Below are 103,037 nucleotides of genomic sequence, written 5' to 3' on the forward strand. Positions count from 1 at the left end.
TGAGCTGCGTGTTCGTGTCGTCGAGATTGAGGATCGACAGGCTCGTCGACTGCCCGAGGCGCACCGCGGTCGAGCCGATGTGCAGCTCGGAGCGCGCGCCCGAGTCGTTCCACAACTGGTCGCCCGTCGTAAGCGGGCGGTTGACCGCCGCGTACGACCAGTCGCTCGCGCCCGCGGGCTCGGTCGTCACGGCGCCCGACAAGTAGTTGAGGCGCGCGACGCGGCTCGGCGGATCGCCGCCCGTTTGCCGGGCGATGCCGGCGGGCTGCGCGTCGACGGTCTGAGCGATGGCCGGCGGCAGCGCGGCGAGCGCGGCGACGGCGATGAGCGTGTGACGGGCGATGCGCGAAAGCGCAAGCGGATTACGAGCGGCAAGCATGGTCATCATTGTCTCTGTTATGTCCGGCGTGGCACGCGCCGTATGAGTTCACTCTATCCGCTCGGCATGTTTCAGGGACGGTCGTTTTGTAATGTGATTTGACGTGCGTGTAACAAGACTTGTCGATGCACGGGAATTCGTCAGAACGATGAAAGCGCGCGTCATTCGCCGGTAAGCAGCGCGTCGAATTCGCGCTGGCCGGCGGGCGTCACGCGCAGTACGCGCGGCTTGCCCGCGTGCTCGATCCAGCCGTGCCGGCAGAAGCTGTCGAGGAGCGCCGCGCCGAGCGCGCCGCCCAGGTGCGGACGGCGCTCGCTCCAGTCCGGGCACGTGCATGCGAAGCGGCGGCGCTTCGCGCGCTGGCCGCCGACGTCGATGCCCCATTGCGCGAATTGCGCGGCGCCCGCGGCGGTCGCGTCGAGCGCGCCGTCCGCCGTCGCAAGCCAGCCGCGCGACATCAGCCGCTCGAACACCTGCACTGCGAGCTCGCCCGCCATGTGGTCGTAGCAGGTGCGCGCGTAGCGCATGTCGGGCGGCACCGTGCGTGCCGGCTGCGGGGTCGGGCGCTGTGGCGCGGCCGCCTGCGCGACGTTTGCGAGCGCCTCGATCGCCGCGGCGATGTCGGGCGACGCGATCCGGTAGTAGCGATGGCGGCCGCGCACGTCGAGCGCGAGCAGGCCGCCGTCCGCGAGTCGCGCGAGATGCGCGCTCGCCGCCGACGGCGACAGCCCGGCGATCATCGTCAGCTCGCCCGCGGGGCGCGCGCTGCCGTCCATCAGCGCCCAGAGCATCGCGGCGCGTCCGGGGTCGGCGAGCAGCGCAGCGAGGCGGCTCAGGCCGGGAAAGTGGTGGTGGCGATCGGAAACGGACATCGTTGGACCTCGGAGGGGATACGGCTTCGAGTGTAGGCGCGGATCGCATTCGATGTTTCAGTTCGGGGTGAAATATCGAATGCGCTTCGCCGTGTGCGTGGCTGCGTCGCGCGCTTTAGCCCTGACTTTCGTTTCGTCTTTCGCGCCCGCGACGGCGGCACGCGTAAAATGCGACGTCCGATGATTCGCCGGCGCGCCGTCGCGGCACACCGGCCGCTCGATGATGCTTCTTTCGATGAAAACGCTTGTTGCAACCCTCATTGCCGCCATCCTCTGTGCGGGCTGCGTGTCCGGCGGCGCTGGCACATCCGGCGCCGGCACCGGCCGCATCGAGATGTACGGCACGATCGATCAGGGCGTGACGATCCGCAACTGACGGCGCGATGCCGAAAGCGGTGCGCGGGCACGCGCCGCTCCCGCGCCGCGCGTCGCCCCCCCGCCCGCCCGCCCGCACGCCCGCACGCACGCACGCACGCACGCACGCACGCACGCACGCACGCACGGCGGGCGCGGCGCTATGTCGCAGTGCAACGTATAATCGTCTCCTTTCCCGCCACACCGCAGAACCGGAGCCAGCCGAGATGCCCGCCACGCCCCCCGCGCCGCTTGATCGCACCGAAACCGTTTTCCGCTTCCTCGCCGAGCCGACGTCCGTGAACTTCGGCGGCAAGGTGCACGGCGGCGCGCTGATGAAATGGATCGACGAGACCGCGTACGCGTGCGCGGCGATCTGGTCGAGCCGCTATTGCGTGACGGTGAGCGTCGGCAACATCCGCTTCCAGCGGCCGATCCTCGTCGGCAATCTCGTCGAGCTGAAGGCGCGCGTCGTCGCGACGGGCCGCACGAGCATGCACATCCACGTGTCGGTGCACGCGGGCGACCCGAAGGGCGGCGTGCTGCGCCAGACGACCGATTGTCTCGTCGTGTTCGTCGCGGTCGACGAGAACGGCAACCCGGTGCCGGTGCCGCCGTTCGTGCCCGTCACCGACGAGCAGAAGCGGCTCGCGCAATATGCGATGGAAGTGCGGACCGCGCTCGACAAGATCGTCGAGCTCAAGCCCGAGGAAGTCGCGAAAGGGGAAGTGTGAACGCGTATCGGCGTTCGTCGCGCGTCCGAACGGGCGCGTGAACGCGGGACGCTACGCGCATCGATGCAAAGACGCCGCGATCGCTCGCGGCGTTTTTCATGGTGCGCCCAGCATGGGCGCACTCTCCTGCGGGAGAAAGTCCCGCCCATAAGCTGGTCACGGCGAATGAAGCGAAGCGCAACTGCATGAGGGCGACCGAATGTGGGAGGGAAGCGTGGACGGGCCGCCAGTTTCTGGGCGACGCGCTATGGCGTGGCGCAGGCGGCCGGATCAAATGCGCGGTGTCGTGGAAGGCGCAGGAGACCTTCAAGCAACGCATCCGGGAGATGACACGCCGCTCGGGCGGGCGAAGCCTGCCGGCGGTGGCGGAGCGACTGAAAGCGTATATGCCGGGCTGGAAAGCGTACTTCCAGCTCGCGCAGACGCCGAAGGTGTTCCCTGAACTCGACGAGTGGATCAGGCACCGGCTGCGAGCAGTGCAGCTCAAGCATTGGAGACGAGGTGCGACGATGTACCGGGGGATGTTGGCGCTGGGCGCTTCGAAAGAGGATGCTCGCCGGGTGGCCGCGAACGGTCGGCGATGGTGGCGCAACAGCCGCCTGCTGATGAACCGTGGCGAGGCTACTTTGGGTTCTGCGAGACGCCGGGCGCTCTTCAGAAACTGGATGCGTGGATTCGGCGATGTTTCCGCTGCTTCCTCTGGAAGCAGCGAAAACAGACGCCTACCCGATTCCAGGAACTGACTGCACGCGGCGTCAATCAGCAACCTTGCCGCCCAGACCGTGGGTTCACCCCACGGTGTCTGGCGGCTGAGCTGTAGCTCAGCGCTGAGCATCGCCCTGTCGAACCGGTATCTCGCCTCTCTGGGTCTTCCATCGTCGCAAACCAAACCGATTAACCGATCCGAACCGCCGTGTCCGGACCCGTACGTCCATGTATGTCGAAGGGGGCGGGCCGCGAGGCCTGCCCCTATCCAAATTTTGCGCGAACGCATCGTCGCGCGCCGCGTCACGGCTCGACCGACAGCCGCTCATCGAGCGCGTAGCGCTGCATCGCGCGCTCGAAGCCTTCGAGGAACGCGTGCTCGGCCGCGTTCATCTTCCGCTCGCGATGCCACAGCAAGAAGATGTCGATGTCGACGAGGCCTTCTTCCGGCGGGAGCCGCCAGAGCCGCTGGCGCACGAGATCGTCGCGGACGATGTGCTCGGGCAGGCAGCCGATCCCGTAGCCCGCGAAGATGAGACGCCGCACTTCGTCGAGGCTCGGCGACGCCGCGACGATGCGTCCCGTGAAGCCCTTCTGGTCGCGGAACACGGTGAGCGGCGACAGGCTGTCGCCGATCTGGTCGCTCGTAAACGACACGAAGTTCTCCGCGAGCAGATCGTTCGTCGTCAGTTGCGTTTGGCCGTAGAGGCGATGGTGGCGGCCGCAGAAGATCGCGTAGCGCTGCCGCAGGAACGGCGTGCGTGCGAGTTTGTCGACCGGGTTGCGGCAGAGGCTCAGGCCCGCCGTCGCGGTTTTCTGCAGCAGCGACGAGATGATGTCGGACGAGCGCATCACTTCGATCTGCAGATCGACGCGCGGATATTGCCGGTGGAAGTCGGCAAGGAAGGAGTCGTAGACGCCCGATTCGATGCGGCTCACCGACAGCAGCCGGATCGAGCCCGTCAGGTCGGCCGCGGCGTCGTCGAGCTCGGTGTCGAGCTGCGAGATCGTGCCGTAGATCTCGCTCGCGATCCGGTATACCTCGGCGCCCGCGTGGGTCGGCTCGAAGTGCGGGCCGCGGCGCTGGATCAGCGTGTGGCCGAGTGTGTCCTCGAGCCGCTTGAGCGCCTGGCTCATGGCCGGCTGCGTGACGTGCAGCCGCGCGGCGGCGCGGCTCACGCTGCGCTCCTGCATGATGACGAGGAACGTGCGCAGCAGGTTCCAGTCGAGGCGGTCGTTCAGGAAACGGACGGCGGCGGGGCGCATGGCGGCGAGTCTCCGGCGACTGACATTAGTAAAAATAATGCCGTAGATAATAAGCCGAAATTTGACTAATAGTTAATGGATGGCGATAAACGTGCTGCGCGCAGCCGCTTGCGCGTGGCGCGGGCGCAAAGCGACGGGCCCGCAGCATGTCGAGCGCGCACCCGCCGAATCGCCGGGCGCCGCGCGTGAGCAGAGAGGAGATTCCGCGATGACTGCCCCCCAACCGTCTGTGCGCCAGCCGGTGCGCGCCGCCGGCGCCGCGTTCGTCGGCACGATGATCGAGTGGTACGACTTCTACATCTATGCGACTGCCGCCGCGCTCGTGTTCGGCGAGCTGTACTTTCCGTCCGGCGACCCGTTCGTCAGCACGATGGCGTCGTTCGGCACGTTCGCGGTCGGCTTTTTCGCGCGGCCGCTCGGCGGCATCGTGTTCGGCCATCTCGGCGACCGGATCGGCCGCAAGAAGGCGCTGACGACGACGCTCGCGATGATGGGCGTCGCGACCGTCTGCATCGGCCTCTTGCCGAGCTACGAGCGCGTCGGCACGCTCGCGCCCGTGCTGCTCGTGCTGCTGCGGATCGTGCAGGGCGTCGCGGTCGGCGGCGAGTGGGGCGGCGCGGTGCTGATGGCGGGCGAGCACGCGCCCGAAGGACGGCGCACGTTCTTCGCGTCGTTCGCGCAGCTCGGCAGCCCGGCGGGGCTCATCCTGTCGCTCGTCGCGTTTCGCGCGGTCACGTCGCTCGACAAGGCCGATTTCCTCGCGTGGGGCTGGCGTCTGCCGTTTCTCGCGAGCGCGGTGCTTTTGATCGTCGGGATCGTGATCCGGCTCGGCGTCAACGAATCGCCCGAGTTCGAGGCGGTCAAGCGGACGCGCGCGACCGCGAAGCTGCCGATCGCCGACGTGTTCCGCTCGGCGTCGGGCCTCGTGCTGCTGTGCATCGGCGCGAACACGATCGGCATCGCCGGCGTGTACTTCACGAACACGTTCATGATCGCGTACACGACGCAGCAGCTCGGCATTTCGCGCTCGACGATCCTCGATTGCCTGTTCGCGGTCGCGATCATCCAGTTCGTCGCGCAGCCCGTCGCCGCGTGGCTCGCCGAGAAGCTCGGCGGCGCACGCTTCCTGAAGCTCGCGGCCGTCGCGGCGATGGCGTCGCCGTATCCGATGTTCACGCTCGTGACGAGCGGGCGGCCCGGCGCGATCGTCGTCGGCATCGCGCTCGCGGTCGTGTGCATGGCGGGCTTCTATTCGGTGATCGCGGGCTTCGTGTCCGGCGTGTTCCCGGCGCGCATCCGCTATTCGGCGATCTCGCTGTCGTACCAGGTGTGCGGCGCGCTCGCGGGCGGGCTCACGCCGCTCGTCGGCACGTGGCTCGCGCATCGCCATGCGGGCGCGTGGCTGCCGCTCGCGCTGTTCTATACGTGTCTTGCGGGGCTGTCGCTCGTGAGCATCGTCGCGCTGGATGCGCGCCGCTCGGCCCGCGGTGCTTCGGGTAACGAAGTATTGGAGGCGCGCTGACATGACGTCCGCATTCGATCGGCGATCGCCCGCCGTGAACGGCGAGCGACTGTGGCGTTCGCTCGCCGAGATGGCCCGGATCGGCGGGACCGCGAACGGCGGCGTGCGGCGGCTCGCCGCGACCGACGACGACAGGCGCGGCCGCGATCTGTTCGCGCGCTGGTGTCGCGACGCAGGGCTCGCGGTCAGCGTCGACGAGATCGGCAATCTGTTCGCACGCCGCGCGGGCGCGAACGCCGGGGCGCCGCCCGTCCTGATCGGCAGCCATCTCGACACGCAGCCGGAAGGCGGGCGCTTCGACGGCGCCTACGGCGTGCTCGCCGCGCTCGAGGTCGTGCGCAGCTTGAACGATGCGGCGATCGTCACGCGCAAGCCGATCGAGATCGTGTCGTGGACCAATGAGGAGGGCGCGCGCTTTGCACCTGCGATGCTCGGTTCGGCGGTGGCCGCGGGCGTGATGCCGCTAGCCGATGCACTCGCCGTGCGCGACGCCGCGCAGGCGACGCTTGCCGACGCGCTCGATCGGATCGGTTATCGCGGCGCGCGGCCGGCGGCGCGGCCGGCGATCGATGCGTACTTCGAAGCGCATATCGAGCAGGGGCCGGTGCTCGAGGCGAACGGCGCCGAGATCGGCGTCGTGACGGGCGGGCAGGCGATCCGCTGGCTCGACGTGACGATCGCGGGCCAGCCCGCGCATGCGGGAACGACGCCGATCGCGCATCGTCGCGACGCACTGTTCGGCTTCGCGCAGATCGCGGACGGAATCGAACGGATGCTCGCGGACTTCGCGCCACACGGGCTCGCGACGATCGGCTGCGTCGGGATTCCGAATGCGTCGCGCAACACGATCGCGGGCGCGGTCGTGTTCACGCTCGACTTGCGCCATCCGGACGACGCGACGCTCGACGAGATGGCGCGCGCGGCGGCCGATGTCTGCGCGCGCATCGCTGCGCAGCGCGGCTTGCGCATCGACGCGTCGACGCACTGGACAAGCCCCGCGACGCCGTTCGATGCGGCTTGCGTCGCGAGCGTCGAGGCCGCGGCCGAGCGCTTCGGCTATCGGCACGAACGGATCGCGAGCGGCGCCGGGCACGACGCGATCCATCTCGCGAAGCACTGCCCGAGCGCGATGGTGTTCATTCCGTGCGTCGGCGGGTTGTCGCACAACGAAGCCGAGGATGTGCTGCCCGACGACGCGACGCGCGGCGCGAACGTGCTGCTCGGCGCGGTGCTCGATCGCGCGGGCGTGGCGGATCGATGAGCGCTGGATCGTCGAGCGACGAAGCGCGAGACGTCGAACGGGCGCACATCGAAACGATCGTCGGCTGTCGATGGACATCGATTCGATCGATGCCGATTCGACGATTGCCGAATCGAAGCGCATTCGGACATTGAACGCCGAACGCCGAACGCCGAACGCCGAACGCCGAACGCCGAACGCCGAACGCCGAACGAGCACTACCGCCCCTGCAATCCGATAACCGATAACGGGCGCCGCACTGCCCGCCCGACCAAACCGAGGAACGCAAGATGCTCACTTACTTCCACCCCGATCAATCGCTGCATCATCCGCGCACGTACTATTCGCGCGGCCGGATGCGCACGCCGCAGGAGGTGCCCGATCGCGCGGCGCGGCTCGCCGCGGCGGCTCTTGCGATGGGCTTCGCGGTGCGCGAGCCGGTCGACTTCGGCATCGCGCCGATCGCGGCCGTGCACGACGTGGGCTACCTGCGCTTTCTCGAAACCGCGCATCGCGAATGGAAGAAGATGCCCGAGGATTGGGGCGACGAAGTGATGTCGAACATCTTCGTGCGCGAGCCGAACGCGCTGCGCGGCGTGCTCGCGCAGGCGGGCCGCTATCTCGCGGACGGTAGCTGCCCGGTCGGCGCCGACACGTGGCGCGCCGCGTACTGGTCCGCGCAGAGCGCGCTCGCGGCGGCGGCGGCGGTGCGGGACGGCGCGCGCGAAGCGTACGCGCTGTGCCGGCCGCCCGGCCATCATGCGCGCGTCGACGCGGCGGGCGGTTTCTGCTACCTGAACAACGCGGCGATCGCCGCGCAGGCGTTGCGCGCACGCCATGCGCGTGTCGCGATCCTCGACACCGACATGCACCACGGCCAGGGCATCCAGGAGATCTTCTACGCGCGGCGCGACGTGCTCTACGTGTCGATCCACGGCGATCCGACGAACTACTATCCGGCCGTCGCGGGCTTCGACGACGAGCGCGGCGCGGGCGACGGCTACGGCTACAACGTGAATCTGCCGATGCCGCACGGATCGAGCGAAGCGGTGTTCTTCGAGCGCGTCGACGACGCGCTGCGCGAGTTGCGGCGCTTCGCGCCGGATGCGCTCGTGCTGTCGCTCGGCTTCGACATCTATCGCGACGATCCGCAGTCGCAGGTCGCGGTGACGACGGAGGGTTTCGGCAAGTTAGGAAACCTGATCGGCGGGATGCGGCTGCCGACCGTCATCGTGCAGGAGGGCGGCTATCACATCGAGAGTCTCGAAGCGAATGCGCAGGCGTTCTTCGGCGGATTCGGCGCGGCGCGCGGCTGACGCGGCGGTGTGGATACGCGCGGCAAGCGGTACGCGCGGGGCAGCGCGAAAAGTAACGAAGCAATGGAATGAGCTGCGAGGGAACGGCGAGCGGAGAGCGGAGAGCGGAGAGCGGAGAGCGGGGCGAGATGCAACAACGAAATGCAACAACGAAATGCAACAACGAAACGATACAACCTAGCGCAGACGGCGCTCACCCATGCGCGGCTAGGATCAACCAGCCGCCGCATGCCGCCGCGACCGCGCCGTATATCGCATAGACGGGCACCTTGAATCGCGCGAGGCACAGCCACGCGATCACGCCTGTTGCCCAGTACACCGGCTCGACGGGCGTCTTCGCGACGAGGCGCACGGCTGCGATCGCGAGGAACGCGGTGGTCGCCGCGCGCAGCACGCGCATGCCGCCCGCGAAGCGCGGATGGAGCTTCAGACGCTCGACGTGCCGCCGCGCGAATATGACGAGGCAGCCGGACGGCACGAACAGCGCAACGGTCGACAGCAGCGCGCCGCGCCAGCCGTCCTCGAGATAGCCGAGAAACGGCACGACGTTCAGGAGCGGCCCGGGCGATACGGGCGACAGCGTGAACGCGAGCATGAAGTCCTGCTCGGTGATGCCCGTCGCGCGCGTGACGAATAGCGACTTCAGCACGGGCAGCGCGGAGAAGCCACCGCCGAAAAGCGTCATGCCGGCGCCCGCGAGGCGCGGCCAGAGCAGTGGCGATTCGTATTCGATCGGCAGAGGCAGCGCGAACAGCGTGATCGGGATCGCCAACGATACGAGCAGCCGCCATTCCCGCGCGGGCAGCGTGAGCCGCAGCGCTTCGTTGCGCCGTCGCCCGCTCGAAAGCCAGCCGGCCGCGAACGCGGCGAAGAGGATCGCGACGAACGCAGCCGGGCTGTGCGCGAGCGCGAGCAGCACCGTCGCGAGCGCGGCGACCGCGCGTTCCAGCGGCGCGTGCACGAGCGCGCGAACTTGCCTGAACCATGTGAGCCCGATCAGCGCGGCGAGCACCATCCCGAAATGATGCAGCAGCACGGGCGACGCGAGCGAGCGTACGAGCGGCGTCTGATAAAAGATCGCGAAGAGCGTCATCGCGCCGAAGAACGGCAGCACGCTCGCCGTGCCGGCGATCCATGCGCCGGTGCGGCCGCGCAGCGCGTGGCCGACCTGAACCGCGACGTTGCAGCCGACGGGGCCGGGCATCATCCACGCGAGCGCGATGAGATCGGCGAACGACAGCGGATCGATGCGCTGCTCGTGGTCGACGTAATGCCGCTCGAGTTGCGCCATCATCGCAAGACCGCCCCACGACACGGCGGATATGCCTGCCACGGTCTTGAACAACGCCCACAGCGATTCTCGTTCGCCGCAAAACGCGGCATCCACGCTTGTGATTGTCATGATGGTGTCCAGGTGCGGTCTTGGACGCACCGCGGCCACATGTGCGTCGCACGTTTCATTGTGCACCCGCCGACGCATTTCTTGTATGAGCAAAAACGAGTACGCACCTCGTGACTGCCGCCGGAGGCCGCGGCGCGGACGGGGGTGCGCTGTTTAGTCGCTGTCGAACGATTGTTTAGTCGTACTGGCGGTGTCGCGGCGGGCCGCGTGCGCGCCGTCGCCGCCGCAGACGCCGAAGCGCGCGAGAAGGGCCGGAATGCCGTCGGCGGGCACGGGCCGCGAGAACAGGAAGCCTTGCGCCTCGATCCGGCCGAGCGCGGTGAGCCACGCGATCTGCTCTTCTGTCTCCGTTCCTTCGACGACGACCGTGAGCCCGAGCGAACGCGCGAGGTGCACGATCGACGACACCATCACGCAGACGCTGCGGTCGGCCGGGATCGCCTGGATGAACGAGCGGTCGACCTTCAGCGTGTCGACCGAGAAGCGGTGCAGGTACGACAGCGATGAATAGCCGGTGCCGAAATCGTCGAGCGCGACGCGGATGCCGAGCTTCTTCAGCGAGACGATCTTTTCCGACACGAGCTCAGGGTATTCCATCATCGCGGTCTCGGTGATCTCGAGTTCGAGGCGGCGCGCCTCGATCCCGGTCTCGACGAGCGCGCGCGAGATCGTGTCGATCAGGTCGCCGCGCCAGAACTGCACGGGCGAAATGTTGACGGCGAGCGTGAGCTTGTCGTGGCCTTCGCTGCGCCAGCGCGCGAGCTGCTCGCACGCGGTGCGGATCACGAAGTCGCCGATCGGAACGATGAGTCCCGTCGATTCGGCAATCGAAATGAATTCGTTCGCGGAGATCACGCCGTGCTCCGGATGATCCCAGCGCACGAGCGCCTCGAAGCCGGTGATGCAGCGGTACGTGAGGTCGATCTTCGGCTGGTAGGCGAGGAAGAGTTGCCCGTCCGACAGCGCGACGCGCAATTGCTGCTCCCAGCGCATCAGATGATCCGCGCGATGCGACAGGTGCGGCGCGTAGAACTGATAGCAGTTCTTGCCGGCGTCCTTCGCGCTGTACATCGCGAGGTCAGCCTTCTTCAGGAGGTCGATCTCGCTTTCGTTCTCGACCGAATGCAGTGCGATGCCGATGCTCGCGTGGAGCACGAACGAGCTGCCGCGCACGTCGAACGGCTCGGCGAACATCCGGACGATCGCCTCCGCGAGGCGCTCGGCGTGCCGCTCGACATCGTCGCCCTTCACCACGACGACGAACTCGTCGCCGCCGATCCGCGCCAGCGCGCCTTCGTTTATCACCGCGTCGGACAGGCGCGCGGCCGTCATCTGCAGCACGATGTCGCCCGCGTTGTGGCCGAGCGTGTCGTTGACGGTCTTGAAGTTGTCGAGATCGATGAAGAGGATCGCGAGCCGCGACAGGTTCGACGGCAGCGCGACGTCGTTGCGCAGGCTGCGCAGCGTCGCGTAGCGGTTCGCGAGGCCCGTCAGCAGGTCGTATTCGGCGAGCTGCGTCATCTCGCGCTCGCGGCCGAGCAGCTTGCCGATCAGGCCCGTCGCGACGCCGAAGAACGCGAGCATCGCGAGCGTGATGAAGCTCGTCATCAGCAGGTAGACGTTGCGCGTGTGGTGGTAGTCGGCGAGCTCGTCCGCCTGCGACAGGCCGATCATCACGCCGAGCGGATAGCCGTCGAGATGGCGGTACGACACGATGCGCACGATGCCGTCGATCGGATCGACGTAGGTGCCCGATGCGCGCTCCGATACCGGATACACGCCCGATGCCGAGAACGCGCCGGGCGTTTTCTGCGCGGAGCCGGTGCTGCGCGCGAGCACGGCGCCCGTGTCCGAGATCACGGCGATCACGCCGTCCTTGCCGAGCGTCGCGTTGTTGTAGAAGTCGTTCGTGAAGTAGGTCGGATCCTCGGACACGACGACGACCCCGGCGAACGAGCCGTCCGGATGGTTCAGGCGTCGCGTCATCTGCAGCGTCCAGTGGCGGGACACGCGGCCGAGCACCGGCTTGCTGATGTAGAGCTCGTCGCCGTTGTGCTGCAAGTGCACTTTGAAGTGCTCGCGGTCGGACAGGTCGATCGGCTTCGGATGCGGGTCGGCCGTGTTCGCGAAGAGGCGGCCGCGCGAGTCGAGGAGCGACACCTGGATCAGCGTGTCGCTCGGCACGACGCCTTTTTCGACGGTGCTCGCGAGGTTGAAATGCGCGGGCGACTTCTCGAACTCGTACTTGACGAAGCGGGTGATCTGGTCGACCTGGTGGATCGCCTTGACCGTGTGCTGCTCGAGCGCCGTCGACAGGATCGCGGCCGACGCGACGGCCTCGCGGTACGCGCTGTCCTTCTCGACGGACAGGCGCGCGATGATCGCCACCCAAAGCAGCGCGAGCGCGAGCGTGCCGAGGAGCGGAATCGCGAACAGCGCGCGGCGGCGGCGCGACCTGCGTGTCGCGCGTACCGACCGCGCGGCGCGGGCGGCATGTGACCGAGACGAACTCATCGGACGAAAAGTGTCCTTGCGCGCATGGGCGATCCAACAGGATAACCGAGTAAACGGGCCGATAAAGAAGACAATAGACGAGGCCCGATATTACTGAATGGTCAGTCTTTAATTTAGCGTGATCAGGATATCGCTAACCGGGCAAGGAGGGGACCGGTCCCGCGCGCGGCCCGCGCGGCCGGGCGAAAACGCGGCTCAGCGCAGCCGGATGCTGCCGTCGACGAGCGTGACGGCGCCGCCGCCGATCCAGATCTTGCCGGCGGCGTCGTCGTAATCGACCGCGACGCGGCCGTCGCGGCCGAGCGCCGTGCCCTGGCGCACGGTGTAGCTGCGCCCCGGGCGGCGCCCGGCTTGCGCGAGGAGGCCCGCGATTGCCGCGTTCGCGCTGCCGGTCACGGGGTCTTCGCCCACGCCGAACGCGTCGCCCGTCATCAGGCAGCGTACTTCGAACGTCGCCGGGCCGCCCGCCGGGTGCGGCGCGTAGGCGGCGAGGCCGTCCGCGCCGAGCGCGACGACGATCGGCGCGAGCGCCGCATGGTCCGGCGCGAGCGCGAGGCAGTCGGCGGCCGACGCGAGCCGCACGACGAGCCACGGCGCGCCGTTGTCGACCGCTTGCGGCGGCATGTCGAAATCGATCGCGCCGGTGCGTAGCGCGGCCGCGAGCGCCGGCCAGTCGCGCTCGGGCAGCGGCGTCACGCGCGCGGGCGGCGCGGCGAATGCCCAGCCGCCGCCGTGCTTGGCGAGCTCGACGAGCCCCGCGCCGCATTGCTGGACGAGCCGCCCGGGCGTCTTCGGCTGCGCGCCCGCGTCGAGAAACGCGTGCGCGGCGCCGAGCGTCGGGTGGCCCGCGAACGGCAGTTCGCCGCCCGGCGTGAAGATTCGCACGCGGTAGTCCGCGGCGGGATCGGTCGGCGCGACGAGAAACGCGGTCTCGGACAGGTTGGTCCAGCGCGCGATCATGCGCATGTCGGCGTCGCAGAGCGCATCCGCATCGAATACGACGGCGAGCGGATTGCCCTTGAACGGCACCGACGTGAACACGTCGACCTGCTTGAAGCGTACCGTTTCCACGGCGCCCGGAGCGGCCGGCATCGCGTTACGCGACTTCGGCGATCAGTTCGATCTCGACGCACGCGCCGAGCGGGATCTGCGCGACGCCGAACGCCGAGCGCGCGTGCTTGCCCGCATCGCCGAACACGGCGGCGATCAGTTCCGACGCGCCGTTCGTCACGATGTGCTGCTCGGTGAACTCGAGCGTCGAGTTGACGAGGCTCATCACCTTGACGATGCGCTCGATCTTGTTCAGGTCGCCCGTGTGCGCATGCAGCGTCGCGAGCAGGTCGATCGCAACCGCGCGCGCCGCCGCCTTGCCTTCTTCGGTCGTGACGTCGTGGCCGAGCTTGCCGGCCCACACCTTGCCGTCCTTCTTCGCGATGTGGCCCGACAGATAGACGGTGTTGCCGCTTTGCGCGCTCATCACGTAGGCGGCGGCGGGCGCACCCGCGACCGGCAGGTCGATGCCGAGATCCTTCAGTTTGTCGTAGACGTTTGCCATCTGATTCTGTCCTCGTGAGTCAATCGTGAATGGGTGAACGAGCGTAAAGCGTCACAGACGCTCGCGCAACAGCTTGCCGAGCCGCGCGACGCCTTCTTCGATCTTTTCCGGCGGCACCGTGACGAACGACAGCCGCAGCGTGTTCTTCCGCGGGTCGTTCGCGAAGAACGGCGCGCCCGGCACGAACGCGACGTTGTTCGCGACGGCCGCGTCGAGGAGCTGCATGCTGTCGATCTGCTCGGGCAGCTTCACCCAGATGAACATCCCGCCTTCCGGGCGGTTCCAGCTCACGCCTTCCGGCATGTGCCGCGCAAGCGACGCGAGCATCGCTTCGCACTGCGCGCTGTAGAGCCGGCGGATCGTCGGGATGTGCTCGTCGAGAAAGCCGTCCTGGATCACTTCGTATGCGATGTGCTGCGTGAGCGACGGCGTGTGCAGGTCCGTCGCCTGCTTCGCCTGCACGAGCTTGAAGTGCAGTTCCTCGGGCGCAATGATATAGCCGATCCGCAGGCCGGGCGCGAGCACTTTCGAGAACGTGCCGAGATGGACGACGTGATCGGGCGCCATCGACAGCATCGTCGGCAGCGGCTCGCCCGCGTAGTTGAGCGCGCCGTACGGATCGTCCTCGAGCACCGGGAACGGGCTCGTCTGCGCGAACGCGGCGAGCGCGCGGCGGCGCTCGACGGGCAGGCGGCGGCCCGTCGGATTCTGGAAATTCGGTTGCGCGTACAACAGGCGCGCGTCCTTCGTCAGCTCGGGCGTGAGCGCGTCGGGCATGAGGCCGGCGTCGTCGGTCGGCACCTGCACGTAGGTCGGCTCGAAGAGCGAGAACGACTGCAGCGCGCCGAGGTAGGTCGGCGTTTCGACGAGCACGCGGCTTGCCGGATCGATCAGCACCTTGCCGAGGAGATCGAGCGCCTGCTGCGAGCCCGTCGTGACGAGCACCTGGGTCGTGCGCACGCGATAGCGCTCGGCGATCCACTCGCGCAGCGGCAGAAAGCCTTCCGTCGCGCTGTATTGCAGCGCGGCGGCGGGCGAGTCGCGCAGCACGCGGTCGGCGGCCTCGCGCATCCGCCCGGCTGGGAACGTCGCGGGCGACGGCAGGCCGCCTGCGAACGAGATGACCCCGGGGCGCTCGGTCACTTTCAGGATCTCGCGGATCGCCGAGCTCGTGAGCTTGCGTGCGCGTTCGGACAGGGCCCAGTGGGGCGGCTTGAGATCGCTCGGATTCATGGTCTCCTCGGTCGGTATCGTCGGTCGTTCGGATGAAAGGGGCGATTATCGCTCGTCAAATCAGGCGGCGCGAGCCGGTTGCGGCGCGGTGCTCACGGCGGCGCGCCGGCCGAGCACGACGGTCGCGATCACGGCGGCGGCGAAGAGCCACGTCGACGGCGAGACAGTCTCGCCGAAGAAGAGCGCCGAAAACGCGATCGTGAAGAAGATCTGCAGCAGCTGCACCTGGCCGACGCGCGCTGTGCCGCCCATCGCGAGGCCCGCGTACCAAGCGAAGAAGCCGATGAACTGCGAGAACAGCGTCACGTAGCCGAACGCGAGCCACACGCGCAGCGACACCGGGCCCGGGTGCGCCGCGTGGTGCGCCCAGGCGAGCCAGCCGACGGGCAGCACGAGGAGCGGCGCGGATACGACGAGCGCCCAGCAGATCACCTGCCAGCCGCCGATCTCGCGCGCGAGGCGCGCGCCTTCCGCGTAGCCGAGCGCGCCGATGCCGACCGCGACGAGCATCAGCAGGTCGCCCGGCTGCAGCGCGCCGCCGCCGTCGCGCAACGCGAACGCGACGACGAGCGCGCTGCCCGTCACGGCGCTTGCCCAGAACGCCTTCGACGGCCGCTCGCGCGACAGCCACGCCGCATACAGCGCGACGAGGAGCGACTGCAGCCCGTTGACGACCGCGCCGTGCGCGGCGGGCACGGTCTTCATCGCCCACGCGGAGAACACCGGAAACGCGACGATCACGCCCGCCGACACGACAGCGAGGCTCTTCAATTGAGCGCGGGTCGGCACGCGCTCGCGGCGCAGCCACAGCAGCAGCCCGGCCGGCGCCGCGGCGGCGAGCGCGCGTCCGAGCCCGTTCAGCAGCGGATGGAATTCGGTGACGACGATGCGCGTCATCGGCAGCGTCAGGCTGAAGATCATCACGCCGATCAAGCCGAGCAGCATGCCGCGGGTTTCGCGCGAATCCATGAGGTGTCTCCGTCGATATGGGTTGTCGGACATCGGAATGAGGGAGCGGGCCGCCGCGCGGCTAGCGCAGCGTGCGCACGCCCGCGGGCGTGTCGAATTCGGCGGCGAGCGCGGGCGTCTCGCCCGCGTCGAGGTCGATCAGGTGCGCCGCGTTCAGCCAGACGAGTTGCTCGCGCACGGCGTCCGCCTGCGGGTGCGCGCCCTTGAGCGCCCTCAGCGCGACGCCGCCGTGCGGCAGCGTGTCGGCCGGGTGGCGCGCGTCGTTCCACTGGATCAGCGACGGCAGCACGCCGTCGCCCGCGTGCCGCCACGCGGGCAGCGAGCCGTCGTCGGGCACCGTCAGCCGCCAGCCGAAGTCGCCGCGCGTCATCGGCACGACGCGGGCAATCCGCGCCGGGTACTGGCGCTGCCACAGGTCGAGCTGGCGCGGACGATCGACGCGCGCGACCCAGTGCGCGAGGTACGGGCCTTGTTCGAGGCGCGCCCGCGTCGCTGGATCGTCGAGGCCGAAGAGGCGCGGCCGCGCCTCGCCGTCGGCGGGCGGGGGGGCGTCGGGATCGGGCGCGATCACTTCGAGATACGCGCCGCCCCACAGGCCGAACAGGCGATTGTGCGTGCGCATCGACGGATGCGCGCCGCCGCCCGCGGGCGCCAGACCGAGCGTGTCCGCGACGTACGCGACGCCTTCTTCGAGCGTGCGCGCGGCGACGACGAGATGATCGAGTTTCAGTGAATGCGCTGCCATCGAACGAAAAGCGAGGAATCGGGACTGGTTTCCCGGCGGACGTGCGCCATTGCGCCGCATCGCCGTCGAAAAACTGTAATCGCGGCGACCGGCACAGTAACGGTACAATCGCTGCGATACTCTTCGGTACAGTTGGAGGCCTGCGATGTCCACCGTTCCGCTTGCGCAGATTCCCGCGCCGCACGATACCGCGACGCTCACGCTCGTCGACCAGCTCGTGCAGTGGGCGCGCCGCCGGATCGACGAGCGCGTGTTCCGGCCCGGCATGCGGATGCCGTCGATCCGCAAGCTCGCGGTCGACAAGAGCGTGTCGCGCTTCACGGTCGTCGAGGCGTACGAGCGGCTTGTCGCGCAAGGCTATCTCGATTCGCGGCGCGGGTCGGGCTTCTACGTGCGCGAGCGCGCGCCGGGGCCGCAGCCTGTCGCCGGGCCTGACGGCGGACAGGCGCAGCCGGTGCACAACACGATCGACGTCGTCTGGCTGCTGCGCAACATGCTGCACACGGTCAGCCCGGAAAAGGGGCCGGGACTCGGCTATCTGCCGAGCCGCTGGCTCGACGGCGAGCTGATCACGAGCGCGTTGCGCGCGCTCGGCCGGCAGGCGGGCGCGCAGATGCTCGGCTTCGGCAGCGCGCAGGGCTTCCTGCCGCTGCGCCAGCAGCTACAGACGCGCCTGGCCGAAATCGAGATCGGCGCGACGCCTGACCAGCTCGTGCTCGTGTCCGGCATCACGCAGGCGATCGACCTGATCTCGCGCCTCTGCGTGCGGCCGGGCGACGCGGTGATCGTCGGCGATCCGGCCTGGTTCCAGATGTTCGGCCGCTTCGCGTCGCAGGGCGCGCAGCTCGTCGGGATGCCGTACACGCCCGACGGCCCCGATCTCGACGCGCTCGAGAACCTCGTGCAGATGTGGCGTCCGAAGATGCTCGTGATCAACTCGGTGCTGCACAATCCGACGGGCACGTCGCTGTCGGCCGCGCGGGCGTTCCGGATCCTGAAGCTCGCCGAGGCGTACGATTTTCTCGTCGTCGAAGACGACGTCTACGGCGACCTGTGCCCGCCGAGCTATCCGGCGACGCGCCTCGCGAGCCTCGACCAGCTGAAGCGCGTGATCTTCCTCGGCAGCTATTCGAAGACGCTCGCGGCGAACCTGCGGGTCGGCTACATCGCGTGCGCGCCGGAGCTCGCGAAGGCGCTGACGGACCAGAAGATGCTCGCCGGGATGACGACGCCCGAGCTCAACGAGCGCGTGCTGTACAAGGTGCTGACGGAAGGGCACTACCGGCGCCACGTCGAGCGGCTGCGCGCGCGGCTCGACGGCGTGCGCGACAAGACCGCGCGGATGCTCGAGCGCACCGGGATGCGGCTCTTCACGATGCCGGCGGCCGGGATGTTCCTGTGGGCCGACACGGGCGTCGATTCGGACGCGCTCGCCGCGGCCGCGCACGAGGAGGGCTTCCTGCTCACGCCGGGCAGCCTGTTTTCACCGCAGCAGTCGCCGTCGACCTGGACCCGTTTCAACGTCGCGAACTGCGGCGATCCCGCGCTGCAGGCGTTCCTTGGCCGCTATCTCGGCAGCGTGAATCGCCGCGCCTCTTGAAATTCCCGCAAGCGCCCCAACTTGTGGCGCGGTCGAGCGTTGCGGGATGCCGCGCGCCGACTCCTGTGGGGTCGTGAATCGAAAATGTCTGTCGTATTGACGCAATCAATGGGTAAATCAAGATGACTCAGCAAACCATGAGCTTTCAGGCAGAGGTCAAGCAACTCCTCCACCTGATGATTCATTCGCTTTACAGCAACAAGGAGATCTTCCTGCGCGAACTCGTGTCGAACGCGTCCGACGCCGCTGACAAGCTCCGTTTCGAGGCTCTGGAAAACAACGCGCTCTACGAGAGCGATCCGAATCTGCGCATCCGCCTGTCGTTCGACAAGGCCGCGCGCACGATCACGATCGACGACAACGGAATCGGCATGAGCCGCGACGAGGCGATTGCGAACCTCGGCACGATCGCGCGCTCGGGCACGAAGGAATTCTTCTCGAAGCTCTCCGGCGACCAGCAGAAGGACGCGGCCTTGATCGGCCAGTTCGGCGTTGGCTTTTACTCGGGTTTCATCGTCGCGGACAGGATCACGGTCGAGACGCGCCGCGCGGGCCTGCCCGCGTCCGAAGGCGTGCACTGGGAAAGCGCGGGCGAGGGCGATTTCTCGGTCGGCGCGGTCGAGCGCGCCGCGCGCGGCACGACGATCACGCTGCATCTGCGCGAAGGCGAGGACGAGCTCCTGTCGTCGTACCGCCTGAAGTCGATCGTCCAGAAGTATTCGGACCACGTCGCGTTGCCGATCTTGATGAAGAAGGAAGAGTGGGATCAGGAAAAGGGCGAGATGGTCGAGAAGGACGAGGACGAAACCGTCAACCAGGCGAGCGCGCTCTGGACCCGTTCGAAGAGCGACATCGCCGAAGACCAGTACAAGCAGTTCTACCAGCACCTCGCGCATGATCATCAAGATCCGCTCGCGTGGACGCACAACCGCGTCGAAGGCCGCAGCGAGTACACGCAGCTCCTGTACGTGCCGTCGCACGCGCCGTTCGACCTGTGGAACCGCGACTATCGCGGCGGCCTCAAGCTGTACGTGAAGCGCGTGTTCATCATGGACGACGCCGAGCAACTGCTGCCGCAGTACCTGCGCTTCGTGAAGGGCGTCGTCGACTCGTCGGATCTGCCGCTCAACGTGTCGCGCGAGATCCTGCAGGAAAGCCGCGACGTGAAGGCGATCCGCGAAGGCGTGACGAAGCGCGCGCTGTCGATGCTCGAAGAGCTGGCGAACGCGGAAGACGATGCCGGCCGCGAGAAGTACAAGACGTTCTGGCGCGCGTTCGGCCAGGTGCTGAAGGAAGGCGTCGGCGAGGATCACGCGAACCGCGAGCGCGTCGCGAAGCTCCTGCGCTTCGCGTCGACGCACGGCGACACCGACGAGCAGGACGTGGCGCTCGCCGACTACGTCGCGCGGATGAAGCCCGAGCAGTCGAAGATCTACTACGTGACGGCCGACACGTGGCAGGCCGCGAAGAACAGCCCGCATCTCGAAGTGTTCCGCAAGAAGGGCGTCGAAGTGCTGCTGCTCACCGACCGCGTCGACGAATGGATGCTGTCTTTCCTGCATGAGTTCGACGGCAAGGGGCTCGCGAGCGTCGCGCGCGGCGATCTCGATCTCGGCTCGCTGAACGACGAAGAGAAGAAGGCGCAGGAAGAGACGGGCGAGGCGATGAAGCCCGTCGTCGACAAGATGAAGGAAACGCTCGGCGACAAGGTGAAGGACGTGCGCGTCACGTTCCGGCTGACCGATTCGCCGTCGTGCCTCGTCGCCGACGACAACGACATGAGCGGCTACCTGCAGCGGATGCTGAAGGCGGCGGGCCAGAATGCGCCGGCGTTCCAGCCGATCCTCGAGATCAATCCGGACCATCCGCTCGTCAAGGCGCTGAAGGCCGACGGCGCGGACTTCGACAACTGGTGCCACCTGCTGTTCGATCAGGCGCTCCTCGCCGAAGGCGGTGCGCTCGAGGATCCGGCGAGCTTCGTCAAGCGGACCAACGCGCTGTTGCTGTCGCGCGCGGTGTGATGGCGCGGATGCGTTTCGACGCGGCCGATGCGTGCTGGCGCGAGACGCCGCGCCCCGGCGCGTCGAGCGCGCAGAAGGACTGGCTCACGCGCGGCGGCTCGCTGACCGCGCATCTCGCACGGCTCGGCGGCGTGACGGTGCGCGTGACGCGCGAGGCCGTCGCGACGCCGTGGGCCGACGAGCATGCGGCGCTCGCGTGCGTGACGCGCACGCCTGTCTGGGTGCGCGAGGTCGTGCTCGCAGTCGACGGCACGCCGTTCGTCGCCGCGCACAGCATCGCGCCGCTCGCGGCGAGCAAGGGCGTGTGGCAGGCGATGCGGCGGCTGCGCACGCGGCCGCTCGCGGAGCTGCTGTACAGCGATCCCGAAGTGACGCGCTCGGCGCTCGTGAGCCGGCGCGTGATCGCGGGGCATCCGCTCTTCGCGCTGGCGTCACACGCGCTCAACCGCGCGCATGCGGTGCAGCACGCGTTTGCCGCGCGCCGCTCGGTGTTCGAGCGACACGGCGCGCCGCTGATGGTGACCGAATGCATGCTGCCCGCGCTGTGGCGGCATCTCGATGCGCACGGCGAGCGCCGCGCGCGTGACAGCGAGGCGGCGTGATGTTGCGCGGTTTCCCACCCGTCGTGTCGCCCGGCACGCATACGCTGATACTCGGCAGCTTTCCCGGCGAGGCGTCGCTCGCGGCCGCGCAGTACTACGCGCATCCGCGCAATCAGTTCTGGCGCTTGCTGGGCGTCGTGCTCGGCGAGCCGGATCTGCACGCGCTGCCGTACGAGCAGCGTCTGACGCGCGTGCTCGCGCACGGCTTCGGCATCTGGGACGTGCTCGCCGCATGCCATCGCGAAGGCAGCCTCGATGCGGCGATCCGCAACGCGCGGCCGAACGATTTCGCGCCCCTGTGGGAAGTCGCGCCGAAGTTGAGGAAGGTGTGCTTCAACGGCAAGACGGCGGGGCGCTTCGAGCCGGCGATTCGCGCGGCGGGGTTCGACACGTTCGTGCTGCCTTCTTCCAGTCCGGCGAATGCGATGCTGTCGTTCGAGCAGAAGCTGACTTTCTGGAAGGGCATCGTCGCTTGAGATGCCTTGCTCGCGGCGCGGCGGTCGACCGCGTGTTTCCTGTTCGCCTGCTTCTTCTTCCGCGCGTCGCCGCACGCAATGACGCAAGCGAGCGGTTCGCCTATGCGCGCTGCCGCGAATGCTATCCTCTCGTTCGCCCAAACAGCCACATCCGTACGAGATTCATCCATGACCCGATTGATCAAGCGCGCGTCCGCCGAGGCGCGCGCGTCCCGGCGCGGCAAGCCGTCTTCCTATAATGGCTCCGACAAGCTCGAACCGATGCGCACAAAGCGCAGCCGCGCCGAGTTCGGCGACGAAGTCGACGGCGTCGCCGTCCTCGACGCGCCGCGCAAGCCGCGCTTCGCCCCCGTCACGTTTTCCGAAGAGCGCGGCGTGCGCTATCTGCATTTCGGCACCGAGTGGGTGCAAGGCGCGATGCGCCTGTCGAAGCCTTATCACATCGAGCTCGAGTACGCGCAGCAGATGATGGCGTGGCTGCTCTTCCTCGAAACGCCGAAACGCATCGTCCAGCTGGGCCTCGGCACTGGCGCACTGACGAAGTTCGCGCATCGCTACCTGCCGCGCGCGCACGTCGAGGCGGTCGAACTGAATCCGGCCGTGATCGTCGCTGCGCGCTCGATGTTCGAGCTGCCGTCCGACGACGCGCGTCTGGCCGTCCACGAAGCGGACGCGTGGGATTTCGTCAATGATCCGAAGAATCGCGGCACGATCGGCGCGCTCCAGATCGACCTGTATGACGCGACCGCGCGCGGCCCGGTGCTCGACAGCGTCGCGTTCTATCGCGCGGTGCGCGGATGTCTCGCCGACGCGGGCATCGCGACGATCAATCTGTTCGGCGACCATCCGAGCTTCGTGCGCAACATGAAGCACCTGAACGCCGCATTCGACCAGCGCGTGATCGCGCTGCCCGAAGTGCACGACGGCAACCGGATCGCGCTCGCGTTCTCCGGTCCGCCGCTGTCGACGTCGTTCGCACAGCTGACCGAGCGCGCGAAGCTGATCGAAGCCGAGCTGCGTTTGCCCGCGCGCTCGTGGGTGAAAGGATTGAAAGCATCGGTCGGCGAGCGCGCCGGCGTCTTCACGATCTGACGTCGAAGCGGCCGCTCGCGCCGCCGCCGGATGGACGAGCGGCGGTGCGCGCGGGCTTCGGGTTCGCCCTCGTATGACCGGGTATTTCCGACTTTTATACTGACTGACGCCAGGGGAGGCGCAGCTTAACCGTCGTGTCGTTCCTCTCGCACTGCCGTACCCGTTCAGAACATATCAATAACCGGGATGTGAAGAGGAGACGTCATGGCTCACGATGCCGACGCCAGCCGGGCCGCGAAACGCTGGCTCTGGCTGCTGGTCCTGCCGCTCGTTGCGATGGTCTGGGTGCCGTCGTACAACAAGATTGAACCGCAATGGTTCGGATTCCCGTTTTTCTACTGGTACCAGCTGCTGTGGGTGTTCTTTAGCGCCGTGATCACGGCGTTCGTCTACTTCAAGACGAAGAATTGCTGGAAGGGCGTCCCGCGGGGAGACGGCAAATGAACCTGACCGCGACCTTCGTCTTCGTACTGTTCTTCGTTGGCGTGACGATCATGGGCTTTCTCGCCGCGAACTGGCGGCGCGGCAATCTCGCCCATCTCGACGAATGGGGCCTCGGCGGCCGGCGCTTCGGCACGATCGTCACGTGGTTCCTGCTGGGCGGCGACCTCTATACCGCCTACACGTTCGTCGCCGTGCCGGCGCTCGTGTTCGGCGCGGGCGCGATGGGCTTCTTCGCGCTGCCGTATACGATCCTCATCTATCCGTTCGCGTTCGTCGTGTTCCCGAAACTCTGGAGCATCGCGAAGCGCCACGGCTACGTGACGGCCGCCGACTTCGTCAGCGCCCGCTACGGCAGCCGCTCGCTCGCGCTCGCCGTCGCGGTGACGGGCATCGTCGCGACGATGCCGTACATCGCACTGCAACTCGTCGGCATCGAGGTCGTGATCGGCGGGCTCGGCTTCGACACGAAGGGCTTCGTCGGCGACCTGCCGCTCATCATCGCGTTCGCGATCCTCGCCGCATACACGTACACGTCGGGCCTGCGCGCGCCCGCGATGATCGCGATCGTCAAGGACATCCTGATCTACATCACGATCGCCGCGGCCGTGATCGTGATTCCGGCGAAGCTCGGCGGCTTCGGGCACATCTTCGGCGCGGTGCCGCCCGCGAAGCTGTTGCTGAAGGCGCCCGACGTATCGAGCCTGAACGGCTTCAGCGCGTACACGACGCTCGCGATCGGCTCGGCGCTTGCGCTGTTCCTCTATCCGCATTCGGTGACGGCGATCCTGTCGTCGTCGTCGGGCAACACGATCCGGCGCAACATGGCGATGCTGCCCGCGTATTCGTTCGTGCTCGGCCTGCTCGCGCTGCTCGGCTACATGGCGCTCGCGTCGGGCGTGAAGGACATGCCGGAATACGCGCCGTACTTCAAGGCGTTCGGGCCGAACTTCGCGGTGCCGGCATTGTTCCTGCACTTCTTCCCGTCGTGGTTCGTCGGCGTCGCGTTCGCCGCGATCGGGATCGGCGCGCTCGTGCCGGCCGCGATCATGTCGATCGCGGCCGCGAACCTCTACACGCGCAACATCCATCGCGAATTCGTCAATCGCAACATGACGCACGACCAGGAGACGAACGTCGCGAAGCTCGTTTCGCTGATCGTGAAAGTCGGCGCGGTCGCGTTCATTCTCGGGCTGCCGCTCACGTACGCAATCCAGTTGCAGTTGCTCGGCGGGATCTGGATCATCCAGACGCTGCCCGCGATCGTGCTCGGCCTCTACACGCGCGTGCTCGACTATCGCGGGCTGCTGCTCGGCTGGGTGGCCGGGCTCGTCTGCGGCACGTGGATGGCGATTTCGCTGAAGCTCGCGAGCTCGATCTTCACGATCCATCTGTTCGGCCATGCGATTCCGGGCTACGCGGCCGTCTGGTCGCTGCTCGTGAATCTCGCCGTGTCGATCGTCGTCAGTGTGCTCGTTCGCGCGTTCGGGATGACGCATGCGGAAGACCGCACGCGACCGGAGGATTATTTCGACGTCGTCGAGAGTTGACGCGCGGTTTCACATCGACCGGAAGCGAACGCCAAAACGCCCGCGGCGCGTCTTGCGCCGCGGGCGTCGTCCATTTGTCGACCGCGAGAAGCTTCGGCTTCCGAAGCGCTCACTTCTTCATGTTTGGATCTTCGACGTTGATCATCCAGTGCACGCCGAATTTATCGCGCAGCATGCCGAAGCCGAGCGCCCAGAACGTCTTCTCGAACGGCATCGTCACTGCGCCGCCGCCTGCGAGCAGCGCGTCGAAGATCTTCTTGGCCTCGTCGAGGGTCTTCGGATCGATCGACAGCGAGTAGCCGTCGTGCACCTGCTGCGTGCCTGCCTTGCAATCGCCGTCCGAGCACATCAGCACTGAGTCGCCGATCTGGAAATTCGCGTGCATCACCTTGTCGGCCATCTCGGGCGGCATCGGCCGCTCGGGATTCGGCGGCGCTTCGTTGTAGCGCACGAGGAAATTCACCTTCGCGCCGAGCGCGTCGCCGTAGAACTTCAGTGCCTCGTCGCAGCGGCCGCCGAAAAACAGATACGGTTGTACTTGCATCGTCGTCTCCTTGATCTTGGGCTGGGATCGGGCGCAGCCGCGCCCGTGCGGACGATTGTAGTGCGTCCGGGTGACAGTAACGGGAAGATTGAAAGGGGCCGCAACGAGCGGGCCGGGAAGGCGTGGGGGAGAAGGGCGGCGATCGAACCGCCCCCCAGAAATCGGCGCCGGCAGCGGGCAATGGGTGGGTAATCGGTGGACAATTGGCGGGCAATCGGGCAATCGGGCAATCGGGCAATCGGGCAATCGGGCAATCGATGCCGCGCGGCAACGCCCGGACGCCGCTTCGCAGCGCGGTGCCCGCCGATTCAGGCATCCGAAAAAAAGATGCCGGTGCCGAACCGCGCGGCGGGCGCACGTCGACGACGCCCGCTCGCCGCGAATCGTCGCCCGCTTGCGTCAGCGCAGCGCCTCGATCATCTTCTCGAGCTTCACCGCGTCGGCCGAGAACAGGCGAATGCCTTCGGCGAGCTTTTCGGTCGCCATCGCGTCGTCGTTCAACTGGAAGCGGAACGACGACTCGTCGATTGCGACGCGCTCGAGCCGCGCGTCGTTCGCCGTGTCCGGCGACAGCTTGCGCGCGACCGTCTCGGTGCTGTCCTGCAGCTTTTGCAGCAGGTCGGGACTGATCGTCAGCAGGTCGCAGCCGGCGAGCTCGGTGACCTGGCTCGTCGTGCGGAAGCTCGCGCCCATCACTTCGGTTTCGTAGCCGAAGTGCTTGTAGTACGTGTAGATGCCGCGCACCGACTCGACGCCCGGATCGTTCGCGCCGCCGTTCTTCGCCTCGTCCCATTCGGCGCCCGCCTGCTTCTTGTACCAGTCGTAGATCCGGCCGACGAACGGCGAGATCAACTGTGCGCCCGCTTCCGCGCACGCGGCCGCCTGCACGAGCGAGAACAGCAGCGTCATGTTGCAGCGGATGCCTTCGCGTTGCAGCACTTCGGCCGCGCGAATGCCTTCCCACGTCGACGCGAGCTTGATCAGCACGCGCTCGCGGCCGATGCCCGCTGCTTCGTAAAGCTTGATGATCTCGCGGCCCTTGTCGATCGAGCGCTGCGTGTCGAACGACAGGCGCGCGTCGACTTCAGTCGATACGCGGCCCGGGATCAGCTTCAGGATCTCGGTGCCGAACGCGATCAGCAGACGGTCGATGACGAAGCCGACGGATTCGCCCGCGTGATCGCGGACCGTTTTCTCGAGGATCGGCCGATAGGCGTCCTTCTGGACGGCCTTCAGGATCAGCGACGGGTTCGTCGTCGCGTCCTGCGGCTTGTATTGCGCGAGTTGCTGGAAGTCGCCCGTGTCGGCGACGACGGTCGTGTACTGCTTGAGCTGGTCGAGTGCGGTAGTCATGACGAGTCGAGAGCAAGGCGCGGCGCGCCGGTTCGGTGAAGACGACCGCGCGGCGGGGCGCGGGGCGATGCAGGGCGGCGCGCGCTGCGCGCGGCCGCCGGACCCTCCATTTTAGGCCGGTTCCGGGAACCGGGTGCCGAACGATGGGATCGACGCGCGTCAGGCGGCGCGGCGCGCGTTCAGGATCGCCTGCGTGAGCACGCCCGCGACGAGGCCCCAGAACGCCGAGCCGATCGACAGCAGCGTGAGGCCCGACGCCGTCACCATGAACGTGACGAGCGCCGCCTCGCGCTGGCGGGCGTCCTGCATCGCGTTGGTCAGGCCGCTCATGATCGAGCCGAACAGCGCGAGCGCGGCGACCGACACGACGAGCGCCTTCGGCAGCGCGCCGAACAGCGCGGCGATCGTCGCGCCGAACACGCCCGCGACGAGGTAGAACGCGCCGCACCAGACGGCCGCCGTGTAGCGCTTCGCGCGATCGTCGTGCGCTTCGGGGCCGGTGCAGATCGCGGCCGTGATCGCCGCGAGGTTGACCCCGTGCGAGCCGAACGGCGCGAGCACGAGCGATGCGATGCCCGTCGTCGCGATGAGCGGCGACGACGGCGTCCGATAGCCGTCCGCGCGCAGCACCGCGATGCCGGGCACGTTCTGCGACGCCATCGCGACGACGAAGAGCGGAACGCCGATGCTCACGATCGCCGACAGCGAGAACGACGGCATCGTGAACACGGGCCGCGCGAGCGCGACATGGAAGCGGCTGAAGTCGAGCAAGCCGAGCGCGCCCGCGACTGCGGCGCCGATCGCGAGCGTCGCGACGATCGCATAGCGCGGCGCCGCGCGCTTCACGATCAGGTACGTGAAGAACATCGCGAGCACGAGCGCAGTCTGGAACTGCGCGGCGCGGAAGATCTCGATGCCGATCTCGAACAGGATGCCGGCGAGCAGCGCGGCGGCGATGCCGGACGGGATCTTGCGCATCAGCGTGTCGAACAGGCCGCTCGCACCGACCGCGGCGAGCAGCAGCGCGCAGACGACGAACGCGCCGATCGCGTCCGCGTACGCGACGCCCGGCAGCGACGCGACGAGGAGCGCCGCGCCGGGCGTCGACCACGCGACGACGATCGGCGCGCGATATCGCATCGACAGCCCGATCGTCGTCACGGCCATTCCGATCGAGAGCGCCCAGATCCACGACGAGATTTGCGCATCGGTCAGATGCGCGGCGCGGCCCGCCTGGAACATCAGCACGAGCGAGCTCGTATAGCCCGTCATCATCGCGACGAAGCCCGCGACGAGCGCGGATGCCGACGTGTCGGCGAAAAAACTCGGCCGCGCGACGGCGGGCGACAGATTGGAGGCGGGCGGCTGACTGCTCATCGGTGGAACGTCGGGTTGGAAGCGCTGGAAGCGTCGGAGGTGTCGAAAGGTACGGGGGACGGCGGGCGCGTCATTTGCTGAGCGCGCGCATCGCGGATTCGAGGCCCGCGAGCGTGAGCGAATACATCCGGTCGCCGAGCACGTCGCGGATGATCGAGATCGACTGCCGGTATTCCCACAGGCGCTCGGGCTCGGGGTTGAGCCACGCGTGGTGCGGGAACTGATCGGCGAGACGGCGCAGCCACACGGCGCCCGCCTCGGGATTGTTGTATTCGACCGAGCCGCCCGGCTGCAGCACCTCGTACGGGCTCATCGTCGCGTCGCCGACGAAGATCAGCTTGTAGTCGGGCGTGAACTTGTGCAGCACGTCCCAGGTCGGCGTGCGCTCCGAGTGGCGACGGCGGTTGTTCTTCCACAGATGGTCGTACACGCAGTTGTGGAAGTAGTAGAACTCGAGGTGCTTGAATTCGGCCTTCGCGGCGGAGAACAGCTCTTCGGTGCGCTTGATGTGGTCGTCCATCGAGCCGCCGACGTCGAGCAGCATCAGCACCTTCACGTTGTTGTGGCGCTCGGGCACCATCCTGATGTCGAGCCAGCCGGCGTTCGCGGCGGTGCTGCGGATCGTGTCGGGCAGATCGAGCTCCTCGGCCGCGCCTTCGCGCGCGAAGCGCCGCAGCCGCCGCAATGCGACCTTGATGTTGCGCGTGCCGATCTCGACCGAGTCGTCGTAGTCGCGATACGCGCGCGCCTCCCACACCTTGACCGCGGTGCGGTTGCCGTTCGACGGCCCGCCGATCCGGATGCCTTCCGGGTTGTAGCCGCCGTGCCCGAACGGCGACGAGCCGCCCGTGCCGATCCACTTGTTGCCGCCTTCGTGGCGCGCCTTCTGCTCGTCGAGCAGTTGCTTCAGGCGCTCCATCAGCTTGTCGATGCCGCCGAGCGACTGGATCTGCGCTTTCTCGTCGGGCGTGAGCTCGCGCTGCAGGCGCTTTTCGAGCCAGTCGAGCGGGATGTCGAACGCGTCCGCGGGCAGCGCAGACACGCCGTGGAAGTACGCGCCGAACGCCTTGTCGAACTTGTCGAAGTACTGCTCGTCTTTCACGAGCGTCATCCGCGCGAGATAGTAGAACGCGTCGAGCGACGGCTCGATCACCTGCGCCTTCAGCGCCTCCAGCAGCGTCAGGTATTCCTTGACCGACACCGGCAGCTTCGCGGCGCGCAGCGAATAGAAGAAATCGATCAGCATGGGCGGGCCCTCGCGCAATCGTGGCGAGCCGGGCGGCGGTCGAACGTCGCATGCGCGATCGCGGGCGTGACGGATGGGGGCCGGCGGCGCATCTCGCGTGTCTCCTCGCAGCTCCGGCGCGCCTAGCGGTTGTGGCGGTTCATGTAGACGAGCCGCTCGAACAGGCTCACGTCCTGCTCGTTCTTGAGCAGCGCGCCCGCGAGCGGCGGCACGATCTGCTTCTGGTCCTTCGAGCGCAGCGCGTCGGGCGGGATGTCTTCGGCGAGAAGGAGCTTCAGCCAGTCGAGCAGCTCGGACGTCGACGGCTTCTTCTTCAGCCCCGACACGCCTCTCAGCTCGAAGAAGCTCTCGAGCGCCGCGCGCAGCAGGTCCTGCTTGATGCCGGGGTAGTGGACCTCGACGATCTTCTGCATCGTCGACGGATCGGGGAACTGGATGTAATGGAAGAAGCAGCGGCGCAGGAACGCGTCGGGCAGCTCCTTCTCGTTGTTCGACGTGATGATGACGAGGGGGCGGTGCTGCGCCCGCACGGTCTCGCGCGTCTCGTACACGTGGAACTCCATTCGGTCGAGCTCGCGCAGCAGGTCGTTCGGGAACTCGATGTCGGCCTTGTCGATCTCGTCGATCAGCAGCACGCTCGGCCGCTCGGCGTCGAACGCCTGCCACAGCACGCCCTTCACGATGTAGTTTGCGATGTCCTTCACGCGCTCGTCGCCGAGCTGCGAATCGCGCAGGCGCGACACCGCGTCGTATTCGTAGAGGCCTTGCTGCGCCTTTGTCGTCGACTTGACGTGCCATTGCAGGAGCGGCATGTCGAGCGCCGCCGCGACTTCCTCGGCGAGCATGGTCTTGCCCGTGCCGGGCTCGCCCTTGATGAGGAGCGGGCGCTGCAGCGTGAGGGCCGCGTTGACGGCGAGCTTCAGATCGTCTGTCGCGACGTATTGCGAGGAACCTTCGAAACGCATGGCGGCGAGCTTCCGGCAAAAAATCCCAGTATAAGTCAGAAGCGCCGACGGCCTTGCGCGGCCGGTGTATCGTGCGGGGCGCATTCGGCGGGGCCGCATGGTGGACGCATTCCCCGACGACGCGGTACAATCTGGCCGTTTTTTTGGCCTGCGTGGCGGCCTCACAAGTATAACGGCGGCATGACGGCGCCGGCCGTTGCCTTTGCGGGCGCCAGTTTCCCCTCAAGCTAGGTTACAAGAGCTATGAACAAATTCGTCGGCAAACATGTCGCTGCCACAGTGCTTGCGGCGCTCGCGGCGCTATCCGCCAGTGCGCAGGCGGCCGGTGTGGTCGGCAACCCGAAGGACGGGGCGAGCAAGGCTGCGATGTGCATCGGCTGTCACGGCATCGAAGGCTACCGCGTCGCCTACCCGGAGGTCTACCGGGTTCCGCTCCTCGGCGGCCAGAACCAGGTTTATCTCGAGAACGCGCTTAGGGCCTACCGGAAGAAGGATCGCCATTTCCCGTCGATGAACGCGATCGCCGAATCGCTGACGGATCAGGACGTCGCCGATCTCGCGGCCTACTACGCCGCGCAAAAGCCCGATTCGAAGAACAATCCCTACAAGTAAGCTCGCGCTTGCTGATCTCAGCACCGGGATAGGAGCATCCATGAAGAAGCCTCAGACGGCACTCAAGACGGCGGCGGCGCTCGCGCTCGCAGCCGGCTTCGCGATCGGCACCGCGCATGCGGCGGACGTCGCGAAGGGCAAGGAACTCGTCGAGTCGCACAACTGCGCGGCCTGCCACGGCGCAAAGCTCGACAATCCGATCAACGCCGAATATCCGCGCCTCGCGGGCCAGCACGCCGACTACCTGGTCTGGGCGATGCGCCAGTACCAGATGGGCCTGACGAATCCGCTCCTCGGTCGCAACAACGCGATCATGCAGGCACAGGTGCAGAGCTTGTCGGTCGCCGACATGAAGGACATCGCCGCGTACCTCGAATCGCTGCAAGGCAGTCTCGTGTTCAAGAAGTAACGGACACGTCCGGCATCGCATGCGCCCGCTTGTGCGGCGCGCGCCGAAAGTACCCCGCCTCGCGCCGGGGTATTTTTTTGTCCGGCGCGGGCGTGCGTTCGGTGGCGGCGCGTAACGGCGCGGCTCGTGGGGCGCGGCCTTCGCCGCGCCGATGGGTGGACAGATGCGGGGCGCACGGACGGCGGATTCATGCGCTCCGGCGAGTCGTGCGTCGCGGCCCGTCGCTGGTCGTCGGTCGGGGCCGACCTTTGCATCTATGGCAGGCGTGCCGCGCGTGCTCGCTCGTCGCTTCGACTATCGCAGCGATGCGACGACGAGACGACGTAGCGACGCGACGACGCCGGGCCGCGCGGCTTCAGCCACGCGAAGCGCGCTGCAGGATCCGTTGCAGATAGGCGTCGGAATCGGGCGGCGTATTCGTGCGCTGCGCTTCCCAGATCGTCTCGCCGAGACATTCCATGATCGCGTGCTGCGCGTCGTGCGCGGAGTCGAAGCGGGTGGCGAGCTTCTCGTGCGCGGCCCGGATGCCGGGCGGCTGATCGATCGACAACTGCTCGCTGATCGCGAGATGCATCGACAGATGCAGGAACGGATTCGCGCGTCCCTCGTCGGGCGTGTAATCGTGCGCGGTCGAACGCTCTGCGTCCTCGAGTTCCGCATGGTATTCGGGATGCTCGACGATCCAGTCGGCCGCGATCGCTTCGAGCGGCGTGAGGATCTCGCCCGAACGCTGCTTGCGCCAGGTGTCGATGAAGAAGCGACGCACGTCGTCGCGGCTCGGATTGAACATGATGTAGTGCGGGGTAGCGTGTGGCGGGCCGTCGCGGCCGCGCGAATGCGCATTTTACGCCGCCTGCGGCGGGACTGCCGAAAGCGCGTCGGGCACGCGCGCGGCGAGCGACAGGGCCAACGCCGGAAACGGAAGAGCCGCGGCGCGGCTCGCCTGCGCGTGTTGCCGCGCGCCCGAAGCAGCACGGCGGCTGGCGGATGCCGGCGTGCTGCGATGCGTTTCCTGTTCGACCGTCGTTCCAGGCGGGATGCGCTTGCCGCGGTGTGCGTCGCGAGCGGCGCAAGCGTCGGCATAAACACCGCTTATGCGGTCACCCGGAGCTCGTTAGAATCGAGCGCTTTCACTATTCCTTTTCCGTCATGACCTCCGCCGCCGGAGCACCATCCGCCGTGTTGCGCGGCGCGCTGTACGTCGCATTGTCCGCCGCCGCGTTCGGCGCGATGGCGATCTTCGGCCGTTACGCGTACGCGGGCGGCGCCGACGTGCTCGGCCTTTTGATCGTCCGCTTCTCGATCGCGGGCGCGCTGCTCGCCGTCGTCGCGCGGCGGCGGCGCGTCAACTGGCCGCGCGGCCGCGCGCTTGGCGCGATCGTCGGCATGGGCGCGCTCGGCTACGTCGGCCAGTCGCTGTGCTATTTCAGCGCGCTGCAGCACGCGCAGGCGAGCCTCGTCGCGCTGCTGCTCTATCTGTATCCAGCGTTCGTCACGCTGCTCGCCGCATGGTGGCTCGGCGAGCGGCTCACGCGCGCGAAGGCGGTCGCGCTCGCGCTGTGCGTCGCCGGCTCGGCGCTGATGGTGGGCGGCGGCCGCGGCGAGCCGCTCGGCATCGCGCTCGCGCTCGGCGCGGCGGTCGTCTATTCGCTGTACATCGTCGTCGGCGCGAAGGCGGCGCGCGGTGTCGATCCGCTCGCGACCGTCGCGATCATCTGCTGCGCCGCGGCCGCGATGCTCGTCATGCTCGCGCTCGTGCGCACAGTCGCGTTCGACGCGCCGCCGCATTGGCCGCGCGCGACGTCCGGCTGGGCGGCGCTCGTCGCGATCGCGCTCGTGTCGACCGTCGCCGCGATGCTCGCGTTCTTCGCCGGTCTCGAACGGCTCGGCGCCGCGCGGACGTCGATGCTGTCGACGCTCGAGCCCGTCGTGACGGTCGCGCTGGCCGCGTCGCTGTTCGGCGAGACGCTGACGCCGTTGCAAGGGGCGGGCGGCGTCGCGATCCTCGCGGCGGTGCTGTGGCTCGTGCGCGCGGGCAATGCAGCCAACGAAGCGGAGCCGAAGGCGATCGCGGGCGCGTAACGCGTGTGGCTCGCTGGGCGGGCGTTCGGCGGGTGTCCATTGTCGATTGGACGGGGCGGCGGCTCGATCTGGGGGAAGAAGAGCCGGCGTCGCATATCGAAGACGCGTGTGCGATGGTGATTCTGCCGAGCGGGTCGAGCGGGTCGAGCGGGTCGAGCGGGTCGAGCGGGTCGAGCGGGTCGAGCGGGGCGAGCAAGTCGAGCAAGTCGAGCGGGGCGACGCAGCGATCAGGACGGCGCGATACGCGCGGCCGCGAGGCTGGGATTCGTCGCCCGTTGATTGGACTGCGCGAAGGTCGGAGCAGGTGGCGGAAAGTCGACGCAGCACGCTGTCGTTTTCGATGCGGCTGCAATTGTGCGGACGTCGTCGAGCCGGCGACGAACGGACGCGCAACAAGCACGCGGTCGCGCGGCGAGCGTCCTGCGTGTCCGCTCGAACGGCTCGGAACGGATGACCGGGTGAACAACCGAAGGGACGGCCGCCTCGCATACGGACGGCTCCAACGCGATGCCGCGCGGCTGGCACAGCCGCCGCGTCTCACGACGCCCACACGCGTACGAAGCGATTCGCACAGCCGCGCGCAGCTTCACACGCGGCCCACGTCCGTTACTGCACCGGCGCCGGCGTCTTCGGCTTGTATTCGCAAAGCGGCTCGATCGCGCAATGCCAGCACTCGGGCCGCCGCGCCTTGCATACATAGCGTCCGTGCAGGATCAGCCAGTGATGCGCGTCGTGCAGGAATTCCTCCGGCGTGAACTTCTCGAGCGCGGCTTCGACCGCGCGCACGTCCTTGCCGGGCGCGAGCCCCGTGCGGTTCGCAACGCGGAAGATGTGCGTATCGACGGCGATCGTCGGCTGGCCGAACGCGGTGTTGAGCACGACGTTCGCGGTCTTGCGGCCGACGCCTGGCAGGCTCTCGAGCGCTTCGCGGTCAGCGGGCACTTCGCCGTCGTAGCGCTCGAGCAGGATCCGACATGCCGCGACGACGTTCTTCGCCTTCGTCCGATAGAGGCCGATCGTCTTGATGTAGTCGGCGACGCCTTCCTCGCCGAGCGCGACGATCTTCTTCGGCGTGTTCGCGACCGGGAACATCTTGCGCATCGCCTTGTTGACCGATACGTCGGTCGCCTGCGCCGACAGCATCACTGCGATCAGCAGTTCGAACGGCGTCGTGTATTCGAGCTCGGTCGTCGGATGCGGGTTGAGGCTTTGCAGCGTTTCGAAGATCGCGCGTCGTTTGTTGGCGTTCATGCGGTTATGGCTTCGGTTTCGAGGTCGGCGATGCGTCGCCCGCGGCATCCGAAGCGTCGGCGTCGTCCGGCTTGTCGCTCGTGTCGCGCGGGTCGGCGAGACGGCGACGGCGTGCTTCGGCCGCTTCGATCTGCGCCTGCACCGCGGCGCTCACGCCTTCGGTGTTCTTCGGGCCCGCGCCCTGCGCGGCGAGCTCTTCCTTCTTCTTGCGGGCGCGCTCGAGCGCCGCCGCGATGATCGCGCGTTTCTTCGCTTCCGGATCGTCGGCGGCGGCCGTGGCAGGCGCGGGGACCGCGGGGGCGGCTGCCGCGGCGCTCGCCGCTCGCCGCGCCGCCGCGCGCGCTTCGGCCGCTTCGCGCTCGCGCGTCTGGCGCGCGAGGCGTGCGTCGTGCCGCGTGCGCGCGGCGTCCGCCTGCTGCTGCGACCACGCGTCCCAGCCGGTCGTCTCGCCCGTGACGGGTATCATCGCGATGCAGTCGACGGGACAGGGCGGCACGCACAGGTCGCAGCCGGTGCAGAGCTCGGCGACGATCGTATGCATTTGTTTCGGTGCCCCGACGATAGCATCGACGGGGCACGCCTGCATGCACAGCGTGCAGCCGATGCACAGCTGCTCGTCGATGAACGCGACGGGGCGCGGGCGCTCGACGCCGTGCTCCGGATTGAGCGGAATCACGGGCTTGCCGAGCAGCTTCGCGAGGCGCGCGACGCCTTCGACGCCGCCCGGCGGGCACTGGTCGTAGCCGGCGGTGCCGGCCGCGATCGCCTCCGCGTACGGACGGCAGCCTTCGTAGCCGCACTTCGTGCATTGCGTTTGAGGCAGCAGATCTTCGATGCGATCCGCGAGGGTCTTGGAATCAGTCACGGTGACTACGTGGGGAGGCGCGCGGGCGCGGCACGGCGGCCGGGCGTTCGAATGCGGCCAGGATCTTTCTTGAAACGACAATTATCGCCGATTTTTCGCATTGCGCTTAACAACGCATGTGCCATAATCAAAACGCTTTTCCGCGTGACTATAGCAGGGTGTCCCTTAACGACGGCGCGCCCGTTCATGCTGCTGGCGATCGACGCAGGGCCGGCGGCGCGAGCCGGACTACGCGGCTCACATAGCAAAACGCCACTATGAATCAGCCAAAAATCAAAAGAGACCCAGAGGGAACCCGGCGCCGGATCCTGCTCGCGGCAGCCGACGAATTCGCGACAGGGGGGCTGTTCGGTGCGCGAGTCGACCAGATCGCACGCCGTGCCGAGACCAACGAGCGCATGCTCTATTACTACTTCGGCAGCAAGGAGCAGTTGTTCACTGCGGTGCTCGAATACGCGTTCTCCGCGCTGACGGAGGCCGAGCGGGCGGTCGATCTCGAGGGCGTCGCGCCCGTCGAGGCGATCACGCGGCTCGCGCATTTCGTGTGGGACTATTACCGCGATCATCCCGATCTGCTACGTCTTCTCAACAACGAGAACCTGCATGAGGCGCGCTATCTGCAGAAGTCGACGCGCATCCGCGAGATGATCTCGCCGATCGTCGCGACGCTCGACGGCGTGCTCGAACGCGGCCAGAAGGCGGGGCTCTTTCGCACGGACATCGATCCGCTGCGCTTCTACGTGACGCTGTCGGGGCTCGGCTACTACATGGTGTCGAACCGCTTCACGCTCGCGGCGACGTTCGGCCGCGATTTCAGCACGCCCGGCGAGCGAACCGAGATGGTCAAGATGAACACCGAGCTGCTGCTCGCGTATCTGCTCAGGCGTTGAACCGGGCAGGGCGCCCGGCTGGTTTCGGATTTTCGCCACGCTCGTTCGGCGATAAGCGGCGGACCGGCGTCAGGCAGCCTTGCGCGAACGCGGCACGCGCGTTGCCGCGACCTTCGCTGCGGTGCGCTTCGCGGCGGCCGGTTTTGCCGCGCGCGCTTTCGCCGCCGGGCGCTTCGCGTCCGCCAGCCGGAGCGTCGCCGCCGCCGGCGCGGTGCTCGCCGTCTCGCTGCCCGACGTCGATTCGCTCGGCGTGGTCGGCGAAGTCGGCGGGCGCGTGGTCTGCGGCGTCGGCTTCTTCGGCTGCGACGCGTGCTCGCGGATGAAGTCGCGCAGCTGCGGATAGATGATCGTGCGCCAGCGGCGGCCCGAGAAGATACCGTAGTGGCCGCATTTCTCGGCGGTGAGGCTGCGGCGGTGCGCCTGCGGAATGCCCGTGCACAGCTCGTGCGCGACGTGCGTCTGGCCGCTGCCCGAGATGTCGTCGAGCTCGCCTTCGATCGTCATCAGCGCGGTCGAATGGATGTCGGCCGGCTTCACGCGTTCGCCATGGATGTCCCATGTGCCTTCGGCGAGACGGAATTCCTGGAACACGATGCGGATCGTGTCCAGGTAATATTCGGCCGCCATGTCGAGCACCGCGTTGTATTCGTCGTAGAAGCGGCGGTGCGCTTCGGCGTCTTCCTCGTCGCCGCGCAACAGGCTCTGGTAGAAGTCCCAGTGCGATTGCGCGTGGCGCTCTGGATTCATCGCGACGAAGCCCGTGTGCTGCAGGAAGCCCGGATAGACCTTGCGGCCTTCGCCCGGATAGTTCGCGGGCACCGTGTGGATCACGTTGTTCTCGAACCACGAATGCGAGCGGTTCGTCGCAAGCGAATTCACCGACGTCGGGCTCTTCCGCGCGTCGATCGGACCGCCCATCATCGTCATCGTGAGCGGCGTGTCCTCGCCGCGGCTCGCCATCAGCGAGATCGCCGCGAGCACGGGCACGGTCGGCTGGCATACCGAGATCACGTGCAGGTTGCGCGCGCCGATATGTCGGATGAATGCCTGGATGTAGTCGACGTAGTCGTCGAGGTGGAACGGGCCGACTTCGACGGGCACCATCCGCGCGTCGATCCAGTCGGTGATGTACACCTTGTGATCCTGCAGCAGCGTGCGGACCGTATCGCGCAGCAGCGTCGAGTGGTGGCCGGACAGCGGCGCGCACACGAGCACGACGGGTTCGTCCTTCAGTTGCCCGACGGCGTCCGAGTCGTCCGCGTAGCGCTTGAAGCGCAGCAGGCGGCAGAACGGCATCTCGACGATCGTCTGCTCGACGATCGGAATGTTGTGCCCGTCCTTGACGATCTGGTGAATCGCGAATTCCGGCTTCTCGTAATCCTTGCCGAGCCGGAACAGCAATTCGTAGCCTGCCGCGAGGCGCGTCGCGCCCGGCACGAGCGACAGCGGGCTCAACGGATTCGCGAACGATTTCGAGGCGGCCTGTGCCCAGGCGGTCAGCGGGCTCAGCATCGCCCGCTGGAATTCGTGAAATTGGTAAAGCATGCGAGCTCCCGATGGGAGAACGGTGCGCGAAGGCGGCGCGGAGCGTCGCGGCGTGCCGTGTCAGTCAGCAATCGGACTGATTCGCTCATGAGATCGAATCAGTCGCGACCGATCATATCGGACAATCAGGGGTGTCGCAACGCAGCATACCCGCATTTTCGAGGGATGCCTCGACATCTGACGATGTCTTACGTTTGTCGTGCAAACGTGAATCGGCATCATTGTCCGGCGACGGCATCGGCGGGCGTTGGCTGGCCGGCCGCACGCAGCATTTCCTCTTCGTGATGCATCAGGTTGAACGCCGTGTGCACGAGCCCGACGTGCGAGAACGCCTGCGGGAAATTCCCTACCTGACGCCGCGTGACTGGATCGTATTCCTCGGCGAGAAGGCCGAGGTCGTTCGTCAGCGACAGCAGGCGCCGAAAGAGCGCGTGCGCGTCGTCGATGCGCCCGAGTAGCGCGAGATTGTCGACGAGCCAGAAGCTGCACGCGAGAAACGTGCCTTCGCCGGGCGGCAGGCCGTCGTCGTATTCGGTCGTGTGGTAGCGCAGCACGAGGCCGTCGTGCATCAGGCCGCGCTCGATCGCGGCGACCGTGTCCGCCACGCGCGAATCGGACGGCGGCAGGAAGCCGACGAGCGGCAGCATCAGCACGCTCGCATCGAGCGCGTCGCTGCCGTAGCTTTGCGTGAATGCGCGCACGCGCGCATTCCAGCCGTGCGCGCAGACGTCCGCGTGGATCTCGTCGCGCACCGCGCGCCAGCGGTCGAGCGGCGCGGGCAGGCGGAACATCTCGGCCGACTTGATCGCGCGGTCGAACGCGACCCACGCCATCACCTTCGAGAACGTGAAGTGCCGGCGGCCGCCGCGCGTCTCCCAGATGCCTTCGTCCGGCTCGCGCCAGATCTTCTCGAGGTGCGCGAGCAATGTCGTCTGGACGGACCAGACCGTGTCGTCCGCCTGCAGGCCGCCGACGCGCGCGATGTGCAGCGCGGCCATCACTTCGCCGAACACGTCGAGCTGCAACTGGTTCGCCGCGTTGTTGCCGATCCGCACCGGCCGCGAGTCGTGATAGCCCGGCAGCCAGTCGAGCTCCATTTCGGGCAGGCGCCGTTCGCCCGCGATCCCGTACATGATCTGGATCTGCTCGGGCGAGCCCGCCATCACGCGGCCGAGCCACGCCCGCCATGCGCGCGCTTCGTCGTAGTAGCCGCCGCGCATCAGCGCGAGCAGCGTGATTGTCGCGTCGCGCAGCCAGCAGTAGCGGTAGTCCCAGTTGCGCGAACCGCCCAGTTGTTCGGGCAGCGACGTCGTCGGCGCGGCGACGATGCCGCCCGTCGGCTCGTACGCGAGCGCCTTCAGCGTGATCAGCGAGCGGCGCACAGCCGCGGCGTAGCGGCCGCGCAACGGACAGCGCGTCGACCATTCGAGCCAGTAGTTCTCGGTGCGCGCGAGCATCGACAGCGGCTCGCGGGCGGGCGGCAGCCGCAGGTGCGACGCCGCGTAGCTGAGCGAGAACGGCACGCGCTCGTCGGCCTTCACGGTGAATTCGGCGACCGTATGCAGGTTCTGGCCCGACAGCGGCACCGGCGTGCGCAGCACGACCGTGTCCGGACCCGCGATCGCCTTCACGCCGGCTTCGCGCGGCAGCCGCGTGACCCACGGAACCGAGAAGCCGTAGTCGAAACGCAACACGAGCTGCATCTGCATCTTCATCTCGCCGCGCCGGCCGACGACGATCCGCACGAGCTCCGACCAGCCGCTGTCGGGTGGCATGAAGTCGATCACGGTGACGGCGCCTTCGTCGCTCTCGTAGTCGGTTTCGAGGATCAGCGTGTCGCCGCGGTAGCGGCGCGACGTCGAGCTCACGCGGACGTCGGCGGCGGGCGCGACGAGCCAGCGGCCGTGCTCCGGCGTGCCGACGAGCGCGGCGAAGCATGCGCCGGAATCGAAACGGGGCCAGCACAGCCAGTCGACCGAGCCGTCCCGGGAGATCAGCGCGGCCGTGTGGCCGTCGCCGACGAGGGCATAGTCTTCGATGAGGGCGGGCATGGGCGACGATCCTCCAACTCCAACAATCTTGTCGTTCATGATCTGGGCACGCCCGCGCCGCGCTGTACGGCGGCAAGCGGGGACCCGTATACTCCGGCGGACGACGCCGCGCGGGGAGTCCGGACGGCCCGCGCTTCGCAACATCACATCACTTGAGACGGATCGATGCAAGGAGGTTCCGATGACCCAACGCGCTCACGCGCCTTCGTCTTTCACTTTCCCGCTTAGGCTGAGCCACTGGATGAAAGGTTTCGCGCTCGCGCTGCCGCTCCTGAGCGCCCATGCGTTCGCACAAGATGCGAGCGCCGGCCCTGCGGGCGGCGTCTACAACCTGCTCGTCGGCACCTACGCGGACCCGGGCAGCGATGGCATCCACGTGTATCGCTTCGACACCGATTCGGGGCGCGTGACGCCCGTGTCGTCGGCGAAGGCCGAGAACTCGTCGTACCTCGTCGCAAGCCGCGACGGCCGCCACGTGTACGCGGTCAACGAGCTGCCCGGCGACGCCGGTCCGGCGAGCGTGCGCGGCGGCGTCAGCGCATTCGACTTCGACGCGAAGACGGGCGCGCTCGCATTCGTCAACCGCGTGTCGTCGGAAGGCAACGATCCGTGCTACCTGAGCCTGTCGCCGGACGGCAAGTATCTCGTCGCGGCGAACTATTCGGTCGCGTCCGATCCGGGCGGCAGCTTCTCGGTATTTCCGGTCGAGGCGACGGGCGCGCTCGGCGCTGCCGTGCTGAACGTGCATCACGAGGGCACGGGCCCCGTGAAGGGGCGCCAGGACGGCGCGCACGTCCATTCGACCGTGTTCTCGCCGGACGGCAAGTATCTGTTCGTGCAGGACCTCGGCGCGGACAAGATCTATTCGTACCGCTACACGCCGGACGGCAGCCGCGGGCTCGTCGGCCCGACCAATGCGCGCTACGCGCTCGTGAAGCCGGGCTCGGGCCCGCGCCATCTCGTGTTTGGCGCGAACGGGCGGTTCGCTTACGTGACCAACGAGCTGAACGCGTCGGTCGACGTGTATCGCTACGACGACGGCCGGCTCGCGCACGTCGAGACCGTTTCGATGACTGCGCCGGGTTTCGCCGGCAAGGTTGGCGGGGGCGCGCTGCACCTGTCGCCGGACGGGCGCTTCCTGTACGCGAGCAACCGCGGCGACGCAAACGACATCGTGATCTATGCGGTGAACCCGGCCGACGGCAAGCTGAAGCTCGCCGGCCGTCAATCGAGCCTCGGCAGGACGCCGCGCGAGTTCGCGATCGATCCGAGCGGCAAGTGGCTCATCGTCGGCAACCAGGACAGCGACAGCGTGTTCGTGTTCCGGCGCGACGTCGCGAGCGGCCGGCTCGAGCCGAATCCGGCGAAGATCGAGGTCGGCAAGCCGGTCGACTTCGAGTTCGTGCCGGTGCAGTAGCGGCGAGCGGCGCGCAGCGCGCGCGAACGCCGCAGCGGCTGGTCGGATCAGTCAGGGACGAGGCGGGAGCCGGACGCCGGGCGCCGAGTGCGTTCCGGTGGTTCGTTCGAGTTCGAGAATGAAAAACCCCCTCGCGTGTCGCGAGGGGGCTTTTGCTGCATTGCGTCGTGCCGCGCGGTGTCGAAGCCGTGCCGCGCGGCGGCACATGCACCGCGCGCTTATTCGGGCAGCGGCGGCGCGAGCACCTCGCGGCTGCCGTTGATGCCCATCGGCGACACGAGGCCCGCCGCCTCCATCTGCTCGACGAGCCGCGCCGCGCGGTTGTAGCCGATGCGCAACTGCCGCTGCACCGACGAGATCGACGCGCGCCGCGTGCGCACGACGAACGCGACGGCCTCGTCGTAGAGCGGATCGGCTTCCGCGTCCGGCGCCTCGCCGAACAGATCCTGCGACCCGCCTTCGGAGCCCGGCCCGTCGAGAATCCCTTCCTCGTACTGCGGTTCGCCGAACTGCTTCAGATACTCGACGATCCGGTGCACTTCCTCGTCCGCGACGAACGCGCCGTGTACGCGCTGCGGGTAGCCGGTGCCGGGCGGCAGGAACAGCATGTCGCCCTGGCCGAGCAGCGATTCGGCGCCCATCTGATCGAGGATCGTGCGCGAATCGATCTTCGACGACACCTGGAATGCGACGCGCGTCGGAATGTTCGCCTTGATGAGGCCCGTGATCACGTCGACGGACGGCCGCTGCGTCGCGAGGATCAGATGGATGCCCGCCGCGCGCGCCTTCTGCGCGAGCCGCGCGATCAACTCCTCGATCTTCTTGCCGGCGACCATCATCAGGTCCGCGAGCTCGTCGATCACGACGACGATGAGCGGCAGCGGCGACAGCGGCTCCGGATCGTCGGGCGTGAGCGAGAACGGGTTGCCGATCTTCTTTTCCTTCGCGGCGGCGTCGCGGATCTTCTGGTTGAAGCTCGCGAGATTGCGCACGCCGACGGCCGACATCAGCCGATAGCGCTTTTCCATCTCGCCGACGCACCAGTTGAGCGCGTTCGCGGCGAGCTTCATGTCGGTGACGACGGGCGCGAGCAGATGCGGGATGCCTTCGTAGACCGACAGCTCGAGCATCTTTGGATCGATCATGATGAGCCGCACGTCCTCGGGCGTCGCCTTGTAGAGGAGCGACACGATCATCGCGTTGATCGCGACCGACTTGCCCGAGCCGGTCGTGCCGGCGACGAGCATGTGCGGCGCCTTCGCAAGATCGGTGACGACGGGATTGCCGGTGATGTCCTTGCCCATCGCGAGCGTGAGCTGCGACGCCGAGTGCTGGTACTGGCGCGACGCGAGGATTTCGGACAGGCGGATCACTTGCCGCTTCGCGTTCGGCAGCTCGAGGCCCATGCAGGTCTTGCCGGGGATCGTCTCGACGACGCGGATCGACGTGAGGCCGAGGCCGCGCGACAGGTCCTTCATCAGGCCGACGATCTGGCTGCCGCGCACGCCGAGCGCGGGCTCGATCTCGAAGCGCGTGATCACGGGGCCGGCCGACGCGCCGACGACCGTCACCGGCACCTTGAACTCCTGCAGACGCTGCTCGATGATCTGGCCGGTTTGCGCGAGATGCTCGTCGGAGATCGCCTCGATGGTGTCGGCCGCGGGTTCGAGCAGATCGAGCGTCGGCAGTTCGACGTTCGACGCGGCGGGCGCGTGGAATTCGAACGCGTTCGGGCCCGGCTGGAGCATCGGGCGGGGGCGCTCGGCGGGGGCGGCGCTCGACGGCGCGGCGGCGACAGCATCCGATGTGGGCGGCATGGTTGGTGCGCCTGGCGTGCCCGGCGCTTGCGGCGCCCCAGGTGCGGCGGTGTGCGGCGACGGCGACGCGCCCGGCACGGTTGCGTTCGGCACGCTCGACACGTGGCCGGTCGGCGCCGGCGCGTACGATACGGTGACGTTCGGCGGCGTCATGCTCGGCGCGACGATCGGCGAGGCGACTGCACCGGGAGCGGCGACGCCTGTCGTTGCGGCCGTCGGCGCGCTCACGCTCGGCATGACGGACGGTGCGCCGGCGGGCGACGTGATTGCGGGCGCGGCGACTGCGTTCGAAGTGACTGCGGGCGCGGCGGCGAAGTTCGGCGCGGCGATGCCCGCCGCGCCGGCGGGCGGCACGCCGCCGCTCGGCGCGACTGCGCTTGGCCCGGCTGCGGCTGGCGGGATATTCGACGCACCGATGGGCGGCATGGCCGGGCGCGATGTGGGGACGGCCGTCGCGATCGCGACGGGCACGCTGGAGAACGTCGCGGCCGCGCGAGGCGCGGCGAAGTTCGACGTCTCCCCAGGCGCGACGGTGCGTGACGCCACGGCCTTCGTGACTGTGTCCGACGCGACGGGAGCGGGCATCGTCGTATCCGGCGTGGCGACCGATGCAGCGCCGGATGGTGCGGCGGCGCTCGATCCGCTCGGCGATTGCGTCGCTGGCGCGGGTGACGTCGCAGCGGACGTCGATCCGGCGGAGCCGGCGGTGGTGGCGGTGGCGGCGAAAGGCGTGTTCGGAACGGCTGTCGTCGATGCAGGCGACGGCATGGCGGCGGACGCCGCTCGATTGATCGCGGGCGTGCTGGCGGGCGTCGTCGGGGCGCTTGCCGGGGCGGCGGTCCCCGAGACGGTCTGGGCGGTCGCTGCCGCCGCACGGGCGGCGCCCTGCATGCCGAAGGCCGCGCCGGCCATGCCGACTGCGCCGGCTGCATTGCCCGTCGAGGTCTGTGTCGTCGAAGGCGGTGGAACGAGCGAGGCGGCCGAGATGGCCGGAGCGGTCAAGGCAGTCGGAGCAGTCGAGGCAGACGGCGACGTATCCATGGCCGGCATTGTCTGAGCCTTCGATTCGTTCGATACGACCGCGGCCTTCTCCAGCATCGGCGCAGTCGCGTTTTTGGTCGCGGCCAATGCGTCGCTGTTCCGGGCGCTCGTCGCGGGGCGTGCCGCGTCGCCCGTCCGGGGCAGGGCGGTTGCAGCACTCGCCGACGATTCGGCGGGCGCCGGTTGCGAGGCGGCCGCACTGATCGCGGCCGCAGCTCGTGTCGATTGCGGTTGCGCGTGCGATTCGGTTTGCATCGTCGCGGAAGGCGCAGCCGGGACGCCGGCGTCCACCGCGTCTTCCCATGGCGCGATCGCGCGCCGCGTGTCGACGGCTTGCGAAGCGCTCGCCATCGTGCGCGAGCCGAAAGCGACAGCCGGTTGCGGCACGGCTTGTGTGCTGTTGCCGCTGGCCGGCGCGATCGGCTTGCGGTCCACGGCGCCGCCGTTCGACGTGGCGGTCAGCGCGGCGCCTGCCGCGATCGGGGCGGCGGTTTGCGACGCGGGAGCGACGCTCGGTGCGGCTACGGATCGCTGCTCGCTTGCGACGACGGCGGTCGCCGGTTCCTGGCTTGGCGATGGCGTGTCGGCAATGCCGAATGCCGGCTCGTGCGGCGCAGCGTCGTCTCGCGGCTTCATATCGGGCGCGCCGGTCGGATCTTTTGCGTCGGCTGCTTCGGACGTTGCAACCGATGCAGGTTTCGTCACGGCGGCCGACCGGACCGCCTCGGCGTCGGCCGGGGCGTCGGATGCTGCTACCGCCGATTCAGCGGCGGGCGCGTCGGCTTCGGCAGGGGCGGCGGCATCGGCGTCGACCGTTGACCAGGCTACTTCGGCCGCCGGTGCGACAGCCTCGACGACAGGAGAAACCGCAGCCGCAGTCACTTCCTCTGCCGCTGGAATGCTCGATGCAACCGCCGCCGCCTCGATGGCCGACGGCACGGACGGCGCGCGCGCCGCTTCCGGCACCGAGGCGACACTCGTCGCGCCGGCGATCGTCGTCCATTGCGCGGCGTTGGCCTCGATCGAGCGCAGCGTCTCGTGCACGCTTGCTGCGGGCGCGATGCGTTCCGCGGGTTTTTCCGTCCACGCGTAGAGCGGCGCGCGCGCCGGGCCGGCCGGCCGCTTGCGTGCGGATTCTGCGATGGGTGCCGTGATCGGCGCGCGGGCGGGCTGTGGCAGCGTCGCGGCAAGATTGCGGCGCGGCGCGCTGGCCGCCGCCTGCCGCGACGGCGTGAACGTCATCGGCCGATTGCGAGCAGCCGATACGGCGGCCTGCGTCGCCGGGCGGCGCAGCACGAAGCGCTCGTCGGGCGTGGCGGGATGCGGTCCCGACCGCTTGCCGATCGCCGCGACGGCCGCGGTCGAGCCGATCGGCTTGGCGATGCCGGCCGCAGCCGGTGCGAACGGTGCGTGGGGCGTGCCGGACGAAACGTGCGTGCCGAGCGGGGCGGCCGCTCCGCCTGCCGACGCGGCGCCGCTTGCCGGCTTCGCGAGGCCGCCCGCCGGCATCGTTCCGGCAGCCCTTGCCGGGCCGGCCGCGGGTGCGGTCGAGACTGGATGCGGCGCTTTCGCCGCAATGCTTCCTTGCGTCGCCGGGCTCGCAGCTTTCGATACGCCGCTCGCCGACATCGCCGGCGTCGTCGGGTTGGCCGCTTGGGACGTGCTGCTCACGGGCCTGGCGGCGCCGGCCGTTTTCGCCGGCTCGCCCGTCGTCATGGCGCTGCCCGCCGTCTTCGAGAGTCCGCTCGCGGGTGCTGCGACCGCGGCCGCCTTCGCGACGCCGCTCGCCGCCGCTCCCGCCACCGCGGCTGCCGACGCCGCGCCGCGCGCGGACGCCCCCGGCTTGAGCCATCCGGAGGGCGCGGTCGGTTCCACCGCGGGTCGCGCCGCGGCGTTGCGTCGATCGCCGCGCTGCGCGTCGTTCGGCTTCCACAGCGTCGGCCGTGAAAAGCGGCCATTCTGCCGAGGCGCCATCGAGTTGACCGTGTGCGCGGTCGTCGGCTGCACGTCGGCTGCGCGGCGCACGCGCCGGTCGTCGTCGCGATGCAGCGCGGCGCGCGGCAGGTCCGCGACGCCGCGCGATTCGCCGCCGCGCTCGCGCGCGAAGCGGATACCGAACGACGCGTCGAGCCACGCGTTCACCTGCTGCCAGCGAACGCCGACGAGCCACGGCAGCCCGACGAAGAACAGCACGACCATCGCGAGCGGCGTGCCGACGTGCCCGAACACCCGTTCGAAGCCGCCCGCGAGCGTGTGGCCGAGCGCGTTCGTCGTCGCGTCGCCCGGCAGCGCGGTCGCGAGCGTGCAGTTCGCGACGAGCACGCAGAAGAAGCCGAGCCATAGCCGGATCGAGCCGTGACCCGCGAGGCCGCCGCCGCCCGGCAACATCGCCTTGACGAGCCGCCAGAAAAGAGGAATGAACCAGACGGCCGAGAGGCCGAACCAGCCGAGAACTACCGTTTGCATGCTCAGAAACTGGAGGAGGACGGGGCGCGACGCGCGACCCCGTCGAGTTTAACCGGTCGACGAAGTTGGTTTCGGGAACGGCGCGCGTCGTCGCGCCGTCGTCGTGCGCGCGCAACCCGGCGGGCAGCGCCCGCCGTCCGCTTCGCCGGCGGGGCCGTCCGACGCGCGTCGCTGCTTACTTGCTGTCGCGGCGCGCGAACGTCAGCGTCGCGCCGTCGTCGGTGATGAGGATCAACTGTTGAGGATCGCGCATCTGCACGCCGGCCTTCGCGATGTGGTCGAGCGCGGCGAGATAGTCTCGCTCGAGCGCGGCGCGCGCCGGCGCGATGCACGCCATCCGCGTGCCGACAAGCGGGCCGAAGCTCAGTACGCCGTTCTTCACGTCGTAGGCGCCCGCATAGCGGTTGCAGCCCGAGAAGCCGGCCGCGCGCCGCACGCCGGACTGCGTCGACAGCGCGAGCTTGATCGGCTCGCCGTTGTCGCCGTGCGGGACGTCGCGTTGCGAGCCGTCGGCATTGCGCCAGTTGACGAGCGCCCAGCTCGTGTCGTCGATCAGCTGGACCGTCGCGGGATTGAACGGATCGGGGGCGGGGGCGCTCGAGTCGGGATGCGTCGGCATCGTGCAGGCGGCGAGAAGCGCGGCGACGGTCAGCGCACCGAGCGGCGCGCGCAGCGAGCGGACAACGCGAAAGCGCATGTGCGCGGCTGCGGATGAATTGAACATGGCCTCGTTCCCCTTCGAATTTCAATGTTGCTGGCGAAGCCGTAAGGGTAACGCACTAGCGTCGTCGGACGCGAGCGGACAGTCGCCGCACGCGTTCGTTCGTGCGTCTTGCGGCAATGACGCGGGGCGTTTCTTGCGCGATTCGCCGGCAATGCGGTGCGTTGCCGAGGATTGCATCGGATCGTCGCGATGGTCGCGATGGCTTTGCGCGCGACGCATATGCGAGGCGAGACGTCGTTGTGAGCGTCGTTGGCGCGCGGGGATCGCGGATGGCGCGACGATGCCGGGCTTCCGAGGCGCGTCGAAGTCGCCGATCATTTTGTGGATGTGGACGACGCGACGGCGGGAGCGTCGCGAAGGCTGTGGAAGTCGCGAAGGTCGCAAGGGCTGCGATGTTCGTCGAACGCATGAATGAACGTGGCGGCTGCAAAGCCTCGCCGTCGCGACGTCCTGGCGCCCGCGAGCCGCGCGCCGCGCTTGCCGCCGCGCGGCGCCCAACGGCCGCGACCCGCCAAATCGACGGGCGGCGCACAGTCCCTGCGTGTTAACATCGCAAGTCATTTTCGCCATCCATCATTCAGCGGGAAATCTCATGCAGATCGGTCAGCGGCTCGGCACGCCGCTTTCGCCGTCCGCCACGCGCGTCATGTTGCTCGGCGCGGGCGAGTTGGGCAAGGAAGTCATCATCGCGTTGCAGCGGCTCGGCGTCGAAGTGATCGCCGTCGACCGCTATCCGAACGCGCCCGGACATCAGGTCGCGCATCGCGCGCACGTGATCGACATGACGGATCCGGACGCGCTGCGCGCACTCGTCGATGCGGAGCGCCCGCATCTCGTCGTGCCCGAAATCGAGGCGATCGCGACCGACGCGCTCGCCGCGATCGAAGCGGCCGGCGTCGCCGAAGTGATTCCGACCGCGCGTGCGACGCAGCTCACGATGAACCGCGAGGGCATCCGCCGGCTCGCGGCCGAGGAACTCGGGCTGCCGACGTCGCCGTACGCATTCGCGCAGTCGTTCGACGAATTCAAGGCGGCCGTCGCGCAGATCGGTTTCCCGTGCGTCGTGAAGCCCGTGATGTCGTCGTCGGGCAAGGGGCAGTCGGTCGTCAGGCGCGACGCCGACGTCGAGCCCGCGTGGCAGTACGCGATGGCGGGCGGCCGCGTGAATCACGGCCGCGTGATCGTCGAGGGCTTCATCCAGTTCGATTACGAGATCACGCAGCTCACGGTGCGCGCGATCGATCCGGCGAGCCTCGAGACGCGCACCTATTTCTGCGAGCCGATCGGGCACGTGCAGGTCGCGGGCGACTACGTCGAGTCGTGGCAGCCGCAGCCGATGAGCGCGAAGGCGCTCGAGCGCTCGCGCGACATCGCGCATCGCGTGACGGCCGCGCTCGGCGGCCGCGGGATCTTCGGCGTCGAGCTGTTCGTGCGCGGCGACGACGTCTGGTTCTCCGAAGTGAGCCCGCGTCCGCACGACACGGGGCTCGTCACGCTCGCGTCACAGCGCCAGTCGGAGTTCGAGCTGCACGCGCGCGCGATTCTCGGCTTGCCGGTCGAGCCCGCGCTCACGACGCCCGCCGCGTCGGCCGTGATCTACGGCGGGCTCGACGAAGCGGGCATCGCGTTCGAAGGCGTGCGCGACGCGCTCGCGGTGCCGGGCGCGGACCTGCGTCTGTTCGGCAAGCCGGAGAGCTTCGTCAAGCGCCGGATGGGCGTCGCGCTCGCGACGGGCGCGAACGTCGACGAAGCGCGCGAGCGCGCGAAGCGGGCGGCCGCCGCGGTGCGGCCGGTGTCCGCGCGCTGACGATGCGCGTTGCGCGCATCGGCGGATGTAGCGGATGTAGCGGATGTAGCGGATGTAGCGGATGTAGCGGATGTAGCGGATGTAGCGGATGTAGCGGATACGGCGGGGGGCTGCGATCGGTTCGTGTCGGTCGCGATGCCGCGTCGGTCCGCAAGCGGCAAGTCGAGGTTTCCGGGCCGCCGCGCGCGAGCATCGACGCGAAGGGGGCGCAGCGGGCCGGGAGAGGAGGTGGCGATGAAGTGGATGTTGATCCTTGCATTGTGTCTGTCGACGGCGGGCTGCGGGCTTGCCGCCGCGCCGTGCCGGATCGCGTCGACGGGGCTCAAGATCGTGCCCGTCGTCGGCCATGTCGCGGCGGCGCCGACCGACGCGTGCGCGGGCGTCATCGATCCGGATTGACGAAGCAACGGCCTGGATGCGCGGCGCGCGTCCATTGCTCGACGAGGAAAGGAATGAACATGAAAACGCTGGCTGTGCTCGGCGTCGCCGGTCTGTGCGTGGCCGCGAGCGCGGCGCATGCGGCGCGGCTGACCATCGAGGAGATCGACACCGATGCGCGCGAAACGGTCGTCTATCGGTGTGCGAACGAGCCGAAGCCGGTGCGGGTGTCGTACTGGCGCGCGGACAACGGGCAGAGCTTCGCGCTCGTGCCCGTCAACGAATCGCGGCTGCTGTTCGTCGATACCGTGTCGGCGTCGGGCGTCCGCTATCAGGCGGGCCGCTACATCTGGTGGACGAAGGGTCGCGACGCGAATTTGTACGACGAAATCGCGGGCGAGAAAGCGTCGCCCGTGCTCGGCGATTGCAGCGAGATCCAGAAGAAGCGCAAGAAGGGCTGAGCGGGGGGACGCGGCCGAGCTACACTGAGCGCCGCGCGGGCCGCGCCGACGAAGCCGTTTCACAATGGATGCTACAATACTGCCCTTTCTGCCGGCACTCCTGCCGGACGAAGCTTCGCGCGCGGCCTGGACGGCCTCAAGCGCCGGCGGTGCCCTGCGGCGCGCCGCAGCTTCGTCTTCATTCCGAAGTGGTTTGCGCAGCCTGTCTCGCGAGCGAGCATGCCGCGCGCTAGATGTCCCGCCGCGCCTTTTGAGCGAAACGCCACCATGTCCGATTCTGTTGCCACGCCTGTCGACGCGACGTTCGATCAATTCGGCCTTGCCGCCGAGATCCTGAAAGCGATTGCCGACCAGGGCTATACGACGCCGACGCCGATCCAGGCGAAGGCGATTCCGGTCGTGCTGTCCGGCCGCGACGTGATGGGCGCCGCGCAGACGGGCACCGGCAAGACCGCGAGCTTCTCGCTACCGATCATCCAGCGCCTGCTGCCGCAGGCGAACACGAGCGCGTCGCCCGCCCGCCACCCAGTGCGCGCGCTGATCCTCACGCCGACCCGCGAGCTCGCCGACCAGGTCGCCGCGAACGTGCACGCGTACGCGAAGCTCACGCCGCTGCGGAGCGCGGTCGTGTTCGGCGGTGTCGACATGAATCCGCAGATGGCCGAGCTGCGCCGCGGCGTCGAAATCCTGATCGCGACGCCGGGCCGCCTGCTCGATCACGTCCAGCAAAAGACCGCGAATCTCGGCCAGGTGCAGATCCTCGTGCTCGACGAAGCGGACCGGATGCTCGACATGGGCTTCCTGCCCGATCTGCAGCGCATCCTGAACCTGCTGCCGAAAGAGCGTCAGACGCTGCTGTTCTCGGCGACGTTCTCGCCTGAAATCAAGAAGCTCGCGTCGACCTATCTGCGCAACCCGCAGACGATCGAAGTCGCGCGCAGCAACGCGACCGCGACGAACGTTACACAGGTCGTCTACGACGTCGCCGAGGGCGACAAGCAGGCGGCCGTCGTCAAGCTGATCCGCGACCGCGCGCTCAAGCAGGTGATCGTGTTCTGCAACAGCAAGATCGGCGCGAGCCGCCTGGCGCGCCAGATCGAGCGCGACGGGATCGTCGCGTCGGCGATCCACGGCGACCGTTCGCAAAGCGAGCGGATGCAGGCGCTCGACGCGTTCAAGCGCGGCGAGATCGAAGCGCTCGTCGCGACCGACGTCGCTGCGCGCGGTCTCGACATCGTCGAGCTGCCGGCCGTCATCAACTTCGATCTGCCGTTCAGCGCGGAAGACTACGTGCACCGGATCGGCCGCACGGGGCGCGCGGGCGCGTCAGGCGACGCGCTGTCGCTATGCAGCCCGAACGAGCGCAAGCAGCTTGCCGACATCGAGAAGCTGATCAAGCGCGTGCTGCCGCTCGAGGCGCTCGAGCTCGACCTGCCGCGTCACCGCCACGACGACCGCGGCGGCCGCCGCGAGCGCGACCGTGACGAGCGCCGCGGCCCATCCGTCGGCCGCCGTTCGGCGGGCGGCGAGCGCCCGCATCATGCGCGCCGCGAAGCGCCGATCGACGATTTCTTCCTGAAGCCGTACGAGCCGTCGACGCCGGCGCGCAGTTCGGAAGAGGCGAAGCCCGTGCAGCCGGAGAAGAAGGCGCCGAAGCAGCCGCTCGCCGCGCTGCTCGGCGGGTTCGGGATGCCGCGCAAGACGTCGTCGTGATGCGGGGTTGAGCGTCGATGGGCGCCGGGAATGGCGCTGCGGTACATGAGAAGCGGGCGGGTGCGTGAGCACCCGCCCGCTTTGTTTTGCGCGCGGGGCGCGCGGGGCGTCGGTCGAGCTTGGGGCGAACGGGCGGCGTTGTCGCGGCCGGACTGCACATGAACCGGTCGGCAGGAGGACGGCCGAGAAGAAGATGTCGCGACGGATGCGCGGCGATGCCGACGATTGCGGCAGGAAATGGTGCAGCCAGGCGATGGGTCAAGCGACGGGGCGAAGCAATGCGAATGCAGCCACGCGCCGCGCAGACGTCACCGACGCGCGTTCGGTCCGAAACGCCAATCCCACGCAGCGATTGCAGCCGGATAGAACGCGTGGAGCGACGCGCACGCCCCGGCGTCGAGCGACAGCCCGAGATGCCGCGCGGCGGCGGCGAGCGCGGGCAGCGGCGCGGCGGGGTCGAGCGCGGTCGCGCCCGTCTGCTTGCTGAGCTTTTCGCCGTTCGCATCGACGACGACGGGCACGTGGAGATAGCTCGGCGTCGGCAGCCCGAGGCAGCGCTGCAAGTGGATCTGACGCGCGGTCGAGTCGAGCAGATCCGCGCCGCGTACGACGTGCGTGATGCCCGCGTCGCCGTCGTCGACGACGACCGCGAGCTGGTACGCCCATTGCCCGTCCGCGCGCTTCAGTACGAAATCGCCGACTTCCGTCGCGAGATTCTGCGTCTGCGTGTGCTGCCACCGATCGTCGAAACTGACGACGGCTGCCGCGCCGTCCGGCACGCGCAGCCGCCACGCGCGTGCGGGCTTGCCGCGCAGGCCGTCGCGGCAGGTGCCGGGATAAGCGAGCGTCGTATGCCGCTCGTGCGCGGCGCGCAGCGAATCGGCGATCTCCTTGCGCGAACAGCCGCACGGATAGACGAGCCCCGCGGCCGTGAGCTGTTCGAGCGCCGCCGTGTAGTGTGCGACGCGCATGCTTTGCCGGACGGGCGGCTCGTCGGGGACGAATCCGAAGCGGGTCAGCGTCGCGAGGATGTCCTCGGCCGCGCCGGGCACCGTGCGCTGACCGTCGATGTCCTCGATCCGCACGAGCCACGCGCCGCCCCATGCGCGCGCGTCGAGCCAGCTCGCGAGCGCGCCGACGAGCGAGCCGAAATGCAGCGGGCCGGTGGGCGACGGCGCGAAGCGCCCGCGATAGCCTGTCATTCGATGTGGCGCGTGACGAAGCGCAGAAGCGGACGCGCGGCGTCAGGCGGCGTGCGCCGGCTCGGCAGGACGGCTCGCACGCTCGCCGGAATGGCACGCGGGACAAGACTTGCCGGGCACGTAGAGCGGCGATTGCTGCGCTTCGGCCGGCACGACCGCGCGGCACGCGAAGCACGTGACGTCGGGCGTCGGCTCGAGGCTCGGATTGAGCGCGGTGCGGTAATCGAACACGAAGCAGTCGCCGTGATAATGCGCGCCGCCCACTTCCTCGAAGTACTTGAGGATGCCGCCTTCGAGCTGATAGACGTGGTCGATGCCGACGTCCTTCATGTGGATCGCCGCCTTCTCGCAGCGAATGCCGCCCGTGCAGAACGACACGATGGTCTTGCCGTCGAGGTCCGCGCGGTTCGCCTCGATCACTGCGGGGAACTGGCTGAACTTGTCGATCCGGTAGTCGAGCGCGTTGTCGAACGTGCCGACGTCGACCTCGAACGCGTTGCGCGTATCGAGCATCACGACGGGGCGGCCCGCGTCGTCGTGCCCCCGGTCGAGCCAGGTCTTCAACGTCTGCGCGTCGACGGACGGCGCGCGGCCGAGCTCCGGCTTGATCGCCGGCTTCTTCATCGTGATGATCTCGCGCTTCAGGCGCACGAGCATGCGGCGGAACGGCTGCGAATCGGACAGGCTCTCCTTGAACTGCAGGTCCGCGAGCTTGTCTTCGAACAGCGGATCGTGGCGGAGATAGTCGACGAAGGCGTCGGTCGCTTCGCGGGAGCCCGCGATGAACAGATTGATGCCCTCGGGGGCGAGCAGGATCGTGCCGCGCAGCCCGAGCGCATCGCAGCGCGCGGTGATGAGCGGCCGCCATTGCTCGATCGAGTCGAGCGAGACGAAGCGGTAGGCGGCGAGGTTGACGGTAGTCATGTCGGTCGGTAAGGCGGCTGCGGCCCGACGGCGCTGCAGCGCGAAAAAGGGCGCGGCGGGGCGGGCGGGCAGGAGCGGACGAAAACGGAAAGCCGTATTATCCCGCAAACTGCGCGGCTTTCCGCAGTCGGCCGAACGGACGATGTGCGACGGCGGGACGCGGCACCGTCGCAGAAGGCAAATCGGCTCGGCCGCTTGGGCGGGGTGCCGTCGATTCTCAGCGCTGCCGGATCGTCGAATCGCCGGGTTGATGGGTTGATGGGTTGATGGGTTGATGGGTTGACGGGGGGACGCCGGACCGCCGCATTGCTGGTCCGTCGATCCACCGGATATCGGGCCGTCCCATATCGGACAGGGCCTGAGCAACCGCGAATCGCCTCCCGCGCGGTCTCGCACGACCAAGCCGCCCGCCGACCCGCGCCGGCACTCGGCCGAACGGCCAACGCCGCATTTTTTGGCCGGCCCGAACGGTGGCCGACCCCGGGGCCAGCTACAATAGCGCCCATGTCAGATCCCCGTTTCGTTCATCTTCGCGTTCACTCCGAATTCTCGATTGCCGACGGCATCGTGCGTCTCGACGATATCGTCAAGGCGGCGGCCGCCGACGGTCAGGGCGCGCTCGCCCTGACCGACCTCGGCAACGCGTTCGGTCTCGTCCGTTTCTACAAGGAAGCCCGCGACGCGGGCATCAAGCCGATCGCCGGCTGCGACGTCTGGATTACCAATCACGACGATCGCGACAAGCCGTCGCGGCTGCTGCTGCTCGTCAAGGACAAGCGCGGCTACCTGAATCTCTGCGAGCTGCTGTCGAAGGCGTGGCTCACGAATCAATACCGCGGCCGCGCGGAACTCGACGCGAGCTGGCTCGAAGGCGAGCTCGCCGAAGGGTTGCTCGCGCTGTCGGGCGCGCAGCAGGGCGACATCGGCCTCGCGCTCGCGGCCGGCAACGAAGCGGCCGCGCGCCGTCACGCGGAGCGCTGGGCGAAGACGTTCCCCGGCGGTTTCTACATCGAATTGCAGCGCTACGGCCAGCCGGGCGCGGAAGCGTACGTCCAGCAGGCGGCGACGATCGCCGCCGAGCTGAAGCTGCCCGTCGTCGCGACACATCCGCTGCAGTTCATGACCTCCGACGACTTCACCGCGCACGAGGCGCGCGTGTGCATTTCGGAAGGCGACATCCTCGCGAATCCGCGCCGCCAGAAGCGCTTCACGACCGATCAGTTCTTCCGCACGCAGGGCGACATGGCCGCGCTGTTCGCCGACCTGCCGTCGGCGCTCGCGAACACGGTCGAGATCGCGAAGCGCTGCAACCTGACGCTCGAGCTCGGCAAGCCGAAGCTGCCGCTCTTCCCGACGCCCGACGGCATGTCGCTCGACGACTATCTCGTGCAACTGTCGAAGGAAGGGCTCGAGAAGCGTCTCGTGCAGCTCTATCCGGACGAGGCCGAGCGCGAAGCGCAGCGCGACACGTACTACCAGCGCCTCGATTTCGAATGCGGCACGATCAAGAAGATGGGCTTTCCGGGCTACTTCCTGATCGTCGCGGACTTCATCAACTGGGCGAAGAACAACGGCGTGCCGGTCGGCCCGGGCCGGGGCTCGGGCGCGGGGTCGCTCGTCGCATACTCGCTCGGCATCACGGATCTCGATCCGCTGCGCTATAACCTGCTGTTCGAGCGCTTCCTGAATCCGGAGCGCGTGTCGATGCCCGACTTCGACATCGACTTCTGCCAGCACGGGCGCGATCGCGTGATCCAGTACGTGAAGGAGAAGTACGGCGCGGACGCGGTGTCGCAGATCGCGACGTTCGGCACGATGGCCGCGAAGGCGGCTGTGCGCGACATCGGCCGCGTGCTCGATCTCGGCTACATGTTCACCGACGGCGTCGCGAAGCTGATCCCGTTCAAGCCGGGCAAGCACGTGACGATCGCCGACGCGATGAAGGAAGAGCCGCTCCTGCAGGAGCGCTACGACAACGAGGACGAAGTTCATCAGCTCCTCGATCTCGCGCAGCGCGTCGAGGGCCTCACGCGCAACGTCGGGATGCACGCGGGCGGCGTGCTGATCGCGCCCGGCAAGCTCACCGATTTCTGCCCGCTCTACACGCAGGGCGACGACGGCGGCGTCGTCAGCCAGTACGACAAGGACGACGTCGAAGCCGTCGGCCTCGTGAAGTTCGATTTTCTGGGTCTGACGACGCTCACGATCCTCGACTGGGCCGAGCGCTACATCCGCCGTCTCGATCCGAGCAAGGAGAACTGGTCGCTCGCGCAAGTGCCGCTCGACGATCCCGCGTCGTTCCAGATGCTCAAGAAGGCGAACACCGTCGCCGTGTTCCAGCTGGAAAGCCGCGGGATGCAGGGGATGCTGAAGGATGCGCAGCCCGACCGCTTCGAGGACATCATCGCGCTCGTGTCGTTGTACCGTCCGGGCCCGATGGACCTGATCCCGAGCTTCTGCGCGCGCAAGCACGGGCGCGAGAAGGTCGAGTATCCGGATCCGCGCGTCGAACCCGTCCTGAAAGAGACCTACGGCATCATGGTCTATCAGGAGCAGGTGATGCAGATGGCGCAGATCATCGGCGGCTACTCGCTCGGCGGCGCGGACTTGCTGCGTCGCGCGATGGGCAAGAAGAAGCCCGAGGAGATGGCCAAGCATCGCGAGATTTTCGCCGAGGGGGCCGCGAAAAACGGTCTCTCGCGCGAAAAGTCAGACGAGATCTTCGACCTGATGGAGAAGTTCGCGGGCTACGGCTTCAACAAGTCGCACGCGGCCGCGTACGCGCTGCTTGCGTACTACACCGCTTGGCTGAAGGCGCACCATCCGGCCGAATTCATGGCGGCCAACATGACGCTCGCGATGGACGACACCGACAAGGTGAAGATCCTGTTCGACGACTGCGTCGTCAATGGGCTCGCCGTGCTGTCGCCCGACATCAATCAATCGCATTACCGCTTCGAGCCGGTCGCGGAAGCCGACGGCAAGCGCTCGCGCACGATCCGCTACGGCCTCGGCGCGATCAAGGGCAGCGGCCAGAACGCGATCGAAGAGATTCTGCGCGCGCGCGAAGAGAAGCCGTTCACTGATCTGTTCGATTTCTGCGAGCGGATCGACCGGCGCGTCGTGAACCGCCGGACGATCGAGGCGCTGATTCGCGCGGGCGCGCTCGATTCGCTGCACGCGAATCGCGCGCAACTGCTCGCGTCGGTGCCGCTCGCGATGGAGGCTGCCGAGCAGGCGGCCGCGAACGCGCTGCAGGCAGGACTCTTCGACATCGGCGGCGAGCCCGCGCACCAGCACGCGCTCGTCGACGAGCCCGCTTGGGACGACAAGCGCCGCTTGCAGGAAGAGAAGGGTGCGCTCGGCTTCTATCTGTCCGGCCACCTGTTCGACGCGTATCGCGACGAGGTGCGACGCTTCGTGCGCCAGAAGCTCGGCGAGCTGAAGGAAGGGCGCGACAAGGTGGTTGCGGGCGTGATCGCGTCGCTGCGCACGCAGATGACCCAGCGCGGCAAGATGGTGATCGCGCTGCTCGACGACGGCACCGGCCAGTGCGAAGTCACCGTGTTCAACGAGCAGTTCGACGTGAACCGTGCGCTTTTCAAGGAAGACGAGTTGCTGATCGTCCAGGGGCAGGCGCGCAACGACGCGTTCACGGGCGGGATCCGCTTCACCGCCGATTCGGTGATGGATATCGAGCGCGCACGCAGCCGCTACGCGCAGGCGGTGCGGATGACGATGAACGGCAATGCGGACGCAGCGGCGCTGCGCCGCGTGCTCGAAGCGCACGTCGCGAAGCCCGACGAGACGCCGGCCGTCGAAGCCCCGGCGCCGCGCGGCGGCCGCGACGGCGGGCGCCGCGCGGCGCCCGTGATACCGAACGGCCTCGCCGTGCGGATCGCGTACAGCAACGCGCGCGCGCAAGGCGAGATGCGCCTGGGCGACGCCTGGCGCGTAAAGCCGAGCGATGCGCTGCTCGCGGATCTGCGCGCGGCGTTCGGCGGCAGCGTCGTCGAGATCGTCTACTGACCCCAAGCACGTTTTTCGGATTTTTTTGAGGGCATTTTGAGCGTCAAGCCTACCCTAAGCAAACCGATCGGCGGTCAGGACGCGTCGTCGCCTGCCGTCGTGATGCGCCGCCTCTGGCCGCATGTGAAACCGCTCGTATGGGTGCTCGTCGCCGGCGTGCTCGCGATGGCCGGGGTCGCCGCGACGGAAGCCGGGATTCCGATGCTGCTGCAGCCGCTTCTCGATCACGGCTTCGGCTCGAAGGGCGACATAACGACGAAGCTGTACGTGCCTGTCGCCATCGTCGGCCTCGCGCTCGTGCGCGCGATCGCGCAATACACGTCCGGTTATCTGCTGCAGTACGTATCGAACCGCATCCTGCTCGATCTGCGCATCCAGATGTTCGACCGGATGATTCACACGGGCGTGTCGTTCTTCCAGCGCGAGACGGCGAGCACGGTGATCAACGCGATCGTGTTCGAAGTGAATCAGGTGCTCAGCGTGCTGATGAGCGTCACGATCACGCTCGTGCGCGATTCGCTCACGGTCCTATTCCTGCTCGGCTACCTGTTCTATCTGAACTGGCGCCTGACGCTCATCGTCGCGGTCCTGTTGCCCTGCATCGGCTGGCTCGTCGGCAAGATCAACCGGCGGCTGCGGCGCCTGAATCGCGAGCACCAGACGCTCACGAACCAGCTCGCGTACATCGTCGAGGAGACTGTCGGCGGCTACAAGGTCGTCAAGGTCCACAACGGCGAGCCGTACGAGATCGGACGCTTCAACGAACTGAGCCGCAAGCTGCGCGGCTATTCGATGCGAATGACGGTGTCGGGCGGGCTCGCGCAGCCACTCACGCAGTTCCTCGCGTCGATCGCGCTCGCCGTCGTGCTGACGATCGCGGTCGTCCAGTCCTCGAACGATCAGACGACGGTCGGCGGCTTCGTCGCGTTCGTGACGGCGATGCTGCTCATCATCTCGCCGCTCAAGCACCTGATGGACGTGAACCAGCCGCTGCAGCGCGGGATGACGGCGGCCGAGCTGATCTTCGGGCTGATCGACGAGCCGCGCGAGCCCGAGGGCGGCGGCAAGCCGCTCGCGCGCGCGTCGGGCGCGATCGAGTTCAGCCACGTGTCGTTCTCGTACGGCGCGTCGCGCGACGGGAGGCATACGCTCGACGACGTGTCGTTCACCGTCGCGCCGGGAGAGATGGTCGCACTCGCGGGGCCGTCGGGCAGCGGCAAGACGACACTCGTCAATCTGCTGCCGCGCTTCTTCGATCCATCGTCGGGCGCGGTGCGCGTCGACGGCGTCGCGCTGCCCGAATACAGCCTGCATGACCTGCGCAACCAGATCGCGATGGTGAGCCAGGACGTCGTGCTGTTCAACGACACGATCGCGGCAAACGTCGCGTACGGCCAGACGGCGGAGCGCGATCGCGTCGAGGCGGCGCTGCGCGCGGCGAATCTGTGGGATACCGTCACTGCGATGCCCGACGGCATCGATACGCTCGTCGGCGACAACGGGATGCGCCTGTCGGGCGGCCAGCGCCAGCGGCTCGCGATCGCCCGCGCGATCTACAAGGATGCGCCGATCCTGATTCTCGACGAGGCGACGTCCGCGCTCGATTCCGAATCCGAACGGCACGTGCAGGCTGCGCTCGAGACGCTGATGAAGGGCCGCACGACGCTCGTGATCGCGCACCGCCTGTCGACGATCGAACGGGCGGACCGGATCCTCGTGCTCGAGGCGGGCAGGATCGTCGAGAGCGGCAGCCATCGCGAGCTGCTGGAGCAAGGCGGGTTGTACGCGCATCTGCATCGCATTCAGTTCCAGCAGGACGCAGGGTGAGCGGCGGGCATTCGGGCGGACGGCGCCCCGGCGAGCAGGATCGCCGCGTGATGAAAATCGGCCTGTCCTGCAACGCGTTCAAGTATGGCGGGGGGCTCGAGCGCTACGCGATCGACCTCGCGCGCGGTCTCGACGGTTTCGGCATCCGGCCCGCAGTTTTTGCGCGATCGTTCGATCCGTCGATGCCGGAATACGGTTGTGTCGAGCCACACCGGATCGACGTATCGTTTCTGCCCGGCAAGTGCCGCGACGCCTGGTTCTCGTGGCGGCTGCGCGCCGCCCGCCGCGCGTCGCCCGTCGACGTGCTGATCGGCTGCAACCGGGTCGATTCGTCGGAGATCGCGATCTGCGGCGGCACCCATCTCGGTTTTCTCGACGCGATCGGCCGTGCGCCGACATTCTTCGATCGCAGGCAGATCGCGCTCGAGCGCCGTCAATACGAGCGCGCGCGCTTCGTCGTCGCGCACTCGATGCTGATGCGCGATGAGCTGCGCCGCTTCTACGGGCTCGGCGACGACAAGATTCGCGTGCTGTTCCCGCCCGTCGACGCCGCGCGCTTCACGCCTGTCGATGCGGCGCGGCGCGCCGAACTGCGCAGGCGTTTCGGCTTCGCCGACGACGAGGTCGTGCTGCTGTTTCCGTCGAGCAGCCACGAGCGCAAGGGGCTGCCGCTCATCGAAGCGGTGCTGCGCGACGGCGGGCCGCCCGTCGTCGTCGCGGTCGCGGGCCGGCCGCCCGAGCGGACGTCCGAGCGGCTGCGCTATGTCGGCTACGTGAAGGACATCGAGGACGGCTATCGCGCCGCCGATTTCACGATCCTCGCGTCGAGATACGAGCCGTTCGGGCTCGTCGGCATCGAGTCGGTGATGTGCGGAACGCCCGTCATCCTGTCGTCGAATGTCGGCTGCTGCGACGCGATCGCGCCGTCGGCGAAGCGCGTGTTCGCGCCGGGGGATACGGCCGGGCTGCGCGCCACGCTCGACGATGCAGTGCGCCAGGTGCGCGCGTGCGCGGCCCGGGTCGAATCGACCGCGGCCGCGCACGCGGCGATCGAGTACGATCCGAGCGTCGCGCGCCATGTCGCGCAACTGCTCGATCTGGCCGCCGAGGCGGCCGGCCGCGGGCGCGTCGCCCGGGCATGACGCGCGTTCGCGCGTCGCTTACAGTCATTCTTTCATCAGGATATTGGCTCAGGAAGCGCTTGGGCCGAATGGTATACTCCGCGAGTTCGGCTCAGCCCGCGACGCGCGGTAAAGCGCGTCGCGGGCTGAGCTGCATGCCCAGACCCGGAAGCGAGGAAAGCGCGTCGATTTCGCGCAGGTCCTGCGCGGGTTTCCAGGCGTTCTGATCTGTCCTCCGCAATACGAATCGTGGAAATTCTGCATGACGAAACGGCTTTTGGCCGGCCTCCGGCGCATTGCATCCCAGGTGGCGGAATCGACCAGCCGTTGATCTAATCGAATGAGCAGACTTCACGGCCGGATCCACATCTTCGCGCGAGCGCTGCCGAAGCTCGCCCTCAAGCGGTTGCGGCGCAGGCCTGCGCAGTTGCGGCGCATCCTGATCGCGCATCATCTGCTGCTCGGCGATACGCTGCTCCTGACGGCGCTCGTCGCGAAGCTGCGCGACCAGCATCCGGATGCGCAGATCGTGCTGGCTTGCCCAAAGTCGATTGCGCCGCTGTATGCGAAGCGGCCGTTCGGCGTCGACGCGTTCGCGTTCGATCCGCGCGACGGCGCGTCGGTCAGGCGTCTCCTCGCGTCGGGGCCATACGACCTCGGCATCGTCGCGGGCGATAACCGGCATAGCTGGCTTGCGCTCGGCGCGGGCTGCCACTGGATCGTCGCGCATGCGGGCGACGCGCCCGCGTGGAAGAACTGGCCGGTCGACGAATTGATCCCGTATCCGGACGCGCCTGCCGCGTGGGCCGATTTCGCCGCCGAGCTGGTCGGCGGGCCTGCGCCGCGGCCGTACCGTCCGGCCGACTGGCCTGCGCCGCAGGCGAGCGCGCCGCTGCCTGCCGAATTGCGCGAGCGGCCCTACGTGGTGCTGCATCCGGGCGCGAGCACTGCGGTCAAGCGCTGGCCGGCCACGCGCTGGCGCGAGCTCGCGGAGCGCGTGGAGGCGGCAGGCTATCTGCCCGTCTGGAGCGGCGGGCCGAGCGAAGTCGGACTCGTCGCCGAGATCGGTCCCGATCCCGCGCAACCGAATCTCGCGGGACGGCTCGGCCTCGCCGACCTGTGGCATCTGTTGAGCAGTGCGCGGGCGGTGGTGTGCCCCGATACCGGTATCGCGCATCTCGCGCGTCTCGTCGGCGCGCCGACCGTTGCGCTGTTCGGCCCTGGCAACGCCGGCATTCACGGCGCGGGCCGTTATTGGCAAGATGCGCCGTTCGTCGCGCTGACGATTGCGGACATGCCGTGCCGCGACCAGCCGTCGATTTTCCGGCGCCATGTCGCGTGGGTGCGGCGCTGCGACCGCAATGCGGCAACGTGCGTCGCCTGGCGCGGCGACCATGCGGACTGCATGGGCCGTCTTTCAGTGGATGCGGTGCATCGTGCGCTGCAAAACGTTTTGGCGCTTGCGCCGTCAAGTTCAAGTCGATGACGATAACAACATCGCGCGTCGAGCGCGTGCTCTGGATTGCTTGTCCTACGTTGATGTTCGCCGTGATGTTCGGTCACATGAACGGGGTCGTCAACACGACGCTCGCGTTGATCGGCGTCGGCACGCTCGCCGGCATCCTGTCCGCGAGCAGGCCGCCGCTCCGGCAATGGCCGCTCGTTCTGCCGATTGTCGCGTGGGCCGCTTGGAGCCTCGCGTCGGTCGGCTGGTCGCTGTACCGGCACGTCAGCATGCGCGCCTGGCTCGACGAGGTGCTGTATCCGCTCGTCACGTTCTGGGGCTTCTGGCTTTTCGGCTCGCGCGTGAAGCGTCCGGAATGGCCGGTGCTCGTCGTGGCGGGGGCATGCGTGCTGCTTGCGCTCTTGAGCGCGTTCTACTGGGGGCGCTTGCAGCCGCCGACGCCGACGAACTTTCCGATCCGTTTCTACAACCGCGTTGGCCATACGAGCACGCTCGTCGTCTTCGCGATGCCGCTCTTCGCGGCGTTGCTGCTGCGCGCCCGCTGGCGCGTGACCGGCGCGATCGGGCTTCTCGCGTGCGGCTTCGTCGGGCTCGCGAGCCTGAACCGCTTCTTCTGGCCGGCCGCGGGCGCGACGCTCGTCGTCGCGTTCTTCCCGGTCTATCGGCGCCGGCTCGGCGTGAGCGTCGTCGCGATCGCGATCCTCGGCGCCGCCGCGCTCGGAATGCTCGAATACAGCGCGCGCGAGCGCGACCCGTCGGCGTCCACGGCGGCGGCATCAGCGTCGTCGGCCGCGCGCGACATCAAGGTCGCGGGCCAGCGAGTCTACGTGCCGGGCGAGCTGAACGCGCTCGGCGATACGCTGTCGTCCGACACGCGGCCGAAGCTCTGGGCGTTCTACGCCAAGGAGGGCAAGCACCACGCGTGGCTCGGCGTCGGTTTCGGCAAGCCGCTGCCGGGGCATGCATACGCGGCCGATGCACCGCCGCTGCTGCTGCAGATCGAGCCGCAGGCGCTGACTCACGCGCACAACCTGTTTCTCAATACGTGGCTGCAGACGGGCTACATCGGCGTCGCGCTGGAGGCGATGCTGTTCCTGAGCCTCGCGGGCGCGTTCTGGCGGCTGCGACGCGACGTGCCGGCGATGTCCGCGGCCGGGCTTGCGCTCGTCGTCGGAATGATCGCAAAGAACACCGTCGACGACTTCATGTGGCAGACGACGATGCTCGCGTTCTGGTCGTTCGCGGGCTTTCTGCTCGGGCACGGCGAACGCGAGGCGGGCGTTTCGCGCGCGTTGCAGACCGGGGGCGCGCGATGACGACGCCTGCCGCTCCCGCGACCGCCGCCGCACCGGCGGCGGACGTGGTTCACACGAGTGCGCGGCGCGTGCGCATCCTGTTCCACATCGACGACTTCGGCAAGGGCGGCACCGAGACTGCGCTGCTCGCGTGGCTCAATGCGCTCGATCGCCGTGCGTTCGAGATCGGGCTGTCGGTCGCGTACCCGACGCAGGACCTGGCGACCTGGTGCGCGAGGGCGATTCCGTCCGATGTCGCGGTGCACGTGCTCGCGCCGGAGCGCTGGATGCATGCGCTGCATCAGCGCGAGCGCGTGCGCAAGCTGCGCGGCGGCGAGAAGGTGCTGCACAAGGCGTCGACGCATGCGTTGATCCGGCCGCTCGTTGCGCGTCGCTTTCTGCGGCTCGCGCGCGGCTACGATGTCGTCTGCGATTTCGATTTCTCGTTGCGTCGCATCGCGGGGCAGGGCGGCGTGCGATGGATCGGCGTCAGTCACTACAGCTTCGCCGCGCGGTTCGGCGACAAGAGCGCGTCGTACATGGCGCGGCGCATCGGCCAGTACGAGCGCTATGCGGCATTGGCGGTGCTTACGCCCGACATGCGGCGCGAAGCGGAGCGGCTCTTCGCGAACACTCGCGTCGCCGTCACCGAGCTGCCGAATGTGATCGATCCGGTCGCGCTGCGCGCGCGGGCGGCCGAGCCGGCCGAGTTGCCGGCCGGGCGCTTCATCGTGTCGGTCGCGCGGCTCGACGAAGGGCAGAAGGATCACCGCACCTTGCTGCGCGCATACGCGAAGGTGCGCGCGCGCCGCGCCGATGCGCCGCGTCTCGTGCTGGTGGGCGAAGGTCCGGATCGCCGAGTGCTCGAGCAGCTCGCGGACGAACTCGGGTTGCGCGACGCGGTGCAGTTCGCCGGCTTTTGTGCGAATCCGTTTCCATACGTGCGCGCGGCCGACATGCTGATCCTGAGCAGCCGCTACGAAGGCTTCGGGATGGTGCTCGGCGAGGCGATGGCGCTCGGCAAGCCGGTGATCTCGACGGATTGTCCGACGGGGCCGCGCGACCTGCTCGACGGCGGCCGCGGCGGGCTCCTCGTGTCGCCAGGCGACGCCGACGCGCTTGCCGACGCGATCGAGCGGATGCTTGCCGACGACGCGTTGCGCGCTGCGCTCGTCGCGCATGCGTCGCACAAGATCGAATCGTTCGGGCCGCGCGCGGCGAACGCGCGCATGCAGGCGCTCGTCGCAAAGCTGCTCGAATCGGCGTGAGCTCGCCCGCGCCGCACAGGTGCGCGGCGCGAATTCGCTAAAATGTCCAGTCGCCCGTTCTTCCTGCCTTCATCGTGACTGCTCAGTTGACGCTTCTCCGGCCGCCGCGCACCATCCTCGTGTCCTGTACGCGCCGCCTCGGCGACGTGTTGCTGACGACGCCGCTCGTCCGGTCGCTGAAAGCGCGTTGGCCCGATGCGCAGATCGACATGATCGTGTTCCGCGGTACCGAAGGCGTGCTCGAGCACAATCCGGACATCCGCCGCGTGATCACGGTCGCGCCGCGCGCGCGGCCGAAGGCGCGCATCGCCGACGCGCTGCGCATCTGGCGCAAGTACGACCTCGCATGCGCGGCGATCAGCTCCGATCGCGCGCGCTTCTACGCGTTCTTCGCGGGCCGCAAGCGGGTCGGGCTCGTCGATCCCGAGCGGGTGACGCGGCTCACGCGCTTCATCCTGAACGGCATCGCGCTCGACCAGCATCGCGACGTGCATACGGTCACGAGCAACCTCGCACTCGCCGACGTGCTCGGCGTGACGCCGCACGCCGACGTCGTCGCGCCCGGCATCGGCGACGATCCCGCCGCGCGCGCGCGTTTCGACGCAAAGCTGTACGCGACGCCCGCGCTGTCGCGCGGCGAGCCGTACGTCGTGCTGCATCCGTATCCGATGTTTCGCTACAAGCAGTGGCGCGAGGACGGATGGATCGACCTCGTGCGCTGGGCGCGCAGCCAGGGCTTCGCGGTCGCGCTGAGCGGCGGTCCCGCGCAGGCCGAGCGCGACTACGCCGCGCGGATCGCGCAGGCGTCGGGCGAGCCGGTGCTGAACATGGCGGGTGAGCTGTCGTTCGGCGAGAGCGCCGAAATGTTCCGGCGCGCGCGGCTCTTCATCGGCCCGGACACCGGCGCGACGCATGTCGCAGCCGCATCCGGCGTCCCGACGATCGCGCTGTTCGGGCCGTCGAATCCGACTCGCTGGGGCCCGTGGCCCGTGCATTGGCCTGCCGGCAACGAGCCGTGGCCGCTGCGCGGCTCGGGGCGGCGCGGCAACGTCTATCTGCTGCAGGGCGAGGGCGATTGCGTGCCGTGCAAGCTCGAAGGCTGCGATCGGCATCTGGACAGTTGGAGCCGATGTTTGACGGAAATGTCGTCGGCACGCGTGATCGGCATCGCGACCGAGATGCTCGGTCTCGATGCATCGAATACGCAGACCGATATTGCGGTGCCGGTCGGCATCAGCAAGCTCGGCGCACGGAAGTAGGGGGGCGTCGATCTTGGCGAGCCGGTGTGCTGGCGGTTCTGTCGCGGACGCGCTCGCTCGGGCGTGTGTGGGCGGGAGACGCAAGACGCGCTTGCGGGACGCGTGTTGTGCGACCGAGCCGGCGCGGTTCCTGTGAGCGGCGCGCCCGCGCTGCGCAGGCGGCCGCCTCGCGCGAACACGCGCTTCGCCGACGGCGCAATCGCGTCGCAGCAGCCGACATTCGACGACAGGATGACGGGCGTTCCGCACATCACCGACTCGATGCCGACGAGCCCGAACGGCTCGTATCTCGACGCGAGGATCGTGAAATCGGCGGCGCGATAGCCGTCCTCGATGTCCTTCACGTTGCCGGCGCCGCCCCGCAGCGCATCAGTCGCGTGTTTGTTCCGGCCGCGAATACCCGAGTTTCAGGAAGCGGTAATAGACCGTCTCCGCATTGAACACGGCGATCATGAAGCCCGCCCGTCCATCCAGGAAACCCCGCCGCAGCAGATAGGTTCGCACGAACGCCCACGCACCGCGGCCGAGCGCCTTCGCGAATCCGCCTCGCTTGCCTGCCGCGCGCCGTTGCGCAGCGCCCGCGCTCGAATACGCGTCGAGCTTGCGCAGCACGGTCTCGAAGTCTTCGTACGAATAGTGGAGCAGCTTGCCGTCGAGCTTCGCGGCCGGCCCGTCGAACACGAGCCGCTCGTGGACGAGGTCGTCGGAAAAGCGCGCCGCGCCGCGCTTGAAAAGCCGAGGCACCCAGTCCGGATACCAGCCGCCGTGCCGCACCCAGCGGCCGCAGAAGCTCGACAGCCTGTCGAGCGCGTAGACCTGCGCGTGCGGCGCGCGCATCGCCGTCTGGATTGATGCGGCGAGCTCGGGCGTGACGACCTCGTCGGTATCGATCGACAGGATCCAGTCGGTGTCGAGCGCGGCGACCGCGCGATTCTTCTGCGGTCCGAATCCGGGCCAGTCGGCCGCGACGATCACGCGCGTGCCGTGCGCTTTCGCGATCTCGACGGTCGCGTCGGTGCTGCCGACGTCGACGACGACGACGTCGTCGGCGAACGACAGCGCGTCGAGGCATTCGGCCAGCCGGGCCGCGGCGTTGTGGGCGATAAGGGCGACGCCGAGAGTGGGTTCTGCCATGAAAGCGGTGTCTGAATACGAGGTGGGCGTTGGGCGGTGAGCGCGAGTATACCCGCGCGTCGCGCGGCGGCTGGCGAGATCGCGCAACCGGGGCGGGATGGCGCGCTTGCGGCGAGCGCCGGGGACGGCGGCTGTGGCCCGTCTACGGTCTTCAGGCGGGGTTGGGCGGAATGGAGGGGCTCGGCCGGGCGGGGACGCCGGTGGATCGGAGGGTCCGACGAATCGAGGGCGGGAAGGCGGAACGGCAGGAGGACGGCGGCGGGAAGGAGGAACGCGCAAGCGCGGCCGATGCGTCGTCGATTTGCGTCTCCTCACGCTTTTTCATCTCGACCCGTAATTCCGGGCGGATCTGGTGCAATGTGCTACCTTTTTCTATGTCTATGCGCGCCGGCGCTGACAGCCGGTTGCGCCTTTTCACGGAGAGACTCGATGAAAGCACATCGTTTGCTGTGGGTTTCGATGGTCGCTGCCGGCGCGCTCGTGTCGTCGCTTGCAATCGCTCAACCGTCGCATGGTCCGGGCGGACCGGGCGACGAACGCTACGGGCAGCCTCCCGGCACGCATGACGAACGCGATCACGGTGATCACGGCGGTCCGCGTCCGGGCGAGCATCGCGGCGGCGAAAATGCCGCATGGCGTCGCGGCGACCGCCTGCCCGACGAATACCGCGACCGCCAGTACGTGATCGACGACTGGCGCGGGTACCACCTGTCGCCGCCGCCGCGCGGCTATCACTGGGTCGGGATCGGCGGCGATTACCTGCTCGTGCGCATCTCGACGGGCGTCATTCTGCAGATCGAGCCGTAAGCCGGTCGACGCGCTGCCCGCTGTCTGCCGTCTGCTCCACGATGGCATGGGGCGGAACGGGTGCCGGCTATCCGTTTCCGGGCGATTCGGGGCGGGCGCTGCGGCCTCGGCCCGTGGCAGCGCGGGGCGTCCGCCCATCGGTCCGGACGCGATGGATGCGTCGCCGCCCGTCGCCGCTCTTCCATTTCCGCGCTTCGCCGGCTGCTTCCTGCTCCTGCCGCGACGTCAGCCCTTGGCAAACCAGCGCCGCTCGATCTGCGACATCGTCCAGCCGACCGCCATCGCGCACGCGGTGCCGAGCGTCACCTCGCCGAGCCGCACGAGCGGGATGTCCCACAGCGGCCCTTCGCCCGGAAACAGCAGCACGATCGTCGCGGTGATCGCGCCGAGCCGCGCCGCGCTGCCGACGTTCAGGCACCAGCAACAGATGATCGCGATCACGATCGTGACCGCGTACGTGACGACGTGGCCGGAGCCCGTCGCCGCGGCCGCGAAGCCGATCAGGCCGCCCACCATCGCGCCGATGAACTGGTCGCGCGACAGATTGATCGTGTCCGCGTAGTTGTGCTGCGTGACCGCGATCGCTGTGATCGCTGCCCATACGGCCTGCTCGGTGTGCAGCGCGCGGCCGATGCCGTACGCGAGACACGCGCCGCCTGCGGCCTGCACGGCCATCAGCACGCCCTGCATCAGGCGCTCCTTGAGCGACAGGCCCTTGAACAGGTCGAGCACCGACTGCTGGATTTGCCGACGTGTGTCGTTGAAAGCTTTGATCGTTTCCATCTCGTTCAGGCGAGGATCGGGAAATAGAAGGGGGGATGCCGGGCAGACTAAAGGCGAAGGAGGCGGTGCGTAGCGCCCATCGCTTCCCGCCGTCTGCGTTTCGAGACGGTGCCGGTGCACCGACGGCGGCGAACGGCGACCGCGGCGGGTGGCTGCGCGCATCGCCGCCGCATCAACCGTGACCGTGCCGTGTGCCGTTGCGCGCCAGTCACCGCGCCGGCTCGGCGCTCGAACGCTGCGCGTCTTCGACGAGCGCCGCGTCGCGCGTCTCGGGCATCGCGAACCAGACGAGCAGCGTCGCGAGCGCGCCCGCGGTGGCAAGCCCGAAGAAGCTCGTGGCGTTGCCGAAGTGATCGGCGGCGAAGCCCGCGACCGCGGTGCTGAGCGTCGCGCCGATGCCCGCCGCGAGCCCGAAGAGCCCGATGCACAGGTTGTAGCGGCCCTTGCCGCCCGCGACGTCGGCGGCGATGAGCGGCAGCATCACGCCGAACACGGCGGCGCTGATGCCGTCGAGCATCTGCACCGGCACGAGCAGGTAAGGGCTCGACACGCCGGCGAACAAGAGCGCGCGCAGCGGCAGCGCGGCGAAGCCGAGCAGCAGGATCGGCCGGCGTCCCCAGCGCTGCGCGGAGCGGCCGACCCACGGCGACAGCATCGCGACGATCGCTTGCGGGACGATGATGCACGCGGCGATCACGAGCTGGACGTTCTCGCCCATGCCCGCCGTGACTTCGCCCGCCGCGAGGTTGAGCATTGCCGCGTTCGACAGGTGGAACAGCACGACGCACGCGGCGAAGATCAGCATCCGCCGGTCGCGCAGCAGCTCGCGCAGTGTCTCGCGCTCTTCGTCTTCGTCGGCGTCGTCGGCGTCGTCGCGCGCGGCGGGTGCGCGCGGCGTCGCGTGATGGTGGTGGTGGGTCGGCTCGATCATCGCGAGCGCGACGAGCGCGGGCAGCGCGAGCGCGGCCGTCAGCCAGAACACCGCGCGCGCGGAGAAGTACTCGCCCGTGAGCCCCATCAGACCCGCCGCGACTGCGCTGCCGAGCGACGCCCAGCGCGCGTTGCGGCCGAGCCGGCCGCCGAGGCTCTCGCGGCCGACGAGCGCGAACGAGATCGCCGCCATTGCCGGCACGAGCATGCAGCTCGCGAAGCCGTGGAACACCTCGGCCGCGATCACCGGCACGATGGTCGGGCTCGCGGCGAGCAGCACCGCGGACAGGATGATCGCGGCGATCGCCCATGCGGCCGCGCCTTTCTTGTTCCTCAGCGCGTCGACGGCCGCGCCGCCCGGCACCTGGCTCACCATCGCGCTGATCGTGCCGATCGACAGCACCATGCCGATCTCGCCCTGCGTCCATTTGTGCGACGCCAGATACGACGCGATGAACGGACCGAAGCCCGTTTGCACGTTTGCGACGAAGAAGTTGAGCCAGTCGAGGGCGCGCAGGCTACGCGCGCTGACCGCATGCCGGACCGTCATCGTTTCGCACCTGCCTGAGCGGCGGCCGGCGCGGCTGCGGGCGCGGCGGGCGAGACGGCGAGGATCGGCTTGTCGCCCGCATAGGGCGGCGACGCCTTCAACTGCGCTTCGTTCAGATCGAGGAGCGCGCGCAGCGACTTGTCCTTCGGCGCGAAGCGCAGCGCCGACCAGTTCGCGGCGATCGTGTGCCGGTCCGGATCGACGAGGCCGCCGACGTCGAGCACGACCGCCTGCGGCTGCGCGTCGCGGCCGATCAGCACGTCGACGACGCGGCCGACCTTCGCGCCGTTCGGGCGCTCGACGTCGGCATCGATGATCCGCATCTGGCCGGGAGCGGCGCCCGCGTGCGTCGATCCCGTCAGCGGCACCGCCTTCGGACGGTCGGCGGGCGGCAGTTGCGTGGCGGCCGGCATGTCGAGGACGATCGGCTCGTGCCTGCCGCCCGGTATGAAGCGGAACAGCTTCCACGGGAAGCTGACCTTGCGGTCGCCGACGCCCATGAAGCCTTGCAGGTTCACGAGCATTTCTCGCGGCGCGCCGCTCGCGTCGGCCGTCATGTCGACCGCGCGGCCGATCACCTTGCCGCTGCGCCGCACTTCGCTGTCGAGGAGTGCATGCACTTGGCTGCGCTCGATCGCGCGCGTCGTGACGAGCGGCGCGGGCGCAGGCGCGGGAGGCGGCAGTGGCGGCGCGGCGCGCGCGGGCTTGCGCGGCGGCGCGGCCTCGCGGCGCGGCTTCGGCGGCGCCGCGGCTTCGGCGGGCTCGGGCGCGCTCGCCGGCTTGGGCGCCGCGACGGGCTCGCTCGCCGGCTCGACGGGCACGGCGACCGCTTCGACGACGGGCGCGGGCGCTTGCGGCGCGCGGAACAGCGCACAGCCGGACAGTGCGAGCGTGGCGAGGACGACGGGAGCCGCAGTGGCGACGGGAAGGGGGAGACGGAAGGCAGGATGCGGGAATCCGCCGCTCATCAAGAAATACTCCATGGACTGGGGCAGGCCGCATGGGCGGCATGGCTGTCGATGATGGCTGACGCCCGGAGGGCATCGCGGGAGGACAGAGTTTAACCTGTGAGGAATACGTGCCGGGAAAACGGCGACGGCGGCGCGCGGCGGATGCCGATGCGGGACGTCTGAACGGAATGGTACGCCCGTGCGGGCGGCGGCGGGGCAGGTAGCGGATGGGGCGGGAACGGTCGATGGCGAATGGCGAACGATTCAGCCGTTCCCCGACGCGCGTCGTGCGATTTCCTTGCGTCCGCGAGGCGCGAACCGGCCGCCCGCCCGCGCGACGCGACGGCCGGGATGCCCGGCGGTCGGCGACGCTGGAGCGCCGTGCGTTGGCTCTCGGCCAAACGAGCGCCGGGCGCGACGCCCGGCCGCCCGACGTTCCCTTACACCGTTTCCGGAATCCGATTCCTGAAGCTGACGTTGAGCAGGTTCCACGCATTGATGGTCGCGATCGCGAAGCCGAGTTCCGCGATTTCGGCGTCGGAGAAGTGCGCCTGCAGTTCCGCGAACGCCGCGTCGCTCGGGTCCGTGTGCGGAATCCGCGCGACGCTTTCCGCCCATTGCAGCGCGGCGCGCTCGCGCGCGTCGAAGAATGGCGCTTCGCGCCAGCCGGCGACGGCGCTCAGGTGCCGCTGGTCGACGCCGAGCCGCACGAGATCGCGCCAGTGCATGTCGATGCAGTACGCGCAGCCATTGACCTGCGACACGCGCAGGAACACGAGATCGACGAGCCGCTTGTCGAGCGCGCCGCTCCACACGGTTTCGGACAGATGGAGCAGCGCGTTGAACGACTTCGATGCGAGCTTGGGGTACGGGAGGCGGGGGGCGTGTGCCATGATCGGTTTCCTCGTGAAGGCGGGGCCGCTCGATGCGGCCCTCGCCTACAAGACGCGGCACGTCGCGCGTTTGTGACAGATTTTTGCAAGGAGGCGTCGCGGGGCAGTGTGGTGCGACGCGGTCGGCATCGATGGCCGTTCGGACGATGGGATGGGCTTCGGGCTGTGCCATACCATATCCAGTACCAGACGAACCGAGCTGAATCGAGCTGAGGAGAGCTGGGCTGAGCCGGGGCAGCCCTGTCCGGTCTTGGCGGGGCGGGCGTCACGCGAGACATCGCGCCAGCGCGATTGCGCCGCGCGCCATCGCCGCGTTCACTTGTCGCCGGTCGGAATGTGCGCGAGCTTGTCCGGATTGCGCACCGCGTAGATCGCGACGATCCGCGCGCCGTCGGTGACGAACGCCTGCGCGGATTCGATCTGCCCGTCGATGAAGCGCAGCAGGCCCGGCTCGCCGTTGATCTGCGCGAGCCGATACGCGACCCGCCCGACGTTGCGCCTGCCGACGGCCCAATACAGATTCGCGATCCGGAGCGCGCCGCGCAGCACCTTGAAAAACGACGGCACCTTGCCGCCGCCGTCGCCGACGAGCTCGACGTCGTCGGCGAGGAGCGCCTGGATCGCGCCGCGCTCGCCGCTCGCGGCGGCCCGCGCGAAGCGCTCGACGAGCTGCCGGTGCCGGTCGCGCGACACGTCGAAGCGCCGGTGCGCCTGCTGGACGCGCGTCGACGCGCGATGGACGAGTTGCCGGCACGCGGCCTCGCTCTTGTCGAGCAACTGCGCGATCTCTGCGTAGTCGCGTTCGAACGCCTGACGCAGCAGGAACGCCGCGCGCTCCTCGGGCGACAGCCGCTCGAGCACCCAAAGCAGCGCAACCGACAGGTCGTCGGCAAACTCGGCGGCGGTCTCGGGCGTGCGCTCGTCGGCGTCGACGAGCGGCTCGGGCAGCCACCAGCCTACGTACGCGTCGCGCTGCGCCTTCGCGGCGCGCAGCCTGTCGATCGACAGCCGGGTGACAACGGTGACGAGCCACGCCTCGGCCGAATCGAGCGCGTCGTGATCGGCCAGGTGCCAGCGCAGCCAAGCGTCCTGCAGCACGTCCTCGACGTCGGCGCGCGTGCCGAGCATCCGGTACGCGATCGAGAAGAGCCGCGGGCGCAGCGCGGTGAACGGTTCGTCGGATGGCTTCGGTCGGGATGTTTCGGTCATGTTCGTGTGATGGCTTGAATGGCTGACGGTTGGAATCAACAAGACGCGGCAGGCCGGGCTTTTGTGACAGTGGGGAACGGGGCGATGTGCGGATGTTCGGCGCTCCGTCGCTCGCCCGGCGTCGGCGCATCCATCGACTGACGCGCTACGCTCGAGGCCCCGCCGCCCGCGCGTCGTCCCCCGGCTGGGACTCCGGCTGCGGTCCCGGCTCGTCCGCGCGCCGCCGGACGACGGCGAACAGCGCGTCGCGCAGCCAGCGATGCGCGGGACCGGCCTGAAGCCGCGGATGACATGCGGCCGCGAGCGTGAAGCCGCCGACTGCGACGGGCAGCGGCAGCAGATCGAGCCGGTCGGCGAAGCACATGAAGAAGCGCTCGGGCAGCGCACACACGCAGTCGGTTGCTTCGAGCACGGGTGGCGCGAGATGGTACTGCTGCACGGACACCGCGATGAACCGCGTGCGCCCCAGCGCGCGCAGGCGGTCGTCCATGAAGCCGTGAAAGCCGCCGCCGTCGCCCGACACGATTACATGCGCGCGCAGTACGCGTCGAGGTCGGGCGGCGCGAGCCCGCGCGGATGCCCTTTGCGCTGCGTTGTCAACGTGGAGAGAATCAGGCGGAACTGCGGCAAGTGTGGCGATCGTTCAGAAACCTGTCGACGGACTTCGGGCGAGTTCGGTGAATTCGCGCCGGGCCACAAACCTTGCTGCGAGCGGTTTGCGATAGTGTGAAGCGCGCGGCAGATGCCGCTCGAGGGCAAAGTGCTGTCGGATCGGACCGAAGCAGCCGAGGAATGCCGGCGTGCGTTTCGGGTTGCGAAAATCCCGCATGCGCCAGTCGCGTTCGCGCGTCGGCTGGCGGCTGTTCTCAGCCCGGTTGTATAGCCGGGCCGCCGCTTTGACGAACACATGCTTCACGCTCGCCGGTTCAGGAATTTCCGCGCTTGCCGCCGGATAGCTGCGCAACTGATCGGTAACGATCTTGCGTGGCGCGGGACTTGAGCGCAGAACGCGCCTGAAGAAGCGTTTGGCGGCAACCTTGTCGCGCCGCAAGATGTCCAGCTCGGCACCGCGCTCGTCGACCGCCCGCCACAGCACGTATGGCTCGCCGCGCTGCGTCACGAACATCTCGCCGAGGTGCCATGTGCTGCCCGGCTTGCGGCGCGCCGCTCTGACCAGGTGTGCGAAGTCCGCGCCGAATTTATCGCACCAGCATCGGATCGTCTCGTACGTCACGATCACGCCGCGCTCGAAGAGCAATCCCTCAATGTCACGCAAGCTCGACTGGAAGCGAAAATGCCCGCGCACCGCGCAACTGACAGCGCTGGTCGGGAAACGATGACCGTGATAAAAGCGATTTCGATTTCTTCATCACCACATCCTACGCGCTCGACCCTACAACCTGACAATACCCCGGCACGTAATGCCTGCAACGTCTTGGCGAGACATGAACCTCTTTGAGTCCGAGACAGATGGCTTTCGCGCCGGGTTCGCAATTTGGCGGCAGCGCGGCTGCCGCGCGAACCGACTGAGAGAGCATGCGGTCCGGGAGGGGGAGAGGGCTTGCGGCCGTGCCTGGGCGAAGCCGTCCCGGCAACCATTACGCCGCGGCTCGCTGGCTCAGGTTTAACAACACCACGCCGGCCACAATAAAGGCCATCCCCGAAAGCTTCGCAAGCGACGTACCCTCATCGAATACGATCACGCCGACCAAAGCAGTGATTGCTGTGCCGGCACCGGCCCAGATCGCATAAGTAATTCCAATTTCAAGCTGTTTTGTAACAATGCCCATCAGCCATATTGCGCCAACGTAGCACACCCCCATCGCGACTGTATACGAGGGGCGACTTAAGCCATCCGAGCACTTCAGAAATACTGTTCCGACTACTTCGGAAAGAATTGACAGTGAAAGTAATATCCACGGACTCATGATTATCGACTCACAAATATTGGCCGATCTGGGATCGATAGAGCGCATGGAAATGACGCATGCCATCTTCGAGAGGGCTTTGGTACGGCCCCACCTCACAGCCGCCACGTTCCCAAAGTGCGCGCCGGCCTTCGTGCATCCTCTCGCCGATCAGGTTGTCCTCAATTGCAGTCTCAATATATGCTTCGGCGGCAATCCGGGCGCTCGTGATCGAATCTGTGTCAAACAGAATAATTTCTTCCGGATGGAAGAATTCGACATTATTGACGCTGTGTCCGGCGCCGTTGGGGAAGACCGTTGATATCACAAGCACGAGAGGATACCACTCGATCATGACATTCGGGTAAATGTAGAGCCATATTGCTCCATAGTTCGGGAGATCCGATCCATAGTAATCCAGTACTGCGCGATGCCACTTTCGGTAGATCTCGCTGTTTCCCGGCCTCCGCAGTGTGTCTTTGATGCCGACCATCTGCACGCTATACCACTCGCCAAATTTCCACTGGATATTGTCGCAAGTCACGAAATTGCCGAGGCCAGGATGAAATGGCGCGACATGGTAGTCTTCCAGGTAAAACTCGAGGAACGTTTTCCAGTTGTAATTCACGCGATAGCTTTCCGATTTGTCCGGTACATATCGAGTGAAATCAACGATCTCGGCGATCTCTGATGGCAAAGACGCCATCGCGCTCGCAACGTTATGCGGAGCCGCCTCGTATATGATCCCGTTCCATTTTTGTGTCGCGAAATTTTCCAGGTTCAGGCAGGGATTCTCGGGGAAATGCGGCGCTCCGAGCAGGGTTCCGTTGGGGGCGTACGTCCATTGATGCAATGGGCACGTTATGTAAGAAGCGGTCCCACGCCCCTGCAGTATGGTGGCCTGACGATGTCGACAAACGTTCGACAGTAAATTGATGCCATTTTCGGCATGAACCATGATCCGTCCGTTGTTTTCATGAGAGAGCACTAAATAATCCCCGACGTGCGGGATCCACTGCTCATGTCCGAGGTACTGCGGAAAGACTTCGAAGATCAGATCGCGCTCGAGTTTTAAAACGTCTTCGTCAAAATAGGATTTGACTGGAAGCTGAGCAAAACGATTATCTGGCATAATGCAGCTCTCTATATCGATCACTTGGACGGCTCTCTCTCTCGGTGATATTTCCAATTTTGTGCGAGCGAATTAGAAGTCGATCCGCCGTGTTCTCGACTTGCCTTGCAGATGGGCAGGCCTGTGCCTTACAGATAGACAGGCCTGCATACTCTACGGATGGAGTCCCTCGTCTGCAACAACTTTTTTCGCTACTGTCGTGGCACCAAATAAAGCATCGATTCAACTCTATGCGAAGCCACGCCGCGCATCGGTCAGCGCATGGACGCGCGACAGCCATGGAATGGTTACTTAATTTCCATCTTCCTGTAATAAGTTGTCGGGCGAGAGACGGGACATTCTGGAGAGAGGAGCCCACTTTTTTACCCAGCGCGGCTACTGCGTCGTTCGTGATTTCGTGAAGGAAAAATGCACCCGATCTCGCGATTTTGTACGGTGTTAGATTGATATCCGGAGTGCTTGACAAGCAATAATGTAATTATTTGACGCAGAAACAACTGCACGGGATTGGTGATGCCAGTATATGAATTAGAAATATTCCATCATTAAAATGGTGCACTTGGTCGTATGCAAATCTGTTTGTTTTCTCTTTCCCGCGTTCTGAACGATCGATGGACTGCGAATTACCAAGGTTATGCCACGCGGACGCCCGTTCCATTCGACGGCGCATGCCGGTAAATGAGGCGGGCGACGGTCAGGTTCTGCAAAGGGCGCTGTCAACGTGGAGAGAATCAGGCGGAACAGCGGCAAGTGTGGCGATCGTTCAGAAACCTGTCGACGGACTTCGGGCGAGTTCGGTGAATTCGTGCCGGGCCACAAACCTTGCTGCGAGCGGTTTGCGATAGCGTGAAGCGCGCGGCAGATGCCGCTCGAGGGCAAAGTGCCGTCGGATCGGGCCGAAGCAGCCGAGGAATGCCGGCGTGCGTTTCGGGTTGCGAAAATCCCGCATACGCCAGTCGCGTTCGCGCGTCGGCTGGCGGCTGTTCTCAGCCCGGTTGTTTAGCCGGGCCGCCGCTTTGACGAATACATGCTTCACGCTCGCCGGTTCAGGAATTTCCGCGCTTGCCGCCGGATAGCTGCGCAACTGATCGGTAACGATCTTGCGTGGCACGGGACTGATCGCCGCGGCATCGGCGGATCGGGGCGAGCCCGCGCATGCGCGAGCACGGCGGTCGACGGGCGATGCGCTACTTCGGCGGCAGCGAACGGACGAATTCGAGCGCCGCGTCGAGCAGCCGGCGACGGAGCGCATCGTTGCCGTACGCCTCCGGCGCGACGCGCACCCAGCCTTGCATCGGCCTGCCGCGCGAGATCATCCGTACGATGCCTGACCGCTGCAACGCCCAGCCATCGTTGTCCTTGCCGAGCCTGACGAGCATTCCGTCGTCGCGGGCGCAGCAGAGCAGGTTGCCGTCGAGCAGCCATGCCCAGCCGCCGAACATCGCCTTCGCGGTGAGGTTGCGCTCGAACTTCAGTTCGTCGTCGACGAGCGCTTCGAGGTCGGGATCGCGAGCCATGCGACGTTTTCCGTTGATGGGCGGCGCAGCGTGCGCTGTGCGCTGGTGAGCGTGCCGACCGCGCCGGCATCTTTCATCGTAGCGCGTGTGCGGCGCGGCGCAAATGCGCATGCCGGCGCTCGGGGGCGCCATTTTTCGAAGAGCGTCCTGGATGCGCGTGAGCGAGGCGCACCGTGCGCTGGGCGGGGCGATGCCAATGCCAATGTCGACGTCCGACGTCCGGTAGACGGTGGACGGCGAATTGCGAATGGCCAATGATCGATGGCGAACGGCGAACGGCGAACGGCGAACGGCGAACGGCGAACGGCGAACGGCGAACGGCGAACGGCGAACGGCGAACGGCGCGCATGCCGCTTGCATTTCGTCGTTCGTCGGGATGTCGCAGGTAGCAGCCGGCGCCGCCTGCCGCGCGGTCAATAGCCGTGCGTGACGAGCGACAGCACCGACAGATCCGGATGCGTGCCGTCGACGATGCTGCAGCCGATCGACACCGCTTCGTGGAACGCCTCGTCGGCGGTGCGAAAGCTCTCTTCGCCGTCCGCGTGAAACGGCACGGTGTGGCCGGGCAGCTTTGGATCGGCGCCCGGATGGCACACGTAGCCCGTGTACGTGTAGCGGTTCGCGCCGGCTTGCGTCGGGGTCGGCGACACGTGAATCTCGAAGCCTTCGTAATCGACTTGTCGAGACGGAATCGGCGATTCGGACATGGCTGTCTCCTGGGTCGCGCCCGGCGCCCGGCGCCGATCGCGCGGTCGTTTTTCGTTGTCGTCCTTTGAAGAAAATTCTAGGCGATCGAATCCCGAATAGCTCGTTGTCTCCCGCCGGGAACGGCTTGCCATCGATCGATTGACTTTTTTTCGATCGATCGATCGACCGGCCCGGCCCGGCCCGGCTCGGCCCGGCTCGGCCCGGCTCGGCTCGGCTCGGCTCGGCTCAGCTCGACTGGCGGCGTTGGGTGAATCCGCGGCGCGCCGCTTGCTGCGCGACGGACTCGTTTACTGCAGGAGGCACCATGCGACCCGAATTTTCTCGAAGCATATGGCGAGCGGTCGCCGTCGGCGTGACGGCGGCCGGATTGGCGGTAGCGATGTCCTCGTGCTCGAAGCAGGGCGGCAGCGCCGCATCCGCCGGCGGGTGAGGACGGACCGCGCCGACCGGGCGCGCGGCGCGCATCGGACGTGCCGCGCGCCGGCGCTCGATCGGGAGAGGGCGTCGGCTGGAGCCGCACGCTGATTCCCGCCGACGAGCCATGCGAACCATACGAGCCGCCCGGCGGCAATTCGGCGGAAAGGCCGCAGCAACCGTTCGCTCGGTCCGGGCGAATTCGCCGGGCAGCGGCGGCGTCGCGGGCGCGAACGAGCGTCCGTTCGACGTCGATACCGACCGCGACGTTCGTGCGTTCGAAACGAGCGCCGCCGAACTCGACAGCAATACGGATCGCACGGAGAGGCCGAGCGCCCGTTGGCGGACGGCGGCTCGACGCTCGACGAACACGCGGATTTCGAGCCGGTCTGCACCGAGCGAGCGCCCAAGTCGACGCGCAAGGGCTGAGCGGGGCGCGGCGTTTTTTTACAATGCGAGCGCAAATCGCGGCGGCGCCAGCCGAGTCGCGCCGGCAGCGAATCGAACTGCAGGGTGCTGCGTCTCTTGCGCCGCATGAGTGCCCGGCAAACGGCCCGATCGATTCGAGCAGCGTCGACCGAGCGGCTGTTTGCACGACGTAGCGAATTTTCCCGTTTTGTGTCGCGCGACGGGTCCTCGGCCGAATCAGTCATCGGCGCTGCATCGTCCGCATCCGTCGGGCAACGGCCATCGTCGACCGCCGCCGCCTCGCTGCCGTTCGCCACGCACCGTGGCGTGTCAATCGGGAGCGCGAGGATCGACTCATTCAGCCCGGCGGAGCTTGCCGCATGCAGGCCGCCGCGCCCGTACCGCCGGCGTCTTCAGACGGGCCGGCGCGTCTGAAGACGCAGATCGGCGCGATCAGTCGAAAGCCAGGACGGAATGGTATAGATGCAGCAGATCGTCGGTGGTCGCGAATCCGTCGATTCGAAGCCATGACTTGCCCGGCGCCGCGCGCAGCAGGAAGACCGGGTTGTGATCCATCTTGTCCTGCCGGTACACGTTGAAGGCTTTCTGCGCGGCGATGCTCGCCGCCGCCGTTCCCGTGTAGTGCTGCCACTCCGGTCCCGCACCGAACTTCGCTGCGTACTCGCGCAGGCGCGCAGGCGTGTCGTTTTCCGGATCGATCGAAATCGACACGATGTGGACTTTGTCGCGGTCCGCGCCGAGCTCGTGCTGGAGTTGCGACAGGGTCTGACTGATCACCGGGCAGATCGATGTGCAGGTGGTGTAGATGAACGTCAGCACGACCGGACGTCCGTCGTCGAGCTCGTCTTTCAGCGCGACGGTCTTGCCGTCGTCGCGCACGAGCGTCACGGCCGGTACGGTATAGGCCACCGTCGATGTCTTCATGCTCGACATCATCATGTGGTGATGCGCATGCATGTCTTCTTGAGCCGATGCCGGATGTCCGATAAGCGTGAGCGCGCCGGCCGCGATCAGCGTGTTGGCGAATGTGGAAAGCTTCCCGATCATGTTCATTTCAGTCTCCCTGAGTGGTGAGCCGCGTTGCTCGTCGTCGGCTTGGGCGACGCGCTTGCAGCGTGGCGAATCATCGTCCTGCGAATCGGACAGGGCGATGTCGGCGTCTACGGAACGGTCCACGCTCCGTCGGCCACGATGCGCGTGCCGCTCGTGTCCGCGAAGTGAACCATGTAGCCGCCTTTCGATGCGAGGCGCTGTCCCGGCGCAAGCGTCAGGCGCGGATAGTAGCCGGTGATCACACGCTGTTCGAGCGTGTCTTCGATGCGCTCGACGAGATAGTCGCGAACGTAGGTTCCGGTCACGTGGCCGAGCGCTTCTTCGAGCAACACGCACGCGAGGAAGGTGTCCGCTTGAACCTGTTGATCGACGATCGGGACGTGTCTGGTGGCCGCCCAGTCGAGCATGTAGTCGACGCGTCGGCGCACGCGATCGGGCATGTCGAACGGATACGCGATGTGCGTGACCGCACGCCAGCCGCCAGGCAGCGGCGCATGATCGAGGCCGCCCATCATGCCGGACATATAGACCATCCGCGTCGGCGCGGCTTGGCCCAACGTCGCGATATCGGCGGGGCGCAGCCACAGCACGAGCGCGTCGTTTTTCGAGATGCCGTTCAACGCTTTCACGGCGCGATCGGCCGGCATCAGCGCGTGGCGAGACACGTCGAATCCCCGTGCACGCAAGGCGGTGGCGAGCGCTTGCGCACCCGCTTCGCCGCTGTCGCCGACCCGATACACTTCGTGGACCGTTTGTGGCGCGACGTCGTGGCCGCCTCGGGCGATTGCCGACGCGATCAGTCCGGCCTCCAGCAGCACGCCGTTCGAGAAGTAGATCGAATAGAAGTCGTCGTTGCGGGCGTCCGGCACCTCGACGTTCGGAAACAGGCATGGAAGACGGGCGTGCTCGCAGAACGCGCGAACGGGCGCCCAGTTTCGCCCGCCCAGTCCCGAGATCACCGCGAACACCGGCTCGGCGGCCAGATGCCGGGCGAGCTGCGCTTCCCACGTCGATGCCGTGCCGCTCAGTTCCCAGACGTGCAGTTGCCAGCGGCGCGAAGCCGAGGCCGGCGCGTCGCTCGACATCGACAGATGCGGCGGGGCCGCGCTCGCCGGAAACGCGTCCTTGTCGGCGAAGTAGTGCCGCAGCACGTCGAGCGTTGCGCGGCGCTTCACGGGCTCGGCGTCCGGCGTCGTGATCGTCGCGAAATGCAGGACAGTGCCGGTGACGCCCGGCGCGGGCCGCGGATCGAGGCGTTTCAGGTAGCGGAGCAACGCCGCCATGTCGTCGTCGTTCAACGCGAAACGCGGCATCAGGTAGCCTAGGCGTTGGCCTTGCGCATCGATTCCGCTACGGATCGCACGGGCGAGCGTCACGTCGGTATAGGCGGCGCGATCGCTGCGCATGCTCTCCACGTACGGCATGCCGGGACGCTCCCCGCTCAGCGTGCTTGGATGGAACAGATACGTTCCGGCGATCGGCGGGACCGTCGTGAATCCCGATCTGGCTCCGAGGCCGCTGCGCCGATGGCAGTTGACACAGGCGACCGCGGGTCCTTCCATGTGTAAGCCGCCTTCGCGCAGCGCCTGAAGCGGCGCGCCGGAACTCAGCGTGCCGTTGCGATAGATCGCCTCGCCGGGATCGTTCGTCGGCGGTCCGTCCGCCCGCGCTGTCACGGTGGCGGACAGCGCGAGCGTCAGGGTGAACAGCGGCGCGAGCCGCGTCGGCACAAGCGCCGGCACAGCGGACGGATGCGCGGCGGCCGATGCGGCGGCCCCGGCTGTCCGACGCCATCCGCCATGCGAGCGGGCGTGGTCCGGCATCGGCGGTTTCGAATCTCCGCCGTGTTCTGGCAGCGCCCGTTCGGGCAGATCCTCGTCACGGCGCATCGATCAGCGCTTGCACCAGATTGCCGGCGATCGGACGTCCGAGTCCGGTGACGTAGTCGTAGCCGGGCATCGCGTCGCACAACGCGCCGCATGCGCCGTTCGCGCCGCTCGTGACGTCGTAGAAAGTCGTTCGGTACGAAGCGGACGCGATGCCGTACAGCACCGCTTCGACGGCGCTGACCGCATTCAGCGTGGATTTGCCGCGCTCGACCCGCACGCCGTTCGCGATCGCGAGCAGGCCCGACCATTGAGGCGCGCCCGCGCTCGTTCCGCCGACCACGAACCAGCCGCGCTGCCCGCCGTATCCGTACGAGTCGTATATCGCGAAACCCGGCGCCGGGTCTCCGGCGTAGGAGACGTCGGGCACGCCTCGCACGCCGGGCGTGTCGAACGGAATCCCATAGCGTGTCTGATACGGCGGCTCGGATTCGATTGCGCTCTGGCCGCCGCCGCTTCCGGGCCACGCCGTTTCGCCGACATAACGGCCGCTTGCGTCGGTGACGATCGTCGTCGCACCGACCCCGAGCACGTATGGCGACGCGGCGGGGTAGTCGACGGCGTTCCCGCCGTCGCCGGACGCGGCGACGAACGACACGCCGTTCGCGCTCATGAACTGGCCGTCAAATTGCGTTTCCGACAGAAACTCGCTGCCGCCCCAGCTCATCGACACGACTTTCGCGCCGGCGCCTTCGGGCGGCGCCGCGACGGCCGCGGCCACCGCGCTCATCATGTCGGTGAAGGTGTCGGATGCCGCTTCGATCAGCACGATCTTCGCGTCGGGCGCGATCGCATGCGCCCACTGGACGTCGAGCGAACTTTCCAGCGCCCAGCCGGCATCCGCGGGCGGACGGCTTCGATCGGCAGTGGCGTAGATCTTGGCGAAGCATCGATTGGCCGCATTGCAGGGCGGCAGGCCGAAGCTGCGGCTGAACGCGTCGAGATCCGCCTCGGCGTTGGGGTTGTCGTATGCGTCGACGATCGCGATGACTTGTCTGCTGCCGCGATAATTGCGCGGCAACTGATCGAATCCGTAGAAATTCCGGATCTGCGCCGGAGACAGGCCGCCCGGGCTCTCGGCCGTATGCCCGCGCAGATGGAACGGCGGGCGCGTGAAGCCGCGAGGCGGCCGATTCGGTTGCTGCGCAAACGGCGCGGCCGTCGAGAGCGCAAGCGTGGCCGTTGCGGCGAGCTTGCCGAGCGCATGCCGTAGCGAGTGTCGCTTCATGTCGTTTCTCTGCTGTGAGCGATCCGGACGGCGCCGGCGATCCTTCGATCGAGGGATCGTCGGCGAACGCACTGCGCAGCGCTATTGCACTTTGGCGCTCGTGAACGTCAACGCCGTTCCCGCGCCGGCGATTACGAGCCAGTTGGTCGGATCGGTGGTCACGACCGTGGCCGATCCCCCGGTCACGGCCGGCAGTTGATAAGCGTTCTTCGGCAGCAGCCACGTCATGTCCTGCAGGCTCGTCGGCTGCGACGCGCTGAACGACCAACCGCTGCCCGTATCGGTCGCTGTCCACGTGACGAGCAGGCGCCGCCTGTCGAACTGCGTCAACTGGTCCATCGTGTACCACTTGTACTGGCCCGATGCGATCAACGTGTTCGCATAGCTGAAGATGGTCGTGAGTATGTTCGGGTACCACGACGCGCCGAGCGGGTGCATGTAGATGAGGCGGGTCGTGCGATTGGCGACGACGAAGTTCATCAGCGATTCGTACCAGTTCGTGACGTCCGTCGTCGATACGCCGAACTCCTGGAACTCCTCGAACGTCGCGTACTTGCCGAACGGCATGACCGGGAACGCCCAGATGCCGGGATTCAGCAGCGCGCCGTTGCGGTACGCGCGGGTCTGCGCCATGCCGGTGTGGCCGGTGAAGTAGTAGCCCGAATAGCCGTTGCTCTCGAGCCAGGTCACGGCCCACGTCGGCGTGTTGCCTTCCGGCGCCGCCCATTCGACGTCGGGCTTGCCGGTGACCGACTGCACCGCCTGATGATTCAGCGTGAGGTACTGCTGGAACGTGCTCTGATCGGTCTCGCTCGCATTGGCGCCCCAGTAGTCGTGATCCCACCCGCCGTGACTGCCGATGTTGTGTCCTCGGCCGAGCAGATACTGCATCAGCTGCTTCGCCTGCGTGTTGTTGGTCAGATTGATGCCGAGGCCGTCGCCTATCGCCGCGTCGTCCGGGCCGGCCGTCACGACGATCGAGAACGGGCCGTTGTTCCAGATGCCGAGCGATTTCAGGTACAGCGCCGGCTGGATCATCTCTTCCGCGCAGAAGTGCCAGTTGAGCACCATTCCCGCCTGCGCCTTCGGCTCGAGCGACAGGTGCGGCATCGACAGCACGTTCGTCGTGAAGTAGTGCAGGAAGCCATGGAGCGGCATGCCGTCGGTTTGCCCTTCGAGGTAGCTGAGCGGCATGTTCACGAACAGCACGCCGCCGCTGCCGTACGGGTTGTAGCCGGCAACAAGGCCGAAGTTCGGCGAAGTCAGCAAGGTCGTGCCGCTGTACGTGCCCTGCGTGACGAAGCTCGGATACGTGAGAAAGCCGTACACGTAGCCCGAGATGCCTTCGAGCGCGTCCGTCGTCGCGGCGGTCGTCGTCGTGACGAGCGCGGACGTTCCGGTGGAAGTCGTCGACGTCGGCGCAGTCTTGCTGTTGGTCGACATCGGGGTATAGGCGCCGGACTTGACCTTCGAGCCTTTGAACACGCGACCGAGATTCAGGCTGATGTTGGTCGCAAGGCCGTTCTCGGTCTTGTAGTTGAAGTACGCGTTGTGGTTGTAGCCGGACAGGCCGCCCGGGTTGGTCGGGCTAGGCTGCAGATAGAGCACCTGGCTGGGCGACGCCGCGACCGATACGGACGCGGATGTCTTGACGGCAGTCGTAGTCGAGCCGGTGGTCGAGCTGGTAGTCGGCCAGGTCATCGACTTCCCGGGCGGGATCTGGAGCGTGCGCAAGGTGCTCCCCATGCCGGTCACGGGCCCGAGTCCGATCATGTTGCCGCCCAGCGAATCGTAGAGCACATAGCTGACGCCCGCCATCGCGCTGAATCTCGACTGCGGAATCGGATAGAAGCCGGTCGACGTGAGGACGCCGAAATCGTAGACCAGCATCACGTGCCCGCCGTTGAGCGCGTAGTTCTGAATCGCCGTCACGAGCGCATCGGCCGCGACGGTATGAACCTGATCGGGGAGGATGAGGCCTTGATACTGCTGAAGCGACGCGCCTGCCTGTTCGAACTGGCTGTCGTAGATGATCGAGATTTGCAGGCCTTCTTCCGATGCCGCGTCGAGCCAGGCGGATACGCGCGGATCGGGGAGCGTGAAGTTGTCCGGCAGCAGCAGCAGCAACTGGTTCGACACCGCGTTTGCTCGTCCGGGGACGATGGTCAGACATAGAGAAAACAGGATCAGGCATGTCCTGAGGAACCGAATCGACTTGACCAGCATGGTGCTCTCCCGTCGGGATGGACGACACGTGATATCCAACACTCCTGGCGTGCACCTCGTCCGGATACGCTCGGCGGCGACGCGTAGGGAACGACGTCGGCGGGCGAATTGAAGATGGATGGGCGACAGGCACGTTGCGAACCCGTGGCGTATTTTCGAGCGGGAAACAATCTGGCGCGGCATGGCTTCCATCAGGAAGTGCCGGATAACCAGTCATCCTCGAACGCGCATCGAGTCCGCCATTGGCAGCGCATTGAAAGAAGCTAGCAACGTGCCAAGTCGGCCGCTTGCCGGATGCATGGGGAAGCCGGGCGTACGCGGATGCCGCCGCGCTTTGGAATCGGCGAAAAATGTCGCAGCGTTGATACGTGACGCGCGGGGAGGGCGCGTTTCCATCGCCGCTAAGACATGACGGGCTTGGGCGCGACGAGGCGGCGACGTCGCTTCGCGAAATGAGACGACGCCGGCGTGCCGTCGGTACAGCGGATGGCGACGCCGCCGACATCGTGTGACGAATGCGCTCGCGCTAGGCGAGGTATTGAACGGCTACGCGCGAGCGACGCGAAACGCGGCGAACGGGGCAAAAATGATGCTGGTATGCAACATCGGCCTTCGTCATTTCACCTTGAACGCGTAGTCGCCCTGAGTCCGATGCCCGTCGGAGGCCACGGCCACCCAGTGCACGGTGTACTTGCCGGGCGCCAAGGGGGGTAACGGGACGCTGATCGTCTTCGCGTCGTTCGGTGCGACGGTTGCCTTGGCGGTGTTCACGGGCTTGCCCGCCGCATCGCTGACCGTGAGGGCGCTGAAGGCAGGCTCGAGCGGACCGTTGAAGACGATCGTCACGTTCGCGGGCGGCGATACCTCGGCGCCCGCCGACGGCGATTGCGTTTGCGGGAAGACATGCGCGAAAGCTGCCGAAGGGATCGCGCAGCAGGCGATCGTCGCCACTGCGGCGCAAGCGCCGCGAAGCCGGCCGAATAGGATCATGTTCATTCTCCCTTGCCGAAGAGGGGTTTGCCGAGCGAGTTGGGTAAGACGTCGTCCAGATAGAGATGCGCCTGAAGCAGGATGCCGACGCCTTTGCCGCTCGCATGATTGACGGGAATCTGCGCCTCGACGCCGAATTGCCCCCAGCGATTGAGCCACAGCAGGCCGGGGTTGACGGTCCCGGTGGTATGCCCCGAGCATGGGCCGCCGGTGCAAGTGTTCATCGGGAACTCGACAACCGGAATCAGATTGCTGAAAGGCGCCTTGAGCCCGACGTCCTGCACGTAGTTCTGCAGATAGGGCAGGCTGTATTGCAAGGTGACGCCCCAGTTCAGCGAATCCGGATCGGCGCTGCTGGTTGTCAGGCGCGGCCCGACGGTGCCCGTGATCGCCAATGGGCGCAGATATTTCAGGCCGTCGGGTAGATCGCCGAAACCCTTGCCGAAGTAAAGCGTCGGCGTGAGCGCGGAGTGCGGGTCGGCGATCGCCTTCGAACCGGTTCCGCCGAGTTCGGCCACCACGCCGGCCGACGCCATGAATTCGTGTGCGGCGTTCACGTAGAAGCGATACTTGGCGCCGACCGCGAAGTTGTCGAATCCTCGTGCCGAGCCGCCGTTCGCAGCGTTCACGTTCACGTAGGTTCCCGTCACCGACAACGCGAAACTCGGCGTGATCAGCTTGTCCCATTCGAGCGTCGTCGTGTTGGTGTTCTGGGTGTCGCCGTCGTCCGTCTGCGACTTGAGGTGCCCGAATTCGAGATTGAGCTCGTCGCCGACGCCGGGGTCGTCGACCGCCATCGTCGCCGGGAATACGCGATTGCCCGCGATGGCGTGGGCGGCGGCAAGAGAAGGCGCGAAAAGCGTGGCGGCGACGGCAGCCGGAATGACGAGCGTCGCGAGTGCCGGCATGCTGCTGCGAGGTGCGATGGTGCGCATGATTTCTCCTTTTTGAATGGTCGCATGTGTGCGGTCGCGCATCCGTCGACGGATGCGCGACTCCGCGGCGACGCAATGGCACGCGCGTCGCCGCAAGACTGCTTCAATCAGGATAGGACGGGTGGGGCGCGTGGCTGCGCAGCAATGAACGGGAAGACGCGACGAGGCGGCGAAATCGGTGCGGCGGCAGTCGCCTGAACTGTCCAACTCGTCGGCGCGAATTCGGCGGTCGTGCTCGGTACCACCGGCGTGTGCGCGAGCAGTCCGCAATACGCGCATGCCTGCCAATGAGCCGCTTTTTCGGACGACGGCGACGAGCCGGATGACGTCGCGTCGTTGTTGTCCTGCGCGGAGCAGAAAGCGCTCGACAGCTCGCCGAAATGATGGCTGTTCGAAAGCGTGTGCGAAACCGTCGGCGCGAGCGCCGCCATCAGGATTGCAAGCAATCCGAGAATGCTGCCGATCTTGCGATGGAGAAGGCTGCGCATGGCCTTGACGGAATGACGAACGGGCTCGTGAGCTGCGGCGGATTATGTCATGAGTCGCCGGTATTTCCGATCAGGGTGTCCCCGACGGAAGCTTGATCGGGATCATCGTGCGCCGTGTTGCGCTGACGTTTCCGCGGTCATGTCGCGGTTCGCCGCCGGGCGACGTCGGCGGCGGCCGATTCCGGGCGGTCGACGATTCGATTCAGGTGCGAAAACGATTTCAGCTTTCGTGGCGTTTGAGGGCGCACCGGATTGATCGCATTCGCCTGCCGGTACAGGCGCGGCCCAAGACTCGAGGCCGGCCCAGGATCGTCGCGGCGCGAAAGACCGCTTGGAGCGGCTTACGGCTTGCTTGCCGCGCGCGACGCATGTCCGTGACCGAATCGAGGAGGCTCGATGCGAGCACGGCGGGCGAGTGGATATCGAGACTTCGGCCGACAGGTTTTTCTACAGAGGGCGTGCCGTTCAGGATTCCCAACATTGATTCGTCATCTTCTCGGTGAATCGACATTGAAACGCGCCCGTCGGCGGCCGGGCTCTTTGGGGGCGTACGCCGTCGGCGCCGATGCGATGCCGATCGACTTGCCGGTCGACACGGCCTCCGGTGCTTCCTGCATGGAGGCGTGGGCCGGTTTCGCGCCTCCATGCCGCCGTGCATCTTGGCGCTCGGCGCGGCTTGCGGCGGCGGTGACGCCGGCGATTGCTACATCAGCACGATGTCGTACTGCTCCTGACTCAGATTCGACTCGACCTGCAACGACACCGGCTTGCCGATGAAGTCGATCAGCATCGCGAGATGCTGCGATTCCTCATCGAGAAAGAGATCGATCACCTGCTGCGACGCGATCACGCGGAATTCGCGCGGATTGAACTGCCGCGACTCGCGCAGGATTTCGCGCAGGACGTCGTAGCAGACGGTGCGCGACGTCTTCACCTGGCCCTTGCCTTGGCAGGTCGGGCACGGCTCGCACAGCACGTGCGCGAGCGATTCGCGTGTGCGCTTGCGCGTCATCTCGACGAGCCCCAACTGCGAGAAGCCGTTTACCGTCACGCGCGTGCGGTCGCGCGCGAGCGCCTTCTTCAGCTCGGCGAGCACCGCGTCGCGATGCTCGGCGTTCTCCATGTCGATGAAGTCGATGATGATGATCCCGCCGAGGTTGCGCAGCCGCAGCTGCCGCGCGATCGTGTGCGCGGCCTCGAGATTCGTCTTGAAGATCGTGTCGTCGAAGTTGCGCGCGCCGACGTAGCCGCCCGTGTTCACGTCGATCGTCGTCATCGCTTCCGTCTGGTCGATCATCAGGTAGCCGCCCGATTTCAGATCGACGCGCCGCGACAGCGCCCGCTGGATCTCGGTTTCGATGTTGTACAGGTCGAAGAGCGGCCGCTCGCCGGTGTAGTGGTGCAGCTTCGGGCTCACGGCCGGCGTGAACTCGCCCGCGAAGTCGACGAGCCGCTGGTACGTCTCGCGCGAATCGACCTGGATGCGCGTCGTGTCGTCGTTCGCGAAATCGCGCAGCACGCGCTGCGCGAGATCGAGATCCTGATACAGCAGGCTCGTCGCGGGCAGGCGCTGGCCTTGCGCCACGATCGTCGCCCAGGTCTTGCGCAGGTACGTAACGTCGGCGGCGAGCTCGTCGCCCGTCGCGTCCTCGGCGATCGTGCGCACGATGTAGCCGCCTTTCTCGTCGGCGGGAATCACGGCGGTCAGCCGCGCGCGCACGGCCTCGCGCTCGGTCTCGCTCTCGATCTTCTGCGAGATGCCGATGTGCGGCTCCTGCGGCAGGTAGACGAGCGTGCGGCCCGCGATGCTGATCTGCGTCGACAGCCGCGCGCCCTTCGTGCCGATCGGGTCCTTGATCACCTGAACCATCAGCGTCTGCCCCTCGAACACGATCTTCTCGATCGGCTGGTGCACGACGGCGGGCGCGTCGCCCGCGCGCGGCTGCCAGATGTCGGCGACGTGCAGGAACGCCGCGCGCTCGAGTCCGATGTCGATGAACGCCGACTGCATGCCGGGCAGCACGCGCACGACCTTGCCGAGATAGATGTTGCCGACGCGCCCGCGCGACAGCGTGCGCTCGACGTGAAGCTCCTGCACCGCGCCTTGTTGGACGAGCGCGACCCGCGTTTCCTGCGGCGTGATGTTGATCAGGATTTCTTCGTTCATGGTGTGATTCAGAAGGAGACGTGCGCCGCGCGAAGCAGCGCCGCGGTCTCAAAAAGGGGCAGACCCATGATACCCGAATGGGAACCGTCGATTCGTTCGACGAATTCCGCCGCGCGCCCCTGGATCGCATAGGCGCCCGCCTTGCCGAACGGTTCGCCGCTCTCGACATAGCGCGCGAGCGCGGCGGGCGCCGCCGCCGCGAAACGGACCTCGGAGCGCGATAGCGCGGGCGGCATCAGCTCGCCCGTCGCGTCGATCACGGCGAGCGCCGTCAGTACTTCGTGCGTGCGGCCGGCGAGGCGCGTGAGCATCGCGAGCGCGCCGGCGGCGTCGGCGGGCTTGCCGAGGATCGCGCCGTCGATCGTCACGGTCGTATCGGCGACGAGCACGGGCGCGGCCGGCTTGCCGTTCGCGACGAGCCGCGCGCGCGCCGCTTCGGCTTTCGCGACGCACACGCGCAGCACGTAATGGTCGGGCGCCTCGTCCGGCAACTCGGCTTCGAGCGCTTCGGCGTCCTCATGGGGCGCGGGCGTCAGCAGTTCGTAGCGCACGCCGAGCTGATCGAGCAGTTCCCGGCGGCGGGGGCTTTGCGAGGCGAGGTAAATGAACGGGTAGGACGGGGCAGCAGCGCTGTCGGGCATCGTCTTGTCTCGATGGGCGCGTGCGCGACGCGTCGGGCGACGGCCGCTACGCGCGATGATAGGGGTGATTCTGCGTGATGCTCCACGCGCGGTAAAGCTGCTCGGCGAGCAGCACGCGAACCATGCCGTGAGGCAGCGTGAGGCTCGACACGCGCAGCAGCAGTTCGGCGCGCGACTTGAGCGCCGGATCGAGCCCGTCGGCGCCGCCGATCACGAACGCGACGTCGCGGCCGTCCAGCTGCCACGCGGGCAGCGCCTGCGCGAGCTGCATCGTGGTCCAGTCGCGGCCGCGCTCGTCGAGCGCGACGACGCGCGCGTGCTTCGGCAACGCGGCCTCGATCCGCTGCTTCTCCGCGGCCATCACGCTCTCGGCCGTGCGCGAGCCCGAGCGCAGCTCGGGCTTCACCTCGCGCAGCTCGATTCGCAGCTCGGGCGGCATCCGCTTCGTATATTCGTCGAAGCCGGTCGCGATCCAGCCGGGCATCTTGTGGCCGACCGCGACGATGTGCAGTTTCATGGCGGCGAAAGCAATGAAGGCGGCGAGGCGGCGCGTCAGCGGCGGCGGGCGGCCGTCGTCTTGCGGGCCGGGCGCGCGACGGGGGCCTCGTCGTCCGCGTCGTCGTCTTCATCGGCGCCGTCGGCGGCGCGCGCGCCGCGCGCATTCGGCGACGCCGGGCCGCCCAGCTTCATCCGCACGGGCTTGTCGCCCCAGATTTCCTCGAGGTTGTAGTACTGGCGCAGCGCAGGCTGCAGGATGTGGACGACCGCGTCGCCGCAGTCGACGAGCACCCATTCGCCCGTGTCCTCGCCCTCGGAGCTGACGACGTCGCCGCCTGCTTCCTTGACCTTGTCGCGCACGTTGGACGCGAGCGCCTTGGTCTGCCGGTTCGACGTGCCGGACGCGACGATCACGCGGTCGAACAGCTCGGTCAGATGGCTCGTGTTGAACACTTTGATGTCTTGTGCCTTGATGTCTTCGAGAGCGTCGACGATCACGCGCTGGAGTTTGCGGATATCCATGGAATCAGGGATGGTAGAGACGGTGTTGGAGAATATAGGCCCAGACGGCGCCGGGCACGTGCTCGGCGGATGCGTCGGGCACCTGCGCGCGTCGCGCGATGCATGCGCGCAGGTGCGCGCGGATGTCGGTCGCGGCGACGTCGAGCGAGAGCGTCGTGTCGATCAGCAGGCGCCCGGCGGGCGTCGCCTGCAGCACGTCCGCGCTCGCCTGCCGGCTCGCGATCTCGGCCGCGACGGCGGGCGACGCCGCCGCGAAGTCGAAGCCCGGCCGCGTCGCCGCGCACACGTGCGCGAAGTCGAAGAGCCTGCGCCAGTCGCGCCACGTGTCGAGGCGCACGAGCTGGTCGGCGCCGATCAGCAGCGACAGCGACGCGTCGGGGCCGATCAGCTTGCGCCAGCGCTCGAGCGTCTCGACGGTGTAGGTCGGGCCGGCGTGCTCGATCTCGTCGGTCGCGACGCTGACGGCGACCCCCGGCAGCACGAGCGAGCCCGCCGCCGCGCGGGTCATCGCGAGCCGGTGCTCGGCCGACGAGACGTCCTGCTTCTGATACGGCTGGCCGGCCGGCATCAGCACGAGCTCGGTCAGGCGCAGCGCGTCGGCGAAGCGGCGCGCGAGCGCGAGATGGCCGTCGTGGATCGGATCGAACGTGCCGCCGAGCATGCCGATGCGGCGCGGCAGCGGGGGCGGGCTGGCGTTGTCGGGAGGCAGAACGGGTCCTTTCGCGGGATCGGCTCGGCGGGCGGCGGGGCGGCTCATGCCCAGTCGCGCGGCGCGAGGAAATCGCTGTAAAGGCGCGCCTCCGGCGTGCCCGGTTCCGGGCGCCAGTCGTAGCGCCAGCTCGCCGTCGGCGGCATCGACAGCAGGATCGACTCGGTGCGCCCGCCGCTTTGCAGGCCGAACAGCGTGCCGCGGTCGAACACGAGATTGAACTCGACATAGCGGCCGCGCCGGTACGCCTGGAACGCGCGCTCGCGCTCGCCGTACGGCGTGTCGCGGCGCCGCTCGACGATCGGCAGGTACGACGGCAGGAACGCGTCGCCGATGCTCTGCAGCATTTCAAACGAGCGTTCGAAGCCGAGCTCCGAGAAGTCGTCGAAGAAGATGCCGCCGACGCCGCGCGCCTCGTTGCGGTGCTTCAGGAAGAAATAGTCGTCGCACCACTTCTTGAAGCGCGGGTACAGATCGGCGCCGAACGGGTCGAGCGACGCGCGGCACGTGCGATGGAAATGCTGCGCGTCTTCGTCGAAGCCGTAAATCGGCGTCAGATCCATGCCGCCGCCGAACCAGAACACGGGCGCTTCGCCCGGCTTCGTCGCGATCAGCATCCGGACGTTCATGTGGACGGCCGGGCAGTACGGATTGCGCGGGTGCAGCACGAGCGACACGCCGAGCGCCTCGAAGCCGCGTCCGGCAAGCTGCGGACGCGCGGCGCTCGCGGACGGCGGCAGCGCGTCGCCCGCGACGTCGGAAAAGCCGACGCCCGCGCGCTCGAAGAAGCCGCCTTCCTCGAGGATGCGCGTGCAGCCGCCGCCGCGCAGCCGCTCGCCGGGGCCGCGCTGCCACGCGTCGGAGGCGAGCGGGGTGCCGTCGAAGGCGCCGAGCGCATCGGCGATGCGCGTCTGCAGCCCTTGCAGATACGCGCGTACTCGGTTGACGTCGTAAGTCGAATCGGTCATCGATGTGGGGCGGCGTCCGCCTGACGGACGCCGTCAAAAAATGCTTCTGCCGGGCATTCTAGCGAACCCCGGCAGAGGAGAGGGCGCGCCGGCCGCGAAGCCGGCGGGCGAGTGGCGGCGGCGCGGCGGGTCAGACCGTCTTGCGGCTGAGCGCGCGGTAGCCGATGTCGCGGCGGTACTGCATGCCCTCGAAGTTGATCTGGTTGACCGTTTCGTATGCGGCCTGCTGCGCGCCGCGCACCGAATCCGCGAGGCCGACGACGCACAGCACGCGCCCGCCCGACGTGACGAGCTTGTCGCCGTCGAACGTCGTGCCCGCGTGGAACGTCACAGAATGCGCAGTTTCCGCCGGAACCCCGTTGATCCGGTCGCCCTTCCTCGGTGAATCGGGGTAGCCGTGCGCGGCGAGCACGACGCCGAGCGCGGTGCGGCGGTCCCAGTCGAGCTCGACCGTGTCGAGCGTGCCCGCGATCGCCTGCTCGACGACCTTCGAGAAATCGCTCTTCAGGCGCGCCATGATCGGCTGCGTCTCCGGGTCGCCCATCCGGCAGTTGAATTCGAGCGTGCGCGGGTTGCCGTCCTTGTCGATCATCAGGCCCGCGTACAGGAAGCCAGTGAAGCGGATGCCGTCCTTCTCCATCCCGCGCACGGTCGGCATGATGATCTCGCGCATCACGCGCGCGTGCATCTGCGGCGTGACGATCGGCGCGGGCGAGTACGCGCCCATGCCGCCCGTGTTCGGGCCGCGGTCGCCGTCGAGGAGGCGCTTGTGATCCTGGCTCGACGCGAGCGCGAGCGCGTTCTTGCCGTCGACCATCACGATGAAGCTCGCTTCCTCGCCGTCGAGGAATGCCTCGATCACGACGCGCGCGCCGGCGTCGCCGAGCTTGTTGCCGGACAGCATCATGTCGACGGCCTCGTGAGCCTCTTCCAGCGTCGTCGCGACGACGACGCCCTTGCCGGCCGCGAGGCCGTCGGCCTTCACGACGATCGGCGCGCCCTTCGAATCGATGTACGCGTGCGCGGCGGCCGCGTCGGTGAAGGTTTCGTAGTCGGCGGTCGGAATGCCGTGGCGCTTCATGAACGCTTTCGCGAAATCCTTCGAGCTCTCGAGCTGCGCCGCTTCCTTCGTCGGGCCGAAGATTTTCAGGCCGCGCGCGCGGAAATGGTTGACGATGCCCACCGCGAGCGGCGCTTCCGGGCCGACGAGCGTGAACGCGACGCCTTCGGACTCGGCGAAATCGGCGAGATCGTCGAGCGAGCTCAGATCGACGTTCTTCAGGCGCTCGTCCTGCGCGGTGCCGCCGTTGCCGGGCGCAACGTAGACGAGCTGGACGCGCGGCGACTGGGCGAGCTTCCAGGCGAGCGCATGTTCGCGGCCGCCGGAGCCGACGACGAGTAGTTTCATGGGATTCCCCGCAGACTAGAAAATAGGACGGCCGGCGCGCACGAAGCGGGCCGGCCGCGAGATTCGGCTGCGGCCGCCTTTCGCCGGAAAGTGCGGCCGCGCAACGTTCATTCCTCGACGACGACGGCGTTCGTGTACACCTCCTGCACGTCGTCGAGATTTTCGAGCGCGTCCAGGAGCTTTTGCATCTTCGCCGCGTCTTCGCCGGTGAACTCGACCTCGTTCTGCGGCTTCATCGTGACTTCGGCGAGTTCGGCCTTGAAGCCTGCCGCTTCGAGCGCGTCCTTCACCTTCGAGAATTCCTGCCAGTCGCACAGCACTTCGATCGAGCCGTCGTCGTTCGTGTTCACGTCGTTCGCGCCCGCTTCGAGCGCCGCGTCCATCAGCGCGTCTTCCGACGTGCCCGGCGCGAACAGGAACTGGCCGACGTGATCGAACATGAACGCGACCGAGCCGTCGGTGCCCATGTTGCCGCCGAACTTCGAGAACGCGTGGCGCACTTCGGCGACGGTGCGGGTGCGGTTGTCGGTCAGCGTGTCGACGATGATCGCCGCGCCGCCGATGCCGTAGCCCTCGTAGCGGATCTCTTCGTAGTTCGCGCCGTCCGTGCCGCCGGCGCCGCGGTCGATCGCGCGCTTCACGTTGTCCTTCGGCATGTTCGCGTCGGCCGCCTTGTCGACCGCGAGACGCAGGCGCGGGTTCGAGTTCGGATCGCCGCCGCCGAGACGCGCGGCCACCTGGATTTCCTTGATGAGGCGTGTCCAGATCTTGCCGCGCTTCGCGTCGGCTGCCGCTTTCTTATGCTTGATGTTGGCCCATTTCGAGTGACCAGCCATACTTTTCTCCGTCCGCCCGCGCGCATGCCGCGCCGGCGTTTAGCAATGTGTCTGTCGTTGAGTCCGGCGGCCGCGTGAGCGGGCGAGCGCCGCTTGGGCCGCGCGTTGTCGAGTGGAATGAGATTTTATCACGCGACGGTGCGCCGTTTGACGGCCGGGCGATGGCCGAACCGCCGCCGAACCGCGCGCGAGCCGCGGCGCGCCGAGGGATGGCCGCGCGAGAGCGGGCGGCGGGGCAGGGCCCGCGCCCGCACGAATCGCCGTTTTTTCCCGTCAGTTTTTCGTGCCGAACAGGCGGTCGCCCGCGTCGCCCAGGCCCGGGACGATGTATGCGTGGTCGTCGAGGTGCGAGTCGAGCGACGCGACGTAGAGCTTCACGTCCGGATGCGCGTCCTGGAACACCTGCACGCCTTCCGGCGCTGCGACGAGCGCGAGGAACATGATCCGGTTGCCCGGCACGCCGCGGCGCTTGAGCACGTCGATCGCGTGGGCGGCCGAATAGCCCGTCGCGACCATCGGATCGCACAGGATGAAGATCCGGTCTTCGAGATCGGGCAGGCGCACCAGGTATTCGACCGGGCGGTGGTCGTCGGCGCGGTACACGCCGATGTGGCCGACGCGCGCCGACGGAATCAGCTCGAGCAGGCCGTCCGACATCCCGACGCCCGCGCGCAGCACGGGCACGATCGCGAGCTTCTTGCCGGCGATCACGGGCGCGTCGATCTCGACGAGCGGCGTTTCGACCCGCTTCGTCGTGATCGGCAGGTTGCGGGTGATCTCGTAGCCCATCAGCAGCGTGATCTCGCGCAAGAGCTCGCGGAACGTGCGCGTCGACGTGTCCTTGTCGCGCATGTGCGTGAGTTTGTGCTGGATCAGCGGATGGTCGAGGATGAAGAGGTTCGGAAAACGGCTGTCCTGTTTCATGGGGCGGCGGCTCAAGGGATTCGGGGACGGCGGGCGGGCCGGGTCGGCAGTCCGCGCGCGGAACAGCCGCAAGTTTACCGAAGATGAACGCTCGCGATCCGGATATTATCGGCGTTTCGACGCGCGCTTCGACGCGCGTTCGGTCGCAGGCGGCGGGAAACGCGCGGGCGTCGCGTCCGGCGGCCCCGCCGGCGAGGGATTTCGTCAGGCAGACATCGGCAAGGAACACGTTCAATGGATCTGGGAATCGCAGGACGGACCGCGCTCGTGTGCGCGGCCAGCAAGGGGCTCGGGCGCGGCTGCGCGCAAGCGCTCGCGGCCGAGGGCGCGAAGCTCGTGATCGTCGCGCGCACGCGGGAGACGCTCGATGCCGCCGCGGCCGACATCCGTGCGAAGACGGGCGCCGACGTGACGGCTGTCGCGTGCGACATCACGACGCCCGAAGGCCGCGCGGCCGCGCTCGCCGCGTGCCCGCAGCCCGACATCCTCGTGACGAACGCGGGCGGCCCGCCGCCCGGCGATTTTCGCGATTTCTCTCACGACGACTGGATTCGCGCGCTCGAGGCGAACATGCTGACGCCGATCGAGCTGATCCGCGCGACCGTCGACGGAATGATCGCGCGCCGCTTCGGCCGCATCGTCAACATCACGAGCTCGGCCGTGAAGGCGCCGATCGACGTGCTCGCGCTGTCGAACGGCGCGCGGTCGGGCCTCACGGGTTTCGTCGCGGGGCTCGCGCGCAAGGTCGCCGAGCACAACGTGACGATCAACAACCTGCTGCCGGGCCTCTTCGACACCGACCGGATCGCGACGACGCTCGCCGCCGCGGCGAAGGCGCAAGGCGCGACGGTCGACGAACTGCGCGCGCGGCGCACGAACGAGATTCCGGCGAAGCGCCTCGGCACGCCCGACGAGTTCGGCGCGGCGTGCGCGTTCCTGTGCAGCGTCCACGCGGGCTACATCACCGGGCAGAACTGGCTGCTCGACGGCGGCGCGTATCCCGGCACGTTTTGAACCTGTCGTCCCGGGCTCGCAGCCCGTAAAGTAGCGGTGCGGCGCGTGGGCGCCGGCCGCGGTCGCACGCGGCGCGCGGGCTCGACCCGCATCGATAGGTCAGCAGAAAAGGATTCACAGATGAGCACACCCCGCATTGCGCTGATCGCGCACGACGCGAAGAAGGATGAAATCGTCGCGCTCGCGAGCGCATACCGGCCGACGCTCGCGCAATGCCGGCTCGTCGCGACGGGCACGACGGGCGGACGGATCGCGCAGGCGCTCGGGCTCGAGGTCGAGCGCAAGCTGTCGGGGCCGCTCGGCGGCGACTTGCAGATCGGCGCGGAGCTTGCGGACGGACGCGTCGACGTCGTGATCTTCCTGCGCGATCCGATGACCGCGCAGCCGCACGATCCGGACATCACCGCGCTCGTGCGCGCGTGCGACGTGCACGACGTGCCGGTCGCGACCAACGTCGCGACGGCGCGGATGCTGCTCGACGACCTGACGCGCCGGCTCGCGGCGAAGGCGTGAGCGGCGCGGCGCGCCGCGAGCGGACGATCCGGCGCGGCCGGGATCGGGCTTGGGCGGGCGCGCCGGCGCCAGCGGGAGCGGCGGCCGCCGAGCGCACGCGGCGGACGGCATCGGCAGGGCTGCCCGCCGCTCGTTGCTTCACGGGGGGCATCGCGGCCATATCGCATCGCTGCATTCCCCTCCTCGGGCGCGCCGCCGTCTTTCGGCATCGTTGACATGGCTTTCCGGGCGCGCCGCCGCTGTCAGGCGGCGTCGCCGTCGCGGTTCGGCTGCGCCGCCGCTCGCTGAAAGCGTGACGGCGCGCTTATCGTGGCTGCCGCACCGCACCGCACCGCACCGCACCGCACCGCACCGCACCGCACCGCACCGCGCGGCGCTTGTGCCGTCCGCCGGCGCGGGCCGGCCGTTTTCCAATTCGATGACGCATCGATTCCGCGTCGAAGCCAAGTTCTGCAAGCGTTCTCACAACGCGCGACAATCTTGCGGCGCGACGCGAGCGTGCGCCGGCGGCGGCAACGTCGTCGGGCGTGCGTCTCGTTTCGCCCGCTCGTCGCGGACGGCGCGCTCGTCTACGCATTCCGCGCGCCCGCGCATCGACCGGGCGCGCCAGCCGATTCCGAACTCAACGCTCAACGCAACCAGGAGAGCCAGCATGCCGAAGGCAATTCGTTACGACCATCCGGGCGGCCCGGAAGTCATGAAGTGGGTCGACGTCGACGTCGGCGCGCCGCAGCCGGGCGAAGTCCGCATCAGGCAGCACGCGGTCGGCCTCAACTACATCGACGTCTATTTCCGCACCGGCCTCTACCCGCAGCCGCTGCCGGGCGGCCTCGGCATGGAGGCGGCGGGCGAGGTCACGGAAATCGGCGTCGGCGTGACGACGCTCGAGCCGGGCGACCGCGTCGCCTACGTCGCGCAGCCGCCGGGCGCCTACGCGCAGGAGCGCGTGCTGTCCGCCGCGAAGCTCGTCAAGCTGCCGGACGGCATCGGCTACGACGACGCGGCGTCGGCGATGCTGCAGGGTCTGACCGCGCAGTATCTGCTGCGCCGCACGTACCCGGTCAAGCCGGGCGACACGATCCTGATTCACGCGGCGGCGGGCGGCGTCGGCCTCCTCGTCTGCCAGTGGGCGAAGGCGCTCGGCGCGACGGTGATCGGCACGGTCGGCTCCGACGAGAAGGCCGCGCTCGCGAAGTCGCACGGCTGCGACCATCCGATCGTCTACACGCGCGAGAACTTCACCGAACGCGTGAAGGAAATCACGAACGGCGCGGGCGTGCCGGTCGTCTACGACTCGATCGGCAAGGATACATATGTTGGCTCGCTCGACTGCCTCGCGCCGCTCGGGCTTTTCGTCAGCTTCGGCAACGCGTCCGGGCCGCTGCCGCCGATCGACTCGAAGGAGTTCTCGTCGCGCGGCTCGCTGTTCTTCACGCGGCCGACGCTGTTCTCGTACATCGCGAAGCGCGAGGATCTCGATCGCAACGCGGCCGAGCTGTTCGACGTGCTCATGTCGGGACGCGTGAAGACGAGCATCCAGCAGCGCTATCCGCTCGAGAACGTTGCACAGGCGCACCGCGATCTCGAGGCGCGGCGCACGACGGGATCGACGATCCTGGTGCCTTGACCGCGCGGGCGCGCGTTCCCCGAGGCGGATGCGCCGAGGTCGGCGCGCGCCGACCCGCACATGTATGCGAGCCCGCGCGCTGATGCGCCTTTTCGCCTCGGAAACGGGGATGACGGTCGGGCGCCGGCGAGCACACTTGCGCGTCGTGAGTGCGGTCGACGAGCTCGCGCGCGGCCTGTCGATCACGCCGATCACGCAAACGACGCTTGAACCCGGCTGCGGGCACGAGCAACGTCACGATGCTGTTCACGCGGCTTCTGCACTCGGCTGCCGCGCACCTCCATGCAGCAGCGCCATGCACAGGACGGTCGCTGACCGGAGGGCGCGCCGCGCCGCCCGACGCCGGATGGCACGCAACGCGCCGGCTGCGCGCCCGTCGACGGTTTACGCGTTTTTTACGCCCTCCTTCGAACCTTTGACCTGCCCTTTACACGCGATCCTCTAACGTTTCACCGGTTCGATTTGGAACACGGAGAAACAAAAATGGATGCGGTTTACATAGGCGGTCTGGCGCTTTTCACGGGGTTGATGCTCGCGCTGATCGCCGGTTGCGAGAAACTCGCGCAATACGGTCGCGGGGGGCGTTCATGAGCTGGATGTTGTGGTTGGCGGGGGCGTCGACGTTCCTGCTGTTCGCGTATCTCGTCTATGCGCTGCTGCGCGCGGAGGACATCGAATGAACGCGAACAATCTGTTGCAGACGGCGCTTTTCATCGTCGTCCTGATCGCGGCGGCGGTGCCGGTCTCGCGCTATCTGACGCGCGTGATGGACGGCTCGTCAGCCGTCGTGCGCGTGTTCGGTCCGCTCGAGCGCGTGCTCTACCGGATCGCGGGCGTCGATCCGCACACCGAGATGAGCTGGAAGCAGTACGCGTTCGCGACGATCGCGTTCAACGCGCTCGGCGCGCTGTTCCTCTATGCGCTGTTGCGCGTGCAGGGGCTGCTGCCCGGCAATCCGCAAAGCTTCGGCCCGATGACGGTCGACAGCGCGTTCAACACCGCCGTGTCGTTCGTCACGAACACGAACTGGCAGGACTACACGCCCGAGCAGACCGTCAGCTATCTGACGCAGATGCTCGGCCTGACCGTGCAGAACTTCCTGTCGGCGGCGACGGGCATCGTCGTCGTGATCGCGTTGATCCGCGGCTTCGCCCGCCATACCGCGCAGACGATCGGCAACTTCTGGGTGGACGTGACGCGCGTGACGCTCTACGTGCTCGTGCCGATGGCCGCGATCATCGCCGCGCTCCTGATGAGTCAGGGCGTGATCCAGAACCTGAAGGCGTACCAGGACGTGCCGACGCTGCAGACGACCACCTACGCGGCGCCGAAGCTCGACGCGCAGGGCAATCCCGTCAAGGACGCGAAAGGCAACCCGGTGACGGTGCAAACGCCCGTGAAGTCGCAGACGCTCGCGATGGGGCCCGTCGCGTCGCAGGAAGCGATCAAGATGCTCGGCACGAACGGCGGCGGCTTCTTCAACGGCAACTCCTCGCATCCGTACGAGAACCCGACGCCGTTCTCGAACTTCCTGGAGATCTTCTCGATCCTGATCATTCCGGCCGCGCTTTGCCTCGTGTTCGGCAGCGTGATCGGCGATCGCCGGCAGGGCGTCGCGGTGCTCGCCGCGATGACGGTCGCGCTCGCGGTTGCGATCGGCGTCGAGACGAGCGCGGAGCAGGGCGGCACGCCCGTGCTCGCGGCGCTGAACGTCGACCAGGCGCCGAGCGCGCTGCAGGCGGGCGGCAACATGGAAGGCAAGGAAACGCGCTTCGGCATCGCGCAGACGGGCATTTTCGTCGTCGCGACGACGGCCGCGTCGTGTGGCGCGGTCGATGCGATGCACGATTCGCTGACACCCGTCGGCGGCCTCGTGCCGATGCTCCTGATGCAGCTCGGCGAGGTGATCTTCGGCGGGGTCGGCTCGGGGCTTTACGGGATGCTCGTGTTCGCGCTCCTCGCGGTGTTCGTCGCGGGCCTGATGATCGGCCGCACGCCCGAGTACGTCGGCAAGAAGATCGAGTCGTATGAGATGAAGATGGTGTCGATCGTCGTGCTGCTGACGCCGCTTCTCGTGCTCGTCGGCACGTCGATCGCCGTGCTCGCCGACGCGGGCAAGGCAGGCATCGCCAACCCGGGACCGCACGGCTTCTCGGAGATCCTGTACGCGTTCAGCTCGGCCGCGAACAACAACGGCAGCGCGTTCGGCGGTCTGTCTGTCAACACGCCGTTCTACAACTGGATGACGGCGATCGCGATGTGGTTCGGCCGCTTCGGCACGATCGTGCCGGTGCTCGCGATCGCGGGCTCGCTCGCCGCGAAGAAGCGCATCGCCGCGACGAGCGGCACGCTGCCGACGCACGGGCCGCTGTTCGTCGTGTTGCTGCTCGGCACGGTGCTGCTCGTCGGCGCGCTTACGTACGTGCCGGCGCTCGCGCTCGGCCCGGGCGTCGAACACCTGATGCTGTTCGTCGGCGCGCATTGAGCACGCATACGACACGAGAGGACTCGCGCAAAGCCAGACGACTGGCGATGCGCATCTGAGGATTGCAATGACTCAACATTCCGCTACGCGATCGATGTTCGACCCGGCGCTCGTGCGCCCGGCGATCGTCGATTCGTTCAAGAAACTCACGCCGCGCACGCAGTTCCGCAACCCGGTGATGTTCTGCGTGTACGTCGGCAGCATCCTGACGACGATCCTGTGGATCGCCGCGCTGATGGGGCAGGCCGAGGCGCCCGCGGGCTTCATTCTCGCGGTCACGCTGTGGCTGTGGTTCACCGTGCTGTTCGCGAACTTCGCCGAGGCGCTCGCCGAAGGCCGCTCGAAGGCGCAGGCCGCGTCGCTTCGCAGCGCGAAGAAGGACGTGATGGCGAAGAAGCTCAACGAGCCGCATCCGAAGTCGCCCGTGCGTATCACGACGGCGTCGGATCTGCGCCGCGGCGACGTCGTGCTCGTCGAGGCGGGCGATACGATTCCCGCCGACGGCGAGGTGATCGAAGGCGTCGCGTCGGTCGACGAATCGGCGATCACCGGCGAATCGGCGCC

The 103,037-nt window shown here is 67.7% G+C and carries 89 protein-coding genes and 2 pseudogenes (1 of these 91 only partly in view); 37 read left to right on the forward strand and 54 right to left on the reverse strand.

What is annotated here, in order from left to right:
- Both WS69_RS03520 and WS69_RS03525 read right to left on the reverse strand, forming a co-directional pair.
- Positions 1-379, reverse strand: the beginning of a protein-coding gene (locus WS69_RS03520) for a DUF6600 domain-containing protein (RefSeq protein WP_059469509.1). The gene continues 2,183 nt to the left of window position 1, outside the view; only the first 379 of its 2,562 coding nucleotides appear in the window; it begins with the start codon at positions 377-379; the stop codon falls past the left edge of the window.
- Positions 380-540: 161 nt separating this feature from the next.
- Complete coding sequence (locus WS69_RS03525; RefSeq protein WP_059469429.1) at positions 541-1,251, reverse strand: ArsR/SmtB family transcription factor; 711 nt, start codon at positions 1,249-1,251, stop codon at positions 541-543.
- A gap of 235 nt (positions 1,252-1,486) precedes the next feature.
- Between WS69_RS03525 and WS69_RS33985 the strand changes: the two genes are divergently transcribed.
- The 4 genes from WS69_RS33985 to WS69_RS35615 all read left to right on the forward strand — a co-directional run bounded on the left by WS69_RS33985 (position 1,487) and on the right by WS69_RS35615 (position 3,159).
- Positions 1,487-1,627: a hypothetical protein gene (locus tag WS69_RS33985; protein ID WP_197419197.1), complete on the forward strand. Its 141-nt coding sequence runs from the start codon at positions 1,487-1,489 to the stop codon at positions 1,625-1,627.
- Positions 1,628-1,832: 205 nt separating this feature from the next.
- Positions 1,833-2,339 (forward strand): acyl-CoA thioesterase, encoded by a 507-nt coding sequence (locus WS69_RS03530; protein WP_059469430.1) that lies wholly within the window; start codon positions 1,833-1,835, stop codon positions 2,337-2,339.
- Between the two features lie 185 nt (positions 2,340-2,524).
- On the forward strand, positions 2,525-3,082 hold the full coding sequence (locus WS69_RS03535) for a group II intron maturase-specific domain-containing protein (RefSeq protein WP_442854882.1): 558 nt from the start codon (positions 2,525-2,527) through the stop codon (positions 3,080-3,082).
- On the forward strand, positions 3,013-3,159 hold the full coding sequence (locus WS69_RS35615) for a hypothetical protein (RefSeq protein ID WP_442854884.1): 147 nt from the start codon (positions 3,013-3,015) through the stop codon (positions 3,157-3,159). The genes WS69_RS03535 and WS69_RS35615 overlap by 70 nt, the downstream gene beginning before the upstream one ends.
- Positions 3,160-3,347: 188 nt before the next feature.
- On the opposite strand, the gene WS69_RS03540 is transcribed toward WS69_RS35615, so the two are convergent.
- Positions 3,348-4,310 (reverse strand): LysR family transcriptional regulator, encoded by a 963-nt coding sequence (locus WS69_RS03540; protein ID WP_059469431.1) that lies wholly within the window; start codon positions 4,308-4,310, stop codon positions 3,348-3,350.
- Positions 4,311-4,518: 208 nt separating this feature from the next.
- Here WS69_RS03540 and WS69_RS03545 point away from each other — a divergent pair, with 208 nt between their 5' ends.
- From WS69_RS03545 to WS69_RS03555, 3 genes are all read left to right on the forward strand, one after another.
- On the forward strand, positions 4,519-5,832 hold the full coding sequence (locus WS69_RS03545; RefSeq protein ID WP_059469510.1) for an MFS transporter: 1,314 nt from the start codon (positions 4,519-4,521) through the stop codon (positions 5,830-5,832).
- A 1-nt stretch (position 5,833) separates the two neighbouring features.
- Positions 5,834-7,093: a Zn-dependent hydrolase gene (locus WS69_RS03550; protein WP_059469432.1), complete on the forward strand. Its 1,260-nt coding sequence runs from the start codon at positions 5,834-5,836 to the stop codon at positions 7,091-7,093.
- 269 nt (positions 7,094-7,362) lie between these two features.
- Positions 7,363-8,388, forward strand: coding sequence for a histone deacetylase family protein (locus tag WS69_RS03555; RefSeq protein ID WP_059469433.1), 1,026 nt, complete (start codon positions 7,363-7,365; stop codon positions 8,386-8,388).
- A gap of 193 nt (positions 8,389-8,581) precedes the next feature.
- Here the strand turns inward: WS69_RS03555 and WS69_RS03560 are convergent, their stop codons facing one another.
- From WS69_RS03560 to WS69_RS03590, 7 genes are all read right to left on the reverse strand, one after another.
- Positions 8,582-9,790, reverse strand: a complete 1,209-nt coding sequence (locus WS69_RS03560) for a chromate transporter (protein WP_059469434.1) — start codon at positions 9,788-9,790, stop codon at positions 8,582-8,584.
- Positions 9,791-9,943: 153 nt separating this feature from the next.
- Positions 9,944-12,304 carry a bifunctional diguanylate cyclase/phosphodiesterase gene (locus WS69_RS03565; RefSeq protein ID WP_059469435.1) on the reverse strand — a complete coding sequence of 787 codons (2,361 nt, stop codon included), beginning with the start codon at positions 12,302-12,304 and terminating at the stop codon, positions 9,944-9,946.
- Between the two features lie 195 nt (positions 12,305-12,499).
- The gene (locus WS69_RS03570; RefSeq protein WP_059469436.1) at positions 12,500-13,396 is read right to left on the reverse strand and encodes a PhzF family phenazine biosynthesis protein; all 897 of its coding nucleotides are present in this window, start codon (positions 13,394-13,396) and stop codon (positions 12,500-12,502) included.
- 4 nt (positions 13,397-13,400) lie between these two features.
- Positions 13,401-13,859: a RidA family protein gene (locus WS69_RS03575; protein WP_059469437.1), complete on the reverse strand. Its 459-nt coding sequence runs from the start codon at positions 13,857-13,859 to the stop codon at positions 13,401-13,403.
- A 51-nt stretch (positions 13,860-13,910) separates the two neighbouring features.
- Positions 13,911-15,092 carry an aminotransferase-like domain-containing protein gene (locus WS69_RS03580; RefSeq protein WP_059469438.1) on the reverse strand — a complete coding sequence of 394 codons (1,182 nt, stop codon included), beginning with the start codon at positions 15,090-15,092 and terminating at the stop codon, positions 13,911-13,913.
- A 60-nt stretch (positions 15,093-15,152) separates the two neighbouring features.
- On the reverse strand, positions 15,153-16,061 hold the full coding sequence (locus WS69_RS03585; RefSeq protein ID WP_059469439.1) for a DMT family transporter: 909 nt from the start codon (positions 16,059-16,061) through the stop codon (positions 15,153-15,155).
- 61 nt (positions 16,062-16,122) lie between these two features.
- Positions 16,123-16,806 carry a VOC family protein gene (locus tag WS69_RS03590; RefSeq protein WP_059469440.1) on the reverse strand — a complete coding sequence of 228 codons (684 nt, stop codon included), beginning with the start codon at positions 16,804-16,806 and terminating at the stop codon, positions 16,123-16,125.
- Positions 16,807-16,951: 145 nt separating this feature from the next.
- Here WS69_RS03590 and WS69_RS03595 point away from each other — a divergent pair, with 145 nt between their 5' ends.
- From WS69_RS03595 to mctP, 7 genes are all read left to right on the forward strand, one after another.
- On the forward strand, positions 16,952-18,406 hold the full coding sequence (locus WS69_RS03595; RefSeq protein WP_059469441.1) for an aminotransferase-like domain-containing protein: 1,455 nt from the start codon (positions 16,952-16,954) through the stop codon (positions 18,404-18,406).
- A gap of 122 nt (positions 18,407-18,528) precedes the next feature.
- Positions 18,529-20,427, forward strand: coding sequence for a molecular chaperone HtpG (gene htpG / locus WS69_RS03600; protein ID WP_059469442.1), 1,899 nt, complete (start codon positions 18,529-18,531; stop codon positions 20,425-20,427).
- Complete coding sequence (locus WS69_RS03605; protein WP_197419198.1) at positions 20,427-21,029, forward strand: chorismate--pyruvate lyase family protein; 603 nt, start codon at positions 20,427-20,429, stop codon at positions 21,027-21,029. The genes htpG and WS69_RS03605 overlap by 1 nt, the downstream gene beginning before the upstream one ends.
- A complete protein-coding gene (locus WS69_RS03610) occupies positions 21,029-21,505 on the forward strand; it encodes a DNA-deoxyinosine glycosylase (protein ID WP_059469443.1) in 477 nt (158 codons plus the stop codon). Before WS69_RS03605 ends, WS69_RS03610 begins: the two co-directional genes overlap by 1 nt.
- Positions 21,506-21,673: 168 nt before the next feature.
- A complete protein-coding gene (locus WS69_RS03615) occupies positions 21,674-22,597 on the forward strand; it encodes a spermidine synthase (protein WP_059469444.1) in 924 nt (307 codons plus the stop codon).
- 204 nt (positions 22,598-22,801) lie between these two features.
- Entirely contained in the window at positions 22,802-23,041 is a 240-nt protein-coding gene (locus WS69_RS03620; RefSeq protein ID WP_059469445.1) for a DUF3311 domain-containing protein, read from the forward strand.
- The gene (gene mctP, locus WS69_RS03625) at positions 23,038-24,588 is read left to right on the forward strand and encodes a monocarboxylate uptake permease MctP (RefSeq protein ID WP_059469446.1); all 1,551 of its coding nucleotides are present in this window, start codon (positions 23,038-23,040) and stop codon (positions 24,586-24,588) included. Before WS69_RS03620 ends, mctP begins: the two co-directional genes overlap by 4 nt.
- A 109-nt stretch (positions 24,589-24,697) precedes the next feature.
- Here the strand turns inward: mctP and WS69_RS03630 are convergent, their stop codons facing one another.
- The 5 genes from WS69_RS03630 to WS69_RS03650 all read right to left on the reverse strand — a co-directional run bounded on the left by WS69_RS03630 (position 24,698) and on the right by WS69_RS03650 (position 30,073).
- Positions 24,698-25,132, reverse strand: coding sequence for a VOC family protein (locus WS69_RS03630; protein ID WP_059469447.1), 435 nt, complete (start codon positions 25,130-25,132; stop codon positions 24,698-24,700).
- A 399-nt stretch (positions 25,133-25,531) separates the two neighbouring features.
- The gene (gene tal / locus WS69_RS03635; RefSeq protein ID WP_059469448.1) at positions 25,532-26,485 is read right to left on the reverse strand and encodes a transaldolase; all 954 of its coding nucleotides are present in this window, start codon (positions 26,483-26,485) and stop codon (positions 25,532-25,534) included.
- Positions 26,486-26,644: 159 nt separating this feature from the next.
- Positions 26,645-27,862: a benzoate/H(+) symporter BenE family transporter gene (locus WS69_RS03640; RefSeq protein WP_059469449.1), complete on the reverse strand. Its 1,218-nt coding sequence runs from the start codon at positions 27,860-27,862 to the stop codon at positions 26,645-26,647.
- Between the two features lie 70 nt (positions 27,863-27,932).
- The gene (locus WS69_RS03645; protein ID WP_059469512.1) at positions 27,933-29,108 is read right to left on the reverse strand and encodes a vWA domain-containing protein; all 1,176 of its coding nucleotides are present in this window, start codon (positions 29,106-29,108) and stop codon (positions 27,933-27,935) included.
- 122 nt (positions 29,109-29,230) lie between these two features.
- Positions 29,231-30,073, reverse strand: a complete 843-nt coding sequence (locus tag WS69_RS03650; RefSeq protein ID WP_059469450.1) for an AAA family ATPase — start codon at positions 30,071-30,073, stop codon at positions 29,231-29,233.
- 243 nt (positions 30,074-30,316) lie between these two features.
- On the opposite strand from WS69_RS03650, the gene WS69_RS03655 reads away from it, so the two are divergent.
- Both WS69_RS03655 and WS69_RS03660 read left to right on the forward strand, forming a co-directional pair.
- The gene (locus WS69_RS03655; protein WP_059469451.1) at positions 30,317-30,685 is read left to right on the forward strand and encodes a c-type cytochrome; all 369 of its coding nucleotides are present in this window, start codon (positions 30,317-30,319) and stop codon (positions 30,683-30,685) included.
- A 40-nt stretch (positions 30,686-30,725) separates the two neighbouring features.
- A complete protein-coding gene (locus WS69_RS03660) occupies positions 30,726-31,094 on the forward strand; it encodes a c-type cytochrome (RefSeq protein WP_009892353.1) in 369 nt (122 codons plus the stop codon).
- Positions 31,095-31,449: 355 nt separating this feature from the next.
- Here WS69_RS03660 and WS69_RS03665 read toward each other — a convergent pair whose 3' ends face one another.
- Positions 31,450-31,884 carry a DUF1841 family protein gene (locus WS69_RS03665; RefSeq protein ID WP_059469452.1) on the reverse strand — a complete coding sequence of 145 codons (435 nt, stop codon included), beginning with the start codon at positions 31,882-31,884 and terminating at the stop codon, positions 31,450-31,452.
- 359 nt (positions 31,885-32,243) lie between these two features.
- Between WS69_RS03665 and WS69_RS03670 the strand changes: the two genes are divergently transcribed.
- Complete coding sequence (locus WS69_RS03670) at positions 32,244-33,176, forward strand: DMT family transporter (protein ID WP_059469453.1); 933 nt, start codon at positions 32,244-32,246, stop codon at positions 33,174-33,176.
- Between the two features lie 606 nt (positions 33,177-33,782).
- On the opposite strand, the gene nth is transcribed toward WS69_RS03670, so the two are convergent.
- Both nth and rsxB read right to left on the reverse strand, forming a co-directional pair.
- Positions 33,783-34,427, reverse strand: a complete 645-nt coding sequence (gene nth / locus WS69_RS03675; protein ID WP_059469454.1) for an endonuclease III — start codon at positions 34,425-34,427, stop codon at positions 33,783-33,785.
- A gap of 4 nt (positions 34,428-34,431) precedes the next feature.
- A complete protein-coding gene (gene rsxB / locus WS69_RS03680; RefSeq protein WP_059469455.1) occupies positions 34,432-35,292 on the reverse strand; it encodes an electron transport complex subunit RsxB in 861 nt (286 codons plus the stop codon).
- A 257-nt stretch (positions 35,293-35,549) separates the two neighbouring features.
- Here rsxB and bspR point away from each other — a divergent pair, with 257 nt between their 5' ends.
- Complete coding sequence (bspR, locus tag WS69_RS03685) at positions 35,550-36,182, forward strand: T3SS transcriptional regulator BspR (RefSeq protein ID WP_059469456.1); 633 nt, start codon at positions 35,550-35,552, stop codon at positions 36,180-36,182.
- Between the two features lie 69 nt (positions 36,183-36,251).
- Here the strand turns inward: bspR and WS69_RS03690 are convergent, their stop codons facing one another.
- A complete protein-coding gene (locus tag WS69_RS03690; RefSeq protein ID WP_059469457.1) occupies positions 36,252-37,727 on the reverse strand; it encodes a polyhydroxyalkanoate depolymerase in 1,476 nt (491 codons plus the stop codon).
- Positions 37,728-37,945: 218 nt separating this feature from the next.
- Positions 37,946-39,778, reverse strand: a complete 1,833-nt coding sequence (locus WS69_RS03695; RefSeq protein WP_059469458.1) for a glycoside hydrolase family 15 protein — start codon at positions 39,776-39,778, stop codon at positions 37,946-37,948.
- 241 nt (positions 39,779-40,019) lie between these two features.
- Between WS69_RS03695 and WS69_RS03700 the strand changes: the two genes are divergently transcribed.
- Positions 40,020-41,195, forward strand: a complete 1,176-nt coding sequence (locus WS69_RS03700; protein ID WP_059469459.1) for a lactonase family protein — start codon at positions 40,020-40,022, stop codon at positions 41,193-41,195.
- Between the two features lie 218 nt (positions 41,196-41,413).
- On the opposite strand, the gene WS69_RS03705 is transcribed toward WS69_RS03700, so the two are convergent.
- Positions 41,414-46,519, reverse strand: coding sequence for a DNA translocase FtsK (locus WS69_RS03705; RefSeq protein WP_059469460.1), 5,106 nt, complete (start codon positions 46,517-46,519; stop codon positions 41,414-41,416).
- Between the two features lie 175 nt (positions 46,520-46,694).
- A complete protein-coding gene (locus WS69_RS03710; RefSeq protein WP_059469461.1) occupies positions 46,695-47,243 on the reverse strand; it encodes an META domain-containing protein in 549 nt (182 codons plus the stop codon).
- A gap of 592 nt (positions 47,244-47,835) precedes the next feature.
- Here WS69_RS03710 and purT point away from each other — a divergent pair.
- The 4 genes from purT (at position 47,836) to WS69_RS03730 (ending at position 51,602) form a co-directional block, all read left to right on the forward strand.
- The gene (gene purT, locus WS69_RS03715; RefSeq protein ID WP_059469462.1) at positions 47,836-49,050 is read left to right on the forward strand and encodes a formate-dependent phosphoribosylglycinamide formyltransferase; all 1,215 of its coding nucleotides are present in this window, start codon (positions 47,836-47,838) and stop codon (positions 49,048-49,050) included.
- A 234-nt stretch (positions 49,051-49,284) separates the two neighbouring features.
- A complete protein-coding gene (locus tag WS69_RS32915) occupies positions 49,285-49,449 on the forward strand; it encodes a DUF6726 family protein (RefSeq protein ID WP_059469513.1) in 165 nt (54 codons plus the stop codon).
- 53 nt (positions 49,450-49,502) lie between these two features.
- A complete protein-coding gene (locus WS69_RS03725) occupies positions 49,503-49,889 on the forward strand; it encodes an MliC family protein (protein ID WP_059469463.1) in 387 nt (128 codons plus the stop codon).
- A gap of 267 nt (positions 49,890-50,156) precedes the next feature.
- Entirely contained in the window at positions 50,157-51,602 is a 1,446-nt protein-coding gene (locus tag WS69_RS03730) for a DEAD/DEAH box helicase (RefSeq protein WP_059469464.1), read from the forward strand.
- Positions 51,603-51,910: 308 nt separating this feature from the next.
- Here the strand turns inward: WS69_RS03730 and gluQRS are convergent, their stop codons facing one another.
- Entirely contained in the window at positions 51,911-52,804 is an 894-nt protein-coding gene (gluQRS, locus tag WS69_RS03735; protein ID WP_059469465.1) for a tRNA glutamyl-Q(34) synthetase GluQRS, read from the reverse strand.
- A 42-nt stretch (positions 52,805-52,846) separates the two neighbouring features.
- Positions 52,847-53,728, reverse strand: a complete 882-nt coding sequence (locus tag WS69_RS03740; protein WP_059469466.1) for a sulfurtransferase — start codon at positions 53,726-53,728, stop codon at positions 52,847-52,849.
- A 504-nt stretch (positions 53,729-54,232) separates the two neighbouring features.
- Here WS69_RS03740 and dnaE point away from each other — a divergent pair.
- From dnaE to WS69_RS03775, 7 genes are all read left to right on the forward strand, one after another.
- Positions 54,233-57,757 (forward strand): DNA polymerase III subunit alpha, encoded by a 3,525-nt coding sequence (gene dnaE / locus WS69_RS03745; RefSeq protein WP_059469467.1) that lies wholly within the window; start codon positions 54,233-54,235, stop codon positions 57,755-57,757.
- A 36-nt stretch (positions 57,758-57,793) separates the two neighbouring features.
- Positions 57,794-59,584 carry a lipid A export permease/ATP-binding protein MsbA gene (msbA, locus tag WS69_RS03750; RefSeq protein WP_059469468.1) on the forward strand — a complete coding sequence of 597 codons (1,791 nt, stop codon included), beginning with the start codon at positions 57,794-57,796 and terminating at the stop codon, positions 59,582-59,584.
- Between the two features lie 50 nt (positions 59,585-59,634).
- Positions 59,635-60,726, forward strand: coding sequence for a glycosyltransferase family 4 protein (locus tag WS69_RS03755; RefSeq protein ID WP_059469514.1), 1,092 nt, complete (start codon positions 59,635-59,637; stop codon positions 60,724-60,726).
- A 319-nt stretch (positions 60,727-61,045) separates the two neighbouring features.
- Positions 61,046-62,191 carry a glycosyltransferase family 9 protein gene (locus WS69_RS03760; protein WP_059469469.1) on the forward strand — a complete coding sequence of 382 codons (1,146 nt, stop codon included), beginning with the start codon at positions 61,046-61,048 and terminating at the stop codon, positions 62,189-62,191.
- On the forward strand, positions 62,188-63,486 hold the full coding sequence (locus tag WS69_RS03765; RefSeq protein ID WP_059469470.1) for an O-antigen ligase family protein: 1,299 nt from the start codon (positions 62,188-62,190) through the stop codon (positions 63,484-63,486). The genes WS69_RS03760 and WS69_RS03765 overlap by 4 nt, the downstream gene beginning before the upstream one ends.
- Positions 63,483-64,733, forward strand: coding sequence for a glycosyltransferase (locus tag WS69_RS03770; RefSeq protein WP_059469471.1), 1,251 nt, complete (start codon positions 63,483-63,485; stop codon positions 64,731-64,733). The genes WS69_RS03765 and WS69_RS03770 overlap by 4 nt, the downstream gene beginning before the upstream one ends.
- Positions 64,734-64,819: 86 nt before the next feature.
- Positions 64,820-65,992: a glycosyltransferase family 9 protein gene (locus WS69_RS03775; protein ID WP_059469472.1), complete on the forward strand. Its 1,173-nt coding sequence runs from the start codon at positions 64,820-64,822 to the stop codon at positions 65,990-65,992.
- A 164-nt stretch (positions 65,993-66,156) separates the two neighbouring features.
- Here the strand turns inward: WS69_RS03775 and WS69_RS30005 are convergent.
- Positions 66,157-66,342, reverse strand: a pseudogene (locus tag WS69_RS30005) (glycosyltransferase); the annotation flags it as partial.
- Positions 66,343-66,361: 19 nt separating this feature from the next.
- Positions 66,362-67,126, reverse strand: a complete 765-nt coding sequence (locus tag WS69_RS03785) for a glycosyltransferase family 2 protein (RefSeq protein ID WP_059469474.1) — start codon at positions 67,124-67,126, stop codon at positions 66,362-66,364.
- Positions 67,127-67,555: 429 nt separating this feature from the next.
- Between WS69_RS03785 and WS69_RS03790 the strand changes: the two genes are divergently transcribed.
- Positions 67,556-67,933, forward strand: a complete 378-nt coding sequence (locus tag WS69_RS03790) for an RcnB family protein (RefSeq protein ID WP_059469475.1) — start codon at positions 67,556-67,558, stop codon at positions 67,931-67,933.
- A 225-nt stretch (positions 67,934-68,158) separates the two neighbouring features.
- Here the strand turns inward: WS69_RS03790 and WS69_RS03795 are convergent, their stop codons facing one another.
- The 28 genes and pseudogenes from WS69_RS03795 to upp form a co-directional block, all read right to left on the reverse strand.
- Positions 68,159-68,716 carry an FUSC family protein gene (locus WS69_RS03795; protein ID WP_059469476.1) on the reverse strand — a complete coding sequence of 186 codons (558 nt, stop codon included), beginning with the start codon at positions 68,714-68,716 and terminating at the stop codon, positions 68,159-68,161.
- Between the two features lie 208 nt (positions 68,717-68,924).
- The gene (locus tag WS69_RS03800) at positions 68,925-70,196 is read right to left on the reverse strand and encodes an MFS transporter (protein WP_059469477.1); all 1,272 of its coding nucleotides are present in this window, start codon (positions 70,194-70,196) and stop codon (positions 68,925-68,927) included.
- Positions 70,193-71,164 (reverse strand): hypothetical protein, encoded by a 972-nt coding sequence (locus tag WS69_RS03805; RefSeq protein ID WP_059469515.1) that lies wholly within the window; start codon positions 71,162-71,164, stop codon positions 70,193-70,195. The genes WS69_RS03800 and WS69_RS03805 overlap by 4 nt, the downstream gene beginning before the upstream one ends.
- Before the next feature lie 422 nt (positions 71,165-71,586).
- The gene (locus tag WS69_RS03810) at positions 71,587-72,039 is read right to left on the reverse strand and encodes a carboxymuconolactone decarboxylase family protein (protein WP_059469478.1); all 453 of its coding nucleotides are present in this window, start codon (positions 72,037-72,039) and stop codon (positions 71,587-71,589) included.
- Between the two features lie 315 nt (positions 72,040-72,354).
- Entirely contained in the window at positions 72,355-73,248 is an 894-nt protein-coding gene (locus WS69_RS03815; protein WP_059469479.1) for an RNA polymerase sigma-70 factor, read from the reverse strand.
- A 145-nt stretch (positions 73,249-73,393) separates the two neighbouring features.
- Positions 73,394-73,771, reverse strand: a complete 378-nt coding sequence (locus tag WS69_RS03820) for a hypothetical protein (protein ID WP_231747062.1) — start codon at positions 73,769-73,771, stop codon at positions 73,394-73,396.
- A 120-nt stretch (positions 73,772-73,891) separates the two neighbouring features.
- Positions 73,892-74,554: a DDE-type integrase/transposase/recombinase gene (locus tag WS69_RS03825; RefSeq protein WP_059469480.1), complete on the reverse strand. Its 663-nt coding sequence runs from the start codon at positions 74,552-74,554 to the stop codon at positions 73,892-73,894.
- Positions 74,555-74,846: 292 nt separating this feature from the next.
- Positions 74,847-75,176, reverse strand: a complete 330-nt coding sequence (locus WS69_RS03830) for a DMT family transporter (protein ID WP_082715915.1) — start codon at positions 75,174-75,176, stop codon at positions 74,847-74,849.
- A gap of 10 nt (positions 75,177-75,186) precedes the next feature.
- Positions 75,187-76,287, reverse strand: a complete 1,101-nt coding sequence (locus tag WS69_RS03835) for an aromatic ring-hydroxylating oxygenase subunit alpha (RefSeq protein WP_082715926.1) — start codon at positions 76,285-76,287, stop codon at positions 75,187-75,189.
- Positions 76,288-77,050: 763 nt separating this feature from the next.
- Positions 77,051-77,404, reverse strand: a pseudogene (locus tag WS69_RS30010) (DDE-type integrase/transposase/recombinase); the annotation flags it as partial.
- A 70-nt stretch (positions 77,405-77,474) separates the two neighbouring features.
- A complete protein-coding gene (locus WS69_RS35445; RefSeq protein WP_059469483.1) occupies positions 77,475-77,804 on the reverse strand; it encodes a TfoX/Sxy family protein in 330 nt (109 codons plus the stop codon).
- 413 nt (positions 77,805-78,217) lie between these two features.
- A complete protein-coding gene (locus tag WS69_RS03850; RefSeq protein WP_059469485.1) occupies positions 78,218-78,511 on the reverse strand; it encodes a hypothetical protein in 294 nt (97 codons plus the stop codon).
- 1,276 nt (positions 78,512-79,787) lie between these two features.
- The gene (locus WS69_RS03855) at positions 79,788-80,408 is read right to left on the reverse strand and encodes an SCO family protein (protein ID WP_059469486.1); all 621 of its coding nucleotides are present in this window, start codon (positions 80,406-80,408) and stop codon (positions 79,788-79,790) included.
- Positions 80,409-80,515: 107 nt separating this feature from the next.
- Positions 80,516-82,231, reverse strand: a complete 1,716-nt coding sequence (locus tag WS69_RS03860) for a c-type cytochrome (protein ID WP_231747064.1) — start codon at positions 82,229-82,231, stop codon at positions 80,516-80,518.
- 55 nt (positions 82,232-82,286) lie between these two features.
- Entirely contained in the window at positions 82,287-83,522 is a 1,236-nt protein-coding gene (locus WS69_RS03865) for a S53 family peptidase (RefSeq protein WP_059469487.1), read from the reverse strand.
- An 81-nt stretch (positions 83,523-83,603) separates the two neighbouring features.
- Positions 83,604-85,748 carry a polysaccharide deacetylase family protein gene (locus tag WS69_RS03870; RefSeq protein WP_059469488.1) on the reverse strand — a complete coding sequence of 715 codons (2,145 nt, stop codon included), beginning with the start codon at positions 85,746-85,748 and terminating at the stop codon, positions 83,604-83,606.
- Between the two features lie 615 nt (positions 85,749-86,363).
- Entirely contained in the window at positions 86,364-86,744 is a 381-nt protein-coding gene (locus WS69_RS03875) for a copper resistance protein CopC (protein ID WP_059469489.1), read from the reverse strand.
- Positions 86,741-87,673 (reverse strand): hypothetical protein, encoded by a 933-nt coding sequence (locus tag WS69_RS03880; RefSeq protein WP_197419199.1) that lies wholly within the window; start codon positions 87,671-87,673, stop codon positions 86,741-86,743. Before WS69_RS03880 ends, WS69_RS03875 begins: the two co-directional genes overlap by 4 nt.
- 107 nt (positions 87,674-87,780) lie before the next feature.
- Entirely contained in the window at positions 87,781-88,161 is a 381-nt protein-coding gene (locus WS69_RS03885) for a DUF2946 domain-containing protein (protein WP_059469491.1), read from the reverse strand.
- Between the two features lie 703 nt (positions 88,162-88,864).
- The gene (gene rng, locus WS69_RS03890; protein ID WP_059469492.1) at positions 88,865-90,328 is read right to left on the reverse strand and encodes a ribonuclease G; all 1,464 of its coding nucleotides are present in this window, start codon (positions 90,326-90,328) and stop codon (positions 88,865-88,867) included.
- A gap of 8 nt (positions 90,329-90,336) precedes the next feature.
- Positions 90,337-90,969 carry a Maf family protein gene (locus WS69_RS03895; RefSeq protein ID WP_059469493.1) on the reverse strand — a complete coding sequence of 211 codons (633 nt, stop codon included), beginning with the start codon at positions 90,967-90,969 and terminating at the stop codon, positions 90,337-90,339.
- A gap of 46 nt (positions 90,970-91,015) precedes the next feature.
- Positions 91,016-91,486 (reverse strand): 23S rRNA (pseudouridine(1915)-N(3))-methyltransferase RlmH, encoded by a 471-nt coding sequence (gene rlmH, locus WS69_RS03900; RefSeq protein WP_059469494.1) that lies wholly within the window; start codon positions 91,484-91,486, stop codon positions 91,016-91,018.
- Between the two features lie 35 nt (positions 91,487-91,521).
- Complete coding sequence (gene rsfS / locus WS69_RS03905) at positions 91,522-91,989, reverse strand: ribosome silencing factor (protein WP_059469495.1); 468 nt, start codon at positions 91,987-91,989, stop codon at positions 91,522-91,524.
- 4 nt (positions 91,990-91,993) lie between these two features.
- Positions 91,994-92,746, reverse strand: a complete 753-nt coding sequence (locus tag WS69_RS03910) for a nicotinate-nucleotide adenylyltransferase (protein ID WP_059469496.1) — start codon at positions 92,744-92,746, stop codon at positions 91,994-91,996.
- Positions 92,743-93,666, reverse strand: a complete 924-nt coding sequence (hemF, locus tag WS69_RS03915; protein WP_059469497.1) for an oxygen-dependent coproporphyrinogen oxidase — start codon at positions 93,664-93,666, stop codon at positions 92,743-92,745. The genes WS69_RS03910 and hemF overlap by 4 nt, the downstream gene beginning before the upstream one ends.
- Positions 93,667-93,796: 130 nt before the next feature.
- A complete protein-coding gene (gene purD / locus WS69_RS03920; protein WP_059469498.1) occupies positions 93,797-95,074 on the reverse strand; it encodes a phosphoribosylamine--glycine ligase in 1,278 nt (425 codons plus the stop codon).
- Positions 95,075-95,181: 107 nt separating this feature from the next.
- Positions 95,182-95,910: a YebC/PmpR family DNA-binding transcriptional regulator gene (locus WS69_RS03925; protein ID WP_059469499.1), complete on the reverse strand. Its 729-nt coding sequence runs from the start codon at positions 95,908-95,910 to the stop codon at positions 95,182-95,184.
- Positions 95,911-96,183: 273 nt separating this feature from the next.
- On the reverse strand, positions 96,184-96,834 hold the full coding sequence (upp, locus tag WS69_RS03930) for a uracil phosphoribosyltransferase (RefSeq protein ID WP_059469500.1): 651 nt from the start codon (positions 96,832-96,834) through the stop codon (positions 96,184-96,186).
- Positions 96,835-97,068: 234 nt separating this feature from the next.
- Here upp and WS69_RS03935 point away from each other — a divergent pair, with 234 nt between their 5' ends.
- The 6 genes from WS69_RS03935 to WS69_RS03965 all read left to right on the forward strand — a co-directional run.
- Positions 97,069-97,848 carry an SDR family oxidoreductase gene (locus WS69_RS03935; protein ID WP_059469501.1) on the forward strand — a complete coding sequence of 260 codons (780 nt, stop codon included), beginning with the start codon at positions 97,069-97,071 and terminating at the stop codon, positions 97,846-97,848.
- Between the two features lie 120 nt (positions 97,849-97,968).
- Positions 97,969-98,361 (forward strand): methylglyoxal synthase, encoded by a 393-nt coding sequence (locus tag WS69_RS03940; protein ID WP_059469502.1) that lies wholly within the window; start codon positions 97,969-97,971, stop codon positions 98,359-98,361.
- Between the two features lie 652 nt (positions 98,362-99,013).
- Complete coding sequence (locus tag WS69_RS03945; protein ID WP_059469517.1) at positions 99,014-99,988, forward strand: quinone oxidoreductase family protein; 975 nt, start codon at positions 99,014-99,016, stop codon at positions 99,986-99,988.
- Between the two features lie 587 nt (positions 99,989-100,575).
- Positions 100,576-100,668: a K(+)-transporting ATPase subunit F gene (gene kdpF, locus WS69_RS03955; RefSeq protein ID WP_004550719.1), complete on the forward strand. Its 93-nt coding sequence runs from the start codon at positions 100,576-100,578 to the stop codon at positions 100,666-100,668.
- A complete protein-coding gene (kdpA, locus tag WS69_RS03960) occupies positions 100,665-102,473 on the forward strand; it encodes a potassium-transporting ATPase subunit KdpA (protein ID WP_059469504.1) in 1,809 nt (602 codons plus the stop codon). Before kdpF ends, kdpA begins: the two co-directional genes overlap by 4 nt.
- Positions 102,474-102,540: 67 nt before the next feature.
- Positions 102,541-103,037, forward strand: a 497-nt coding sequence (locus tag WS69_RS03965) for a P-type ATPase (RefSeq protein ID WP_442854883.1), incomplete at its 3' end; no start/stop codon positions are given.

The organism is Burkholderia sp. BDU5, assembly GCF_001522845.1.
Taxonomy (GTDB): domain Bacteria; phylum Pseudomonadota; class Gammaproteobacteria; order Burkholderiales; family Burkholderiaceae; genus Burkholderia; species Burkholderia mayonis.

What these genes read in the sequence shown, in the direction of transcription:
- WS69_RS03610 (WP_059469443.1), top strand. Translation starts at nt 21,029, where the DNA reads ATGTTGCGCGGTTTCCCACCCGTCGTGTCGCCCGGCACGCATACGCTG.
- tal (WP_059469448.1), bottom strand. Translation starts at nt 26,485, where the DNA reads ATGACTACCGCACTCGACCAGCTCAAGCAGTACACGACCGTCGTCGCC.
- WS69_RS35445 (WP_059469483.1), bottom strand. Translation starts at nt 77,804, where the DNA reads ATGGCTCGCGATCCCGACCTCGAAGCGCTCGTCGACGACGAACTGAAG.
- dnaE (WP_059469467.1), top strand. Translation starts at nt 54,233, where the DNA reads ATGTCAGATCCCCGTTTCGTTCATCTTCGCGTTCACTCCGAATTCTCG.
- htpG (WP_059469442.1), top strand. Translation starts at nt 18,529, where the DNA reads ATGACTCAGCAAACCATGAGCTTTCAGGCAGAGGTCAAGCAACTCCTC.
- WS69_RS03585 (WP_059469439.1), bottom strand. Translation starts at nt 16,061, where the DNA reads ATGGATTCGCGCGAAACCCGCGGCATGCTGCTCGGCTTGATCGGCGTG.
- WS69_RS03850 (WP_059469485.1), bottom strand. Translation starts at nt 78,511, where the DNA reads ATGTCCGAATCGCCGATTCCGTCTCGACAAGTCGATTACGAAGGCTTC.
- WS69_RS03570 (WP_059469436.1), bottom strand. Translation starts at nt 13,396, where the DNA reads ATGCCGGCCGCTCCGGGCGCCGTGGAAACGGTACGCTTCAAGCAGGTC.
- WS69_RS32915 (WP_059469513.1), top strand. Translation starts at nt 49,285, where the DNA reads ATGAAGTGGATGTTGATCCTTGCATTGTGTCTGTCGACGGCGGGCTGC.
- bspR (WP_059469456.1), top strand. Translation starts at nt 35,550, where the DNA reads ATGAATCAGCCAAAAATCAAAAGAGACCCAGAGGGAACCCGGCGCCGG.
- WS69_RS03875 (WP_059469489.1), bottom strand. Translation starts at nt 86,744, where the DNA reads ATGAACATGATCCTATTCGGCCGGCTTCGCGGCGCTTGCGCCGCAGTG.
- WS69_RS33985 (WP_197419197.1), top strand. Translation starts at nt 1,487, where the DNA reads ATGAAAACGCTTGTTGCAACCCTCATTGCCGCCATCCTCTGTGCGGGC.
- WS69_RS03765 (WP_059469470.1), top strand. Translation starts at nt 62,188, where the DNA reads ATGACGATAACAACATCGCGCGTCGAGCGCGTGCTCTGGATTGCTTGT.
- gluQRS (WP_059469465.1), bottom strand. Translation starts at nt 52,804, where the DNA reads ATGACAGGCTATCGCGGGCGCTTCGCGCCGTCGCCCACCGGCCCGCTG.
- WS69_RS03670 (WP_059469453.1), top strand. Translation starts at nt 32,244, where the DNA reads ATGACCTCCGCCGCCGGAGCACCATCCGCCGTGTTGCGCGGCGCGCTG.
- upp (WP_059469500.1), bottom strand. Translation starts at nt 96,834, where the DNA reads ATGAAACAGGACAGCCGTTTTCCGAACCTCTTCATCCTCGACCATCCG.
- WS69_RS03790 (WP_059469475.1), top strand. Translation starts at nt 67,556, where the DNA reads ATGAAAGCACATCGTTTGCTGTGGGTTTCGATGGTCGCTGCCGGCGCG.
- WS69_RS03705 (WP_059469460.1), bottom strand. Translation starts at nt 46,519, where the DNA reads ATGCAAACGGTAGTTCTCGGCTGGTTCGGCCTCTCGGCCGTCTGGTTC.
- WS69_RS03665 (WP_059469452.1), bottom strand. Translation starts at nt 31,884, where the DNA reads ATGTTCAATCCGAGCCGCGACGACGTGCGTCGCTTCTTCATCGACACC.
- WS69_RS03805 (WP_059469515.1), bottom strand. Translation starts at nt 71,164, where the DNA reads ATGAGCGGCGGATTCCCGCATCCTGCCTTCCGTCTCCCCCTTCCCGTC.
- WS69_RS03575 (WP_059469437.1), bottom strand. Translation starts at nt 13,859, where the DNA reads ATGGCAAACGTCTACGACAAACTGAAGGATCTCGGCATCGACCTGCCG.
- WS69_RS03755 (WP_059469514.1), top strand. Translation starts at nt 59,635, where the DNA reads ATGAAAATCGGCCTGTCCTGCAACGCGTTCAAGTATGGCGGGGGGCTC.
- WS69_RS03535 (WP_442854882.1), top strand. Translation starts at nt 2,525, where the DNA reads ATGAGGGCGACCGAATGTGGGAGGGAAGCGTGGACGGGCCGCCAGTTT.
- purD (WP_059469498.1), bottom strand. Translation starts at nt 95,074, where the DNA reads ATGAAACTACTCGTCGTCGGCTCCGGCGGCCGCGAACATGCGCTCGCC.
- WS69_RS03650 (WP_059469450.1), bottom strand. Translation starts at nt 30,073, where the DNA reads ATGCGTTTCGAAGGTTCCTCGCAATACGTCGCGACAGACGATCTGAAG.
- WS69_RS03740 (WP_059469466.1), bottom strand. Translation starts at nt 53,728, where the DNA reads ATGACTACCGTCAACCTCGCCGCCTACCGCTTCGTCTCGCTCGACTCG.
- WS69_RS03615 (WP_059469444.1), top strand. Translation starts at nt 21,674, where the DNA reads ATGACCCGATTGATCAAGCGCGCGTCCGCCGAGGCGCGCGCGTCCCGG.
- WS69_RS03630 (WP_059469447.1), bottom strand. Translation starts at nt 25,132, where the DNA reads ATGCAAGTACAACCGTATCTGTTTTTCGGCGGCCGCTGCGACGAGGCA.
- WS69_RS03540 (WP_059469431.1), bottom strand. Translation starts at nt 4,310, where the DNA reads ATGCGCCCCGCCGCCGTCCGTTTCCTGAACGACCGCCTCGACTGGAAC.
- WS69_RS03770 (WP_059469471.1), top strand. Translation starts at nt 63,483, where the DNA reads ATGACGACGCCTGCCGCTCCCGCGACCGCCGCCGCACCGGCGGCGGAC.
- WS69_RS03885 (WP_059469491.1), bottom strand. Translation starts at nt 88,161, where the DNA reads ATGCGCAGCCTTCTCCATCGCAAGATCGGCAGCATTCTCGGATTGCTT.
- WS69_RS03710 (WP_059469461.1), bottom strand. Translation starts at nt 47,243, where the DNA reads ATGTTCAATTCATCCGCAGCCGCGCACATGCGCTTTCGCGTTGTCCGC.
- kdpF (WP_004550719.1), top strand. Translation starts at nt 100,576, where the DNA reads ATGAGCTGGATGTTGTGGTTGGCGGGGGCGTCGACGTTCCTGCTGTTC.
- WS69_RS03730 (WP_059469464.1), top strand. Translation starts at nt 50,157, where the DNA reads ATGTCCGATTCTGTTGCCACGCCTGTCGACGCGACGTTCGATCAATTC.
- WS69_RS03835 (WP_082715926.1), bottom strand. Translation starts at nt 76,287, where the DNA reads ATGCCAGATAATCGTTTTGCTCAGCTTCCAGTCAAATCCTATTTTGAC.
- WS69_RS03830 (WP_082715915.1), bottom strand. Translation starts at nt 75,176, where the DNA reads ATGAGTCCGTGGATATTACTTTCACTGTCAATTCTTTCCGAAGTAGTC.
- WS69_RS03640 (WP_059469449.1), bottom strand. Translation starts at nt 27,862, where the DNA reads ATGAGCAGTCAGCCGCCCGCCTCCAATCTGTCGCCCGCCGTCGCGCGG.
- WS69_RS03695 (WP_059469458.1), bottom strand. Translation starts at nt 39,778, where the DNA reads ATGCCCGCCCTCATCGAAGACTATGCCCTCGTCGGCGACGGCCACACG.
- WS69_RS03595 (WP_059469441.1), top strand. Translation starts at nt 16,952, where the DNA reads ATGTCCACCGTTCCGCTTGCGCAGATTCCCGCGCCGCACGATACCGCG.
- WS69_RS03945 (WP_059469517.1), top strand. Translation starts at nt 99,014, where the DNA reads ATGCCGAAGGCAATTCGTTACGACCATCCGGGCGGCCCGGAAGTCATG.
- WS69_RS03880 (WP_197419199.1), bottom strand. Translation starts at nt 87,673, where the DNA reads ATGCGCACCATCGCACCTCGCAGCAGCATGCCGGCACTCGCGACGCTC.
- WS69_RS03895 (WP_059469493.1), bottom strand. Translation starts at nt 90,969, where the DNA reads ATGCCCGACAGCGCTGCTGCCCCGTCCTACCCGTTCATTTACCTCGCC.
- nth (WP_059469454.1), bottom strand. Translation starts at nt 34,427, where the DNA reads ATGAACGCCAACAAACGACGCGCGATCTTCGAAACGCTGCAAAGCCTC.
- mctP (WP_059469446.1), top strand. Translation starts at nt 23,038, where the DNA reads ATGAACCTGACCGCGACCTTCGTCTTCGTACTGTTCTTCGTTGGCGTG.
- rng (WP_059469492.1), bottom strand. Translation starts at nt 90,328, where the DNA reads ATGAACGAAGAAATCCTGATCAACATCACGCCGCAGGAAACGCGGGTC.
- WS69_RS03810 (WP_059469478.1), bottom strand. Translation starts at nt 72,039, where the DNA reads ATGGCACACGCCCCCCGCCTCCCGTACCCCAAGCTCGCATCGAAGTCG.
- WS69_RS03550 (WP_059469432.1), top strand. Translation starts at nt 5,834, where the DNA reads ATGACGTCCGCATTCGATCGGCGATCGCCCGCCGTGAACGGCGAGCGA.
- WS69_RS03645 (WP_059469512.1), bottom strand. Translation starts at nt 29,108, where the DNA reads ATGCTGATCGATTTCTTCTATTCGCTGCGCGCCGCGAAGCTGCCGGTG.
- WS69_RS03865 (WP_059469487.1), bottom strand. Translation starts at nt 83,522, where the DNA reads ATGAAGCGACACTCGCTACGGCATGCGCTCGGCAAGCTCGCCGCAACG.
- WS69_RS03655 (WP_059469451.1), top strand. Translation starts at nt 30,317, where the DNA reads ATGAACAAATTCGTCGGCAAACATGTCGCTGCCACAGTGCTTGCGGCG.
- WS69_RS03910 (WP_059469496.1), bottom strand. Translation starts at nt 92,746, where the DNA reads ATGAGCCGCCCCGCCGCCCGCCGAGCCGATCCCGCGAAAGGACCCGTT.
- WS69_RS03785 (WP_059469474.1), bottom strand. Translation starts at nt 67,126, where the DNA reads ATGGCAGAACCCACTCTCGGCGTCGCCCTTATCGCCCACAACGCCGCG.
- WS69_RS03555 (WP_059469433.1), top strand. Translation starts at nt 7,363, where the DNA reads ATGCTCACTTACTTCCACCCCGATCAATCGCTGCATCATCCGCGCACG.
- WS69_RS03855 (WP_059469486.1), bottom strand. Translation starts at nt 80,408, where the DNA reads ATGAACATGATCGGGAAGCTTTCCACATTCGCCAACACGCTGATCGCG.
- WS69_RS03935 (WP_059469501.1), top strand. Translation starts at nt 97,069, where the DNA reads ATGGATCTGGGAATCGCAGGACGGACCGCGCTCGTGTGCGCGGCCAGC.
- WS69_RS03545 (WP_059469510.1), top strand. Translation starts at nt 4,519, where the DNA reads ATGACTGCCCCCCAACCGTCTGTGCGCCAGCCGGTGCGCGCCGCCGGC.
- WS69_RS03870 (WP_059469488.1), bottom strand. Translation starts at nt 85,748, where the DNA reads ATGCTGGTCAAGTCGATTCGGTTCCTCAGGACATGCCTGATCCTGTTT.
- WS69_RS03940 (WP_059469502.1), top strand. Translation starts at nt 97,969, where the DNA reads ATGAGCACACCCCGCATTGCGCTGATCGCGCACGACGCGAAGAAGGAT.
- WS69_RS03525 (WP_059469429.1), bottom strand. Translation starts at nt 1,251, where the DNA reads ATGTCCGTTTCCGATCGCCACCACCACTTTCCCGGCCTGAGCCGCCTC.
- WS69_RS03795 (WP_059469476.1), bottom strand. Translation starts at nt 68,716, where the DNA reads ATGGAAACGATCAAAGCTTTCAACGACACACGTCGGCAAATCCAGCAG.
- WS69_RS03860 (WP_231747064.1), bottom strand. Translation starts at nt 82,231, where the DNA reads ATGCCGGACCACGCCCGCTCGCATGGCGGATGGCGTCGGACAGCCGGG.
- WS69_RS03925 (WP_059469499.1), bottom strand. Translation starts at nt 95,910, where the DNA reads ATGGCTGGTCACTCGAAATGGGCCAACATCAAGCATAAGAAAGCGGCA.
- hemF (WP_059469497.1), bottom strand. Translation starts at nt 93,666, where the DNA reads ATGACCGATTCGACTTACGACGTCAACCGAGTACGCGCGTATCTGCAA.
- rsfS (WP_059469495.1), bottom strand. Translation starts at nt 91,989, where the DNA reads ATGGATATCCGCAAACTCCAGCGCGTGATCGTCGACGCTCTCGAAGAC.
- WS69_RS03530 (WP_059469430.1), top strand. Translation starts at nt 1,833, where the DNA reads ATGCCCGCCACGCCCCCCGCGCCGCTTGATCGCACCGAAACCGTTTTC.
- WS69_RS03760 (WP_059469469.1), top strand. Translation starts at nt 61,046, where the DNA reads ATGAGCAGACTTCACGGCCGGATCCACATCTTCGCGCGAGCGCTGCCG.
- WS69_RS03690 (WP_059469457.1), bottom strand. Translation starts at nt 37,727, where the DNA reads ATGCTTTACCAATTTCACGAATTCCAGCGGGCGATGCTGAGCCCGCTG.
- WS69_RS03800 (WP_059469477.1), bottom strand. Translation starts at nt 70,196, where the DNA reads ATGACGGTCCGGCATGCGGTCAGCGCGCGTAGCCTGCGCGCCCTCGAC.
- WS69_RS03815 (WP_059469479.1), bottom strand. Translation starts at nt 73,248, where the DNA reads ATGACCGAAACATCCCGACCGAAGCCATCCGACGAACCGTTCACCGCG.
- kdpA (WP_059469504.1), top strand. Translation starts at nt 100,665, where the DNA reads ATGAACGCGAACAATCTGTTGCAGACGGCGCTTTTCATCGTCGTCCTG.
- WS69_RS03560 (WP_059469434.1), bottom strand. Translation starts at nt 9,790, where the DNA reads ATGACAATCACAAGCGTGGATGCCGCGTTTTGCGGCGAACGAGAATCG.
- WS69_RS03565 (WP_059469435.1), bottom strand. Translation starts at nt 12,304, where the DNA reads ATGAGTTCGTCTCGGTCACATGCCGCCCGCGCCGCGCGGTCGGTACGC.
- WS69_RS03605 (WP_197419198.1), top strand. Translation starts at nt 20,427, where the DNA reads ATGGCGCGGATGCGTTTCGACGCGGCCGATGCGTGCTGGCGCGAGACG.
- WS69_RS03700 (WP_059469459.1), top strand. Translation starts at nt 40,020, where the DNA reads ATGAAAGGTTTCGCGCTCGCGCTGCCGCTCCTGAGCGCCCATGCGTTC.
- WS69_RS03725 (WP_059469463.1), top strand. Translation starts at nt 49,503, where the DNA reads ATGAACATGAAAACGCTGGCTGTGCTCGGCGTCGCCGGTCTGTGCGTG.
- rlmH (WP_059469494.1), bottom strand. Translation starts at nt 91,486, where the DNA reads ATGAAACTGCACATCGTCGCGGTCGGCCACAAGATGCCCGGCTGGATC.
- purT (WP_059469462.1), top strand. Translation starts at nt 47,836, where the DNA reads ATGCAGATCGGTCAGCGGCTCGGCACGCCGCTTTCGCCGTCCGCCACG.
- WS69_RS03620 (WP_059469445.1), top strand. Translation starts at nt 22,802, where the DNA reads ATGGCTCACGATGCCGACGCCAGCCGGGCCGCGAAACGCTGGCTCTGG.
- WS69_RS03590 (WP_059469440.1), bottom strand. Translation starts at nt 16,806, where the DNA reads ATGGCAGCGCATTCACTGAAACTCGATCATCTCGTCGTCGCCGCGCGC.
- WS69_RS03580 (WP_059469438.1), bottom strand. Translation starts at nt 15,092, where the DNA reads ATGAATCCGAGCGATCTCAAGCCGCCCCACTGGGCCCTGTCCGAACGC.
- WS69_RS03660 (WP_009892353.1), top strand. Translation starts at nt 30,726, where the DNA reads ATGAAGAAGCCTCAGACGGCACTCAAGACGGCGGCGGCGCTCGCGCTC.